At 58.9% G+C, this 115,343-nt stretch carries 103 protein-coding genes, 2 tRNA genes and 1 rRNA gene (2 of these 106 only partly in view); 51 read left to right on the forward strand and 55 right to left on the reverse strand.

What is annotated here, in order from left to right:
- From rrf to der, 17 genes are all read left to right on the forward strand, one after another.
- Nucleotides 1-16, forward strand: a 5S ribosomal RNA gene (gene rrf / locus CENDO_RS05415) (it extends 102 nt beyond the left edge of the window).
- 183 nt (nucleotides 17-199) lie between these two features.
- Complete coding sequence (locus tag CENDO_RS05420) at nucleotides 200-1,306, forward strand: hypothetical protein (RefSeq protein WP_136141125.1); 1,107 nt, start codon at nucleotides 200-202, stop codon at nucleotides 1,304-1,306.
- 17 nt (nucleotides 1,307-1,323) lie between these two features.
- Nucleotides 1,324-2,307 (forward strand): HAD-IIA family hydrolase, encoded by a 984-nt coding sequence (locus CENDO_RS05425; RefSeq protein ID WP_136141126.1) that lies wholly within the window; start codon nucleotides 1,324-1,326, stop codon nucleotides 2,305-2,307.
- Nucleotides 2,307-2,474 (forward strand): hypothetical protein, encoded by a 168-nt coding sequence (locus tag CENDO_RS11160; protein ID WP_168707176.1) that lies wholly within the window; start codon nucleotides 2,307-2,309, stop codon nucleotides 2,472-2,474. Before CENDO_RS05425 ends, CENDO_RS11160 begins: the two co-directional genes overlap by 1 nt.
- The gene (locus CENDO_RS05430; RefSeq protein WP_136141127.1) at nucleotides 2,474-3,289 is read left to right on the forward strand and encodes a TlyA family RNA methyltransferase; all 816 of its coding nucleotides are present in this window, start codon (nucleotides 2,474-2,476) and stop codon (nucleotides 3,287-3,289) included. Before CENDO_RS11160 ends, CENDO_RS05430 begins: the two co-directional genes overlap by 1 nt.
- A 5-nt stretch (nucleotides 3,290-3,294) precedes the next feature.
- Nucleotides 3,295-4,200 carry an NAD kinase gene (locus tag CENDO_RS05435; protein WP_136142159.1) on the forward strand — a complete coding sequence of 302 codons (906 nt, stop codon included), beginning with the start codon at nucleotides 3,295-3,297 and terminating at the stop codon, nucleotides 4,198-4,200.
- A gap of 9 nt (nucleotides 4,201-4,209) precedes the next feature.
- A complete protein-coding gene (gene recN / locus CENDO_RS05440; protein WP_136141128.1) occupies nucleotides 4,210-5,919 on the forward strand; it encodes a DNA repair protein RecN in 1,710 nt (569 codons plus the stop codon).
- Nucleotides 5,920-5,989: 70 nt separating this feature from the next.
- Nucleotides 5,990-7,177 carry a putative cytokinetic ring protein SteA gene (gene steA, locus CENDO_RS05445; protein WP_136141129.1) on the forward strand — a complete coding sequence of 396 codons (1,188 nt, stop codon included), beginning with the start codon at nucleotides 5,990-5,992 and terminating at the stop codon, nucleotides 7,175-7,177.
- Nucleotides 7,178-7,206: 29 nt separating this feature from the next.
- On the forward strand, nucleotides 7,207-8,136 hold the full coding sequence (locus CENDO_RS05450) for a copper transporter (protein WP_136141130.1): 930 nt from the start codon (nucleotides 7,207-7,209) through the stop codon (nucleotides 8,134-8,136).
- Between the two features lie 5 nt (nucleotides 8,137-8,141).
- Nucleotides 8,142-8,780, forward strand: a complete 639-nt coding sequence (locus tag CENDO_RS05455) for an NUDIX domain-containing protein (RefSeq protein ID WP_136141131.1) — start codon at nucleotides 8,142-8,144, stop codon at nucleotides 8,778-8,780.
- Nucleotides 8,781-8,783: 3 nt separating this feature from the next.
- The gene (gene xerD / locus CENDO_RS05460; RefSeq protein ID WP_136141132.1) at nucleotides 8,784-9,701 is read left to right on the forward strand and encodes a site-specific tyrosine recombinase XerD; all 918 of its coding nucleotides are present in this window, start codon (nucleotides 8,784-8,786) and stop codon (nucleotides 9,699-9,701) included.
- A gap of 389 nt (nucleotides 9,702-10,090) precedes the next feature.
- Nucleotides 10,091-10,963: a ParA family protein gene (locus CENDO_RS05465; RefSeq protein WP_136142160.1), complete on the forward strand. Its 873-nt coding sequence runs from the start codon at nucleotides 10,091-10,093 to the stop codon at nucleotides 10,961-10,963.
- Entirely contained in the window at nucleotides 10,963-11,787 is an 825-nt protein-coding gene (locus CENDO_RS05470; protein WP_136141133.1) for a segregation and condensation protein A, read from the forward strand. Before CENDO_RS05465 ends, CENDO_RS05470 begins: the two co-directional genes overlap by 1 nt.
- Nucleotides 11,788-11,867: 80 nt before the next feature.
- Entirely contained in the window at nucleotides 11,868-12,422 is a 555-nt protein-coding gene (scpB, locus tag CENDO_RS05475; protein WP_136141134.1) for an SMC-Scp complex subunit ScpB, read from the forward strand.
- Nucleotides 12,423-12,562: 140 nt separating this feature from the next.
- Nucleotides 12,563-13,492: a pseudouridine synthase gene (locus tag CENDO_RS05480; protein ID WP_136141135.1), complete on the forward strand. Its 930-nt coding sequence runs from the start codon at nucleotides 12,563-12,565 to the stop codon at nucleotides 13,490-13,492.
- Complete coding sequence (cmk, locus tag CENDO_RS05485; RefSeq protein ID WP_136141136.1) at nucleotides 13,492-14,199, forward strand: (d)CMP kinase; 708 nt, start codon at nucleotides 13,492-13,494, stop codon at nucleotides 14,197-14,199. Before CENDO_RS05480 ends, cmk begins: the two co-directional genes overlap by 1 nt.
- Entirely contained in the window at nucleotides 14,192-15,877 is a 1,686-nt protein-coding gene (gene der, locus CENDO_RS05490) for a ribosome biogenesis GTPase Der (protein WP_136141137.1), read from the forward strand. Before cmk ends, der begins: the two co-directional genes overlap by 8 nt.
- A gap of 106 nt (nucleotides 15,878-15,983) precedes the next feature.
- On the opposite strand, the gene CENDO_RS05495 is transcribed toward der, so the two are convergent.
- Nucleotides 15,984-16,793, reverse strand: a complete 810-nt coding sequence (locus CENDO_RS05495; protein WP_136141138.1) for a class I SAM-dependent methyltransferase — start codon at nucleotides 16,791-16,793, stop codon at nucleotides 15,984-15,986.
- Nucleotides 16,794-16,830: 37 nt separating this feature from the next.
- Between CENDO_RS05495 and CENDO_RS05500 the strand changes: the two genes are divergently transcribed.
- The 4 genes from CENDO_RS05500 to CENDO_RS05515 are packed head-to-tail and all read left to right on the forward strand — an operon-like array spanning nucleotide 16,831 to nucleotide 21,311.
- The gene (locus tag CENDO_RS05500) at nucleotides 16,831-18,264 is read left to right on the forward strand and encodes an ABC transporter transmembrane domain-containing protein (protein ID WP_136141139.1); all 1,434 of its coding nucleotides are present in this window, start codon (nucleotides 16,831-16,833) and stop codon (nucleotides 18,262-18,264) included.
- Nucleotides 18,265-20,007, forward strand: a complete 1,743-nt coding sequence (locus CENDO_RS05505) for an ABC transporter ATP-binding protein (RefSeq protein ID WP_136141140.1) — start codon at nucleotides 18,265-18,267, stop codon at nucleotides 20,005-20,007. It abuts the gene before it with no gap.
- Nucleotides 20,008-20,067: 60 nt separating this feature from the next.
- Complete coding sequence (locus tag CENDO_RS05510) at nucleotides 20,068-21,012, forward strand: CE1 family esterase (RefSeq protein ID WP_246014394.1); 945 nt, start codon at nucleotides 20,068-20,070, stop codon at nucleotides 21,010-21,012.
- Between the two features lie 59 nt (nucleotides 21,013-21,071).
- Nucleotides 21,072-21,311 (forward strand): Rv0909 family putative TA system antitoxin, encoded by a 240-nt coding sequence (locus CENDO_RS05515; protein ID WP_136141141.1) that lies wholly within the window; start codon nucleotides 21,072-21,074, stop codon nucleotides 21,309-21,311.
- A gap of 81 nt (nucleotides 21,312-21,392) precedes the next feature.
- Here CENDO_RS05515 and CENDO_RS05520 read toward each other — a convergent pair.
- The 3 genes from CENDO_RS05520 to CENDO_RS05530 form a co-directional block, all read right to left on the reverse strand.
- Nucleotides 21,393-21,469: transfer RNA gene (locus tag CENDO_RS05520), tRNA-Pro, on the reverse strand.
- A gap of 80 nt (nucleotides 21,470-21,549) precedes the next feature.
- Nucleotides 21,550-21,963 carry a YchJ family protein gene (locus CENDO_RS05525; protein WP_136141142.1) on the reverse strand — a complete coding sequence of 138 codons (414 nt, stop codon included), beginning with the start codon at nucleotides 21,961-21,963 and terminating at the stop codon, nucleotides 21,550-21,552.
- The gene (locus CENDO_RS05530) at nucleotides 21,964-23,118 is read right to left on the reverse strand and encodes a bifunctional alpha/beta hydrolase/OsmC family protein (RefSeq protein WP_136141143.1); all 1,155 of its coding nucleotides are present in this window, start codon (nucleotides 23,116-23,118) and stop codon (nucleotides 21,964-21,966) included.
- A gap of 100 nt (nucleotides 23,119-23,218) precedes the next feature.
- Between CENDO_RS05530 and secA2 the strand changes: the two genes are divergently transcribed.
- From secA2 to CENDO_RS05555, 5 genes are all read left to right on the forward strand, one after another.
- Nucleotides 23,219-25,510 (forward strand): accessory Sec system translocase SecA2, encoded by a 2,292-nt coding sequence (secA2, locus tag CENDO_RS05535; RefSeq protein ID WP_136141144.1) that lies wholly within the window; start codon nucleotides 23,219-23,221, stop codon nucleotides 25,508-25,510.
- An 88-nt stretch (nucleotides 25,511-25,598) separates the two neighbouring features.
- Nucleotides 25,599-26,033, forward strand: a complete 435-nt coding sequence (gene odhI / locus CENDO_RS05540; RefSeq protein ID WP_136141145.1) for an oxoglutarate dehydrogenase inhibitor Odhl — start codon at nucleotides 25,599-25,601, stop codon at nucleotides 26,031-26,033.
- 192 nt (nucleotides 26,034-26,225) lie between these two features.
- A complete protein-coding gene (ftsR, locus tag CENDO_RS05545) occupies nucleotides 26,226-26,903 on the forward strand; it encodes a transcriptional regulator FtsR (protein ID WP_168707213.1) in 678 nt (225 codons plus the stop codon).
- A gap of 57 nt (nucleotides 26,904-26,960) precedes the next feature.
- The gene (locus CENDO_RS05550; RefSeq protein WP_136141147.1) at nucleotides 26,961-27,587 is read left to right on the forward strand and encodes a bifunctional nuclease family protein; all 627 of its coding nucleotides are present in this window, start codon (nucleotides 26,961-26,963) and stop codon (nucleotides 27,585-27,587) included.
- Between the two features lie 137 nt (nucleotides 27,588-27,724).
- On the forward strand, nucleotides 27,725-28,282 hold the full coding sequence (locus CENDO_RS05555; RefSeq protein ID WP_425456215.1) for a MerR family transcriptional regulator: 558 nt from the start codon (nucleotides 27,725-27,727) through the stop codon (nucleotides 28,280-28,282).
- 202 nt (nucleotides 28,283-28,484) lie between these two features.
- Here CENDO_RS05555 and CENDO_RS05560 read toward each other — a convergent pair whose 3' ends face one another.
- From CENDO_RS05560 to gndA, 4 genes are all read right to left on the reverse strand, one after another.
- On the reverse strand, nucleotides 28,485-29,363 hold the full coding sequence (locus CENDO_RS05560; RefSeq protein WP_136141149.1) for a hypothetical protein: 879 nt from the start codon (nucleotides 29,361-29,363) through the stop codon (nucleotides 28,485-28,487).
- Nucleotides 29,364-29,426: 63 nt separating this feature from the next.
- Nucleotides 29,427-30,290, reverse strand: a complete 864-nt coding sequence (locus tag CENDO_RS05565; protein WP_136141150.1) for a 3-methyladenine DNA glycosylase — start codon at nucleotides 30,288-30,290, stop codon at nucleotides 29,427-29,429.
- Between the two features lie 48 nt (nucleotides 30,291-30,338).
- Nucleotides 30,339-31,793: a DEAD/DEAH box helicase gene (locus tag CENDO_RS05570; RefSeq protein ID WP_136141151.1), complete on the reverse strand. Its 1,455-nt coding sequence runs from the start codon at nucleotides 31,791-31,793 to the stop codon at nucleotides 30,339-30,341.
- Between the two features lie 152 nt (nucleotides 31,794-31,945).
- On the reverse strand, nucleotides 31,946-33,424 hold the full coding sequence (gene gndA / locus CENDO_RS05575; protein ID WP_136141152.1) for an NADP-dependent phosphogluconate dehydrogenase: 1,479 nt from the start codon (nucleotides 33,422-33,424) through the stop codon (nucleotides 31,946-31,948).
- A gap of 120 nt (nucleotides 33,425-33,544) precedes the next feature.
- Here gndA and CENDO_RS05580 point away from each other — a divergent pair, with 120 nt between their 5' ends.
- Entirely contained in the window at nucleotides 33,545-33,991 is a 447-nt protein-coding gene (locus CENDO_RS05580) for a PaaI family thioesterase (RefSeq protein WP_136141153.1), read from the forward strand.
- Nucleotides 33,992-34,031: 40 nt separating this feature from the next.
- Nucleotides 34,032-34,634, forward strand: a complete 603-nt coding sequence (locus tag CENDO_RS05585) for a class I SAM-dependent methyltransferase (RefSeq protein WP_136141154.1) — start codon at nucleotides 34,032-34,034, stop codon at nucleotides 34,632-34,634.
- Between the two features lie 122 nt (nucleotides 34,635-34,756).
- On the opposite strand, the gene CENDO_RS05590 is transcribed toward CENDO_RS05585, so the two are convergent.
- On the reverse strand, nucleotides 34,757-36,091 hold the full coding sequence (locus CENDO_RS05590) for an NAD(P)/FAD-dependent oxidoreductase (protein ID WP_136141155.1): 1,335 nt from the start codon (nucleotides 36,089-36,091) through the stop codon (nucleotides 34,757-34,759).
- A 411-nt stretch (nucleotides 36,092-36,502) separates the two neighbouring features.
- Here CENDO_RS05590 and CENDO_RS05595 point away from each other — a divergent pair, with 411 nt between their 5' ends.
- Complete coding sequence (locus tag CENDO_RS05595; protein ID WP_136141156.1) at nucleotides 36,503-37,807, forward strand: class I SAM-dependent methyltransferase; 1,305 nt, start codon at nucleotides 36,503-36,505, stop codon at nucleotides 37,805-37,807.
- A 38-nt stretch (nucleotides 37,808-37,845) separates the two neighbouring features.
- Here the strand turns inward: CENDO_RS05595 and CENDO_RS05600 are convergent, their stop codons facing one another.
- From CENDO_RS05600 to CENDO_RS05615, 4 genes are all read right to left on the reverse strand, one after another.
- On the reverse strand, nucleotides 37,846-40,767 hold the full coding sequence (locus CENDO_RS05600) for an FAD-binding and (Fe-S)-binding domain-containing protein (RefSeq protein WP_136141157.1): 2,922 nt from the start codon (nucleotides 40,765-40,767) through the stop codon (nucleotides 37,846-37,848).
- 692 nt (nucleotides 40,768-41,459) lie between these two features.
- Nucleotides 41,460-41,642: a hypothetical protein gene (locus CENDO_RS05605; RefSeq protein ID WP_136141158.1), complete on the reverse strand. Its 183-nt coding sequence runs from the start codon at nucleotides 41,640-41,642 to the stop codon at nucleotides 41,460-41,462.
- A gap of 36 nt (nucleotides 41,643-41,678) precedes the next feature.
- Nucleotides 41,679-42,380, reverse strand: a complete 702-nt coding sequence (locus tag CENDO_RS05610) for a YceI family protein (RefSeq protein WP_136141159.1) — start codon at nucleotides 42,378-42,380, stop codon at nucleotides 41,679-41,681.
- A gap of 4 nt (nucleotides 42,381-42,384) precedes the next feature.
- Nucleotides 42,385-42,699, reverse strand: a complete 315-nt coding sequence (locus tag CENDO_RS05615; protein ID WP_136141160.1) for a hypothetical protein — start codon at nucleotides 42,697-42,699, stop codon at nucleotides 42,385-42,387.
- Nucleotides 42,700-42,862: 163 nt separating this feature from the next.
- Here CENDO_RS05615 and CENDO_RS05620 point away from each other — a divergent pair, with 163 nt between their 5' ends.
- Complete coding sequence (locus CENDO_RS05620; RefSeq protein WP_136141161.1) at nucleotides 42,863-43,240, forward strand: RNA polymerase-binding protein RbpA; 378 nt, start codon at nucleotides 42,863-42,865, stop codon at nucleotides 43,238-43,240.
- Nucleotides 43,241-43,457: 217 nt separating this feature from the next.
- Here CENDO_RS05620 and CENDO_RS05625 read toward each other — a convergent pair whose 3' ends face one another.
- The 3 genes from CENDO_RS05625 to CENDO_RS05635 all read right to left on the reverse strand — a co-directional run bounded on the left by CENDO_RS05625 (nucleotide 43,458) and on the right by CENDO_RS05635 (nucleotide 46,639).
- The gene (locus CENDO_RS05625) at nucleotides 43,458-44,363 is read right to left on the reverse strand and encodes a polyprenol monophosphomannose synthase (protein WP_136141162.1); all 906 of its coding nucleotides are present in this window, start codon (nucleotides 44,361-44,363) and stop codon (nucleotides 43,458-43,460) included.
- Between the two features lie 111 nt (nucleotides 44,364-44,474).
- The gene (lnt, locus tag CENDO_RS05630) at nucleotides 44,475-46,001 is read right to left on the reverse strand and encodes an apolipoprotein N-acyltransferase (RefSeq protein ID WP_136141163.1); all 1,527 of its coding nucleotides are present in this window, start codon (nucleotides 45,999-46,001) and stop codon (nucleotides 44,475-44,477) included.
- Nucleotides 46,002-46,006: 5 nt separating this feature from the next.
- The gene (locus tag CENDO_RS05635; protein ID WP_136141164.1) at nucleotides 46,007-46,639 is read right to left on the reverse strand and encodes an FxsA family protein; all 633 of its coding nucleotides are present in this window, start codon (nucleotides 46,637-46,639) and stop codon (nucleotides 46,007-46,009) included.
- A 102-nt stretch (nucleotides 46,640-46,741) separates the two neighbouring features.
- Here CENDO_RS05635 and CENDO_RS05640 point away from each other — a divergent pair, with 102 nt between their 5' ends.
- A complete protein-coding gene (locus tag CENDO_RS05640; protein ID WP_136141165.1) occupies nucleotides 46,742-47,596 on the forward strand; it encodes a cobalamin biosynthesis protein in 855 nt (284 codons plus the stop codon).
- Nucleotides 47,597-47,598: 2 nt separating this feature from the next.
- Here the strand turns inward: CENDO_RS05640 and CENDO_RS05645 are convergent, their stop codons facing one another.
- Nucleotides 47,599-48,390 (reverse strand): SDR family oxidoreductase, encoded by a 792-nt coding sequence (locus CENDO_RS05645; protein ID WP_136141166.1) that lies wholly within the window; start codon nucleotides 48,388-48,390, stop codon nucleotides 47,599-47,601.
- A 22-nt stretch (nucleotides 48,391-48,412) separates the two neighbouring features.
- Nucleotides 48,413-49,546: a M24 family metallopeptidase gene (locus CENDO_RS05650; protein ID WP_136141167.1), complete on the reverse strand. Its 1,134-nt coding sequence runs from the start codon at nucleotides 49,544-49,546 to the stop codon at nucleotides 48,413-48,415.
- An 87-nt stretch (nucleotides 49,547-49,633) separates the two neighbouring features.
- Here CENDO_RS05650 and CENDO_RS05655 point away from each other — a divergent pair, with 87 nt between their 5' ends.
- On the forward strand, nucleotides 49,634-50,278 hold the full coding sequence (locus CENDO_RS05655) for a trypsin-like serine peptidase (protein WP_136141168.1): 645 nt from the start codon (nucleotides 49,634-49,636) through the stop codon (nucleotides 50,276-50,278).
- A gap of 11 nt (nucleotides 50,279-50,289) precedes the next feature.
- On the opposite strand, the gene CENDO_RS05660 is transcribed toward CENDO_RS05655, so the two are convergent.
- From CENDO_RS05660 to CENDO_RS05710, 11 genes are all read right to left on the reverse strand, one after another.
- Nucleotides 50,290-53,103 (reverse strand): DEAD/DEAH box helicase, encoded by a 2,814-nt coding sequence (locus CENDO_RS05660; protein ID WP_136141169.1) that lies wholly within the window; start codon nucleotides 53,101-53,103, stop codon nucleotides 50,290-50,292.
- 48 nt (nucleotides 53,104-53,151) lie between these two features.
- Entirely contained in the window at nucleotides 53,152-54,207 is a 1,056-nt protein-coding gene (gene tatC, locus CENDO_RS05665) for a twin-arginine translocase subunit TatC (protein ID WP_136142162.1), read from the reverse strand.
- Between the two features lie 262 nt (nucleotides 54,208-54,469).
- Nucleotides 54,470-54,835, reverse strand: coding sequence for a Sec-independent protein translocase subunit TatA (gene tatA, locus CENDO_RS05670; RefSeq protein WP_136141170.1), 366 nt, complete (start codon nucleotides 54,833-54,835; stop codon nucleotides 54,470-54,472).
- Between the two features lie 120 nt (nucleotides 54,836-54,955).
- Nucleotides 54,956-55,915, reverse strand: a complete 960-nt coding sequence (locus CENDO_RS05675; protein ID WP_136141171.1) for a helix-turn-helix transcriptional regulator — start codon at nucleotides 55,913-55,915, stop codon at nucleotides 54,956-54,958.
- Nucleotides 55,916-55,918: 3 nt separating this feature from the next.
- Entirely contained in the window at nucleotides 55,919-56,980 is a 1,062-nt protein-coding gene (locus tag CENDO_RS05680; protein WP_136141172.1) for a helix-turn-helix transcriptional regulator, read from the reverse strand.
- 132 nt (nucleotides 56,981-57,112) lie between these two features.
- Complete coding sequence (pafA, locus tag CENDO_RS05685; protein WP_136142163.1) at nucleotides 57,113-58,492, reverse strand: Pup--protein ligase; 1,380 nt, start codon at nucleotides 58,490-58,492, stop codon at nucleotides 57,113-57,115.
- 41 nt (nucleotides 58,493-58,533) lie between these two features.
- Nucleotides 58,534-58,725, reverse strand: coding sequence for a ubiquitin-like protein Pup (locus CENDO_RS05690; RefSeq protein ID WP_136141173.1), 192 nt, complete (start codon nucleotides 58,723-58,725; stop codon nucleotides 58,534-58,536).
- Nucleotides 58,726-58,779: 54 nt separating this feature from the next.
- Nucleotides 58,780-60,297, reverse strand: a complete 1,518-nt coding sequence (dop, locus tag CENDO_RS05695) for a depupylase/deamidase Dop (RefSeq protein WP_136141174.1) — start codon at nucleotides 60,295-60,297, stop codon at nucleotides 58,780-58,782.
- A 21-nt stretch (nucleotides 60,298-60,318) separates the two neighbouring features.
- Nucleotides 60,319-61,848, reverse strand: a complete 1,530-nt coding sequence (gene arc, locus CENDO_RS05700) for a proteasome ATPase (protein ID WP_136141175.1) — start codon at nucleotides 61,846-61,848, stop codon at nucleotides 60,319-60,321.
- Nucleotides 61,849-61,914: 66 nt separating this feature from the next.
- Entirely contained in the window at nucleotides 61,915-62,751 is an 837-nt protein-coding gene (locus CENDO_RS05705) for a tRNA (adenine-N1)-methyltransferase (RefSeq protein WP_136141176.1), read from the reverse strand.
- An 86-nt stretch (nucleotides 62,752-62,837) separates the two neighbouring features.
- Nucleotides 62,838-64,088: a M18 family aminopeptidase gene (locus tag CENDO_RS05710; protein ID WP_136141177.1), complete on the reverse strand. Its 1,251-nt coding sequence runs from the start codon at nucleotides 64,086-64,088 to the stop codon at nucleotides 62,838-62,840.
- 47 nt (nucleotides 64,089-64,135) lie between these two features.
- On the opposite strand from CENDO_RS05710, the gene CENDO_RS05715 reads away from it, so the two are divergent.
- A complete protein-coding gene (locus CENDO_RS05715; RefSeq protein ID WP_136141178.1) occupies nucleotides 64,136-64,993 on the forward strand; it encodes a RecB family exonuclease in 858 nt (285 codons plus the stop codon).
- 141 nt (nucleotides 64,994-65,134) lie between these two features.
- Here the strand turns inward: CENDO_RS05715 and CENDO_RS05720 are convergent, their stop codons facing one another.
- The 9 genes from CENDO_RS05720 to CENDO_RS05760 all read right to left on the reverse strand — a co-directional run bounded on the left by CENDO_RS05720 (nucleotide 65,135) and on the right by CENDO_RS05760 (nucleotide 75,236).
- Nucleotides 65,135-66,799: a formate--tetrahydrofolate ligase gene (locus tag CENDO_RS05720; RefSeq protein WP_136141179.1), complete on the reverse strand. Its 1,665-nt coding sequence runs from the start codon at nucleotides 66,797-66,799 to the stop codon at nucleotides 65,135-65,137.
- 101 nt (nucleotides 66,800-66,900) lie between these two features.
- Nucleotides 66,901-68,208, reverse strand: coding sequence for an anaerobic C4-dicarboxylate transporter (locus CENDO_RS05725; protein ID WP_136141180.1), 1,308 nt, complete (start codon nucleotides 68,206-68,208; stop codon nucleotides 66,901-66,903).
- A 499-nt stretch (nucleotides 68,209-68,707) separates the two neighbouring features.
- A complete protein-coding gene (gene aspA / locus CENDO_RS05730; RefSeq protein ID WP_136141181.1) occupies nucleotides 68,708-70,267 on the reverse strand; it encodes an aspartate ammonia-lyase in 1,560 nt (519 codons plus the stop codon).
- A 150-nt stretch (nucleotides 70,268-70,417) separates the two neighbouring features.
- Nucleotides 70,418-71,269: an ATP phosphoribosyltransferase gene (hisG, locus tag CENDO_RS05735; RefSeq protein WP_136141182.1), complete on the reverse strand. Its 852-nt coding sequence runs from the start codon at nucleotides 71,267-71,269 to the stop codon at nucleotides 70,418-70,420.
- Between the two features lie 152 nt (nucleotides 71,270-71,421).
- Nucleotides 71,422-71,685 carry a phosphoribosyl-ATP diphosphatase gene (locus tag CENDO_RS05740; protein WP_136141183.1) on the reverse strand — a complete coding sequence of 88 codons (264 nt, stop codon included), beginning with the start codon at nucleotides 71,683-71,685 and terminating at the stop codon, nucleotides 71,422-71,424.
- A gap of 78 nt (nucleotides 71,686-71,763) precedes the next feature.
- Nucleotides 71,764-72,456, reverse strand: a complete 693-nt coding sequence (locus tag CENDO_RS05745) for an HAD family hydrolase (RefSeq protein WP_136141184.1) — start codon at nucleotides 72,454-72,456, stop codon at nucleotides 71,764-71,766.
- Between the two features lie 2 nt (nucleotides 72,457-72,458).
- On the reverse strand, nucleotides 72,459-72,839 hold the full coding sequence (locus CENDO_RS05750) for a hypothetical protein (protein ID WP_136141185.1): 381 nt from the start codon (nucleotides 72,837-72,839) through the stop codon (nucleotides 72,459-72,461).
- Between the two features lie 75 nt (nucleotides 72,840-72,914).
- Nucleotides 72,915-74,150 carry a cysteine--1-D-myo-inosityl 2-amino-2-deoxy-alpha-D-glucopyranoside ligase gene (mshC, locus tag CENDO_RS05755; RefSeq protein ID WP_136141186.1) on the reverse strand — a complete coding sequence of 412 codons (1,236 nt, stop codon included), beginning with the start codon at nucleotides 74,148-74,150 and terminating at the stop codon, nucleotides 72,915-72,917.
- Nucleotides 74,151-74,408: 258 nt separating this feature from the next.
- Nucleotides 74,409-75,236 carry an undecaprenyl-diphosphate phosphatase gene (locus CENDO_RS05760; RefSeq protein ID WP_136142164.1) on the reverse strand — a complete coding sequence of 276 codons (828 nt, stop codon included), beginning with the start codon at nucleotides 75,234-75,236 and terminating at the stop codon, nucleotides 74,409-74,411.
- Nucleotides 75,237-75,483: 247 nt separating this feature from the next.
- On the opposite strand from CENDO_RS05760, the gene CENDO_RS05765 reads away from it, so the two are divergent.
- Nucleotides 75,484-76,539 carry a YncE family protein gene (locus CENDO_RS05765; RefSeq protein WP_210726513.1) on the forward strand — a complete coding sequence of 352 codons (1,056 nt, stop codon included), beginning with the start codon at nucleotides 75,484-75,486 and terminating at the stop codon, nucleotides 76,537-76,539.
- A 25-nt stretch (nucleotides 76,540-76,564) separates the two neighbouring features.
- Complete coding sequence (locus CENDO_RS05770; RefSeq protein ID WP_136141187.1) at nucleotides 76,565-77,683, forward strand: quinone-dependent dihydroorotate dehydrogenase; 1,119 nt, start codon at nucleotides 76,565-76,567, stop codon at nucleotides 77,681-77,683.
- 80 nt (nucleotides 77,684-77,763) lie between these two features.
- Here CENDO_RS05770 and CENDO_RS05775 read toward each other — a convergent pair whose 3' ends face one another.
- Nucleotides 77,764-78,111, reverse strand: coding sequence for a hypothetical protein (locus tag CENDO_RS05775; protein ID WP_246014174.1), 348 nt, complete (start codon nucleotides 78,109-78,111; stop codon nucleotides 77,764-77,766).
- 84 nt (nucleotides 78,112-78,195) lie between these two features.
- Complete coding sequence (locus CENDO_RS05780) at nucleotides 78,196-78,732, reverse strand: YbhB/YbcL family Raf kinase inhibitor-like protein (protein ID WP_136141189.1); 537 nt, start codon at nucleotides 78,730-78,732, stop codon at nucleotides 78,196-78,198.
- Nucleotides 78,733-78,950: 218 nt separating this feature from the next.
- Between CENDO_RS05780 and CENDO_RS05785 the strand changes: the two genes are divergently transcribed.
- Nucleotides 78,951-79,036, forward strand: a tRNA-Leu gene (locus tag CENDO_RS05785).
- Between the two features lie 130 nt (nucleotides 79,037-79,166).
- Here CENDO_RS05785 and CENDO_RS05790 read toward each other — a convergent pair.
- Nucleotides 79,167-79,592 carry a cupin domain-containing protein gene (locus tag CENDO_RS05790; RefSeq protein WP_136141190.1) on the reverse strand — a complete coding sequence of 142 codons (426 nt, stop codon included), beginning with the start codon at nucleotides 79,590-79,592 and terminating at the stop codon, nucleotides 79,167-79,169.
- Between the two features lie 111 nt (nucleotides 79,593-79,703).
- On the opposite strand from CENDO_RS05790, the gene CENDO_RS05795 reads away from it, so the two are divergent.
- Together CENDO_RS05795 and CENDO_RS05800 are read left to right on the forward strand one after the other, a co-directional pair.
- Nucleotides 79,704-80,462, forward strand: a complete 759-nt coding sequence (locus CENDO_RS05795; protein ID WP_136141191.1) for a TVP38/TMEM64 family protein — start codon at nucleotides 79,704-79,706, stop codon at nucleotides 80,460-80,462.
- 70 nt (nucleotides 80,463-80,532) lie between these two features.
- Nucleotides 80,533-81,099: a MarR family transcriptional regulator gene (locus CENDO_RS05800; RefSeq protein ID WP_136141192.1), complete on the forward strand. Its 567-nt coding sequence runs from the start codon at nucleotides 80,533-80,535 to the stop codon at nucleotides 81,097-81,099.
- Nucleotides 81,100-81,122: 23 nt separating this feature from the next.
- Here the strand turns inward: CENDO_RS05800 and CENDO_RS05805 are convergent, their stop codons facing one another.
- Nucleotides 81,123-81,977: a DUF3097 domain-containing protein gene (locus CENDO_RS05805; RefSeq protein ID WP_136141193.1), complete on the reverse strand. Its 855-nt coding sequence runs from the start codon at nucleotides 81,975-81,977 to the stop codon at nucleotides 81,123-81,125.
- A gap of 33 nt (nucleotides 81,978-82,010) precedes the next feature.
- Between CENDO_RS05805 and CENDO_RS05810 the strand changes: the two genes are divergently transcribed.
- Nucleotides 82,011-82,778 (forward strand): hypothetical protein, encoded by a 768-nt coding sequence (locus CENDO_RS05810; RefSeq protein ID WP_136141194.1) that lies wholly within the window; start codon nucleotides 82,011-82,013, stop codon nucleotides 82,776-82,778.
- Here CENDO_RS05810 and CENDO_RS05815 read toward each other — a convergent pair whose 3' ends face one another.
- The 3 genes from CENDO_RS05815 to CENDO_RS05825 form a co-directional block, all read right to left on the reverse strand.
- A complete protein-coding gene (locus CENDO_RS05815) occupies nucleotides 82,779-83,876 on the reverse strand; it encodes a ferrochelatase (RefSeq protein ID WP_136141195.1) in 1,098 nt (365 codons plus the stop codon).
- A gap of 223 nt (nucleotides 83,877-84,099) precedes the next feature.
- Nucleotides 84,100-85,908, reverse strand: a complete 1,809-nt coding sequence (locus CENDO_RS05820) for a DIP1281 family NlpC/P60 protein (RefSeq protein ID WP_246014176.1) — start codon at nucleotides 85,906-85,908, stop codon at nucleotides 84,100-84,102.
- Nucleotides 85,909-87,465: 1,557 nt separating this feature from the next.
- Entirely contained in the window at nucleotides 87,466-87,933 is a 468-nt protein-coding gene (locus CENDO_RS05825) for an Rv1476 family membrane protein (protein ID WP_136141196.1), read from the reverse strand.
- A 357-nt stretch (nucleotides 87,934-88,290) separates the two neighbouring features.
- Between CENDO_RS05825 and can the strand changes: the two genes are divergently transcribed.
- From can to CENDO_RS05845, 4 genes are all read left to right on the forward strand, one after another.
- Nucleotides 88,291-91,110 carry an aconitate hydratase gene (can, locus tag CENDO_RS05830; protein WP_210726514.1) on the forward strand — a complete coding sequence of 940 codons (2,820 nt, stop codon included), beginning with the start codon at nucleotides 88,291-88,293 and terminating at the stop codon, nucleotides 91,108-91,110.
- A 228-nt stretch (nucleotides 91,111-91,338) separates the two neighbouring features.
- Nucleotides 91,339-91,902, forward strand: coding sequence for a TetR/AcrR family transcriptional regulator (locus tag CENDO_RS05835; protein WP_136141198.1), 564 nt, complete (start codon nucleotides 91,339-91,341; stop codon nucleotides 91,900-91,902).
- A gap of 338 nt (nucleotides 91,903-92,240) precedes the next feature.
- Nucleotides 92,241-92,510, forward strand: a complete 270-nt coding sequence (locus CENDO_RS05840; RefSeq protein WP_136141199.1) for an ACT domain-containing protein — start codon at nucleotides 92,241-92,243, stop codon at nucleotides 92,508-92,510.
- A gap of 17 nt (nucleotides 92,511-92,527) precedes the next feature.
- Nucleotides 92,528-93,883, forward strand: coding sequence for a PFL family protein (locus CENDO_RS05845; protein ID WP_136141200.1), 1,356 nt, complete (start codon nucleotides 92,528-92,530; stop codon nucleotides 93,881-93,883).
- A 646-nt stretch (nucleotides 93,884-94,529) separates the two neighbouring features.
- On the opposite strand, the gene CENDO_RS05855 is transcribed toward CENDO_RS05845, so the two are convergent.
- The 9 genes from CENDO_RS05855 to CENDO_RS05895 all read right to left on the reverse strand — a co-directional run bounded on the left by CENDO_RS05855 (nucleotide 94,530) and on the right by CENDO_RS05895 (nucleotide 103,185).
- Entirely contained in the window at nucleotides 94,530-94,796 is a 267-nt protein-coding gene (locus CENDO_RS05855) for a hypothetical protein (protein ID WP_246014178.1), read from the reverse strand.
- A gap of 192 nt (nucleotides 94,797-94,988) precedes the next feature.
- Nucleotides 94,989-96,620: an ABC-F family ATP-binding cassette domain-containing protein gene (locus CENDO_RS05860; protein WP_136141202.1), complete on the reverse strand. Its 1,632-nt coding sequence runs from the start codon at nucleotides 96,618-96,620 to the stop codon at nucleotides 94,989-94,991.
- A 94-nt stretch (nucleotides 96,621-96,714) separates the two neighbouring features.
- Nucleotides 96,715-97,176, reverse strand: a complete 462-nt coding sequence (locus CENDO_RS05865; protein WP_136141203.1) for a metal-sulfur cluster assembly factor — start codon at nucleotides 97,174-97,176, stop codon at nucleotides 96,715-96,717.
- A gap of 3 nt (nucleotides 97,177-97,179) precedes the next feature.
- On the reverse strand, nucleotides 97,180-97,632 hold the full coding sequence (gene sufU, locus CENDO_RS05870) for a Fe-S cluster assembly sulfur transfer protein SufU (protein WP_136141204.1): 453 nt from the start codon (nucleotides 97,630-97,632) through the stop codon (nucleotides 97,180-97,182).
- Complete coding sequence (locus tag CENDO_RS05875) at nucleotides 97,633-98,877, reverse strand: cysteine desulfurase (protein ID WP_136141205.1); 1,245 nt, start codon at nucleotides 98,875-98,877, stop codon at nucleotides 97,633-97,635.
- Between the two features lie 52 nt (nucleotides 98,878-98,929).
- A complete protein-coding gene (gene sufC, locus CENDO_RS05880) occupies nucleotides 98,930-99,685 on the reverse strand; it encodes a Fe-S cluster assembly ATPase SufC (RefSeq protein ID WP_136141206.1) in 756 nt (251 codons plus the stop codon).
- A 35-nt stretch (nucleotides 99,686-99,720) separates the two neighbouring features.
- Complete coding sequence (gene sufD / locus CENDO_RS05885; RefSeq protein WP_136141207.1) at nucleotides 99,721-100,884, reverse strand: Fe-S cluster assembly protein SufD; 1,164 nt, start codon at nucleotides 100,882-100,884, stop codon at nucleotides 99,721-99,723.
- Between the two features lie 5 nt (nucleotides 100,885-100,889).
- Nucleotides 100,890-102,347, reverse strand: coding sequence for a Fe-S cluster assembly protein SufB (gene sufB / locus CENDO_RS05890; RefSeq protein WP_210726515.1), 1,458 nt, complete (start codon nucleotides 102,345-102,347; stop codon nucleotides 100,890-100,892).
- Between the two features lie 73 nt (nucleotides 102,348-102,420).
- Nucleotides 102,421-103,185 (reverse strand): helix-turn-helix transcriptional regulator, encoded by a 765-nt coding sequence (locus tag CENDO_RS05895; protein ID WP_136141208.1) that lies wholly within the window; start codon nucleotides 103,183-103,185, stop codon nucleotides 102,421-102,423.
- A gap of 297 nt (nucleotides 103,186-103,482) precedes the next feature.
- On the opposite strand from CENDO_RS05895, the gene mptB reads away from it, so the two are divergent.
- The 5 genes from mptB to CENDO_RS05920 all read left to right on the forward strand — a co-directional run bounded on the left by mptB (nucleotide 103,483) and on the right by CENDO_RS05920 (nucleotide 109,373).
- Entirely contained in the window at nucleotides 103,483-105,303 is a 1,821-nt protein-coding gene (mptB, locus tag CENDO_RS05900; RefSeq protein ID WP_136141209.1) for a polyprenol phosphomannose-dependent alpha 1,6 mannosyltransferase MptB, read from the forward strand.
- 6 nt (nucleotides 105,304-105,309) lie between these two features.
- Nucleotides 105,310-106,242, forward strand: a complete 933-nt coding sequence (locus CENDO_RS05905) for an ABC transporter ATP-binding protein (protein WP_136141210.1) — start codon at nucleotides 105,310-105,312, stop codon at nucleotides 106,240-106,242.
- Nucleotides 106,243-106,294: 52 nt separating this feature from the next.
- Nucleotides 106,295-107,083, forward strand: a complete 789-nt coding sequence (locus tag CENDO_RS05910) for an ABC transporter permease (RefSeq protein ID WP_246014180.1) — start codon at nucleotides 106,295-106,297, stop codon at nucleotides 107,081-107,083.
- 291 nt (nucleotides 107,084-107,374) lie between these two features.
- The gene (locus CENDO_RS05915) at nucleotides 107,375-108,322 is read left to right on the forward strand and encodes a COX15/CtaA family protein (protein ID WP_425456216.1); all 948 of its coding nucleotides are present in this window, start codon (nucleotides 107,375-107,377) and stop codon (nucleotides 108,320-108,322) included.
- 79 nt (nucleotides 108,323-108,401) lie between these two features.
- Entirely contained in the window at nucleotides 108,402-109,373 is a 972-nt protein-coding gene (locus CENDO_RS05920) for a quinone oxidoreductase family protein (RefSeq protein WP_136141212.1), read from the forward strand.
- A gap of 125 nt (nucleotides 109,374-109,498) precedes the next feature.
- On the opposite strand, the gene CENDO_RS05925 is transcribed toward CENDO_RS05920, so the two are convergent.
- Nucleotides 109,499-110,443 (reverse strand): heme o synthase, encoded by a 945-nt coding sequence (locus CENDO_RS05925; RefSeq protein WP_136141213.1) that lies wholly within the window; start codon nucleotides 110,441-110,443, stop codon nucleotides 109,499-109,501.
- A 635-nt stretch (nucleotides 110,444-111,078) separates the two neighbouring features.
- Between CENDO_RS05925 and tkt the strand changes: the two genes are divergently transcribed.
- From tkt to zwf, 3 genes are all read left to right on the forward strand, one after another.
- Complete coding sequence (tkt, locus tag CENDO_RS05930; RefSeq protein ID WP_210726587.1) at nucleotides 111,079-113,148, forward strand: transketolase; 2,070 nt, start codon at nucleotides 111,079-111,081, stop codon at nucleotides 113,146-113,148.
- Nucleotides 113,149-113,202: 54 nt separating this feature from the next.
- A complete protein-coding gene (tal, locus tag CENDO_RS05935) occupies nucleotides 113,203-114,285 on the forward strand; it encodes a transaldolase (protein WP_136141215.1) in 1,083 nt (360 codons plus the stop codon).
- Nucleotides 114,286-114,422: 137 nt separating this feature from the next.
- On the forward strand, nucleotides 114,423-115,343 hold the 5' portion of the coding sequence (gene zwf / locus CENDO_RS05940; RefSeq protein ID WP_136141216.1) for a glucose-6-phosphate dehydrogenase. The gene runs 612 nt beyond the window's last position; 921 of the gene's 1,533 nt are visible here — the first part of the coding sequence; its start codon is at nucleotides 114,423-114,425; the stop codon falls past the right edge of the window.

Raw genomic sequence — 115,343 nt, forward strand, 5'->3', positions numbered from 1 at the left:
TAAGTTACCGCCGACACCAAACATAAACAACTAGATAGAGGATGATAAGGCTCTAGAGGATAATTGCATCCTCTAGGGCCTTATCGCCGTTTTACCTGCTTGTTAATTCGTTTCCTTTTAACGTTGCGATTGCAGATAGAATGGCGCGAGACCAGTTTCTTACACTTACGACTTAAGCCTAGAAAGAGAAACCTTTTATATGTCTGATCGATACAACAACGGCAATCGCGATTCTGACCGCCGTGGTGGGAAGTCTCACGGAAGCGATAATCGTCGTGGCGGCGGGCGCCGTTTTGATCGGCGCAAGGATACTCGGGACTCCAGAGACGGCGAGCGTCGTGAGGGCAGGGGAGAACGCAACCGCAATTATCGCGACCGCGACGACGCACGCGGGTATGGCAACCGCGACGATCGGAAGGGGGGACGCCGTGGCGGCGGGCGCGACGATCGACGGGAGTACGATCGGAATAACGATGAACGCCGCACTAACCGGCGCTCTGACAATGGCGACAATCGCCGCGATCGCGGCAACCATCAGCGCCGTGACAACCGTGGACACCGCAAGGACGAACGCCAGCGGGATAAGAAAATCTCTCCACAGCGTGCCGGCTTCCGCGAGGAGCGTCTTAACCGCCGCATGACCGATCCGGATATTCCTGCTGACATTAACCCGGAGGATTTGGATCCACTAGTGCTCCAGGATCTAAAGGTTCTGTCCAAGGAGAATGCCGATGCCGTAGCCAAACACATGATTATGGCCGCTACGTGGATGGACGATGATCCGCAGCTAGCGCTGCGTCATGCCCGCGCCGCCAAGGACCGCGCGGGACGCGTGTCCGTTGCGAGGGAATTGTGCGGCATTGCCGCTTATCGCGCGGGAGAATGGAAGGAGGCGCTAGCGGAGCTACGTGCCGCGCGCCGCATGTCTGGAGGCCCAGGCATGATCGCGGTTATGGCCGATTGCGAGCGCGGTCTTGGCCGGCCGGAAAAGGCTATCGAATTAAGCCGTAGCCCGGAAGCCCAAAATCTAGATCGCGAAACCGGCATCGAGCTCGCCATCGTTGTAGCAGGCGCACGCATTGACATGGACCAGCCTGAATCCGCGGTTGTCACTATCCAACGCGCCCGCCCGGACAAGGCTGAGCGCGGGGTTAGCGCTTGCCGCCTGGCTTACGCTTACGGCAATGCGCTTGCCGAAGCTGGCCGCAAGGAGGAGGCGATTGAGTGGTTCAAGCACTCCGTATCCATCGATGAGGCTGACTGGACCGACGCCAAGGATCGTCTCCACGAACTAAACGCTTCCTAGTCGAAGGGAACTGATTAATGAGCTTGCTGGAAAATTATGATGCCCTGCTATTGGATCTTGACGGCACCGTCTGGGAGGGTGGCCGGGCAATCCCTAGCGCGGTTGACGTGATTAATTCCTGTGGCCTCGGGGCTATGTACATCACGAATAATGCATCGCGAGCGCCCGAACTCGTGGCCGAAAAGCTCCAAGGCATCGGCCTGAATGCCAGCCCACAGCAGGTATTGACTTCCGCGCAGGCGGCGGTGACGCTCGCGGCGGATAAGCTAAAGACTGGTGCAAAGGTTCTAGTCGTCGGCGCGGATTCCTTCCGGGAACTTGCCCGCGCCGCCGGCTTCGAGGTGGTCACCAGCGCTGAGGATAATCCTGCAGCGGTGCTCCAAGGCTTCGACCCAAGCGTTGATTGGGCGATGCTCACAGAGGCCGCTCTAGCGATTCGAAACGGTGCCCAATTTATCGCCTCGAACCTGGATACCTCGCTGCCCACGGAACGGGGGTTGGCCGTAGGTAACGGCTCCCTCGTGGCGGCGGTTACCTCCGCAACCGGCGTTCGCCCAATATCGGCTGGCAAGCCGGAATGCGCCATGTTCTTACAAGCGGCAGAGCTGATCGGGTCGAAAAGGCCTCTCGCGGTGGGAGATCGCCTGGATACGGATATAGCGGGAGGCAACGCGGCAGCCATGGATACCTTCCACGTCCTCACTGGCGTCAGCGGCGCCATGGATCTTATCGAGGCACCCCAAGGGCTGCGCCCCGATTACATCGGGGCTAACATGTCTGATCTCAGCCTGAGTTCCGAGCAGTTGCGTCCTGGAGCCCAAGGCGGATTCACCGCCCGCATCGATGGTTATGATCTCCTTCTGGAGCGAGGAGATGAAGGGGCTACCCCGATCCAAGCTCTGCGCACCGTATTAGAAGTGGTGTGGGCGATGCCTGAGCCGCCACGTTATATCCATCCGCGCTCGGATGTAGCGGAGCAAGCAACGAAAGCCTGGCAATAATGTCTAGGCCCATCCCGCGTGATCCTCGAGCGCTGCACACCAACCCGTCTCAGGTCGATGCAGCCATCGCGGAGATCCTCGGGCAGCCCGTGGATGGCTTGGCGGAAGAGGTAGAACAGCTAGAAAAGGCGCACGAGGTACTTCGTGATGCCCTGCAGGAGAATTAATGGCACCACAGCGCAGAAGGCTTGACGCGGAACTCGTACGGCGAAAGATCGCCCGTTCCAGAGAGCAAGCCGTAGAGATGATCAAGGATGGGCGCGTATATGTAGGGGGCTTCAATGCCAAAAAGCCTGCCACCATTGTCGAGCCGGAGGCTTCGATCAGGGTTGAGGAAAGCGAGGACCAACAGTGGGCATCCCGCGGTGCCCACAAGCTCCTTGGCGCCCTTGAAGCCTTTCCGGTCGAAGTTGAAGGTTTAAGCGTCTTGGATGCCGGTGCCTCCACTGGTGGATTTACAGACGTTTTGCTGAGCAAGCAAGCCGCGAGGGTGCTCGCCGTGGATGTTGGCTATGGTCAGCTGCTGTGGCGTCTGCAAAACGATGACCGTGTCGAGGTTTATGACCGCACCAACATACGCCACCTGTCCACCGAACTCATCGGGGGCCAAGTGGATGCGATGGTGGGCGATCTATCCTTTATCTCGCTAAAACTTGTGCTGCCGGCCATCGTCGAATGCGTGAAAGAGGGCGGGTTCCTCCTGCCAATGGTCAAGCCGCAATTCGAGGTGGGCAAGGACCGTCTAGGCTCGGGAGGCGTGGTGCGCTCGCCGGCTTTGCGGGCTGAGGTCACACAGGATATCGCCAATTTCGGCCTAACCCTTGGTCTATCCTGTCGAGGGGTTAGCGCCTCACCGCTGCCCGGGCCGAGCGGGAACGTTGAATACTTCCTATGGTTGGTCAAAGATGGCGGCGCAACGCACCCATCGGATACGGAACTCGAAGCGATGATACGCAAAGCGGTTGAGGAAGGACCACAATGAGCACCATGTTCCAGTCGCGTACTGAGGACGGCCAGCGCACCATCTTGCTGGTTCCTCACACGGGCCGCCCAGACAATATCGCCTCCACCGAGAAAGCTGCCCGCCTGCTTTCCGAAGCCGGAATCGCGGTCCGAGTATGCGCCGATGAGTCGTATCTAAGCGGCTGGGACCATGTTGCGCATGGGCCCGAGGCAGCGCACGGCTGCGACTTGGTCCTGGTGCTTGGAGGCGACGGGACATTCCTGCGCGGCGCAGACATGGCTTACCAAGAAGACGTGCCTGTGTTGGGAATCAACTTGGGCCACGTTGGCTTTCTAGCTGAAGGCGAAGCCTCAAGCTTCGATGAGGTCATCTCACGCGTCATCGCCCGTGATTACCGCGTTGAGGATCGCATGACCATCACGGTCAAAGTGATCGATTCGGAAGGAAACACGCTTGGAACGAATTGGGCGCTTAATGAGGTCAGCATCGAAAACACCAACCGGTCTGGTGTTCTGGACGCCATACTCGAGGTAGACGCTCGCCCGGTGACCGCCTTTGGATGCGATGGCATAATCATCTCCACGCCCACGGGTTCAACCGCGTACGCGTTTTCCGCCGGCGGGCCCGTGTTGTGGCCGGAACTGGACGCAATGCTCGTCGTTCCAAATAACGCTCATGCGCTGTTTACCAAGCCCTTGGTTGTCTCGCCGAAGTCCACCGTGGCGGTGGAATCCGCGTCCACTACAGCGGAAGCCGTGATCGCCATGGACGGATTCCGCACGATCTCGATGCCGCCAGGTTCGCGGCTTGAGGTGATGCGAAGCAAGCAGCCCGTGCGGTGGGTTCGCCTCGATGATCGTCCGTTTACTGACCGCCTTGTCACCAAGCTCCACCTGCCGGTCCACGGTTGGCGCGGGCCGCAAAGGTAGAGTTGATACGTGCTCACTGATATTTCGATCGAAAACCTAGGCGTCATACACTCGTCCTCGGCGGAGCTCTCCTCTGGGCTGACCGTTCTCACCGGTGAGACCGGTGCGGGCAAGACCATGGTTGTCACGGGGTTAAGGCTCCTCGCGGGCGGGCGTGCGGACGCGTCCAGGGTGCGCTCGGGGGCGGAAAAGGCGTTCGTCGAGGGCCGTTTTTCAACGCCTTCCCCACGTGTGGCGGCATTGGTTGAGGAAGCCGGCGGACACGCGGACGAAAACGGTGAATACATCGCAACTCGTGCGGTTTCCGCCAATGGACGCTCTAAGGCTTATTTAGGAGGACGTTCGGTTCCCGCCGCGACGTTGAGCGAGTTCGCCACAGAGATCATCACCGTCCATGGACAAAATGATCAGCTGCGCCTACTTGCTCCCGACCAGCAGCTCGCGGCGCTCGACCGATCCGATGAGAAAATCGCGCCGCTGCTTAAGACCTATTCGGAGGCATTTAGGCAATGGCGAGCGTTAGTAAAAGACTTCAAGACTAGAAGTCAATCCCGCAGGGAACTGGCCCAAGAGGTAGACCGGCTGCAATTTGCCATCAATGAGATCGATTCCATCGCGCCCGAATCCGGCGAGGACGAAGAGCTCCTACGCACAATCAAGCGCCTGCAGGACGTGGATGAGCTGAGCACGGCGGCGACCACGGCTTTAAGCGCCATCGATGGGCCCGAGGCAGCGGGTGGCGGCGGCGCCTTCGATGCGGAGTCCGCCTCCGAGTTACTGGGGCAGGCCGAAGCGGCGCTGAGCTCCAGTGAGGACGCAGAGCTAGCCGCGCTCGGCCAACGCCTCGGGGAAATCACGTCCCAGCTCGGCGATATCGCAAGCGAGTTGGGATCTTTTTTGAACACGTTCCCGGCGGACGCTTCGCAGCTCGAGGCGTCTTTGCTTCGCCAACAGGAATTAAAGTCATTGACGCGAAAGTACGCACCGAGCGTCGATGAGGTTATCGCCTGGCGTAACGACGCTGAGCAGCGGTTGGCTAGCATCGACACGTCGTCGGAAGCGCTTGAGGCGTTAAAGAAGCGGGTCATGGCCGCCGAGGAGACCATGGTGGGGCACGCTGAAAAGCTCACCGCGGCCCGCAAAGCCGCGGCAGCCAAGCTCGGCGAGGCGGTTACCGAGGAGCTGCACGGCTTGGCAATGCCTAAGGCCCGCATTGAGGTGGAGGTGCGCTCTGCGAAGTACTCCAAGACTGGCGCCGACGAGGTGGAATTGCTGCTTGCCCCCAACGCCAGCGCTCCGGGCAAACCCCTGGCGTCGGCGGCATCCGGCGGTGAGCTTTCCCGCGTCATGCTTGGGCTGGAGGTAATCCTGTCGGCGAATTCATCGGATACCACGCTGGTCTTTGACGAGGTGGACGCGGGCGTTGGCGGGCGTGCGGCGGTTGAGATTGGCCGCAGGTTAGCGCGGTTAGCGACGCACAACCAGGTAATTGTGGTCACCCACCTGCCGCAGGTTGCGGCGTACGCAGACACCCACTTGCATGTAGCTAAGGACGTCACCGATGAATCCGTGACCTCCGGCGTGCTGACCCTGAGCAACGAGCAGCGCGTCGAGGAGTTGGCCCGCATGCTCGCGGGCTTGGATGATACCGAAACCGGTAGGGCTCACGCCCAAGAGCTATTCCAGCGTGCGCAAAAAGAGGTGGCGGAGTTCCGCTAAACCCTCAGGTTAAGGTTTAAACCCGCGCGCCTTCACCATTTTGCGCCGCGAAACGGCAAGAATGTCCAGCATGAGTCTGTTTTCCCGCAACGCTGATCTGCCAGGCCTCCACGGTCATCTCCGTGACTGCACCCCAACGGGTAAGGGCCTCAAGAAATTCAATGCCGGCGACATTGCCGTCATCAACGCCTCTGATATATCGCGCCAAGAGGCCCAGTCGCTAGTGGACGTCAAACCGTCCGCGGTGGTCAATGTGGGCAAGTTCACCACAGGCCGCATCCCAAATTACGGCCCGCATATGCTGCTCGACGCCGACGTGATGCTGCTTGATGGTGTGGGTGAGGATTTCATTAACGGTTTCAAGGACGGCAAGAAGGCGCGCATTACGGAAGACGGGACGGTCTACCTGGGGGAGCAGGCTATCGGCGCGGGGTCCATAATCGAACGTGAGCAAGCGGAAAGGAATTTTTCCGAAGCCCAGCGGGGCCTCATCGATCACATGGAAGCCTACTTTGGAAACTCCATTGAGCTCATTCATTCTGAGGGGCCGCTGCTCATTGATGGTCTGGGCATTCCTGACGCGGGCGCCGAAATGAAGGGCCGCAAGGTCCTGGTAGTCTCACCGAGCGAGGACCACGCCGCGAAGGTCAAGTCGTTGCGCAATTTCATTCGGGAATACGAACCGGTCATCGTTGGAGTGGATTCGGCCGCGAACACCCTTATGGACATGGGGTACAAGCCGAACCTGATCATCGGCAACCCCTCCACCATGGGTTCCGAGGCGCTGCGCAGCGGCGCGGCGGTGGTGCTGCCCGCCACTCCCGATGGACATGCGGACGGCCTGGAACGCATTCAGGACCTGGGAATTGGCGCCATGACATTCCCGGCGGCCATCGAATCCTCTACGGATCTTGCCCTGCTGCTCGCGGATTACCACGAGGCGCAGATGATTGTTCAAGTAGGCAATTCCGTGGACCTTGACGATATTTTCGCCAACGGCGAGCATGCGACTCCGGCGGCCCTGCTGGCCCGCATGAAGGCGGGCACCACGCTGGTTGATGCGGACTCCGTCATCAACCTGTACACCGCTCCATCCCGTGGCGGGGGCGCGTGGCTCTGGGCGGCGCTAGGGCTTTTAGTGGCTGTAGCCACGATAGTTCTGATCGTCGGTTTCGGTGGTTCCTCAGATTTTTCCACCAACCTTTCCGAAACGTGGGATAACTTGCTCACGGCGGTGTCCGGGTGGTTCGGCAACTAGGCACTAGACTCAGAAAGTAGGAATCTTTCATGCCAAAGGCATCGAGGAACGGCGGGCTTGTAGTAGCAGGCCTAGGATTTGGTATAGCGGCGGGCACGGCGCTCGGCGCCCTAGTTGTGGGGCCCAACCTGAACGGTGGCGACGCCGGTGAGGGCGGGCTGCGTGAGGAGCACCGCCGGGTGCTGCAAAGCACCCAGATTCTTGAAGCCCAGTCCAAAACCGGAGATTCGGTGATCTCTGATCTCTCCGGCGACCTTGTTCAGGGAACGCTAGACGCGCGCCCGGTAATGATCATCGCCGCGCCGGACGCGGTGGAATCAGACATCAAAGCGGTGAAATCCCTGCTCGAGCAGACCGGTGCGGTCAACGCCGGAACCATCAACCTGGATCAGCGCTTCTTCCACCAAGACGGAGCCGAGGAGTTGAAATCACTGGTAGCCAACACGCTGCCGGCGGGCGCCCAGCTCAGTACTCAGGATCTCGCCTCCGGCACCCACGCGGGTAACGCACTAGGCGCCGCGCTCCTGCTTGATCCCGCAACGGCGGAGCCTCTAGCCAGTGTCGAAGAACGCGCGGACATGCTGCAGGCGCTACGGGATTCAGGATTCATCGATTACGAGTCCGGGACTATCCTCCCGGCCCAGGCCATCATCGTCGTCTCGGGCCGCGGCGGAGACGAATTCTTTACAGACAATCTCCTCCGCTTTGTCGAAGCTATGGACGCCGCCGGTGGAAACACCGTCTACGCGGCGCGCATAGAGCAGGCTTCGGAAGGCGGGATTATCGACTCGCTTAGGGCTAAGACTTCCGAGATTTCCACGGTCGACTCTCTCGGCAACGCGTGGGCCCGTCTAGCTGCCGTGCTAGCCACGGAGGAGCAACTCAATGGCGGTTCGGGGGCCTACGGAGCCGCCTCATCCGCCGAGGCTGCGGCGCCGACGCTGCCGGACAGGGGATAGCAGCGATGGGCCATACGTTTGAGGTCACCGACTCAGATTTGATACTGGATGCGCCGATCATCGCCGTCCGCCGCGATACTGTCCGGATGCCCGGGGGATCCCTGGCCCACAGGGAAGTGGTTGAGCACTTCGGCGCCGTGGCGGTTGCCGCGGTTGATAGTGAGGGCCGGATTGCCATGGTTAAGCAGTGGCGCCAGTCAGTTAAGCGGCGCCTGTGGGAACTGCCGGCCGGCCTGCTGGATATCAAAGATGAGGATCCGCTGGAATGCGCCAAACGCGAGCTCCAAGAAGAAGCCGGCCTGTCCGCCAAGTCCTGGATGGGACTTGCTGATCTAGTTACCTCCCCCGGATTTTGTGAAGAGGCCGTGCGCGTCTACCTTGCCACTGACCTGTCCGCGGTGGAGCGCCCATCGCCGGCCGATGATGAGGAAGCGGATCTCAGCATGGACTGGGTTGACCTGGAGGAGGCCGCGGCCCGCGTGGTGCGCGGGGAGATTAATAACTCCATCGCGGTCTCCGGCATCCTCGCCGCCAGGGCCGTGCTGCGGGATGGACTCGAAGGCTTTAGCCCCAGTAGGGACTTTGATTTGCGCCCGCAATCCCTGGCCGGCCGGCGCTCTGGCCCCGATCTCAAGAAAGGCTAGGCGGTGGCGGACCTGCGAGCTAGCGCCACCGGTTGGCTTGACCACTTAGCGGTGGAGAAGGGCTCTTCGGCCAATACGCTGAGCAACTACCGGCGAGATCTCAACCGCTACCTTGAGTGGCTTGAGGCCGCACGGATATCTGACCTGGAAGCGGTGACCACCGCCGATGTGGAGCAATATCTTAAGGATTTGCAGACTGGATGGGATGGGCACAAGCCACTTGCTGCGTCGTCAAGCGCGCGGGCGCTCATCGTAGCCCGCGGCTTTCACAAGTTTGCCCTGTCTGAAGGTGCCGTTTCCCGCGACGTGGCCGCCGAGGTGGCCCCTCCCCATAAGATCCAGCACCTACCGGAGACTCTGAGCATCGATCAGGTCACGGCGCTGATTGAATCGCCGCCCAGCGGTGAAAACGCCACCCCGGTCAATCTGCGCGACCGGGCGGTGCTAGAGATGCTTTACGGGACCGGCGCCCGGATTTCGGAGCTCATGGGACTTACCGTGGATTCTATTAATAATTCCGACGGCATCTTGCGCCTGGCTGGAAAGGGCAACAAGGAGCGCATCGTGCCGGTGGGCTCGCAAGCGCGTAAAGCTTGCGAGGAGTACCTAGTGCGCGCACGCCCGGCCCTATCGAAGGGCAAGACTCACGCGCTTTTCCTCAACACGCGCGGTGGGGCCCTGACTCGCCAATCGGCGTGGGCAATCGTGCAGCTCGCAGCCCAGCGCGCCGGTCTAGGTGACAAAATATCCCCGCACACTTTGCGGCATTCCTTCGCCACCCATCTCCTGCAGGGGGGCGCCGATGTGCGTACCGTACAGGAATTATTGGGGCATAGTTCTGTTACAACAACCCAGATCTATACGCATGTGACCGCGGACAATCTGCGCGAGGTATGGCGCACAGCCCACCCTCGCGCCTAGGTTCTCACGCGCGGGAGCGAAAAATTAGTTCGGCAGGGAAAATTAAACCCCCTCTCCGGTGCGCTTGGGAGTCAACATCGGCGGTGTTCAGCGTCGCATGGACTAATGGGTATAGGCTGTCGCGCTCGCTGACGCGCGGATTTGGCTTCCCACTTACATCTTGTACAGCGCTTAAGTCAAGCGTTTACCCTTTACCCTCCGGGCTTTACTGCCCTAATCTATGGCAAAGACGAGCAACAGGGTAGTGTATAAATGACAGCCGTGTCATTCGGGCGCGGCGGCGTAGGGGCCCATCTAGGAATCCAGCGCTGTTGCTCAACGCCCGGGAAGGCGCACGAAAGTACACGAAAACCTGCGGGCCCACCGCAGTCAAGGAAGCAGGTGTGACTGTGATCAATGATGCATTGTTTGATGCCTCAGCAGCTGAAGTTGGTCTGACGGGACGCCCTATTCGCGAACTCCCGCAGCCCGAACCTCTTTCACAGCATGGACCCGCAACCATTATCTCCATGTGTAACCAGAAGGGTGGGGTGGGTAAAACCACCTCTACCATCAATTTGGGCGCGTGCCTGGCCGAGCTGGGGCGTAAAGTCCTCATGGTTGACTTGGACCCGCAGGGGGCATTGTCAGCGGGCCTAGGCCTCGCCCACGATGAGATAGAAGACACCATCTATGACGTGATGCTGGACAACCAGACGTCCATTCATTCCGCCATCAAGAACACCGGCATCCCCGGCATGGATCTGGTTCCTGCAAACATTGACCTGTCCGCCGCCGAGATCCAGCTAGTCAATGAGGTGGGCCGCGAGCATACGCTGGCCCGTGCGTTGCGCCCGGTGCGCCGCGATTATGACTTCATCATCGTTGACTGCCAGCCATCCCTGGGCCTGCTGACGGTCAACGCCCTCGCCTGCTCGCACGGCGTGATTATTCCGATGGAGTGCGAGTTTTTCTCCTTGCGCGGTCTCGCTTTGCTTACGGATACCGTTGAGAAAGTTTCCGAGAGGATCAACTTTGATCTGGAAATCGTAGGCATTTTGGTCACTATGTATGACCGAAGGACCAAGCATGCTCGCGAAGTGATGAACCGCGTGGTGGACTATTTTGAGGATAAGGTCTTCGACACGGTCATTACGCGAACGGTTCGTTTCCCCGAGACTTCCGTGGCCGGAGAGCCAATCACCACATGGGCGCCGAACTCGCAGGCGGCGGCGCAATACAGGAACCTGGCGCTCGAAGTAATCGAGCGCACTAAAGGCTAATGGCTCGAGCCGCAACGACCCCTGAGGTTGTCCAACCGGAGATCGCCGGATTTCGCATCGCCCTGCGCAACTTCGAGGGCCCGTTTGACCTCCTTTTGCAGCTCATCTCCGCAAAGAAGATGGACATTACGGACGTTGCGTTATCCGAAGTTACGGACGAGTTTGTGGCCTACACTCGCGCCTTGGGTGATTCAGCGGATCTGGACGAAACTACGGACTTCCTGCTCATCGCCGCGACCCTCCTTGACCTTAAGGCGGCCCGCCTCCTGCCGCGGGGTGACGTGGATGATCTCGAGGACCTGGAGTTGTTGGAAACCAGAGACCTGCTGTTCGCGCGCCTGCTCCAGTACAGGGCTTACAAGCAGGTCGCGGAACAATTCGCCGAGTGGCAGCGGGCCGCGCAGAGGCAATACCCTCGTGCCGTAGGCATCGAGGAACAGTTTTCAGATTTGTTGCCTCCGGTAAAACTTGGCCACACCCCTGCTAGTTTCGCGGAGCTGGCCGCGGGCGTCTTTCGCCCCAAACCGCCGGAGGAGGTTGGGACAGGCCACATCCATCAGGTAGCGGTTTCCGTTCCGGAGCAGGCGGGAAAAATCATGGCAACACTCAAGCTTCTGGGGCAGGAACGCTGGATGAGTTTCGAAGCGCTGACTCGGGACTGCACTATATCGATACAGGTAGTCGGCAGGTTCCTGGCGCTACTGGAGCTATACAAGGCCAGGGCGGTCGACGCGGATCAGCCCGAAGCACTAGGGCCGCTAGCCGTCTCCTGGACCGGTCTCGACGTGGACCCGGCAGTCGTGGCCGCGGCCAACTGGGATTAGGGGAAAAGTTAGCCGGGGATTGACCATCCCTTGGCGGGTACCCGCGGGCAATAGAACTGGAGCGGTAGAATCCTTGCATTATGGATTTACCGCTCATTTCACAGCAGCGCTCGCGCTTGGAGTCCATCCTCCTGGTGCTCGATACACCAGCGGATGCGGAGGCCCTGTCCGCCGCACTCGAACTCGAGGTAGGGGAGGTCCGCGATATCCTCAACGAAATAGCCCGCGAATATGACTCGCGGGGTTCGGGGATTGAGCTCAAGGAGACCTCGGACGGGTGGCGCTTTTACACCCGGAAGGCCAACGCCGGCGCGGTGGAGCAATTCCTGCTTGATGGAAGCCAGACGAAGTTGTCGCGCGCCGCGCTAGAGACCTTGGCGGTGGTCGCGTACCGCCAGCCGGTGACCCGCGCTCAGGTGGCCGCGGTGCGCGGGGTAAACGTCGATGGCGTCATGCGCACGCTTACCTTACGCGGGTTAGTCCGCGAGTTGGATAACGAGGGTTTTGAAGGCTCGGCGCACCGATACGAAACAACGGAACTATTCCTGGAACTGTTGGGGATCGATTCGCTCAAGCGCCTGCCGGATTTGGCGCCGCTGCTCCCGGACATCGAATCTATAGAGGACGAATACTAGCCACCGCGCGAAGCATGGTTTGGGCCTTTTACCAATGAGCGGAAGGCAAAAGTTGGATCAAATCGCGTTGGAGCTGGAACTAGGCTAGGATGGCCGGGTACATATTAACTGCATACTCTCAAGAAAAGGACGCGTTTACCGTGACCAATCCCGCTCGCCGAGACGGCACACCGGAAAAGAAAAAGCGTGACAGTGACATCATTGTCTCCAACGCTAAGCCGGCCCGTCATCAGCACGTAGATAAGAAAAAGCGCCAGGCCACTGCAGAATCTGTTGCCAAGAATCTGGGCGCAGACTGGTTGTACGAAGACAAGAAATCAAAGTCAGCGGATTCCCCGCGCGGGGAGCGGCTGCAGAAGGTACTCGCGAAGGCGGGAGTGGCCTCCCGGCGCCACGCGGAGATCCTCATTGACAACGGGCGCGTTGAGGTCAACGGACGCATCGTTGTAAAGCAGGGCGTGCGCGTTAACCCCAACGTGGACATCATCCGCGTGGACGGGGTTCGCGTCAACGTCAATGAGGAACACCAGTACTTCATGCTGAACAAGCCACGCGGTTTGCAGTCCACCATGAGTGATGACATGGGGCGCCCTTGTGTGGGTGACCTCATCTCTGACCGCGTGGCCGCTGGGCAGCGCCTATTCCACGTGGGACGCCTGGATGCCGACACGGAGGGCCTGCTCCTACTCACCAACGATGGGGAGTTGGCGAACCGCTTGATGCACCCGAAGTATGAGGTGGCCAAGACCTATCTCGCAGAAGTGCTTGGCGAGGCTGACAACAAGCTGGTCAACCAACTCAAGGACGGAATTGAGCTGGAGGACGGCGTGGCCAAGGCGGATTACGTCCAGGTCGTGGACAAGAGCCAGGGTCGCTCCCTTATCCGTATCGAGTTGCACGAGGGGCGCAAGCACATTGTGCGCCGTATGCTCAAGGAGGCCGGGTTCCCGGTCCAGCGCCTGGTACGTACCAAGATTCATACCGTTCAACTGGGTGAATTGACCCCGGGTAAAATCCGCGCGCTGAACTCCAACGAGCTAACCAGCCTGTACAAGGCGGTGGGGATGTAATGCTAAGCAACATGCCTAATGGCGGCCTGGTTTTGGCCGTTGACGGACCGTCGGGTACGGGGAAATCCACTACGTGCCGCGCATTGGCCAAAAAGCTTGACGCTAAGTACGTAGATACAGGAGCGATGTATCGCGTGGCGACCCTGGCGGTGCTCCGCGAGGGCGTTGACCCCTCTGACGCCGCTGCGGTTAACAAGGTTACTGCCGATTTGCCTCTGACCGTCTCCGATGATCCGGATTCTACGGAGGTCCTGCTCGCCGGCGAGGATGTCTCCCGCGAGATTCGCGGCGATGAGGTCACGCGAAATGTCTCTGCGGTCTCTGCTATCCCAGAAGTGCGTGAAAACCTGGTCAATCTCCAGCGCAGGCTGGCTGCGGAAGCACACCGCGCCATCGTCGAGGGGCGCGATATCGGAACCGTGGTGCTGGCTGATGCTCCGGCTAAGGCGTACATGACCGCCTCCGCCGAAGTCCGTGCGCAGCGCCGCTATGACCAAAACGTCGCAGCCGGCATCGATACTGACTTTGAAACCGTGCTGGCCGACGTGGTGCGCCGCGACGAGGCGGATTCCTCCCGCGCCACCTCGCCGCTGCGTCCCGCCGATGACGCCACCGTTGTCGATACCTCTGAGATGAGCCCGGATGAGGTCATCTCCGCCCTAATTGCGGTAGTAGAAGAGTCCGCGAAGGAGCATGCTCATGGCTAATAAAGAACACAACGTCCCTAACCCAGAGGAAAACACCCAATTTTTCTACCCCCAGGGAAAGCTTGAGGAATCGGAGGTAGAGGACCGACACGGTGGCTGGGCCTCCCAAGACTTCGATGAATCCGAATTCAATTTTGACTTCGGCGATGAGAACTACTCCGCCGTCGAGGTAGTGGAAGCAGCCGATGGCTCCGATGATTTCGATGACGATTTTGACGGCGAATTCGATGAGTCGGAGTATGGCGAGGCTGACTATGGGGATGAGCCGCTCGGTGATGATTCCTACACCGAGGAAGACTGGGCCGAACTTGAGCGCGCCTACGGGGTTGGCAATGCCAGCCATGTTGAAGAAGCGCTATGCACTGTGGCGATCGTGGGCCGCCCCAACGTGGGCAAATCCTCGCTAGTAAATCGCTTCCTGGGCCGTCGCGAAGCGGTGGTTGAGGATCACCCAGGGGTTACCCGCGACCGCATTTCCTACGTCGCCGACTGGAACGGTCGCCGTTTCTGGGTCCAGGACACGGGTGGTTGGGACCCTAACGTCAAGGGAATCCACGCGGCCATCGCCCGCCAGGCCGAGGCGGCGATGGAAACCGCCGACGTAATCGTCATGGTGGTCGATACCAAGGTGGGGATCACCGAGACTGACATGGTGATGGCGCGCCGCTTGCAAAAGGCGCCCGTCCCGGTGATCCTGGTGGCCAACAAATTCGATTCCGATAATCAGTACGCGGACATGGCTGAGTTCTACGGCCTTGGCCTGGGCGATCCGTGGCCCGTATCGGCGCAGCACGGCCGCGGTGGGGCAGACGTTTTAGATGAAATCATGCGCCTGTTTCCCGATGAACCGCGCGCGAACTCGATTACCTCGGGGCCACGCCGCGTGGCCTTGGTGGGGAAGCCAAACGTGGGCAAGTCCTCGCTGCTGAACAAGTTTTCCGGCGAGGAGCGCTCCGTGGTGGACAACGTTGCCGGTACCACTGTCGATCCGGTGGACTCCCTCGTCCAGCTCGATGAGCACCTGTGGAAGTTCATAGATACGGCCGGATTGCGCAAGAAGGTTAAAAACGCCCAGGGCCACGAGTATTACGCGTCCCTGCGCACCCGAGGGGTCATCGATGCCGCGGAGGTCTGCATCATGCTGATCGACGCCTCTCAGGAGATCTCCGAGCAGGATCAGCGGGTGCTCAACATGGTCCTCGAGGCAGGCAAGGCCCTGGTCATTGCCTTTAACAAGTGGGATCTCATGGACGAGGACCGTCGTTACTACCTCGATCGTGAGATCGATGAGCAGCTCGCGCACCTGCCCTGGGTATCGCGCATTAATATTTCCGCCGAGACCGGCCGCGCCCTCCAGAAACTCGAGCCTGCGATGCTCGAGGCCCTCGAGTCATGGGATAAGCGCGTGACCACCGGCCAGCTCAATTCCTGGCTGCGCGAGGCGATTGCCGCCAACCCGCCGCCGATGAAGAACAACCGCCTGCCGCGTGTTCTCTTCGCCACCCAGGCCGCCACCCAGCCTCCCACCATCGTGCTGTTTACCACCGGATTCCTCGACGCAGGCTACCGCCGCTACCTGGAGCGCAAATTCCGCGAGCGCTTCGGTTTCCACGGCTCGCCCGTGCGCATCGCAGTCCGCGTGCGCGAGCGCCGAGGTGGCAAAGGCAAGCGTCGCTAGCCCGCTAGGTCTATAGCCCAAGCCCCGCGGCTTCCAGTGATGTGTTTTCCACTGGAAGTCGCGGGGCTTTTAGCATCGCCGGCCGGGGCCAATCCAAGATAGTGGGCTAGCCGCGCGCGTAGGTAAAAGCATCCGTGCGATAGATAATTTCGAGTTCTTGGTTGGGGGCAAACCCCATGTGCTCGAAGAGGTACCAATTGAGGTTGTGGGTCATGCGCTCGCGGATATGAGGTTTGGCACGCAGCCAGTAGGCGCGCGTATGCATAAGCTCATGGAGGCCTTCCGGGGTAGTGGCCTGGGCCCATTGCAGCCGCAGGTCTTTTTCAAGCCTCCACGGCGCGCTGACCTCCGGTACGAATCCAGCCCGGTGGATGTCCCCGGAGTGCATGATGCGCGATAGCCGCAGGAGCCACGGATCGGCCTCCACGGCCAGGGTATTCCACGCCAGCACCAGCCGCCCGTGCGGCGCGATTACGCGGTCAAGCTCGGAACTGGCCGCGCCCACGTCGCACCAGTGCCACGCCTGGGCGCACACAGCTGCATCAACACAGCTGTTGGGTAGCGCGGTGGCCTCGGCCGTGGCGCGCCAGACGGGCACGGCGATGTTGGCCCTGAGCACCTCGCACATTTCCTGAGACGGATCGATGGCGAAGACACGCTCGTTGCCGTTTCGTGGTCCCAAGTCCCTTGTGAGCTTGCCCGAACCGGCGCCAACATCGAGCACGCGAGAAAAACCGCGCACCAGCCCCGCAACTTCTTTGGGGTAGCCTGGACGCGCGTCGTCATAGTTCTTGGCGCCGCGCTGAAAGGCCGCGCCGGCGTCGCTTCGTGCAACCCGCGTGCTAAAGCGGGGGTTAGATGCGCGGCTGGGGGCCCGATAGGACGGGAAGTTTTCAGGGTTGGGCTGTGTTGACATCACCCAAAGAATCTACAGGCTAATAGAGTAGAAGGCTATGACAACACTTCCAGCGCCGAATGATCCCCGCTGGCTGTTGAAAACGGTCTTGTCCCGCAAGAATTGGACTATTCCCGCCGGCATCCTGATGGCCGTAACGTTCGTCGCCAACGGGCTTACGCCCGTCATAGTGGGCCGGGCGATTGATTCCGCCATCGCAACCAGCAATCTGCGCAGCCTGTGGCTGTGGGTCGCAGTGCTGGCCGTTGTGTTTGCGGTAAATGCCGCCGCCGGTTGGTTTGCGCGCAGCCTATTTCAACGAGCCCAGCTACAGATTGCCCATGATGTCCGGATGGCGGTAACTGACCGCATTCAGCAGCCTTGCGGCATGGCAGGGGAAAAACGCAGCGCCGGCGAGCTGCTGTCCATCGCGTCTACTGACACCCAGCGCGTGGCGTTTGCGGTAATGATGACCGTATTCCCGGTAGCCGAGGTTGCCTCCATCATCTATGTTGCCACGATGGCCGCGTTGATCAACGTCCCCCTAGGCCTTGCCATCTTGATCGGCGGGCCCATCGTGGTCTTTATCTCCGTCCTGGCGTCCAAACCGCTGCGCCTGCGCTCCTCACGCAGGCAGCGGGCGCTGGCCAATGCCGCCGCTACCGCCACCGATGTGGTCCAGGGCCTGCGCATCATCAAAGGCCTCGGTGCCGTGGTTACCGTGCGCGCGCGCTACTCCGAGGTCTCCGATGAGGCATATGTCCGCACTATCGAGGCGAATGCCGCGCAGGCTAGGCTCAACGCCACCACCGAAATCGTAGGCGGTATCTACGTTATTGCCGTAGGTATCGCCGCCGGCATGCTGGCGATGCGCGAGCTAATCACGGTGGGCGAACTCATCACCGTGGTTGGCCTCACGCAATTTATCATTACCCCAATGACCATGCTGGGGCGCAATATTGCCTCGGTCTGGGCCAACGGGCAGGCTAGCGCCAAGCGCATCACTTCGATCCTCGCCGCGGATCCAGTGGACTACGGCGAAGCGCCCGCGACGCCCGCGCTGCCCAATGGGGTCACCGTCATTGCGGACAAGGCCCCGGATAACCTGCGCCTACTTCCGCGCGAACGCGTGATTGTGGCACCGCACCGCGCGTCCCTGTTCGAGGGCTCAATCGCCGAGAATGTTCATGATGACTACGACCGTGCGGTGGCGGCCCTTCGCGTTGCCTCTGCCGAGGATATCCCCGGCGGATTCGGCCGCGAGGTGGGCGAAAACGGCGGCAATCTCTCGGGCGGACAGCGTCAGCGCGTCGCCCTAGCCCGCGCCATCGCGTCCGACGCCCCCATCCTCATCCTCAACGACCCCACGACGGCGGTAGACTCCGTGACTGAAGCACGGATCGCTGAGCGCGTCGCGGAGCACCGAAAAGACAAGGTCACCATCGTGTATACGTCCGCGCCCGCATGGCATGCGGTGGGGGTGAATGCCTAAATGAGGTTTCCCACAGCCGAGTGGCCCCAGGTGCGCCATGTCGCCCTCCGCCACGTCCGCCAGGTGCCCAAGGCCGGCCGCCAATTCATCCTCGCCATCATCTTGCTGGCCGCCGGCTCGGTAGCCAACATCTACGTTCCCATTTTCTTAGGCCGCATAGTCGATGCGGTGGTGGGGGAGGCGGAACTGTCCCTATTCCGCCTCACCATCTATCTCGTGGGCGTTGCCATCGCCGGCGGCGTGTTATCAGCGGTCGGTTTCTATTTCCTGTCGCGGATAACCGAGCGGGTCATCGCTAACCTGCGCGAGGACATGGTGGGCACGGCGCTGGGGCTTCCCACCCACCGCGTGGAAGACGCTGGCTCCGGAGATCTAGTGTCGCGATCCACGGACGATGTAGCGGAACTGTCCACGGCGGTCACGGAGACGATTCCCGTGCTTACCACATCAACCTTCGCCATTATCACCACCGCCGCGGCACTAGTGACGCTGAACTGGCAATTCGTTGCCGTGGCGGTGTGCGCCCTGCCCATTTACTGGCTCGCGGCCAAAATGTATCTCAAGGTGGCTCCCGGCCGCTACGCTTCCGAGCGCGCCGCCATGGCAAACAGGGCGCGCCGCGTGCTCGAGGCGATTCACGGGCGCGAAACCGTCACAGCGTTCGCCCTCGAAAAAGATATGCACGAGCGCATCAATGAGGCCTCTGAAGCCGTACGCGACAAGGCTTACCGAGCCCGGCGTACCATGTTTTCGCTCCAGCTGTGGATGGCCGCGGTGGAATTTACCATGCTGGCTGCGGGCCTCATCGTTGGTTTCTATGTTGTGCGCACTGGCGATCTGACCGTCGGCGCGGTTACTTCCGCAATGCTGATGCTTATCCGCCTTCGCGGTCCGCTCATGAGCCTGATGCGAGTGCTTGACACGATTCAATCCGGTTACGCCTCGCTCTCGCGCATCGTGGGCGTGGTAATCGATCCGCCCAAACCCGTACCGCCTTCGGGGGCGCCCGAGCCGGAGGGCCGCGTAGTCATGAGCAACGTATCCTTCAGCTACGGAGACGGCTGGGCGGTAGAAGATGTCTCCTTGTCCATCGGTCCCGGGGAGACCGTGGCGCTGGTGGGCGCCTCGGGCGCGGGCAAGACCACGGTGGCCGCATTGCTCTCCGGACTGCGCGTCCCCACATCCGGGGACGTAAGAATCGATGGTGTAGAGGTATCCCAACTATCCGATGCCGAGCGCGTAGCCCGCCTAGCCATGGTCTCCCAGGACGTGCACGTATTCTCCGGCACCCTTCGCGAGGACCTGTCCCTAGCGAACCCCACGGCAACGGATGAGGAAATGTTAGAGGCCTTAGAGCGCGTCGATGCGCGCTTCATGGATAACCTGATCGACGGTCTCGATACCGTGGTTGGCGCCCGTGGCGTGCAGCTTGAGCCCGTTGAGGCGCAACAGCTGGCCTTGGCGCGCATCCTGCTACTCGATCCCAAGGTGGTTGTCATGGATGAGGCCACGGCGGAGGCCGGTTCCGTTGGTGCCGGCCATCTGGAGGCCTCGGCCGACGAAGTGACTAAGGGGCGCGCGGCCTTGGTCGTGGCACATCGCCTTGACCAAGCCTCCCAGGCGGATCAGATCTTAGTCATGGATAACGGCAGGATCGTGGAACAGGGTACGCATGAGCAGCTGCTAAGATTGGACGGTCGTTATCAAAAGCTCTGGGCCGCATGGCAGAAAGGTCGCGTGTAGTTTTCCGTGAAGGGGATTCGAGGGGTCTGTGCAGCCATCATGGCGTGCTCCCTTTCTTTAATGCTCGTCGCATGTGGTGGGGAAACAACCGGCGATACGGATGGTGATTCCACTCCAGAATCCGCCGGGGTACAGGCTGAAGGGGCTGTACCTCGCGAGGAGATACAGCACAAGAGCCTAGGGATTCCCCGGTCCTCGCCAATCGCGGGCCCGCAGCCAGGTTCCTTTAAACGCATTCACCTGCCCTCTGGGCGCCACTTCATGCTCTTCCTCCCGGAAACCTATGATGCGTCCAAGCAGTGGCCAATGATCCTGGCCTTCCATGGGTGGAAGGAAACCAGTTGGCAGATATACAAATACAGCCAGCTCTCATCGTCGTACGCGATTACCGTGTACCCGCAGGGCGAAAAACGGGCGTGGGCTCCGGCGCCGTACGCGGAGACAACGGGCGCCGAAGATGTGCAGTATGTCGAGGACATCATCGATGCACTGCGCGCAACGTACACGATTGACGATGACCGCATCTTCGCCGCCGGAATGTCGAATGGCGGCGGCTTCGCCGCGTACCTTGCCTGCCAGCTGCCGAACGTTTTTAACTCAGTGGCTACCGTTTCCGCGGCCTACTACGAGGCGATCCATAAGGATTGTCAGGGTGAGCCGGTAGGAAGGCTGGACATTCACGGCACGGAAGATCCAATCGTTGACTATTACGGTGGGCGCCGGCATGGCGCGCGCTACGTCTCCGTCAACGATGTCCTGGCAATGGATGCGCAGCGAAATCGGTGTGCGTCGGGCGCGACCACGGAACGCCTGAGCGATGGTGCGCTGTATCAGACTTGGTCGCAGTGCCAGGCACCGCTTCAGCATGTCCGCATTGGAGGGGGATCACACGTGTGGCCGGGCGGCACCGCTGACGATACCAATTCGGTGCCCGCCGGATTCGCGACGGATAAAGTGCTCGATTTCTTCGCCGTACCCGGTCGTGCCGAGGGGGCAGAGGACTGATCAGCGTTTACGATTTATAGCGGCATTTAACGCCGATAGTTAAAGAACGGAGTCTCTAAATGAGCATTATGGATAAAATCGCCCGGCTTCTGAAGACCAAGCCAGGCCGCAAGATTGCAGATAGCGCGCTTGACAAGGTAGAGCAGGCGGCCAACCAAAAACTAGGCGCTGATAAGGCAGATCAGATTGGCAAGGCACGCCGTGAAGTTGATAAGCGCCTGGGCCTCGATGACGATCAAGACCCTCAGGCGGGCAAGGACGTGCCGCCTGCTAACCCCCAGGAAAAGCCTGAGGCCTAGAGGCTTAGTGCGCTACAGCCCAAGGGGGCGACGACCAAATAAATTAAACGCCTGGCCAGAGTTCATCTGACCAGGCGATTTTGGTCGGGCTAACAGGATTTGAACCTGCGACCCCTACACCCCCAGTGTAGTGCGCTACCAAGCTGCGCCATAGCCCGCCGCTTCCCAACCCGTTGGGATTAGAAGCATCACTATCATAGCGGACACCTAGGCAACTATCCAAAGCCCACGGTAGAGGCTATTCCAGCTCACCGGAACTGTAGAACCAACGGCCATTGGATTTCGAAAAAGTGGAGCGTTCACGCTGCGAGCCCACAGCGGCCCCTTTGTAGAAGGCTTCGAATTCCACCACGCCCGTATCGTGCAGGGGGCTGCCGTCAACGGTGTCTAGGATATCGAGCCTGTAGAAGCGGATGGAATCATCCTCAAGGTTGAGATCCACGGGGCGGGTGAGAGGGTCCCACGTCCTCAAGAGGTAATCCTCATCACCGGTTACGAAGGCGCTAAAACGCGAGCGCATGAGTGTTTCGGCCGTAGGAGCATTCGCCCCCTCATGGAAGCGTTGGCAACATTCCCCGAAGCTTAGACCTGTACCGCACGGGCACCGTTGGCCTGAACCGATAGGGCGGTGAACTAGATGATGCCTGGCCATCTAAACGATCACGTCCACGATGGATAGGGTAGTAAGGGTTGACTCGATCTGACCCGATTTTGCCGCTTCGGTAAGCAGCTTCCTCTGCGCCGCCTCAAGGTCACCGCTAAGTTCAATGCGCCGTTCATAGGTGTTTCCCTCCACATGGGTGATCTGAACAACTACATCGTCGAGCTTCATGCCCCGTGCGGCAGCTTTGATGCATTGGGATGTATCGGCCGCCAATGCGGACATCAGCAATCCCATGGCGGTAAAACCATTGCCCTTGCCACCGTCCTTTTTGAGGCGGTCAACGGTCACGTCCCGGTCATTGTGGCGGACAACCATTCCAAACTTGGTCCCCGCGGCCTGGTGGCTTCGCGCGGAATCCTCACCGACAGGAGTAGGCACATAGTCTGGGACTATGAACTGCTCAACCCAGGCTCCAATGAGGTCAGCGGCACGCGCGGCAGAGCCCTGGCGGGTGACCAGGTGGTCGGCCTTGTCGAGGGTAACGAGGGACTTCGGGTAACGGGTGGCTCGGAAGATATTCTGCGCGTTATCGATGCCGACAGTTTGGTCCAACGGGGAATGGAGGATCATTAACGGCTTGCGTAGCTTTTTCAGGTAGTCCACCGGATTGGTATCGGCTAGGTCTTCCAGGAATTCGCGGGAAATCCTGAGCTTGCGCCCGCCCAGCACTACCTCAACGGAGCCGTGCTGGTCGGCTTCGCCGATTTTATCGGCGTAGTGAAGCACGGAATGCGCCGGATCGAACGGGGCCCCGATTGTGGCTACCGCTTTGAGTGACTTGATTTGGCTGGCGGCGGCCAGGGAGGCAGCGCCACCAAGGGAATGGCCGATCAGCAACTGCGGGGGAGTATAGTTGTCCGCCAACCACTGCGCGGCCGCACCTATGTCGGCGATGTTTTGGCTGAAGCTGGTGTCAGCAAAGTCACCTTCAGACTGCCCCAAACCGGGAAAGTCAAAGCGCAAGCAGGCGATTCCAAAACTAGTCAGGCGCTTGCACACTCGCGCGGCGCCCGGCGTGTGGCGGGAGCCGGCAAAGCAGTGGGCAAAAATCGCGAAAGCTCGGGGAGGGGAATCGGGAAAATCGATAGTTCCGGCCATTCCGGTCCCCTTTGAAGAGGGCAACGTCACATTTACGGATCGCATACGTACTACAATAGCCAGCCCACTGTCGCCGCGTCACGAAAAGATTGGCTACAGTCTATTAGGAATAAGAACTCTTTGCTGAAAGGACTCCGGCGTCGCAATGGCAGGTTTTAACTGGTTCTGGAAAGCCATGGGGGCTCAGACGGAGCGCAACAGTAAAAAATCCAAAGCAATCGTTACCGATTCGCTTAAAGCGACGGCTGCCTTGAGCCAGCTCTCTGATGCTGAGGTAGCCAAGGCAGCTCGGAAATCTGTCAAAGATGGCGATATTGCTGACAAGGCTCAGTTTCTAGCTGCGCTCTCGGTGGCTTCCGAACGCCGGCTCGGATTAGCCCCGTTCCACGTCCAATCCCAGGGCGTGTTACGCCTGCTAGAGGGCGACGTTATCCAAATGGCAACCGGAGAAGGTAAGACCCTGGTTGGGGCCATGGCTGCCACGGGCTTCGCGCTTACCGGCAAACGGGTCCACGTAGTTACGGTCAACGACTATCTCGCTGGGCGTGACGCCGAGTGGATGCGCCCGCTCGTGGAGTTTTTTGGTCTCAGCGTCGCATCCGTAACTGAGAAGATGGACTCTAGCGCTCGGCGGGAGGCATACCTTTCCAACATCATCTACGCCCCAGTAAACGAGCTAGGCTTCGACGTTCTCCGCGACAATCAGATCACGGACCGGCGCGAAGCGGTGCAGGCCCGCGCCGATGTCGCCATCGTGGACGAGGCCGATTCTGTACTGGTTGATGAGGCATTAGTCCCGCTCGTCTTGGCCGGAAACCGCCCAGGCGAGGCGCCTACGGGTCAGATAACCAACGTGGTCTCACGCCTGCGGGAAGACGTGGATTACTCCACCGACCCGGACGGTCGCGCCGTGTCGCTAACGGAGCACGGAGCCCGCCGGGTAGAGCGCGAATTGGGGATTGACTCTCTTTATTCAGAAGGCAATATTGGCACAGTACTTGTGAAGGTTAACCTGGCCCTTCACGCCAAAGCCTTGCTGATTCGAGACATTCATTACATCGTCAGCGAAGGCAAGCTCCAGCTTATCGACGCCTCCCGCGGGCGCGTAGCCGATCTGCAACGCTGGCCGGATGGTCTCCAAGCAGCGGTCGAGGCTAAGGAAGGGCTGGAGGTTTCGGAGGGCGGCCGAATCCTGGACACTATTACTTTGCAAGAGCTCATGCGCCGTTACCCGCTGGTGTGCGGGATGACCGGCACTGCGGTAGAGGCCACCGATCAGCTGCGCCAATTCTACGATCTTCATGTCTCAGTCATCGACCGCAACGATGAGCTCAGAAGGCTCGATGAATCAGACCGCATTTATGCCACCGTCGATGAAAAGAACCGAGCGATAGTCGAGGAGATTGCTCATCTCCACGAAAGCGGCCAACCAGTCCTAGTAGGAACCCACGACGTGGCGGAGTCTGAGGCCCTTGCCGAGGTGCTTCGAGAGCGAGGTATTTCGGTAAACGTGCTCAATGCTAAAAACGATGCCGAGGAGGCCCGCATCGTGGCTGAGGCGGGTGAAGTGGGTCAGGTGACCGTATCCACGCAAATGGCCGGCCGAGGAACCGATATCAAGCTGGGGGGTGCGGATGAGGCCGATAAGGCGGCGGTTGTGGACCTTGGCGGCCTCGCCGTCATTGGTACATCCCGCCACCGTAGTTCACGATTGGATAACCAGCTTCGCGGCCGCGCCGGACGTCAGGGCGATCCTGGGCTATCCGTGTTCTTCGTCTCACTGGAAGATGACGTAGTCTCCCAAGGCGGTGCAGGGGAGACGATAAGTGCGCAACCCGATGAAACCGGAAGGATTGAATCCAAACGCGTCAGCGACTTTGTAGCCCATTGCCAGCGAGTCACCGAGGGGCAGCTGTTGGAGATCCATGCCCAAACATGGAAATACAATCAACTGCTTGCCGATCAGCGCGTCATTGTCGATGAGCGCCGCGCAAAGCTCTTGGACACCGATCAGGCTTGGCTGGAACTTATGCAGCGCGCACCGCAACGCGCAGATGAGCTCGATGCCTTGCCCGAGAGCATTAAAGAATCTGCCGCACGCGAGGTGATGCTCTACCACCTGGACTTGGCATGGGCGGACCACCTGGAGTTAATGGATGACGTCCGCGAATCCATTCACCTACGCGCTATCGCGCGTGAGACACCCATTGATGAATATCATCGCATAGCGGTGCGCGAATTCAAGGAGCTTGCCCAGCGTGCGGTCGATAGTGCGGTGGAGACTTTCGAAACGGTTGAAATTGACCAAGATGGTGCCCATCTCGAGGACCACGGCCTGTCCCGCCCGAGCGCAACCTGGACATATATGGTTTCCGATAACCCGCTAGCGGGATCAGGAAACTCGGCCATTGCCGGCATCGGCAACCTGTTCCGTTAGTTTAATTCTCCGCCGACTAGCACCCTTGGGGCGATAAGTCGCTATGATTGAAATAGTTATTTTGAGTCCGACCAATCGGAGGTAAACAATGAGCGAAAACACCGGCACTCCAGAGCCGCAGGTAGAAACCACTTCTGTATTCCGTGCAGACCTGCTCAAGGAGATGGAAAACGGCGCTGGCGCTGGCAAGGACACCTCCACGGCTGGCGCAGATAACCTGCCAGAGGGCCAGGCGCTTCTCGTTGTAAAGCGCGGGCCTAACGCGGGCGCACGCTTCCTACTAGACCAGCCAACCACCACCGCGGGACGCCACCCAGAGGCGGATATTTTCCTAGACGATGTCACGGTTTCCCGCCGCCACGCTGAGTTTCGGATTGATGGCGATAAGTTCGAGGTAGTAGACGTGGGATCCCTTAACGGAACGTACGTCAACCGCGAGCCACGCAACTCCCAGGTGCTCGAGGTGGGTGACGAGATTCAGATCGGTAAGTTCCGCTTGGTATTCATCGCCAATCAGAAGTAGATTTAAATTCCTACATGACCCCCATCAAGTGCACTCATCTTCGCCTAGATTGAGCGCACTTGACGTGCAAATTCCCTCGACCCTCCCAGTCCGGTTCTATCAGGTTTGCGAGCAGTATCCACAGTGAACGCAGTAGCTAAGTCATCAGCAGCGGTGCGCCCTAAAAAGGGCAAGGGCACCAAGGTTAAGACCATGTCCATTGGCGTGGTACTTGAAACCCTCAACAAGCAGTTCCCAGACGTGACTGTGTCGAAAATCCGTTTCTTGGAGTCCGAGGGGCTAATCACCCCGCAGCGAACCGCATCGGGATACCGCCGCTTTACCCAGGATGACGTGGACCGTCTCCGCTACATCCTGACCACCCAGCGCGATAACTACACGCCTTTAAAGGTCATCCGTGAGCAGCTAGAGGCCATGGATTCTGGTCAGGTGACGGCCATTGTGGGGGCCGGCCAGGCAGAAACGCTCGTATCCGCGGATCAATTCAGGGCGCCAGTAGCAACGCGACTCACTGATGGAGATGTGGCGGACCAATCTGGGGCGACGGTTGACCAGGTCGCTAGTTTGGTCAAAATTGGTCTCATTAAACCGGACGCCTCCGGATTTTTCACCGCCGATGACGTTAGCATCGTATCGGCCGCCAACGCCCTCGAAGCCTTTGGCTTTGATTCCCGCCAGCTCAAGAGCCTGAAGAATAACGCCGCCCGCCAGGCGGATCTGATCACCCAGGTTGCCTCGCCGGTTGCCAATTCCAAGTCTGACAACGCTCGGCAGCAGGCTGAGGAATTATCCTCCCAGATCACCGCCTTGGTGATTTCGCTTCACGCAACCTTGGTCAAGACCGATCTGCGCCGCGAGTTTGACGTTTAATCCGCTCTCGGCCGGGGCCTGCACCTTTAACGTTTTCGCCTGAGGAGACTCCGTATCATGTCAGCGATCCAACTCGAATTCCACGGCGTACGCATCGCGCAGCCCGAGGAATTCTTCTGCGCGGTTCTGCGCGTACCTGCCAGTGGAAAGATCATCCCGGTGTGGATGGCCCCCGTCGAGGGAGGCAAGCTAGCCGCCCGGCAGCAGGGTTACTCCGCGCGCCGTCCTGACACCCATGACCTTCTCATCGGGATGCTCGAGGCCCAGGGAGGTATTGAGGAGATCCTCATAAGCAGCTACTACGAGGGCGTGTTTATAGCCGATGTGCTTACAACCGCCGGCGAAACACTGGATGCTCGGCTATCTGATGCCTTGGTTCTGTCCGAGCACTTCGATGTGCCCATCTCCATCGACGAAGAGCTGGCCGGGCAAGTCGCCGTTTATGCTAGCCAGGATGACCTCCTGGAGTATCTAGATCTCGATCTGCCTACCCCCGAGGGGGCGGATGCTTCAAACGACGAAAGAGGCCTATACGACGCAGAGTCTGCATCCGGAAACGCCGAGGATGATGCGGCTTTTAGCGAAATGATGCGCTCGTTGGGCATGTCAGAAGAAGACTTCTTATCCGAAGATGATGGGGACGATGATGGCGATGCGGGTGTGACTGGAGATGCGAACCGTTAATCCGGAGTCTAAAGTTAAAGTCGAGCTTTAGAGTTACGGCGTGTTGCTCCTGTTGGGGTTGACGACCGGTTATCCTTGACTTTAAATAAAGCCAAACAATGGCTTCAGATAAATGACATCGGAGTAATTACGTGAGCATCGAAAACAACAACCCTTCCCAGACTTACGTTCAGGAATCCCTGTTCGATGTAGGACCAGACGAAGAGGTTGGCTACCGCGTGCCAATCGCCTGCCAGGTAGCCGGCATCACCTACCGCCAGCTTGATTACTGGGCAAGGACCAACCTGGTCAATCCATCCATCCGCACCGCCCACGGTTCCGGCTCCCAGCGCCTGTATTCTTTCCGTGACGTTCTAGTGCTCAAGATCGTCAAGCGCCTGCTCGATACTGGAATCTCCCTTCAGAATATCCGTCTGGCAGTAGATTCCCTTCGCGACCGCGGTGTGAGTGACCTTGCGGAACTAACCCTCGTCTCGGACGGCACTACCGTTTATGAGTGCCGCTCCAATGACGAAGTAATTGACCTGCTCGCCGGCGGCCAGGGCGTATTTGGAATCGCGGTCCCGGGCATCATGAAGGAGCTCTCCGGTACCATCTCCGCTTTCCCAGCCGAGCGTGTAGATTCCCTTGAGGGCGAGGCCACGGTTGTTGGCATGGATGAACTCGCAGCTCGTCGCCAGCGTAAGACTTCTTAAACCGCACTTTAAGGCTCATATTTAATCCAAGCCGCTATCTCTAAGCTCACGAGAGATAGCGGCTTTCTTCTTCCCCGCATTATTGAACCTGCGCGCTAACGTGCAGCTTGCTCATCGGCAAGTGCCTTAGGGGTGAAATAAAAGCCACCGACCCTCCCAGTGAAGGGTCAGTGGCTCCGGTTTTAGAAGCTCGGCACTTCGATTACACGCCGGCGGCCTTCTTCAACGCAGCCGCTACGGAGGCCTGTTCAGACGCATCGGCTACGGTCTCGAAGTGGGATGCGACGCTCTCAAGCGCGGAATCCTTAGCGCCTTCGCCCACATGCACTACTGACAGTTCAACGTCGCCGCCCGCGGCACTGGTAAAGGCCTCGGCGAAAGCCGCATCATCCATATCCTGTGCGGTACCAGTAGTGACTAAGAGGACGCGAGCCGGCTGCCCGCTTTGCGCCGCATAATCGGCCGCGTTAGCTACCGCGGCTACAACTGCACTGCGGGTCTGCGGTACGCCGCCTGTACCAAAACGTATAACCGTACCGGAGGCTGCATCGGCGGGACCGAAGTTAAGGTTGGCTCGGTAGCCCACCTGCACGCCCGGCGAAAGTGGGGAAGAGTAGTTCCACACCGCAACTTGCTTACCCTCGGCGCCCAGATCCTGGGCGGTTTCCGCCAGGGAGTTGGATACCGGCGCGAAGAATCCCGTCATGCCATCGCTGGTATCGAAAAGAAGCAGGGTGTTCTCAGGACTTGGTCCACTGGGGGCAGGGGATGGGGCGGGTGTTGAAGATTCATCCGATGAACGAGCGGTGGACGAATCGGTGCCTGAGGTCTCCGATGCGGCAGACTCGCTAGCCTCGTCCTCAGAAGCGGTGGTGGTAGCTGATGGAGTCTCAGCTAGGTCGGTTTCCCTCGGCGTTTCGGAGGTAGCTTCCTTATCGGAGGAAGCAGCCACCTGGTCATCGGAACCACCGCCCATGAAATAGACAGCTGCGCCAATAATCGCGACGATTGCTAGGACGATGACCGCCCACAGCCAACCGGCAAGTTTTGGGTTACTTTCTCCATTTGAATGACGTGCCACAGGCCCTGACCTTCCGCAGTGACTAGATTCGTGTGCTGGTGGACCCAACGATGGCCACCTAGGTTATGTGCCCATCCTAATGGCGCTGCCGGCGTCTATAGCCGCGACAAGCCGATCCCTTAGCGGTTTGGCTTTCTCCGCCAGCCGACGCTGGCGATCCACATATTCCGCCTTGCCTGCAGGGGTCTCAATCGCTACAACTCCGTAACCCAAACCGCGGCAATCGTAGGGGGAGGCCTCCATGTCCAAGGTGCGCGCTTCGAGCGCTAGGCGGAAGGTTGCCAGAAACAGATCACCCGGAACCAAGGGCCCCAACTTCGAAGCCCACTTGTACAGGTCCATGGTGACGTGAACGCAACCACATTGGTCTTTGTCGATTTGCCCCTCGCGATCCAGGACGGTCAGATTAAGCGGCCGGGCAGGCTCGGTGAAGAAGCGATAAGCATCATAGTGCGTGCACTTGATTTTATGGTTCTCAACCACGGCGTTAGTACCTTCAACGCCCAGGCGGAGAGGAAGGTTGTGCCGGGGCTTATTGGTGCGGTAGACCATCGCCCACTCGTGCAACCCGAAGCAATCGAAGTGCGCGGGGTTATCCGCGGTGCGGCTGAGAAACTCGCGGATAAATTCGATGGACTGACCCCTGCGCTCCCATAGCGCCTCAACGTCCAACCAGGTGCCCAAAGAATCGGAGGTGTAATCGCGCCATCGCGCATGCGGAGGGCTACCTTGCAACACAACGCCGGCGCCCGGGTGCCATTTTTTCAATTGGGACGGGCGTACGGGGTAGTAGTCGAAAAGGAAATCCTCCACAGGGTGGCGTTGCTGTTTACTGCGACGAGCGAGGTGCCCCTCGGTAAGCTGGGTGGCCTGCGCGACGTGATCGTCGAGTCGAGCCTGCCACTCCTGTTGCGTTGCTACCCTCATCCCGCTGCCCTCAGCTTTCCTTTTCCTACAACTGGTGATCTGTTTTGGCTAACTGGTTCCCCGGTGGTTTCCGCGGCGCGAACGGCGAGCGTTGCTTCCGTGGGCCTTGTCTCCAGACTTTTTCCCCGCCCGTGCTTCCTTGGAGCCACCAGCCTTTCGGCCGCCACGACGTGAACCCTTGGGGTTTCCGTGCTCTCCTGGACCACGGCGCCGGCCCGAACGGTGGTTTCGGCGGCCGCCCCTAGATTCGTCCTTGTTCTGGCCGGACTTTCGCCCGTCTTCAGAGTTCGCCTGCGCCTGACCGGGAGGCGGCAGCGGTTGCCCCTTAGGCTTACGTGCGCCGGTGACTTGGGCCAAGCGAGGGTGGGACGCCGGTTTCGAATGCTCGGTGAGATCTATGATTTCTGCTTCAACCCCCGCCTTGCCGATGAGCTTTTCCACTTCGGAGCGCTGCTCGTCCATGACTAGGGTTACAACGCGGCCGGAGGTACCCGCGCGGGCGGTACGCCCGGCGCGGTGGAGGTAAGCCTTGTGTTCGGCCGGAGGATCCACGTGCACAACCAGCGAGACATCGTTGATGTCTATGCCTCGGGCAGCAATATCCGTGGCAACAAGTACGGGCACTTCACCGGAAGCAAAACCCTCCAGTGCGCGCGTTCGCGCGCCCTGCCCCTTGTCACCGTGGAGTGGCTGCGCGTTGATGCCATTGCGGCGCAGCTTACGGACCTGGCGGTCAACGCCATGCTTGGTTCGCATGAACATGATGGTCTTGCCCTCGCGGGCTCCAATACGGATGACTACGTCGTTGCGTTCTTCACGGGAGCCGCAGTAGAGCAGGTAGTGTTCCATGGTCTCCACCGCGGCCTGTGCGGGCGCGGTGGAGTGGGTAACGGGTTCATTCATATACTGCTTAACCAGCTTGTTGACGTCGCCGTCTAGGGTGGCTGAAAACAACAGGCGCTGTCCGTCGGCCGGCGTGCGGTCAAGAAGACGGCGTACCTGGGGCAAGAACCCCATGTCAGCCATCTGATCGGCCTCGTCGAGCGCCGTGATCAGAACGTCTTCGAGGCTTAGTTTCTCTTGGTCGATGAGATCCTGCGCACGCCCAGGGGTCGCTACCAATAGGTCTACAGGGCGTGCCAGTGAGCGTATGTGCTGATTGATATTTACTCCGCCGACCACGGAGAGCACCCGCAGGCCGAGGCTGTTTGCGGGTTCGTCGAGGCGTTCATGAATTTGTGCAGCGAGCTCGCGAGTGGGGGCCAAGACTAAGGCACGTGGGCGCGCTGTTTTGGAGGCGCCCAAATCGGCGAGGCGGGTCAGCATTGGGAGGCCGAAGGTAAAGGTCTTACCTGAGCCCGTGGGCCCGCGGCCTAGGACATCGCGCCCGGCAAGCGCATCGGGAATTGCGGCTTCCTGAATTGGAAATGGCTCGAATATACCTTGCCTTTCCAGGACCTGGACGATGGGGCGGGGGAGGCCTAGCTCAGCAAAGGTTGTCATTGAATCCACTCTAGTGCCGTGTGCCTAGTCTTACCCAATTCCACTTACGGATACGGCTAACCCCTAGCCCGTGGGCGCTACGGGGCTAGGGGTTAACCGGTACCAAGGCGTGACTATTGGGGCCGAGCTAAGCCATGGCCCCACCAACGCCTTTAATCGGCCATCACCGTCTGGGAGCGGTCCCCGCTCCATTCGATATGGAAGGTACCCGGCTTATCCACGCGCTTGTAAGTATGCGCGCCGAAGTAATCACGCTGCCCCTGGATGAGGGCTGCCGGTAGGCGCTTTGAGCGCAGAGAGTCATAGTAGGCCAAAGAGGAGAAGAATACTGGCGCAGGCAGCCCCAGCTGGGTGGCGAGTACCACGACTCGGCGCCAGGAATCGATGAGGTCTTCAAGCTCAGACTTGAAGTACGGATCGAGGATCAGCGCCGGCAGATCTGGGTTGTTGTCATAGGCCTCGCGGATGCGGTCGAGGAATTTGGCGCGGATGATGCAGCCGCCGCGCCAGATGGTGGCCAGGTCACGCGGGTCCACGTTCCACCCGTATTCCTCAGAGCCGGCCCTGATCTCATCAAAGCCCTGTGAGTATGCAATCAGCTTGGAAGCATAGAGTGCCTTGCGTACGTCCTCAAGGAAGGCGTCCTTGTCCACTCCGAGGGCTTCGAAGGAGGCTAGTTCGCCTGAAGGCAGCTGGCCCTCTTGGGCCGCGGCCCGCTGCGCGGTCGAGGATGACAGGGCACGGGCGAATACGGCCTCGGCGATGCCGGTGATTGGGACACCCAGCTCCAAGCCGTTGATGGCAGTCCAGCGGCCGGTGCCCTTCTGGCCTGCTTCGTCGACGATGATATCCACCAGGGGCTTGCCGGTTTCGGGATCCGTGGCGGCCAATACCTCGGCGGTGATTTCAATCAGGTAGGAATCCAAGTCCCCGGAGTTCCATTCCTTGAAAACGGCGGCAATATCGGCTGGCTCCATGCCCGCGCCGTAACGTAGCAGCTGGTAGGCCTCGCCGATGACCTGCATGTCGGCGTACTCAATGCCGTTGTGGACCATTTTGACGAAATGTCCCGCACCATCTGGGCCAATGTGGGTCACGCACGGAGTGCCATCCACTTCGGCCGCAATGGATTCGAGGATTGGCCCCAGCGTCTCCCAAGACTCAGCAGGGCCGCCAGGCATGATGGATGGGCCGTTGAGGGCGCCCTCCTCACCGCCGGAAATACCCGCGCCTACGAAGTGGCGGCCGCGGGCGGCAACCTCCTTTTCGCGGCGGATAGTGTCCGTATACAGCGAATTACCGCCGTCAATGATGATATCCCCCTCATCCATGGCGGATGCGAGTTGATCGATGACGGCGTCAGTGGCCTTGCCCGCTTGCACCATGATGATCGCTTTGCGTGGGCGTTCCAGGGACGCTACGAAGTCCTCGATTGTCTCCGATGGGATGAACGCGCCTTCATCACCATGGTCCTTGATCAGGTCTCGGGTGCGCTCGGGGCTGCGGTTGTACACCGCCACGGTGTTGCCGTTGCGGGCAAAGTTGCGCGCCAAGTTGGAACCCATGACGGCTAACCCCACGACGCCTATCTGCGCCGTGCCGCGTTGTGCATTCTCAGTCTTTTCAGTCATGCGCCTAGTGTACGTCACGCAAGGATGGGTAGATTGAATAGGCAATAGTCTTGCGCGAAGTTATCCCCTAAGCCCGGGACTACCGCACCGCCCATCCCACACAGAAAAGTCAGATTTATCATGAGCGTCCAAGAGATTATTTCCTCCCATCTAGAACTAGCCGCACAGCGCCCATTGACCCAAGAGGAGCTGGCCACTGTTAATGACTCCGTCCCTGGACCTGACGCTGCCCTAGGCATCCGCTACACCCATATCTCCCACGGGGAGGTACGGAGTCAGATCCGCGTGAACTCCTCTCACTTCCAGCCCTGGGGCGTGGTAAACGGTGGCGTGTATTGCGTATTAGCCGAGTCCGCCGCATCGCTGGGGGGCGTCATAGCTGCCGGCGCCCCAGCGGTTGGGGTTAACAACGACACTAACTTCATCAAGTCGGTGAGCGAGGGGGTCATCGAAGCCACCGCCACACCCATTCAGCTTGGGGGCCGCACGCACCTGTGGCGCGTGGACATGCACGTTGAGGGGACTCTAGTGGCCACCTCGCAGGTGCGTTTGATGATCCTCCGCTAGGCGCGGCCCACACGGTCAATAAGGATCTATACTTTGAGCTATGCCTACCTGGAAAGAAGTTACGTCAGCTAATCCGGCCCATTCACATAATTTTGCCCGCAGGTGGAAGACACTCGAGGCAGAAGGCACTGACATCCACGGTGAAGCACGCCTGGCCGACGCGATGAGTGAGCGCGGTTCCCGCATTCTTGATGCCGGATGCGGGACGGGACGCGTGGGCGGTGAGCTCATCCGCCGCGGCCATGACGTCACGGGCATTGATGTAGACCCCATCCTTATTGACTACGCCACCAAGGATCACCCGGACGGAAAGTGGATTGTGGGTGACTTGTCCTCCGATCCGCTACCTGAATCCGCTTTTGATCTGGCGGTGTGCGCCGGCAATGTCATGGGCTTTGTCGCAATCGAGGGCCGTAAACCTGCGCTGGAGAACCTTTTTACTTCGCTCAAGCCGGGCGGACGTCTCGTGGTGGGATTCGGCTCAGGCCGGGGTTGGGATTTCACAGACTTCCTCGCCATGGCAGAGGAGTGCGGATTCCGGGTGGATAGCACCTTCAGCTCGTGGGACTTAAAGCGATTCACGGACAATTCGACCTTTTTGGTGGCAATCCTGTCCCATCCGGGCGCGGGTCTCATCTCGTAGCATTCAACAGCCCGAAACTTTTTCTTCCACAACACAATAAGGCCGGTACCTCGCTTCATCTCGAAGCGGGTACCGGCCTTGTCAGCTGCTATGACAGCCGCGCCAAGCTAGGTGGGGTGGCTTTAGTCCTCTAGGGCCAAGCGTGCGTCACGCTGCTGCTTGGTGATTTCCATGTTGCCGCGGTTACGGCTAAAGGCGTTCACGCCCCAGTTAATCAGGGTCAGGGCACGGTTACGGAAGCCGACCAGATAGGTTACGTGGAGACCCAACCAAGCCAACCATGCCGGGAAGCCGGAGAATTCAGTCTTGCCGATCTTCACCACGGCGTTGCCGCGGGAAATGATGGCCATGGAGCCCTTGTCAAAGTAATCGAAGGCCTCGGCACCGTCCTGCTCGGAGTCCTCGTCAACCTTTGCGGCAATGAGCTTCGCAGCATGGGCACCAGTCTGCAGCGCCACCTGGGCAACGCCTGGAAGGCGGTCGAGGTTGATCATGTCACCCAAGACGTAGACATTGCTGTACTCACCCACGGTCAGGTCTGGGTTGACGGATACGCGACCGGCACGGTCAACCTCAACGCCGGCCTGGTCAGCGACCATCTTGCCCAGTGGGGAAGCGGAGACACCGGCGGACCAAATCTTGGTAGCGCCCTCCAAGGTGACTTCCTCTTCGGTCTTCATGTGCTTGTAGGTAACCGCATCGGCGGTTACGTCGGTAACCATTGCATTGAGGCGGACGTCCACGCCGAGCTTCTCGAGAGTACGCTGCGCCTTGCGGCCCAGGCGCTTGCCGAAAGGAGGTAGAACCTGAGGCGCGCCGTCCAGCAAGTAAATCTTTGCGGACGAGGCTCCGTAGTTGGAGAAACCGTCACGCAGGGTGCGGTTAGCCAGCTCTGCGATCTGGCCGGTCAGCTCAACGCCGGTGGGTCCGGCACCAACGATGATGAAGGACAGCAGTCGCTCGCGCTCGGCTGGGTCGTCGGTGAGCTCAGCCTTCTCAAAGGCACCAATGATGCGGGAGCGCAGCTCGAGCGCATCGTCCAGAGTCTTCATGCCCGGGGCAAACTCGGCGAAGTGATCGTTGCCGAAGTAGGACTGGCCTGCACCGGCGGCAACGATCAGAGAATCGAAGCCGTAGGTACGGGTGAAATCGTCAGAAACCGCGGTCACGGTCTTGGCCTCGAGGTTAATGTCCGTAACCTCGGCGTTGACGAAGTTAGCGTTGTCCTGCCCGCGCAGAATCTGGCGAGTAGATGGCGCAACCTCGCCGGCGGAGACGATGCCGGTGGTCACCTGATAAAGCATCGGCTGGAACAGGTGGTGGTTCTGCCTATCAATCAGGGTGATGTCTACATCAGCGCCCTTGAGCTTTTCAACTGCATTCAAGCCGCCAAAGCCAGCGCCGATAACTACGACGTGGTGACGGCCGCCGTTTGGACGAAACGGGGTATCAGCCATTACGATTCCCTCTCTTTTATCTATGGATCTAAGTTCGCAGTACAGTGTAGACCCCTCTAACTGAGAGCTCACAATTCCGCTGTGTTTTAGGCCACTAATCTGCGATCGGAGACAGGTAGCCAACACGATGAAAACTGGCGGTGGCCGAAATTGTCCCCACCGCGGCCAGTCTCCCTCAACGCTTTTCCCAGCACGCTAGGGTTATATCCAACCGCGCGGACAAGTAGAACGCAGGTGCGAATGTGACATTAGCCGTGAAAAAGGCACGTGGTGCAATTTGATACAAATGAGCATTTCCCTGCATATTTTCTCCTTTAGAAGTCCCAGCGGTCCGATAGTGGACTCGGCCAATCCCTCAACCGCACTGCTGCGGGCAGTCAGTAATTAGCAACAATCTTTCAAAGGAATGAGATGGGCACCTACCTTGACTTAATAGACGCCGAGCTTTGGCCCGGGGTTGTCACCGTTCCCGGTGGCCTGCTGCAACGTTCCAAGGCTCGCAGGGCCGAAACGGAGTTTGCTAAAGCGTGCGCTAGGGCTGGGTTGGCGTTCGATGATGGTGCGCACTCTGACTTCGATATCCACGTGGAACATGACGCGCTATTTCTGCGGCTAGCTGCCTCGGGCTGGTTGGGGCTGGCCGAGTCCTACATGGCTGGCGAGTGGAGCACTCCAAGTTCTGACAGGTTGACCCACGTCCTTAGCAGTCTGATTGGAGCGGGCTACCTGCCAAAGGTTAAACTCACCCCGGTCCAGGATTGGGACGGTGAGGAACTGCCGCAGGAGCTCATTCGATACTTTTCCGGTGACGGCATGTCAGTAAGCAGCGGCCTCTACGCCAGCGGCGTGCCCACGACGGTGCGCGAATCCGTGCCTAATTACGCGAGCAGGGGCCCTGGTACGTCCCACCCCAAAACGCACTTTGTTGATATCACGACGCTGACGGAACCCACGGGGGTTGAACGCAGCGATCTGGAGGCGGCCCAGCAACGCGCCGCGGACTGGCTGTTAGACGCCGCCCACGTTGGGGCTGGCAGCCACGCCGCGGTGTTCTCCGCAACTGGAGCCCAATTACCCCTCCGGGCCAGCCTGCGCCGGGCGACCACCGATTTCCTCACGGCAGACGAAGATCATGCCCAAGCGGTCATCGATGACCTCACGCTGGCCGGCGCGGCGGACGCGGTTCACTGCCATGTTTTAGCCCAGCCACTGCCCAGCGCCAAGGAATGGCGGGGCCGCTATGATGCGGTACTCAGCGTGGAAAAACTAGAAACCATGAGCCTCAGGCAGCGCAAACAGTACGCCGCTACTTTGGACAGGTTCGTCTCCAGCGACGGACGTGTGGCCCTGCAGTCAGTGGTTGAAACCGAGCAGATGAATCAGGCTGGGCGCGCCGCCGTAGACGTTTTGCGCGGTTACGTGTGGCCGGGCTTGGAGTATCCAACCATGACGGATATTCACCGGCTCTTCGATAGGCATACTGGCCTGCGGATTATTGCGGAGACGCGCTTTGGCCAACACTACACCGAAGCGCTAGCCCAGCAGCTTTCCTTCTTCGAGGGTCATGCCCGCGAGGCCGCGGCGGACGGTTACGACGCGGTATTCCGGCGCCTGTGGACATACCAGCTCTGCTTGCGCCAGGCGCTGGCAAAACTCGGCATGATAGAGACCATTCAGGCCACGGCCATACAGCGCAACCGTCGCGGCCGGCGCTAAGAGCAGTGGACGCACCCGCCGGCTACCAAGTCGCCTCTTTACGGGGAGATGACGGGCCGGGATACACGCTCTAGCAGCACCGCAATGGACTCGTAAGCCTTGCCGGATTCCATCTCCAGGCCCATCTCGCAGGTCCGGTTATCGGAGACGAAGCAATCAAAGTCCCCGGAATCAACGCTGGCCATCTCCTCCCTCGTTGCGGAGGCCACCAGCTCGGGGTGGAGCAGGCCGCGGTCACCGGCGGTGCCGCAGCAGGTTGCGCCCTCTGGTATGGAGGCCTCCCCGCATAGATTGGCAAGGGAGAGCAGGTCGCTGCTGATGCCCATGTGCTCGGTGGAGCAAGTCGGATGGACGGCAATGCGCCCGGCCGTATCCACAATGGGTAGGTAATCAACCACCTCGTCGCGCAACCATTCGACCACGTCAACAATCTTAAGCTGTTCCCACAGCTCGAAATCGGCGGGGGAGAGCGCATGCGGGACGTTATCCAGCAGGCCGTGCGTGCAGCTGGCCGCGTCCACGATGATGGGCAACGCGCCGTGCTCGGACCAATGCCACAAGTCCCGGACGATCGTCCGCGCCTGATGCTCGAAGCCCTCCTTGTAGCCCTTGGAGGACCACGGCGTTCCACAGCAGTCACCGGTTACATTCTCAGGAATCCACACCGGGCGCCCCGAACGGCGGCCCAGTTCGACCACCGCCTGGGGTAACTCCACCGAATCCGCGGAGGCGCCGGCCGGCTTTCCAAAGATACGGTTGATGCAGGCGGGGAAGTACAGGGCTGTGGCACCTTCACGGCTGGTTTTGGGAAGGCGTGAAGCCGCCTGCGGCAGCGGGCCGGGCACGGTAGGCAAAAGGTCAGGGGAGACCACGTTCCGGGCAAGGTTTGCTCCTAGTTCGAAAGGCTTGTGGCCAACCTTGTTTGCTGAGATAACTCCCGCACGGGCGAGTTTTTCCACGGCCGCCCACTTTTGCGCGGTGGTCAACGCAACCTTGTTGGAGCGTGGGGTAGTGCCCTGGGCGCGCATTTGCTTCATGACGGCGCCGGTATCGATGCTCAACGGGCAGGGGATGGAGCAAGAACCATCCGCGGCGCACATGTCCACGGCATCGTAGACGTATTCCTCTTGCAGCTTCCTGAGTACCTCGGAGCCCTCGGGCTGGCGCGCCATCTCGCGGCGCAGAACTATGCGCTGGCGAGGAGTCACGGTCGCGTGCCGCGACGGGCACACATTCTCGCAGAAACCGCATTCCACGCAGAGGTTGATTTCCTCCTCAATCTTTGGGTGGGATTTAAAATTCTTCAGGTGGATGTCCGGCTCGCGGGAAAGCTTGATATTGGGCGCCAGGACTCCATTTGGGTCTAGCATGTCCTTGACTTCCCAAAACAGCTCATATACCTCCTCGCCCCACTCGCGCAGCACATACGGGGCCATGTTCGTACCGGTGCCGTGCTCGGCCTTCATAGAGCCGTGGTACTTGTCGATGACCAATTCCGCCAGGTCATCAAGGAAATTTGCGTAATCCTGGCGGTCCTTCTCGCTGTTGAGCTGGGGAAGCAGGAAGAAGTGCAGGTTGCCGAAAGCCGCGTGCCCCATCACGGATTCGGGCGCGCCGTACTTGGCCTGCAAATCCATCAAATCCGACGCCGCCTCGCCAATCTTCGCGGGAGGGAAACAGACGTCCTCAGTGATATAGGTTGCGCCCTGGGGGCGGTCAGCACCTAAAAGCCCGAACAGGCCACTGCGGATTTTCCACGCGCCGCGCATGCCCTCGACGGTGGAGTCAAATGTAAGGGGAGCGGTGAGGGGGGCGTCGGCAAGGACGGCCCGGATGCGGTCCTGTGCTGCTTCAAGCTCCTCGAGATCACCGCCGCCGACCTCGACGAGGAGGGCAGCGGCCTTGTCATCGATGTCCGCCCACTCGCGTGGCGCCTCCGGGAAGTTGGCCACGGAGGTCCGCATGACGGGCGCCACGAGCAGCTCACAGGCAATGGCCCCCGCGTCCATCATTGGCGCAACAAATTTCGCCGCCTCGCGGATATCTGGCAGCATAACCCACACGGTGGCCTTGACCCTGGGCAAGGCGACGGTACGAATCGTAGCCTCCGTGATGGCGCCCAGGATGCCCTCGGATCCAATCATCAGATGCTTGAGGATATCCACCGGCTGGTCGTAATCGAGAAACGCATCCAGGCGCAGGCCGTTGGTGTTGCGGATGGAAAACTTCTCCCGCAGGAAATCAACCACGGCCGTGTTGGTGCGCAGCCTGTCGCGAAACTCCACCATCTGCTCGTGCAGCTTAGGTTCCTGGTCGCGGAAGGCTTCGTCGCCCGCGGCGGTATCCACGAGGGTGCCGGAGGCCAGCGCCACCGTCATGTCCTCGATGCTGTGGTAGCTATCGCGGTCGAGCGAGCAGCGCATGCCGCCGGCGTTGTTAGCCAACACACCGCCGATCGTGCACACGGCGGTGGAACCGGGATCCGGCCCCAACATGAATCCATCGCGGGCCAATATAGCCTGCGCATCACCCAGAATCATGCCGGGCTTGGTCCAAATTCTTGCGCCGCCATCGAGGACCTTCATCCCGCCGAAGTGGGTTTTAAGGTCAATGAGGATGTCATCGCAACCAGTCTGGCCGCTAAGCGCGGTACCCGCGGCGCGGAAAGTCACGTGGCGTCCGTTCTTACGCGCGTAGGTGATGACCTGCGCAACCTCGCGGTCCGTGCGAGGGGAGACCGCCACCTGCGGCATCACTCGGTACGGTCCCGCCTCCGTGGCCCACGCGACCAGGTCGCTGAGCCTGCCGTGAACGTTGTCATAACCAACTATGGCCGCAAGGCCATCTATAAGCTCCTGCGGGGCGCCACCTACGAATTCGGCGCCAACGCGGTCAGGCTGCACGTCCTGACCGCCTAAAAGCTCAAGCGATTGGGGAGAAATGGAACCTAGTTTGCGCATGTTATTTACCTTACGCCGAAAGCCCAAGCCTTTACTGAGAAAAGGCGAACCTTTTGATAAGCCAGCAATCATGCCTTCACAGGACCGTCGCTCCACAAGAAAGCAGAGCGCGCAGCGAGGGGCAACCGGTAAAGCGAGGGGCAACCGGTAATGGGTATCGAGTTAGGACATCACTCGGTTTATCCGCCGAAGCAGAGTTTATTCGCTGGAGGGGGAGTTGGACCTGGATCCTTTCTGACATAATGTACATTATCGGACATTTAACATTAGTTGAGCGCGCCCTTGAGGTAGCATCCAAGGCCCGTTCGCCCCTTGTTCAAGCCAAGGGCCTATCTGCCGTTAAGTCTCGGCATGCGCGCACAGGTCCCTAGGACCGGTAACCGCGCCTTTTCGATTTTGTGCCCCTGCAACCCATCGAACCGCCCCGAACCGCACCCGGCCGGCACCGCACCGGCACGCGACGCCCGGCCTCGCGGTCAACACAGCTATTAGATTCAGCCGCCGCGGGACTCTCGGAAATTTTAGCGCTCGAAAACTTCGGCTCTGGCCAGATCGGGCGAACGGGTCCTGAGTGCCCAGTAACCCAAGGAAACGAAGTTTCGCCCACCCCATCTTGATATAAACATATACCCTGATTAACGTCACTGTGACTTTAATCAGGGTATATATCCGGCGGCCTCACACCACCTGGTTTAACGAGATTCCTGCTCTTTCTTCGCCCTCAAAGCCTGAGCCAATTGAAACCCCGTAATCACGATGAGGACCGCCGCAAACCCCGCGACTAGCCACATCTGTTGGATTGCCACGAAGGCACAAAAGACAACAAGCACCGCGAGCCGGAACCACAGCATCGGAACCATTTGAGCAGCGAGCATCCTTATCCTTCCATCGACCTCTTTGGTTGACTGCGTTTACTTCTCGAGCGTGACGCGTACGTTGACGAAACCCTCTTCATCTATCTTCGCCGCGATAAACTCAGGAGTCTCAACTCCGTAATCGAGACGATTAATAGGAATGTCTCCCGCGACAACTATCTGGTCGCCGGTGCGCAGTACGTCAAAATCCTGCGTGATCGAGTTGGTATTGTCCTTGATAGTAAGGCCTCCGGTCATGGTGACAGTACCTACGCTGCCATCACCAGGCACCGCGGCGAGATCAACGGGTTTGGTGAGCTCGAAGTAAGCCTCCGGGTAAAATTCCACCTCAAGCAGCTTGTCCTTGGTGTTCTGGTCGCGGACCTGCTTATCGGACGTAAGGTTCTCCAAATTAACGGTGATTGAGGCCTGGTCCATCACATTGCCGCTAATGCGAGCGTGACCGGAGACCGCCGTGGTGGAACCGGAGGTAACCTTCTCTTCGGCCGGAAGAATCTCGTGGAACGTGAAACCGGCGGAGGTAAAATTGCGGCCGCTACCCTGCACTACCTGCCAATCTCCGTCGAGCTCCGCGGAAGCCGGCTCAGCACCTTCAGCGTCTATTCCTTCTGTCTTGACACCTGCCCCCATATATAAGGAATAAAACAACGGTCCGAGGGCAACGGCTGTGGCCAGCACGATGAGCACCGCGAATATGGAAATAACCAGTTTGCGGTTATAGAACAGGTCCTTAAACATCCCTCTACCTTATATCCTCTAAACGCCGTGCCATAGCGACCAGTTCGCCGCACAGCTTCCTTACTTCTTCCGGGGATTCGCCCTCGCTAGCCGCGGTGGAAATATCCTCCGCCGCGCAGCGCAATTCAAACAGGCCATCCCTCAGCGCCGCTAGGCGGTTGGCGCTTAAGGTAACGCCTCCCTCATCTACGCGCCCCGGGCCAGTGACATTCCTGTGCTCGTAGGCCCGCTGCTTACAGGCCGTTCCACAGAATTTACGTGGGCGTCCGCGCAGGTTAACGCTGAATTCCTTACCACACCACTCGCAGGAGGCAGTCATCGACTGTTTCCTATTGCAGCTTGAACTAGGCATCACGCACCTAACCTTAGCCCATTTGTTCCCCCGCGGGAACATTTATAGCTTCTGGTCCGTTATACTGTTTAGTCTTGCATGAGTTCACCTAGCTCATGCTACGGGAATAGCAGAAAAGGATGATGTGTCAATGGCAGATCGCGTACTCCGTGGCAGCCGAATGGGCGCAGTTAGCTACGAAACTGACCGCGACCATGACCTTGCTCCACGCCAGATGGTGAAGTACCGCACTGAGGATGGGGAGATTTATGAGGTCCCGTTCGCTGATGATGCGGAAATCCCTGAGGAGTGGATGTGCAAGAACGGCAAGCTAGGCACCCTGGTTGAGGGTGAGGGCGTTGAGTCCAAGCCTGCCAAGCCACCACGTACCCACTGGGACATGCTGTGTGAGCGCCGCAGCCTGAAGGAACTCGATGAGCTTCTCGAGGAGCGTATTGACCAGCTTCGCAAGCGGCGCCGTTCCGCTGCTCGTCTGCTCAAGGAGCGCGAGGAGCAGCAGGGCAAGTAGCCTCCGCAGCGAGGGCGAGAAAAGGCTACCTATGTGGCTTAAGGGCCCAGCAGTACTCTTGGTACTTGCTGGGCCCTTAAGTCTGCAATCCACGGCGAGACTGAGGTGTTGTCAGGCCGACGTTTGCTCGCGGCCTCGGCTTAGTTCGAGAAATAGGACGGGAAAAGGCAGATCTTCTCAAGAAGGTCTGCCTTTAAAAGAAGGGTGTACTGCGGATTTACATTCCGAGCTTACGGCGAATATCACGGATGCTGTGCTTGCCGATGCGCATCGCTTCATCGGCCAGGTTGGCGGTAAAGGTGCGGGCCTCCCCCGCCTTGCGGGCAAGATCCGAAGCGCCGGCTTCCTTCACGAAATGCGATGCGACGGCCTTGGCCTCAGCTGCAAGGTTCCTCAGTTGTTCGGCCCGATGGGCTGCGCCCCACTTTGTGACCTCGAGGAGGGAATCCTTCACGAATGAACCGTCGAGCTTAGACTCTCCATACTCCCGCTCGGTGAAGGTAATCGGCACCTCACGCACATCGTAGCCGGCCTGCACGGCACGGTGGGCCACGTCTACCTGGAAAATGTAGCCGGCCTTGGAAATCTCATCAAAGTTAAGATCCTCTAAAAGTTCGCGGCGGAATGCGCGATATCCTGCGGTCATATCCGATAATCCGGCGCCCAGAGCCAGCGAGATATAGATATTTCCTAGGCGGGAGAGGTATTCGCGCTTGGCCGGCCAGTTAACCACCTCCCCGCCCGGGATGTAGCGGGAGCCGATGACTAGATCTGCACCCTTGTCAATCTCTTCAAGCAACAAGTGCAGCTGCTCAGGAGCGTGGGAACCGTCCGCATCCATTTCGCACAGCACCTGGTAATTGCGGTCTAGGCCCCATTCGAAGCCGGCGATGTAGGCGCCGAGCAGACCACCCTTGCCTTCGCGGTGGAGAACTTGAATGTGCTCATCCTTTGCGGCGAGCTCATCGGCAAGGTCGCCGGTGCCGTCCGGAGAATTATCGTCCACTACGAGGATGTGAACCTCCGGCTGCGCCTTACGAACTCGCCCGGTGATGAGAGGAAGGTTCTCTAACTCGTTATAGGTTGGGATGATCACCAAAGTGGTGTCAGAAATCGCAGTCACTTACCTTCTCCTTTAAGCCAACGTAATGCAAACAATGCTCGAGTATTACAATACCGCCAAGCAGCGAAAATCAGTTACTCCGTGAGCTCTGCGGAGCCACATACAGCGGCTTTAACCGTTCCCGACTGGTTTAGGTTGCTCGGCCTGCAGTTCTCGCCGTGGCAGGCGATTTTTCACCAGCGCTAACAGCGCTAAAATCACGCCAGCTATCACCAGAACCCACTGCACCGTATTCCCGTGGCGCACGGCGAAGGTCACAGAATCTTTAAGGGGTAGCCGCTCTACCAGGTATTTGGGCTCGAATATCCCCGTCTGCTGGCTGATCGTTCCGTCGGGGAGCACTATGGCGGAAACTCCCGAGGTGGCGGCCACGATCACCGCCCTATCAGTCTCCAGCGCACGCAGGCGCGACATGGCCAATTGCTGGAAGGTCATATTCGAATAGCCAAAGGTCGCATTGTTTGTTGGCGTAGCAAGAATCTGGGCACCGTTGGCGATGGAACTACGAAACGCGTTGTCAAAGGCTACCTCGTAGCACGTTGCGACGCCCACGACCGTATCGCCCATTCTTACGGTTCCTGGACCGTCTCCCGCCTTAAAGTCTCCCGCGCGTTCAACATACGGCGAAAAGTGGCTGAAGAATTCGCGCATCGGCATGGTCTCACCGAAGGGTTGAAGGTATTTCTTGAAGTGATGATCCCCCACTTTTCCGCCGGGGTTAAAGACCTGCATCGTATTGCGGGCGCCCACTTCATCATAGGTGAGGGTTCCCACCAATACCGGCGCGCCGATTGCATCCACGGCCCCTTCAATTGACCGCCGGGCGTCCGGGTTTCGGAAGGGATTTACGTCGGAAGAATTCTCTGGCCAAATGGCGAAATCGAGGTCCTCGTGGTCCCTGGCTAGCTGATGACTCACCTTGACGTGATTATTCAGGACCGCCATACGTTGGGCCGCGAAGTCGAGGCCCATACGGGGTACATTTCCTTGGACCGCGGCGGCCTTCACGGAACCGGTCTCATGCACCGGATTATTGACACCTTGCCCTGCGAGAACCGCGAAGCCAAGCGGCACGGCAACCAGAACGGCACCCACTATTTTAGGTCCACTCCCCCGCTTATAAAGCCCTACGAAGCCGCAACCAATGAACGCGGTTGCGGCGGTAATGAGCGCTGGCCCGCCCCACGGCGCCAGCCAGGCGAGTGGGCCTTCAATCTGTCCCCACGCCAGCCGGATCCAGGAGAACCCGCCAAAAGGTACCGAAGACCGCAGCATCTCGATGGCGACATAAAACAAGGGGAAGGCTACAAATCCATAGCGCCAGCGCCCTATCATCACACCACCGATGCCGGTGAGCAAGGCATACAGGCTCATGGAGACGGCAAGGGCTATGTAAGGGAACGCGCCTACAAGCTCGCCAATCCACGGCAACAAAAGGAGGTAGAGGACGAACGAGTGGCAAGCGGCGAGCAAGGCGCCCTGCCACCAGCGAAGGTGCCGCCCACCCCACGGCGTCAGGACCGCATACAAACCCGCGATTCCCACGAAGCCCGCCGGCCACACTCCCGCGGGGGCGTACGAAAAGAAAGTGACGGCACCCGACAGTGCCGCCCACAAGAAACGAACTAAGAGTGTCATGCGCGTTATTCCCCAGAGGCGTCCTTGTTACCTGAACTGCCACCATCACCGAAATCCTTTGGATCTAGGCTCTCCGACCACCGGCGGATTTCCTCCTCATCAATGACCAATGGATCGCCCTCGGGCTGGCTAGGCCAGCGAGATTGCTGAGCACGATAGGCGTCCCCCTGGGGATTATCGGCATCACCCTGGGGCGCATTGAAGCTACCGTAATTGGCATGGTGCTGAGACATTGGGGAATGCTCATACATGCGAACGCCAAGCCTCTCCACGGAACGGAAAATGGAAATGGTAGCCATAGCCCGGAACAGGGCACGTGTGGGCGGGAAAATGAGCAGCGCGCCCACAACCGTCGAAAGGAATCCCGGAAGCGACAATAAAACGCCACCGGCGATGGTCAGCCCCACATTGCCCGCCGTCTTACCCGGGGTGGAATCTTGCATGTACAGGGCGCCATCTTCAGCCTTGACCACCTTTGAAGACATCATCCTTCGCACCTCAAACATCGCCAGAGACATGCCAAAGAACATCGTGGCGAATAGGGCTACTAAAGCCCAGCCCACGCCAATCCACTGAGACACGGCCCAAAACGTCAGGGTTTCTAGGAAGAAATAGGCAAAGAACAACACTAGAGGCATGCGCCCAGCCTACCCATAAACTCAAAATTTGCCATCAGCCCCACCACGGAGCTCACCGGCGAGAAGTAAATTGAAGTAAACGGCGATGTAAGATGATCCGCCATGAAAGCATCGCGCATCCACTTCACAAATATCCAGGCCGAACACGTGGCGGTGGCGGACTCCGAGGACCAACCCGTTGGCAACCCCCAATCCGCGTTCATCCACCCGGCTGGTGGCGTTGTGACGGGCGAAACATGGACGAAGCTTGCGAACTTAGCCCGAGAATGCGCCGATGGCCGCCTCTATATTCATTACCATTCCACCATCGAGCTGCGGGGAATACGCAATCCCGATGCCGTTCTTACTACGCTCAAAGACGCAACCGGCACCGTTGCCCCTATGGCGCTGACCGCCTCCCCCCTATCCGTTCAAGCGCGGGAGCTTGCCGAGCACCTCGCGGAACAAATGGACGAAGCGGCTTTTGCAGCGGAGGAAACCATAGGCATCGATGGTGGCGCGGGTGACGTTCTAGCCGCCAGGCCTCACGTGGCGTTCCAGATAACCGACCCCAAGCACGTGGAAATGGCCGTGAATGGCCGGCTCACCGGGAAAACACTTTCCACTGCGGAGCTCACTGAACGGTTCGCGCAATTGGTTTCAGAGGCCGGCCCCACTTCAAGCCGCGTGGAGCTACCAGATCTGAGTGATGAGCAGCGCCACCTCCACGTGCCTATTGGTTGGCTAGCTGAGCACACCGAGCCCGGGACAGTAGACCTAGGCGCCGGAATTTACCAAGGAATACTGCCCGTTGAAATAGCGGAACTATTCGGCCATGCAGACCTGAAAACCACCGTCACGCCATGGCGCGGCGTGGTCATCCACGATCTCGGGGAGGGGGAAGCCGACGCGGTCCTGCGTGTTCTAGCCCCGCGCGGGCTGCTCTTCGACATCAATTCCCCGCACCTGAGGAAATAAACCTACCGCGGCATGTGCCGCCAGATTGGGCGGGGCACCATCCGCATGACGTAAGCCAAGACTCGCAGCGGGCCGGGAATCCAAAGCGTCACACTACGCGGATTATTTTTAGCATCGACCCTCAACATCGCCTCGACTACCGCATCCGCCACCACGTCTGGGGTGACCGATAGCGGTGCAGGCTTCATTCCGTTGGTCATAGAACCAATCACGAACCCCGGGCGTGCGGTAATCAGAGCTAGGGGTGATCCATGAAGCCGGTCCGCTAAGCCCTGGCAAAAGGCATCTAACCCCGCCTTAGTGGAACCGTAGACATAGTTTGCGCGCCGGGCCCGCCATCCGGCGATAGATGAAAAAGCAACGATGTGGCCGCACTGCATGACATCCGCAAGGACGGTAAGCATGGAAACCTGCGCCGCGTAATCGATATGCGCAATCTTCGCTGCATGGGCTTCGTCCCGTTCGGCTTTGCCCTGATCGCCGAGAATGCCGAAGCACACCACGGCCGTCGTTATTTCACCCGCGAGCCGTTGAGCTTCGTCAACAACCGCACGGTGGCTGTGGCATTCCGCGGCATCAAAATCTACGAAATAGACCTCCGTAGCGCCGGCCTCCTTGAGCCGCCGCGTGACGGTGTCAAGGGACTTGTCTCCTCGGGCCGCCAGGACCACCGGACGCCCGGGGCTAAGGCGCAGGGCAATTTCTCCGCCAATATCGCTGCGCGCACCGAGAATGAGCACGGCACCGGCGTTTCGGCGGTGCTTAGGCGCGCCTCCATCAGAATTTTCACTCATCGTTGCCTCCGTAGGCTAGTTATTATCTAAGTTCCCGGGGGCTCGTATTCAGGGATTCGTAGCCTTCATCGGTGATCACCACGATATCTTCAAGGCGCATACCCCATTCGCCCGGCTTGTAGATGCCTGGTTCAATCGAAAAGGCCATTCCGGGTGCGAGTTCAAGGGTGTTTCCCAGCATGATGAACGGCTCCTCATGGGTCGAAAGCCCAATGCCGTGCCCCGTTCGATGGATGAACCAGTCGCCATAGCCTGCTTTCTCTAAGTGCCTACGCGCCGCAGCATCGACCGATTCGGCGCTAACCCCGGGGCGAGCCTGCTCTCGCGCCGCGGATTGGGCCTGCTCCAGATGCCCGTATGCTTCGATGAAATCCCGGGGCGCTCCACTAAGATCGCCACCCACAACGTAAGTTCGGGTGCAATCAGAGTGGTAACCCGCTCCGTAGGTTCCCCCGATGTCTACTACGACTGGGTCCCCATCGCTTAAGACTCTATCGGAATAACTGTGGTGCGGATTGGCGCCGTTAGGTCCGGATCCCACGATGATGAAATCAATCGCGCTGTGGTGTTCGAGGATAAGTTCCGCAATGTCCTCGGCGACTTCCGCCTCGGTGCGCCCGGCACGCAGCAACCCAGGAACCCTCGCATGGACCGCGTCGATAGCTCGGCCAGCGGAGCTTAGCTGTTCTATCTCCGCCTCATCCTTAACGGTAAATAGTTCCGAAAGAACCTCGGAGGCCAGAACCCATCGCGTCTCCGCCATCGACTCCATGCCCTGAAAGGCGAGGAGGTGGTCCGCGCTAAGCCCACCGGAAACCGCGATCGTGGACGGATTGCTCAGCGGCTCGATGGCCATACCATGAGCGTCCTCCCCGTCGTTCCACCCCACGACCGTCACGGCCAATTCCGGAATCGGCGAGTTGTCTAGCGTGGTCTTATCCGTACCCGGCGCTACTACCCTCACCTCCCCGTCCGCAGGAATGACCAAAACGGTCAAACGCTCATGGGACGAAACCCACGAACCTGTGAGGTAGGCGAAATCCGCTCCTGTTCCGATGAGCAATGCGTCGATTCCCGCCTGGCTGGCTAGCTTCTGTGCGCGGTCTAGGCGTTGCTGGTAAACGGACGGAGGAAAAGGCGTTAGAGATTCAGACATACGGGCAATAGTAGTCCGGCTTGGACTACTTCTGAACTAAACCAAACGCACGCAACGATTAATCAACCCCCACTACCCTGGTAAAGCATGGGAGTATTTAACGCTTACACAGGCTTTGAACCGGTGCGGCTTAGTTCGGGCAAGACGTACTGCTCAGGCACCCTAATCGCGGCGGATCTCAGCGCTCATGAAGCAGTTGAAACGAACCTGGTTTTAACGTGCGCCCACTTTTTCCGCAACATTAAAAAATCCGGATATCTGGTCCATTCTCAGAGATACCCCCACGCCGAGGAGCGCTGGAAAAGGCGCGTCCATCAAGTGCGCACCATCGATGGCACGGATATTGCCGTAGTGCGATTCTCGCGGGCGATCACAGCCGCAACCCCCGCGCTTGGTTCCGGGCGGGTGTTGCCGGGGACCGCGGTGACCACCATCGGGTTCGGCGGCCACCGCAATCATGCGGACACCCGGCCGGGGCACGTCATCCTCCCCTTGCCCCTCGCGGTATCGAACACAGGGGAAACTCGCGTGCGCCATGCGGGAATAGTCTTTAACGCGCCACGGGCGGTCAAAGGCGATTCCGGTGGCCCTACTTTCGCACGGGGAAGGGTTGTGGGCGTCCAGTCCTTAGTCTTTGACCCATTCGGCCGCAACCTCGGATTCGCCACGATCAGCCTATTAGCGCCGCATATTCCGGCTATCCGGGCGGCGTGTTCCGCGTTACTGGCGTAAAGGCCTATCCCCTAGGCTCCTATGGCAACAACGCCGCGCTGGATGGCATCGATAGCCCTGCGGGCATTGGTCTTAATTTCTTCTGTGTAACCGGTCTTTGCTACCTGTTGGAGCAGATCGATGACCTGCCGGCACCAGCGCACAAAATCGCCCGGGGTAAGCTCAGCGCCAGACTCCCCTGCCGCCGCCATGCAGTACGCCAGCGGCGCACCCGCCGCCCACTGGTGGATGGCTAAGGCAAAACCGGCCTCGGGTTCACGGGTTAGCGGAAGCTGATGACGGCGTTCGTCGGCAACGAGTTCCGTGTAGATGCGCCACGTCGCGCTCATCGCATCAGCCATCCTATCCGTGGCCGCCTCCGGCTGACCCCCAGTGTTTTTCCGGTTTTCGAAGCAGCACAAAGAGACCACCCCGGCCAGTTCGGCCGGGTCCAAATCATTCCAGATTCCACGGCGAAGGCACTGGGCCACCAGCAAGTCAGTATCGTTATGGATAAGGGCTAAGCGCTGACCCTCGTCCGTAATCACTGGTCTGCGCTCGGTACCCGCGCCCTCGAACTCGACGTAATTCATTTCGGAGAGCAAATCCACAATGCGCTCAAAGGTCCGGCCCAGCGTATCCCGAGCCGTTTCCACCGTCTTGGCCAGGCGGGCTAGTTCCCTCTCACGCCGAATGAGCTTTTGCGCCAAGCGGGCTAGTTGCTCACGATCAGTCGCTGGCCACGAATGCACAGGATGCGCGCGCAGCTCATCGCGCAAACGTCCAACCTTCTTGCTGGGCCGCACGCGCGGGCTCTGCCGCATCTTCTTCGGCCGGGGATAGTTGTTGCGTTTGAATGAATCACGCACGAATTTAATGTTTCGTCGCGGGTTCTTTTGCACGGGGCGTGGCAGGCGCATCGTGCCCACCACGATCGGTGGGTTTTCTATTCCGGTCGCATCTATGCGGCCGGACCAGCCATCTTCGGTGGTGACCCATGGGCGTGGATCCGCGGACTGCTTCGCCGCGGTGGTCACAACAGCCAGTATCGGCGCCTTTCGCTGGGCAATAGCGATTACATCACCAACCCGCAGCTTTGCGAGAACCGATGTAACCTCCTGTTGGCGCTGCGCAACGGAGTTGTGCTTGGATTTCTTTTCTTCATCACTAAGCTCCCGTCGCAGCTCCATGTACTCCGTGACCGCTGCAACCGGATCGAGGCCATCAGTGGTTGGCGGGGCCAACGCCTCGATAGCCTCATGGAGTTGGCTACGCAGCTCGTTGACGCGATGCCGGGCGCGTTCCACCTCGCGGGCTTCTTCCACGACGGAACCGTCCGCCTGGAACTGAGCGAAAGAACGCTCAAGCAGCCTCAGAGATTCATCGAAGCCCACCATGCCCAACAAGTTGATGGCCATGTTGTAGCCCGGTTCAAAGGTGGAAACCAACGGATAGGTGCGCGTCGACGCCAGTCCCGCCACCGCGCGAGGATCCATCGCAGGGGCCCACAGCACTACGGCATTACCAATCGTATCGATTCCGCGCCTTCCCGCACGGCCCGTCAGCTGCGTGTATTGGCCGGGTGTCAGATCTACGTGAGCCTCGCCGTTGAATTTGACGAGCTTTTCTAGGATCACGGTGCGTGCCGGCATGTTGATCCCCAAGGCCAGGGTTTCGGTGGCGAACACCGCGCGTACCAAGCCCTGCACGAACAAATCTTCAACAATATGGCGGAATGCGGGAAGCATGCCCGCATGGTGCGCAGCGAATCCGCGTGAAAGTGCCTCGCGCCACTGGGTAAAGTTCAGCACCAGAAGGTCATCTTCTGGGATGCCCTCTACACCGGCGTCGATAATTTCTTTAATGCGCGCTGCTTCTTCCTCCGTGGTCAAGACCATCCGTGAACGCAAGCACTGGTAGAGCGCGCCGTCACATCCGGCGCGGGAGAAGATAAAAGTAATGGCAGGCAGCATATTCATGCCCTGCAATACCTTGAGCACCTCGGGCCTTCCGAGCGGACGGTAGCGGTCCTGGGGACGCGAGAAACCCGAGCGCCCACGTGCCGAATTCCGGTCGCTTCCTCCGTCTTTGTGCCTGGAGCGGGACCTGAAACCGGCCCTATTGCTTGAGTAATCGGCTCGCCCATCGTCGCTATCGCCCGCCTCTAAGCGCTGGATGCGCCTAGCCAGCTCAGTGTTGACGCGCCCGCCGGACTGCGGCTCAAACAGCGGGTAGATCTTGCGCCCAAGCATCATCCACTGATCCAACGGCACCGGCCGGTGCTCGGAAACGATCACCTTGGTGTCACCGCGAACCGCGGTGAGCCAATCTCCAAATTCCTCGGAATTGGACACGGTAGCGGACAAACCGATGACGTTGACCGATTCATCCAGGTTGAGAATGACCTCCTCCCACACCGCGCCGCGTGAGGCGTCAGCGAGGAAGTGAATTTCGTCCATTACCACGTGGGTTAGGCGATCAAGGCTGGAGGAGCCCGCGTAGATCATGTTGCGAAGTACCTCGGTGGTCATGACCACAATCTCGGCCTGGGAATTGATGGACACATCCCCAGTCAAAAGCCCCACCGCTTCTTCACCATGCACCGAGCACAGGTCATGGTACTTCTGGTTGCTCAGCGCCTTAATTGGCGTGGTGTAAAAGCACTTTGTGCCCCGTGAGAGCGCCAGCGCTACGGCGAATTCGCCGACGATGGTCTTGCCCGCGCCAGTGGGCGCGCAAACCAGCACACCGTGTCCCGCTTCTACCGCTGCGCAGCCCTCAAGCTGAAAGTCATCAAGGGCGTACGGCAGAGTCGATGAAAACTCTTCCAGAAAAGAATGCGTCATATCGCCTAACGTTACCCGTAAATTAGGCGTTTCAGCGCACCCGCTCACTTAGAGCACGTCATCAAAGATTCCGGGGCCGGGGCCCTGCTGCGGGGTGTGCCGCTGCGCCGGGGAAACATCACCACCACCGAGTCTACTTACCGGCTGAGTGCGTGGCGGGCGCTGAGTGGGGGCGGTGCGCGGGGGTCGTTGCGATCCACCGCGCAGAGAACGCGGCGAAGGCGGCTGGAAGCCTACTGGAGCCACTGGCGTGGAGGAGCCGACCGGGCTCGGTGGGCTAACGGGACCCGAGGGCCGCACGGCTGGCGATGCGCTCTCATCATCAACGTCTAGCCAATCCGGGCGTTCGCGGTTTCGCCGCTTGTCATTGATCCTGCAGAATTGGAAGGAGATTTCCACTAATACACACATGCTGGCCCACAGTGCGAGCATGGAAAACGGATCCTGCCCCGGCGTCATGAATGCGGCAAACGCCATCAGCGCCACTGCGATGAGCCGGCGCTTATCCTTGACGGTCTCGTAGGCCAGGATGCCCACGACGTTGAGCATCGCGATAATGAGAGGGAGCTCGAAGCTCACACCGAAGACAACCAAGAGCCCCAGCAGGAAATTGAAGTATCGCTCGCCGGTCAGCGCAGCCGTTTGGTATTCATCGCCCATGGAGAGCAAGAACTCCAAACCTACGGAGACCACCAGGTAGGCGAGAATCGCGCCAACAACAAAAAGCGCCACTGCCATTGATACGAAAGTTAGCGTGTAGCGCCGCTCGTTCTTATGCAGTCCGGGGGTGATGAAGGCCCACAACTGGTAGAGCCAGACGGGAGAAGACAAAACCACCCCGGCCAAGGCCGCCACCTTCAAGCGCAGCAGGAACATCTCGAAGGGCGCGGTAGCCAGCAGCCTGCATTCACCATCCGGGGAGAACACGGCGCGTTTTTCCGCCGGCAGTGAGCAATATGGGCCACGCAATATCTCGCCCAAAGGAGAAATGCCGAAGGGCGCCGTTTGGTACCAGATGAACCCCACGATCGTGCCAAGCACCAATGCCAGCACGGAGATAACCAATCGGCGGCGCAGCTCCTGAAGGTGCTCCACCAGCGTCATCTCGCCCGTGGGATTCGCCTGTCGTTTAGTCTTCGGCCACTTTTTAGACAATGCGTTGCCAGGAGCGGAATGCTTAAGGCGTGCAAAAGCCCCACCCTTGCGGGCTGGCGCTGGGCTGAACCGAGAATTCGGGTTAGCAGGCTGATTCACTCTTCACACTTTCAACGGTCTTTCGCCGACCATTTACTCGAGGCTAGCGGCTTCGCCTACGCATTAATCCGCGGGAAAATCCGTAGGCGAAAACGGCTTTGTACCACGATATTTACTGCTGCGGGTTCTGAGGGTTGTGCGGGTATCCCTGTTGCGGCTGCTGTGGTTGCTGCTGCGGGTATCCCTGGCCGGACTCCGGCGCAACCTGCTGGTTGTAACCCTGTTGCGGCTGTGGTGCCTGCTGCTGGCCGTAATTAGGCTGAGCGGCCGCATCAAACTGGTTGGGCTGCTGGACTGGCGGCGCAATCTGTCCCTGCTGCTGAGCCTGAGCATCATCATTATTCAGCTCTTTGACTTCAGACTTGAAAATGCGCATGGAGCGGCCCACAGAACGCGCCAACTCCGGCAATTTCTTAGCGCCAAAGAGTAACACTACGAGCAAAATGATCGCAGCGATTTCCCAAGGTCCGGGGTTCATCGGTTCCTCTTTCTTTCATTGAGATGCGGTACAGACGTACGGTTCCAATGCCTTAACGGCCGCGGACCACGTTGGGCGTTTAGACCGCCCATCGGGTGCGAGCAGGACCGTTGTCACGTCCTAAAGAGTATAGCGTTCCAGTGCTAATCGTGCGCGTTTAGCAACGGCCTCGACTAAAGAATCGGGCCCCACCACTCGCACTCGCCCCGCCTGCGCCAGCGCAAAGCGCACGAGCCACTCGCTGTCCAAGTAGGACATAGTCGCCTCTACCCATCCATTGCCCAAGGGGCGGCCCAGCTCAATGTCGTGGTAGTACGTCAACCAAGTAGAAGACTGATCGATTTCGAGCCTCGCGCGATGCGCGGTGCCGTAATTGAACGGATCCTCCGGATCGAAGTCTAACTCCTTAGTGTGAGGGTCTCCTATCCTCTCGAGGACCTCAACATTATCGATTCGATCGAATCGGAACTGCCGGAAACCCTGCCTGTCCTCGTCCCAGGCCCTGACGTAGGTCTCGGTGTCATGGATAAAGATTAAGGCTGGGACCACGGTGCGGCGTGCGGTGGAGTCTTTGCTGGCATTCCAGTAGTCGAATCGCACCACCCGGCTGTCTCGGACAGCCTCGGAGATGTGCGCTAACGCCTCGCTTTCATCCGGATCCGGCTGCGCCAGCGAGTCGTACATGGCTTCTGTCTTTTTATCCATGATCCTGCGCAGCTTGTCCGCGGCGCTGCGCACGGCGTCCGTATCCACTAGGCCAGACATCGACTCCAAAGATTCCAAGGTGATAAGCAAGGCACTCGCCTCGATAGGGGTCAATCGGAGCGCCTTGTTGAGGCCTTGATCATTGATGATGTTAATCGGCCGGCGATAGTCCGCTTCGAGCTCGATGTTTTCCCCTCCGTACTTACCAATTCCGGTGTAGAGGAGGCGTTCAAGCGCTTCCTTAATTTCGCGCGGCCGTTTGCCTAAATCCTGGGCGGCCTCCATCAAGGTGTAATCGGGGTGGGCCCTAAAATAGGGAATCAAATTTATGCTCAAGACCAGGTCGGCAAGTTTTCCCGATGCATCCTGTGGCATGACTTACTCCCCTTCCTTTCCGTCGACGCACCCGGATACCCCGGGGCTCGGTATCGGGCCTTCTATGACCGCCTGAAGATGCTGCGCTATCTCGCGGCGCAACTCTTCTGGCTCGAGTACCTCCACGCCGGGCGCAAAACTAGCCGCGGTCCTTAAGAGCCAATCGCGCGGGACCGACTCCAGTACGTACGTGCCATCCCCCCGAGGTTGACCTGCATCGGCCAATTCGAGGGCGTGGCCGTAGGGAATTTTTACGGTAGCGGTGATCTTTTCGCCGCCTTTGAGGATATCGGTGACGAATTCCTGCAATGGACGGGTGGGCAGGGCCACGGTGCGCTTGGCGCGCGAGGCGCTTACGTCGCTGACCCGTGCGAGGCGGAATACGCGCGGCGCATTGCGGTCCAGGTCGTAGCCAACCAGGTAGTTGCGCATCTCGTGGGCCACCACGCCCCAGGGTTCCATCCGCCTTCTTACGGGATCAGCGTCGGGCCGTTGCTGGTAATTGAAGGATATTCTGAGCCCAAGGCGGTAGGCGGTATTCAAGTCGCGGAGCACAGTGGCGTCCAGGCCCGCGGCATCGAAATTCGCCGTTACCACTGGTATGGAGTCTAAACCGCGTGATGCGCCCGACGCCGCGATCTTCGTCCACCCCGCCGCACTGTAGTCAGTAAGGCCACCCGGCTGGCCCATTCCGGAGGCAAGCCCCAGAACCCGCGCCTCCTCAGGGCTAAAGTCCACCTCGGGCAGCTGGTACTGGTCCTCCTCCATGCGGAAAATGAGCCTATTGGTTCCCTCCGCCTTACGAACGGATACCGGTACCCCGGCGCGTTGCAGCGTGGTCACATCGCGAGTGACGGCCTTGTAAAAGGCATCGTTACCTGCGCGCGTTTCGGGGTAGTGACCGTACCCATCCACCCGAGCTCGAATCCAGTCCATATCCCGCTCGGGGTTTCCGCCCTTAGACACCGCTCCTTGCAGCACAAAGGTCAGGTTGGTCAGGCGGACGATAGTCGCCTCGCGGCGGGCTTGGGTAGCGTCCGCCTGTGAGGGAGAGTTAGCTGCCATAGCGGTGGCAAGTCCTTACTGTGGTCGATGTGACAGACTAAGCCGTCAGGCTTTCAAACGGGCATCGGACTAGGAATAGCAGACAGAAGTAGGAGCTGGGATGGAATCGAATCCGCGCCCCCTTGTGGGCTGCTAGCCCGCGTTATCCAACATGTACTGTACCAAGGCATCCAGGCGGGAATCCTCATTTACAAAAGGATCGGCGAACTCCTCCGTCACGGGTTCCGGGCGGTTAACTTTAAGCCGCGTCCAATCAACGGTGACGTTTGAGCCCACGCCGTAGGCCGTTTCTAAGAAATCACCCCGGAGCTTCGCCCTAGTGGTCTGCGGGGCCTTATCCACGCATTGGGAGATCGCCTCATCGGTGGTCCAACGCGAGATGCGGCCCTTGCGCATGAGTACGTCATATAGGCCTCGCCCGGGCCGGATGTCGTGGTAGGTCAGGTCGATCTGTGCAAGCTTCGGGTGCGACCAATCCGAGCCAAGGCGTTGGCGGTACGCCTCGAGCAGTTCGCGTTTTATAACCCAGTCAATCTCAGTGTTGACCGTTGAGAAATCCTGGCTCTCGATTGCCGAGATGACCCTGCGCCACAGGTCAACTACCCTGTGCATTTCGGAGTTAGGGGTACCGGAATCGGTGCGCTCTTCGAGCCAGCAGGCTGCCCGCTCACACAGAGCACGCTGGACCTCAAGCGCGGTGACCGTGCTTCCGTTCTCGAGGAGCAACTCCGTGGAACCGGTAAGATCCCGCGCCACCTCACGAATGTGGCCGATGGGATCCGCGACCTCAAAACTGGGTAGGTCGAAGCCCGCCTCGAGCATTTCGAGCATGAGCAGAGTCGAACCCACCTTGAGCGCAAACGTGGGTTCAGCCATGTTAGAGTCGCCAACAATGACATGCATGCGGCGGAAACGCGAAGAATCCCCATGGGGCTCATCACGCGTGTTGATGATTGGACGCGAGCGTGTCGTTGCCGAGGATACGCCCTCCCACACCTGATCGGCGCGCTGGGAGAGCACGAATTGCGCCGGCTTATCGCCCCTGGCCGGCATGATCATGCCTGCGCCGCAGATTAATTGGCGGGTAATCATAAATGGCAGTAACGCCGTGCCCAAATCCTTAAGCACCATCTGCCGTGACACCAGATAATTCTCGTGGCAGCCGTAGGAGTTACCCTCGGAATCCACGTTGTTCTTGAACAGGTAGATGGTGCCCGGCGTCCCCATAGCCCGGAGGCTATCCTCAGCCTCATCGACCATGCGTTGAACCAACACGTCTCCCGCACGCTCGTAATTGAGGAGCTGGGTCAGGCTGTCACACTCACCGGTAGCGATCTCCGGGTGTGAGCCCACGTCAAGGTAGAGGCGGGACGCATTAGTGGTGAAAACGTTCGATGATGAATACTGCGCCACCACCGGACGGAAAAGCTCACGAGCTACCTCATCGGGGCTGAGATTCCTCTTACCCGGTTCGGGGCGTGCGGTAATCCCGTATTCCGTTTCCACACCCATGATGCGCCGCGTGTACACGGGACCGCCAGCCTGAGAGCGAATCACTGGCCGCCCTTTTGCACGTAGGAGCGCACGAACTCCTCCGCATTGGTTTCCAGCAGACCGTCAATCTCATCGAGAAGATCGTCCGTGCCGGCGCTGGAAATCTGCACCTGGCCCGCCTCTTGTACACCATCTTCCGCGTTGTTATCCCCGGGACCCGGACCGGTGACATGGGTCTGATTGGTTGGCATTAATTATCCTCCTTGTACTTGGTACCTGGCCTGGCTTCTCCGCTGCACCTGCGTTTAACGATACTCGGGAACCACGCCTAGCTGTTCCAGCCCCACTAGAAGTTCGCGAGCTGTGGTAGCACGATCTATGAGTTCCTCACACTGAGCTGCGCCCAAACCGTCTACCTCATCCATGTGGATGATGGCCAGGCGTTCGCCGATTTTGAAGGTAAGCACCTGCCAAGCGGCGGCGACGAGTTCCTCGGAGAACTTGTCCGTTACCCGTCCGCGGAAGAAGGCACGCGAATCGCGCGGCGGGTTGTCCGCTGCGAACTCAATCTCGGCTTCGCTCACCAAGGTGCGCATCTGTCCCTTGCGAACCAATGCATGATACAAGGACTTCGCAGGATCGATGTCGGCGTATTGGAGGTCAATAAGCTGCAGTTTCGGATCCTCTGGGTCCACGCCTCGGTCCATGTAGCCTTTTATCAAGCGATACTTGGCAACCCAGTCAAGCAGGCCTGCGGCCTTGAGCGGGTCATCGGCCAAAACCGCCGTGGCCTCGTCCCATAGCGTACACACCTTCTCATCGGAAGCGGTGCGGGGGCTAACCCTCCCGCGGTATTCACTAAGAAGTTCCAGGGAGGTAAGCCTTCGACCGTCTTTGAGCTCAAGCCGATGCCGCAGCGTCGTGTCGTAGCTAACCTTCGCTACCTCACTCACAGCATCTTTGAGCGCCAAATCGCTAAAATCCACGCCACCTTCTATGGCGTCCATGACTAAAGAGGTCATTCCAAGTTTCAACAAGTTGGAGACCTGGGACATGTTGGCATCGCCTATGATCACGTGCAGGCGCCCAAAGTCCTCGTGTACGGCATGGGGTTCATCACGGGTGTTAATAATCCCGCGGTTTAGAGTGGTTTCCAGGGAGATTTCCTGCTCTATGTAATCCGCCCTCTGTGAGATTTGGAAACCGGGTTCAGTGCCGTCTTGTCCCCTGCCCATACGCCCGGCTCCGGTGACCACCTGGCGCGCTACGAAGAACGGAATAAGCGCATGGGCCATGACATCGAAATCGGTGGAGCGAGCGTACTGATAATTCTCATGGGATCCGTATGACGCGCCCTTGCCATCAACATTATTCTTATACAACTTGAGCTCCGGGCAAGGCTCGTGGTTAGCCAACACGGACTTGCCATCCTCGGTTAAGGAGTTCACGGCCGCAACCGCGCGCCGGGCAATCACATCACCAGCAGCGTCGTAAACCATGCCGTCCAATGCGCTGGCGCATTCCGGAGATGAATATTCAGGGTGCGCGTGATCGACGTAGAAACGTGCGCCGTTCTTCGTCACCACGTTGGCCACGCCTATGGCATTCGGATCCACCACGGGTACCGTCTGGTAGCGCTTGAGATCAAAGCCGCGCGCGTCGCGAAGAGGATGCTCCTCGGCGAAGTCCCATCGCGAACGAGCCCCCGTGTGCAGGGCGGCGTACGCCACCACGGCATGGGTTGATGTCACAATGGGTGAATACTCCGGGCTTGACGGCGTGGAGATCCCGTACTCGGTTTCAGTGCCTAAGAATCGTGCCATGAGTCTAAATCTAATCCCTCGTTACTGTTGCGCGGTCAGTTCTACCCCGGTAACCGGAAGACCCGCCACCGTCGAAGAGACAATTGACGCCCATTCCTGGGGGTTAGTCGTAGAAGGCAAGTGTTCACTTTCAGCCTGTTCCTGCGCTACGGCCGCTACCAGATGCCCGGCGCTTAGCGCAGCGGAAGCCGGATTACCAGAGGCCAAGGCGTCCTTGATTGCCTGCTTTTTGGCCCTCGCCACCACGTTGGCCAGCATGGCACCGGAGACAAAGTCACGGTAGTGAAGCTCCCGCTTACTGCCATCGCCAAAGTGAAGCTTCGCGAAGGACTTATCGGCGTAGACAGCATCGACGGTGGTGGTAATTAGCTCCTCATAATCGCCATCCGTCGGGATCGATGTGGAAAGGTGACGGGCAAGAATCTGCCGAGCACCAGATTTAGACGGGCGGTTTACGCGAACCTTGATATCGAGGCGACCGGGACGCAGGATAGCGGGATCTATCAATTCCTCGCGGTTTGTTGCACCGATGACGATGACATTGCTTAAATCTTCCACGCCGTCGAGCTCGGTGAGCAGTTGAGGAACCACCGTAGTCTCCATATCGGAGGATACCCCGGTGCCTCGGGTACGGAAGATGGATTCCATCTCATCAAAGAAGATAATGACCGGCCGGTCTTTGCCCTCATTCGCTAATTCCCTAGCCCGTTCGAAAATGAGGCGGATCCTGCGCTCGGTTTCTCCCACGAACTTGTTCAGCAGTTCGGGGCCCTTGACATTGATAAAGTATGACGGTGCTTCAGCCCCCATCCTTGTGCCCAGGGAATTGGCCACCGCCTTTGCTATCAGGGTCTTTCCGCAGCCTGGAGGGCCGTATAAAAGGACGCCTTTCGGGGGATTCAAGTCGAATGCGCGGAAGAGCTCGGGGTGCAAGAACGGCAATTCCACGGAGTCGCGGATAACCGATATCTGTTCGTCCAGTCCGCCAATGTCATCGAAGGAAACGTTCGGGACCTCCTCCAAGGAAAGCTGCGCCACTTCTGCCTTGGAAATCTTCTCCACGGCCACACCGGCCTTGGAATCCACAAGCACGCTATCGCCGGCCTTCACGCAACCGTACAAATGCTCGGCGAGGATGAGCACCTGCTCCTCCCCGGTGGGACCGGCGATAACCACGCGGTTTCCGGCTATGCGTTCCATGACGGTGACGACGGTGCCGCTCGGTTCGTAGCCGCACGCCTCAACGACCACACCTCCCTCACCCAAGCGCACCAGCTGCCCCACCTTGAGGGAACCGCCCTCGAGTTGCGGTGTGGTTTTGACCCGCATACGCCGGCCATTGGTGTAGACCTCCGCGTCGCGACGAGAGTCCCACGGCTTGCCCGAATAGCCTAGAAAAGTGCCGTACGTGGAAGCCGGTTCGGCGAGGGCCTCTATGTCGGCGGCCATGGCGGCCAATTTATCGCGCGAGTCCTTTAAAAGAGCGGCGAGACGCGCGTTACGCTGCGCTAAGGAGTCGATCTGTGCCTTGAGTTCCGCGACTTCTGTCATGACCACCACAGTAATACAGCCCGCAATGGCCGCGTGGCTATTACGGGCTGCTAATGCACTAGGGCATCACTTGCGCGCGCGTCGCTGTGGGCGCGGCGGCGTCACACCGTCGGCCAAGCGGCGGGTCCAGATGAGGAACGCGGTGTGCGCGTTCATGCGGTGCTCCGGGCGAGTGGCAAGCCCCTCCACCTTCCACTCACGCACCAAGGATTCCCAAGCCTTGGGCTCGGTGAAGCATTTGAGTTCACGGATTCCCTCCATGACCTTCATGAGCTGCGGGACGGTAGCCACGTAAGTCATGAAGACCCCGCCCGGGATCAAAAGGTCACGGACGGTCTCGAGGTGTTCCCACGGCTCAAGCATATCCAGGATGACGCGGTCTACCGGGCCGCCCAGATCCTCTTGGGTGACGTCACCTAGGTCGCCGAGTCGCGGGGACCACCATTCGGGGGTCTTGCCAAAGTACTCCTTGACGTTATCCTCGGCGTAAACCAGGTGGTCCTCGCGAATCTCATAGGAAAATACGTGCCCCTCCGGGCCTACCGCGCGCAGCAGCGACATGGACAGCGCACCGGACCCGGCGCCGGCCTCCAACACCCGCGCTCCCATGAATATGTCACCCTCGACCAGAATCTGAGCGGAATCCTTGGGGTAGATCACCGCGGCTCCGCGCGGCATGGATAACACGTGATCCACCATCAGGTGGCGGAAAAGCAGGAAGTCGGAACCCATGGTGGACTTGATGACGCTGCCCTCATCCATGCCCTCGATGTCATCGTGATTGATGATCCCCTTATGGGAATGAAACTGACCGCCCTCTTCCAACACGATGGTGTAATGGCGGCGCTTGGCGTCGGTCAATTGCACGCGGTCACCATAATGGAACGGACCGGAATATGCCATGGATGGCTCCTTGCTAGTTTTTCCAGCGTACTCAAAGCGTACGTATTGCGTATTTCTTCAACGTTTGCGGCGTGCGCCCCAGTTAGCTAACCCACCAAGTATGCCTTAAGAGCTTGGCCAAGCCATACTTGGTCATTGGCCCCCACCATCTCGCGGGCCGAATGCATGGACAGCATCGGCACGCCCACGTCCACGGTATCGATTCCCAGGCGGGTAGCCGTCAGCGGGCCAATGGTGGTGCCGCACGGCACATCATTGTTTCCCACAAAGCGTTGGTAGGGCACTCCAGCGCGCTGGCAGGCGCTTTCCCACAGCGCGATGGACGCGGCATCGGAGGCGTAGCGCTGATTGCCATTGACCTTGGTGACTGGGCCTTGGCCGATGATCGGGTGGTGGCCTGGGTCATGCTTGCCCACATAATTGGGGTGAACAGAGTGCGCGGCGTCCGCCGAAACGCATGAGGAAAGCGCGTACATCCGGCGGAGCCCCTCAGCGTCTAAGCCCAGGGCCGCGGCCGTGCGGGTCAGCACGTCCTCCAAGATTGGGCCGGCGGCACCATACCGCGAGCCGGAGCCTACCTCCTCGTGGTCAAAGGCGGCCATAACGAGTACATCGGACCCTGTGTACTCCTTCGCGGCTGCCTCGAAGGCCACTAGGCTAGCGTGCACGGAAGATAGGTTATCCATTCGCCCAGCCGCGATAAACTGCTCCGAACCGCCAAATACGGCGCCCTTCTGGCTGTCGGCGGTAATTAAGTTAAACGCAGCAATATCGCTCGCATCCACGCCCGCGTCTTCCGCAATGGTGGACCACAGTGAGTTTTCGTCATTGACGGACAACACCGGCTGGAGATGGGCCTGGCGGGCTGGCTCAAATGTGGATTCGCGCGACAGGTGTATGGCTAGGTTTGGAACTCGGGCTACGGGGCCGGTGTTGACCAAATGCTGGGTTCCATCCTTGGTCACTAACTGGCCCGCGATGGTCAATTCACGGTCGAACCACGTGTGCAGCAGTGGGCCGCCGTAAATCTCAACTGCTATCTGATTCCAGCCCGCAGTGCGGAAATCGGGGTTCGGCTTGACGCTTAGGCCAGGGGAATCGGTGTGCGATCCAATGATTTTGAACCCCGAATCCGCCCCTAGATTCTCGGGCACGAACCACGCCAAGACGGCGCCGCCACGAACCATGACGTGGCCACCGGGCGCCGCGCTCCACGCCTTTTTCTCATCCTGACGCTCAAACCCCGCGGCCTCGAGGCGCGCGGCTACCTCCGCCGCAGCGTGATACGAAGACGGTGACGCATGCAGGAAATTCAAAAAATCATCGATAACACTCATGCCCTCTACTGTGCCATGTTCGTGGTTCCAATTAGGCTAAGGGGACCATGGATGACCAAAATTCTTCACGCAAGCCCTCTCCCCTAGCCCTATCCCCATCGCGCGCCAGCGACTACAAGCAGTGCCCGCTGCTCTACCGCTTCCGCGCCATTGACAGACTCCCGGAGCCCAAGACCATAGCCCAGGTCAAGGGCACCCTGGTCCACGCCGTGCTGGAGGAGATGCACGGGTTAGATAGGGCGCAGCGCACCTATCCGGCGGCGGTAAAGATGATTAAACCCGCATGGGAAAAGATGTGCGCCGAGGATGCTGAAATGACGCAGCTAGTACCGGCAGACCAAACCTACGAATTCCTAGTCGAAGCCCGCAGCCTGGTTCGCGGATACTTTGAGATGGAAAACCCGCAGGGCTTTGATGCTAAAGCGGTGGAGATGTACGTCAACACCGTCCTGCCCAACGGAGTGCCCGTGCGCGGCTTCATCGACCGCGTCGATGAAGCTCCCACAGGTGAGGTGCGCGTGGTCGATTATAAGACAGGCAAGAAGCCTATCCCCCGCTATTCCCAGGACGCCCAATTTCAGATGCGCTTCTACGCGTTGGTCTATTGGCGCCTGTACGGAGTCATCCCGGCCCAGCTGCGACTGATGTACCTCAAGGTTTTTGACTCCATGTTCCTTCAACCATCCCAGGTGGAGCTGGAATATTTCGAACGTGACCTCGCGGAGTTGTGGTCTTCTATCGAAAGGGACGGAAAGTCCGGAGTCTTTAGGCCAAAGACCTCGAAACTATGCAATTGGTGCTCTTTCCAGAAACTCTGCCCCGCTTTTGACGGCACACCGCCCGAGTACCCGGGGTGGCCGGGTAGCGCCGCGGATCCCGCTGCTGGCTCCGAAGCCCAGGCATAGCCCGGGGCAGATTCGGCCGGCTAACTCCGGTTAACGCAGCCCCGGCCGAGGGCTGCCAAGTGCTTACTTGAATGCCACGACCCACCCAGGGCGCGTGCCGATGCGCCGCGCTTGGGTGGGTCGACGGTTTCTAAGAAGGCTTTAGAAGAGCCCAGAGATAACGCCGTCACCGTCGACGTCAATCTGGTTGGCCGCCGGCTTCTTCGGCAGGCCAGGCATGGTCATGACATCCCCGGTAAGGGCCACAACGAATCCCGCGCCGGTTCGCGGCTGGAGTTCACGAACGTGGAGGGTATGGCCGGTCGGCGCGCCGAGCTGGGATGGCTCGTCGGAGAAGGAATACTGCGTCTTCGAGATAACTACCGGGAAGTTATCCCAGCCGTTGTCCTTAATGTATTTCAGGTCCTTCAGCGCCTTCGTGGAGTATTCCACCCTGTCCGCGCGGTAGATTTCCTTAGCGATGGTTTCTATCGAGGCCTCCACTCCCTCGTTTGGATCGTAGAGCTGCCCCACCGTGGAATCCAGGTTTCCTAGAACCTTCTCGGCCACTTCGAGGGCGCCCTCGCCGCCCTTGGCCCACACCTCGGCCTCGGCTAGATCCACACCGAAGCGCTCCGCCCAGTCACGCATCCACGCGCGCTCGGCCTCGGTATCGGTGTGGAACAGGTTTAGTGCGACGACTGGGGACAGACCAAACTTGCGCAGGTTTTCAACGTGGCGCTCAAGGTTTACGATGCCCGCCTCGAGTGCCTCAATATTTTCATGGGTCAGGTCTTCGCGCTCTTGGCCACCGTTGTACTTCTGCGAGCGGATGGTTGCTACCACCACCGCGCCATCAACGTTCAGGTCGCCAAAGCGGGCCTTAACATCGATGAATTTCTCGCCTCCGAGGTCTGCGCCGAAGCCGGCCTCGGTCAGCACCACGTCGCCGAATTGGAGAGCGGTCTTGGTAGCCAGCAAGGTGTTGCAGCCGTGCGCGATGTTGGCGAATGGACCACCGTGCACAAAGGCTGGCACGCCGCCCAAGGTCTGGACCATGTTAGGGTTCAGCGCGTCGCGCATGAGCGCCGTTAGGGCGCCGGCCGCATCCAGATCGTCGGCGGTCACAGGCTTCTGATCGTAGGTGTATCCAACGGTGATGGCGCCTAGGCGCCGCTTCAGGTCCTCGAGGGAGGTAGCAAGGCCGAGGATCGCCATGATTTCCGACGCCGCCGTGATGGTAAAGCCCGTCTGTGCTGGTACGCCGTGGGCAGGGCCGCCTAGGCCGGTTACCACGTTACGCAGGGCACGGTCATTGACGTCCACGCAACGCTGCCAGGTAACGCGGCGCGGGTCTATGCCCAGCGCATTGCCTTGATGAATGTGGTTGTCGATAATCGCCGCCAGGGTGTTGGTAGCGGCGGCGATGGCGTGGAAGTCCCCCGTGAAATGAAGATTGATGTCCTCCATCGGCACTACCTGCGAGTAGCCACCGCCGGCCGCGCCGCCCTTGATGCCCATTACCGGGCCTTGGGAGGGCTCACGCAGGGCTACTATTGCTTTCTTACCTAGCTTGTCGAGCGCGTCGGCAAGGCCGATGAGCACGGTGGACTTGCCCTCTCCCGCGGGGGTGGGAGAAACACCGGTGACAAGCACCAGCTTGCCCGGCTTGGCATTCGGGTCCAGCTTGGTGATATCCACCTTGGCCTTATATGAGCCGTATGGAATGAGCGCATCAGAAGGAATGCCTGCCTTCTGTGCAATGTCAGTGATGTGCTGGAGCTTGTGGGCTTGTGCGATTTCAACGTCAGAAGGCTGAGTAGTCATAAACCCAATTTTAACCAAGAAGGAAACCCGCCGCCCGCCTTTCGGACGGGGACGGGTTCTTCATTCGAGACTGTGGAGTAGTGATTCCTACTACTCGGCCGTTAGATGATCACGGCGCCCAGTGCGTAACTGAGTAAGACCGATACGGCGATGGACGTGACACCGGGAATCAGGAATGGGTGGTTAAACACAGCCTTTCCGATCCTCGTGGATCCGGTATCATCCATTTCCACTGCGGCAAGCAGCGTTGGGTAAGTAGGCAAGACGAACAATGCAGACACCGCGGGGAACGCGGCGATGGCCGTTAGCGGGCTAACGCCTAGCGCCAGCGCGGCCGGCATCAGAGCCTTGGTGGTAGACGCCTGAGAGTAAAGCAGCGCGGCCGCGAAGAAGAGGACCACCGCTAACAGCCAAGGCCTAGCGGCGATAATATCGCCCGAAATGCTCTGAATATCGTCGATGTAATGGTTGATCAACGTGGTTCCCAGCCACGCGACGCCGAGAACGCAGATGCACGCGGACATGCCGGACTTGAACACTTGGGTGTTGAGGACGTCATCCGCGGGAATCTTGGTCAACAGCACGATAAAGGTTGCCGCGAGCAGCATCACGGTCATGATCGCCTCGTTGCGCGGCAGCGTTGGCTCGGTAATTAGACCTACCTGCTCGGAGGTGATGGTTGCCCAGATCATGACTACGAGAATCGCGATGAGGAAGACAACGACGGAGGTCTTAGCGCCCGGAGCGGGCTTAAAATTGCTCTGGCCGACGGGCTCGCGGACCAGGCCCGCCTCCTTGCGTTGCCTGTAGACAACATCATCCACGAGTTCCGCGCCGGCCCGGTTTGCAACCCAAGCCGCGGGGAATATCGCCAGGAATGTCGCCGGGATAAGCACCGCGAGGACCTTGAGGTAGCCCACGCCCATGGGTTCGAGCAGGGAAGCCAGCAGCACCACTGCGGCGGAAATGGGCGACGCAACGATGGCCATCTGGGAGGCTACTACCGCTACCGAAAGCGGACGGGAAGGGCGAACCCCGCCCTCTTTCGCAACCTCTACGATGACTGGCAGTGTAGAGAAAGCAGTATGGCCCGTGCCGGCGAAGACGGTCATCAGCCAGGTGACAATAGGCGCCAAGTAGGTCACGTGCTTAGGGTTTTTCCGCAGCATCCGCTCCGCTAGATGGACCAAGTAGTCCATGCCGCCCGCACGCTGCATCGCCGCGATAGCCGCGATAACGCACATGATGATGGCAATAACATCGAAGGGAACGTCTTCACGGGTGACGGGGACGCCGGTCATGGCGAGCGCTAGAACGCCTAGGCCACCGGCAAAACCAATGGCAATAGAACCCAACCTGGCACCAAGGAAGATCGCTATTAAGACAATCGCGATGTGAACAATAACCATGGGGCTATTAGAACTCCTTTTGAACAAACGCCCTGCTGGCATTCGGCTCACTGGAACCGTGCACATTTCAGGGTCAGATGGAGAGTATTTTGGGCGATGCCAATTTGCCGCAATCAAGCTGCGGTATGGAGATGAGTTCCCCTTGTGTTGCCTGCAGCTTTAGACAGCTGCGGCGCGATACCGTGTGCCTACACTCCTCATCTTCAACCCTTGCGCGATAGCGGAGCCCTGGTACAGCATGACCCATTCCATGATATTAATCGGCACTCGTTAAGTGATTGTTAATACACCACCTAACAATGCCCATTATCCCCCGGATATGTCCGAAAAGTCAATCGGAATGCCCGATGACGTGGACTCTCACATGTGCCTATTAGAAAAGCTGGACGTGGCCCAATAGGCCAGCGCCCAGCTCTCTCAAACGCGGTCACCGCGCAGCACCCCCTCGGCGTTAAAAATTTATGCCGCCAAGGGGGTTCGGCTGCGTCAGGCCGCGGATTTAGTCATCGAGGTAAAGCTTGCCCCGGAACTGCGGGTGCATCAGGTTCTCAACGCTTAAGACCTTGTCAAGGGTCTTTTCATCGAGAAGGCCCTTCTCCAAGACCAATTCACGGACTCCCTTACCGGTCTCCAGGGATTCTTTAGCAATCAAATCTCCGTTGTGGTGACCGATGAATGGGTTGAGGTAGGTGACAATACCAATGGAGTTCTCCACGTAGGACCGGCATACGTCCTCATTAGCGGTGATCTCAAGCACGCACTTGGTACGCAGGGCGTCAGCCGCATTGCCGAGGATTCGAATGGACTGGAACAGTGCCTCGCCAATGACGGGCTCCATTACGTTGAGCTGTAGCTGGCCGGCCTCAGCCGCCATGGTGACGGTGTGGTCATTGCCGAATACCTTGAAGCACACTTGGTTGACAACCTCAGGGATAACCGGGTTGACCTTGCCCGGCATGATGGAAGAACCAGCCTGGCGTGGCGGAAGGTTAATCTCGTTGAGGCCCGCGCGGGGGCCGGAAGAAAGCAGGCGCAGATCGTTGCAGATCTTAGACAGCTTCATAGCCGCACGCTTGATGGCGGAATGCAAAAGCACGTAGGCGCCGGTGTCAGAGGTAGCCTCAATCAGGTCGCGGGCGGTCTTGATCTCCAGGCCGGTAACCTCACTCAACGCAGCGGTCACCTGGTGGCGGTATCCGGCCGGCGTGTTAACCCCGGTGCCGATAGCGGTTGCGCCCAGGTTGACCTCGAGCAGACGCTGCTGGGCGTCACGCAACACGGACTGCTCCTCATGGAGGTTATGGGCAAACGCCATGAATTCGTCACCCAAGGTCATGGGGACCGCGTCCTGCAACTGGGTTCGGCCCATCTTCAGGATGTCGTGGAACTCGTTTGCCTTGCCCTGGAAAGCCGCCTGCAGCGCGTCGATGCGCTGGATTAGGTTCTCGATGCCGGAGTAGAGACCAAGACGGAAACCCGTTGGGTATGCGTCATTAGTGGACTGGGACATATTCACATCATCGTTAGGGTTGATGATGTCATAGGAACCCTTCTCCTCACCCAAGTACTCCAGGGCCAGGTTGGCAACCACCTCATTGGTATTCATGTTGAGTGAGGTGCCCGCGCCACCCTGGAACACGTCCAGCGGGAACTGGTCCATGCAGCGACCCTCTTCAAGGATCTGATCGCAGGCCCAGATGATGGCCTCCGCCTTGCGCTTTGGCAGGGTGTGTAGGCGGCGGTTAGCCATGGCGGCCGCCTTCTTCACCTGGACCATGCCGCGGATGAATTCGGGCACGTTGTTGATGGTGACCCAGGAGATCTGGAAGTTCTCATACGCTCGAAGCGTATGGATGCCGTAGTAGCACTCGTTAGGTACCTCCATGGAACCCAGCAAATCGTGCTCAGTACGAGTCGCCTTTGCCTTGGTGGACTTCTTAGCGGGTGCTACCTTCTTTTCCGCCTTGGCTCCTTCGGCAGCCTTCGCTGCAGGGGCTTTAGCTTCTGCTTCAGACTTGATGGCCTTGTCACTCTTGGTGGACTTAGCTGACTTAGACATGTATTGCGTCTACTCCCGATCGGATTGAAAAGAGATATTTTTACTCTCTCCCCTATGGTACCCACGAAAGTGAATTTAAGTCGCAAATCACCTGGTTGATTAAACCCGCTCGTCCCCTTTTACGGGAACCAGCGGGATAGCAAAATGCCTTTAACCTACTACGCGGGCTATTCGCAGCTCTGAGGCTAGAATTCCCTCTGCACCCAATTCCGCAAGCTGATCCATGATGTGGTTGGCTGTCTTTACCGGAATCATCGCGCGCACCGCTACCCAATCCTCACGCGCAAGCGGTGAGACAGTAGGCCCTGTAAGCCCGGGCGTGATTGCTACGGCCTGCTCCAGATGAGCCTCATCGATATTGTAGTCGAGCATGAGGAAGTGACGGGCGTGCAGGATGCCACGAATGCGGGAAAGCAGGACTTTTTCGGCCTTGGTCACTTCCAAGCCCTTGCGTTTGATGACCACTGCTTCAGAATTAATCAGCGGCTCGCCGAATGGTTCGAGCCCCTGTTGGCGCAGGGTGTTGCCGGTCGATACCACGTCGGCGATTGCATCGGCCACGCCCAAACGGATGGAAATCTCGATTGCTCCATCAAGACGGATAACTTCAGCCCGAATCCCGCGGGCGCGGAGATCGTCGCGAACCAAGTTGGGATAAGAAGTAGCGACGCGCTTTCCCTCGAGCCCTTCAATGGTTAAATCGCTACCTTTCGGGGCGGCGTAACGGAAGGTGGAGCCGCCAAACCCCAGCTCTAGTAGTTCGTCAACTTCGGCTCGGGAATCAGCCGCGAGATCGCGGCCTGTGATTCCCAGGTCCAGGACGCCATTCGCGACGTAGATGGCAATGTCTTTTGGCCGCAGGAAGAAGAATTCCACGTCATTGTCTACATCTACGATATTCAAAGACTTTGCATTGCCACGGCCCTTGTAGCCCGCTTCCAGCAATATCTCCTGCGCGGCTTCAGAAAGGGAGCCCTTATTGGGTACGGCAATCTTGAGCATTTTATTCTACCTTTAGCATTTGTGGAGGAAGATCGACTGATGGCCCTACTTTCTAGCAGTGGCCCCGTTCCGAGGCTTTGATGCGGCCCCGGAGGTTTGGCAGATATTTTATAAACCGCCTTGCGCTTATCGGCGCATCTGCCTCTTGTGGTTTACAAGTACCTATAAACGTCCTCTGGCTTGAGGCCGCGCTTTACCATCATGACTTGAGTCCAGTAGATCAGCTGGGACATTTCCTCGGCTAATTCCTCATCGGATTGGTACTCCGCGGCAATCCAAACCTCGCCGGCTTCCTCGATGATCTTCTTACCGATAAAGTGCTCGCCCTTGTCTAGGGCTTCAACGGTCCCGGAACCCTCCGGGCGTTCCTCGGCACGGGCGGTTAAATCAGCGAAAAGAGAGTCAAAGTTCTTCACGGTGGTTATTGTTTCACACCGAGCAATAATATGCACCACCAAGGCGGATGTTTTGCCCAATGCTCAAATTTTTATCCATCAGACTGCATATAATTTTTCAAACCATGCATAAACGTCACGTGCCCCTGCGGGCGCTAAATGCGCGGAATCGTGCAGACGGTTAATGGGGGTAACCCCCTGCGGGACGTCCACCCCGCCATGCTCCGGCAACCCTATTACCACGCAGCCGGCATCGAGCGCCGCCCGCATCCCGGCCGTCGAGTCCTCAAACACCAAGCAATCCCCTGGGCTATGCCCGACTCGGCGGGCCGCCTCTTCGTATATGTCCGGCGCCGGTTTCCCGCGCTCCACCTCATCCCCACAGATAGTATCCGCAAAGAAGCCGCGTCCAACCGCGTCGATTGCAGCATCGGCTACGTCACGCTGGGTATTGGTGGCAACCACCATCTGGATGCCGTCAGCTTTGAGGTCCGCGAGTAAATCACGCACCCCTGGAAAAACTTCCAGTCGTGAGGAAAAGGAATCTTTGACGCGGCGAAATAGCCATTGCCGGTGGATTTCATAATCCCCTGGGGCTAGGGTCACCCCGGCGTGCCGAGCACAGATTTCCAATGTGTTATTGAACGTGGAGCCCACCGTTTGCTGGCGTATTTCGGGAGTGATTCGCTTTCCAAGCCTCTCCGAAAGGGCGTAAGTCGCTTCTCCCCACAACGGTTCTGAGTCCGTGAGGGTCCCATCCATGTCCCAAAATATCGCTTTAGGCTTGATCATCTTTATTCGAATTCAGGGATCTGCGCCAGTGCTTCCTCTTCGGCACCGGTAGACGCCGCCATTTTACGGAACAAATCCTCGAGTTCTTGCTTTTCTTCCGGCTCGATGACGGCGTCAGCGTGTTTGGAATTGAATGCATCGAGATTCGCGTAGACGGAATTGAAGTGGGCAGCTAGAGCTTCGCCGGTTGGCGTGTTCCCTAGCCCATCAAACCCGTCTGCCGCCCCTTCAAGAAGAACTTTAAGCTTCGGCAGGCAGGCCACGTCGAAAGGCTCATCCCAGAATTCCTTTTCCTCCTCCTTGAGGTAGGAGCCGGTGGCGAAGGATTCTAGGTCACTCATGAACTCGTCGATGTCTGACTGGAACTGTGAACGAATAGTCATAGTCCCTATTCAAGCACGAAGCCCCGCCTCTCAGCAGAGTAGGCAGGGCTGTGGGGTACACCTACGGAGGGGGCCCTAAAGGTTAACGCCGAGCAATGCGGAAATGGCCTGGCGGATACAGCCAGCAGCTGCGTCCTCGTTTGCCCCGTGGTCCGTGCCGGCCCACTCGTCGATGGCAGCAAGCGCGGAGGGAGTATCAAGGTCATTGGCGAGATGCTCGCGGACCTGCTGGACAAGAGCTTGTGCCTCGTCCATGGTGCCCGGGTTGGCCAAGGCCGCACGCCACATCTCGAGTCGCTGTGACGCATCCGCCAGTACCTCTTGGGACCAGTCCCTGTCGCTACGGTAGTGACCGGCGAAGACACCCAGGCGGATTGCCGATGGGTCTACGCCTTGTTCGACTAGCTTGTGAACAAAGACTAGATTGCCCAAGGATTTGGACATCTTTGTTCCGTCCAGGCCAATCATGCCCGTGTGTACGTAGAAATTAGCCATGCGCTCTACATCATGGCCCGCCTCAGCATGTGCCGCGGAAAACTCGTGGTGCGGGAAAATCAGATCGGAACCACCGCCCTGAATCTCAAACTGGTGGCCAAGGCGGTTAGTGGCGATGGCCGAGCATTCCACGTGCCAGCCTGGACGGCCGGGGCCGAAAGGCGAATCCCAGGACGGCTCGCCTTCACGATGCGCGCGCCAGATGAGCGCATCGAGGGGATCTTTCTTACCAGCCCTGTCCGGATCGCCGCCCCGCTCAGCAAAAAAGACTTCCATCTGCTCGCGCGTATAGTTTGACTCGTAGCCAAACTGTGCGGTTGCCTCTATCGAGGCGTAGACGTCCGGGTACTCATCATCCACTACATAAGCGGCGCCCTTATCGAGGAGTTTTTGCACCAGATCGATGACCTCATCGATGGTCTCCATGGCTCCCACATAGTCTTGGGGCGGGAATACGCTCATAAGCTCCATGTCAGAGCGGAACAAATCTATCTGGGAGGTTCCCAGCTCCCGCCAGTCAACACCATCGCGTTCAGCACGCTCGAATAGCGGATCATCGACATCGGTGATGTTTTGGACGTAGTGAACCTTCTTGCCCTGATCTAAAAGTTGGCGGTAGATCAGATCGAAAGTCAGGTAGGTAGCCGCGTGCCCCAGATGGGTAGAATCGTAAGGGGTAATCCCGCACACATACATGCCAGCGGTATCCCCCTGAATGGTTACGGGCTTTATTGCTTTATCTGCCGTGTCGTACAAGCGGAGCTGAGAAGCATCGCCCTGAGCACGTTCAAATTCCGGTGTTGGCCAAGATCGCATGTCTGCCATGGTAGCGCTAGAACCCTCTACGGCAAGCAATGGCCACCATATAAGGGCATGCGAAACCTCGCCACTCCTTACGGCATGGTAGGCAATGGGTTCTCCGCTGCACGGCATGAACTCCCTACTAATTAAGCCCCTCCGCAGCTAGCCCAGTACACGGTGCCTCATTGAATGTAGGCATCAGCGCACAAAAGAACCCGGACGGAGGATTTCCCCCATTGTCCGGGACCTTATTTAAACTCAAACCTTGGCGAATTACATCGGCGCGAGGATGCCCAGGGCCAGCAGAATCATTACCACGATGCCTACCGGGATGCGGTATGCAGCGAACCAAGCGAAGGAATTGTTCGCCACGAACTTCAGCAACCAGGCAATCGCGGCGTAACCAATCACAAAGGCGATGGACGTTCCCACGAGCAGCTGGATACCCGAGGCCGCCTGACCATTGGCCGGATTGAACGCGTCTGGCAGTGAGAACAGGCCGGAAGCCAGCACCGCCGGAATCGCCAGCAGGAAGCTAAACCGCGTCGCCACCTCGCGGTCGAGCCCCAGGAAGAGGCCACCGGAAATGGTTCCGCCAGAACGGGAGACTCCTGGAATAAGCGCCAAGCACTGGCACAGGCCCATGACAAGGGCATCCTTCATGGTCAGATCGTCGTAACCCCGGTTCTTCTTGCCAACCTTCTCGGCAAGAATAAACACAAAGGAAAACAGGACCAACATCGCTGCCGTAATCCAGAGATTACGGAGACCATCGCGGATTGGGTCCTTGAAAAGAAGGCCAATCACGCCGATTGGGATTGAGCCAACAATGACCATCCATCCCATCTTCCAGTCCTGGCCCCGGGACCCCTTATCAATCCATCCACGGAACCAACCGGTAAGAATTTGCCAGATAGTCTTCGCAAAGTAGACCAGGACGGCCAATTCCGTGCCTAGCTGAATCACTGCGGTAAAGGAAGCGCCCGCATCCTCGCCCCAAAACAGGGTGGAAACAATGCGAAGGTGCCCGGAGGAGCTCACGGGAAGAAACTCAGTCAAGCCCTGAACGATAGACAGGACAATAACCTGAAGCCACGACATTTCAGACGCCGCCGTCCCCGCCTGGGCTAATACGCTAACACTGCTCATTCGTCACAGCCTACAACCTCTCACGCGGATTGGACGGAACGAAACTGGACCAAAACGAGTGAAATACCCCGCCATCCATTCCGGATGTGACCCGCCTTTACCCGGGCTTTGGGGTGTGCGAACCTTAAGAGCACGCCCCAGGCCTTGCCCGCCGGCGGCTTGCCTACCTCGCTGTGACTGGCTGCTAGGATTACACCCTGTGAAGACAGTTCAGCGCATCAAATTTCTAACCACGGCAGCCGTTGCCTCTGCGGCCTGCACACTCTCGGCTTGCGGCGGCCTGGATGTCCCCGGCGCCCCGGAAGCCCAGGAGGATACGGCGGTACAGGGTAACGCCACTCCAGCCAGCTCTCCGCAGGCAGACGATCCCGCGGGGGACGTGGTGGCAATCGATGGCTTTGAGCAGGTTGATGACCTTGCTGCCATCGGCGAGTCCGTGGCGGTGCGCTCCGGGGACAAGCTAGCGGTGGGAACCGTGGAACAGCTCAAGAGCGGAGAACTTGAAGCAACCACAATCCCAGCCGAGTGCGGAGTAATGTCTACCTCCCATCTTGGATTCGTGATGGGGTGCGGAGACCACGTTCTCACGGTTTCCCCTAGCAGCCCCGGCTCCCCAGAGCGAACGGATGTAAGCGAGGAGTTTTCCGTAACCACTGCAGCGATCGTTGACTCCGGAGAAATCTTCGTCGCCTCTTCTGACGCGGCGGAAGTGTCCATGTATGTCAACGGAGAGCGGACGGAAAACTATGTGGTGGGAGCGCCGACGGACCAGCTTGTGTCCGTTCCGAACGACGATGCCGATGATGCCGTGGTACGCACTTACCGTGGGGATACCACCATCCAGAACCTAGACTGGGACGACGCTCGTGAGGGCGGCCGCCTGCGCGTTGGCGTGGCGTTGGGCCAGATGAGCGTGGGCAACAACGGAGTAATTCTGGTATCCGATACCGGGGGCCGCCGCCTGGCTGTCTACACCTCAACCGACGTAGTGCGCCTGCACCAATACGGTAACGTGGACGGTTCTCCGTGGGCCGTGGCCTGGGATCCACAGCGTAATCTGGCGTGGGTTACGGCCACCGATAATAACTCCGCCCAGGCTTTTGATATCTCTTCCGGCGCTCCTGAACCACGCGGACGCTTCTCAACCGTAGCCAATGCCCAGCACATGGCCATTACCGATTCTGGAGCCGTAGTCATCGGCTCCGCCTCGGGCGACGGGGTTCAGATCGTGACAGAACCACAGCTGGAATCCTAAAGGCGAACCGCAAGGAAGTTTCATCATGGACAAGCCATCCATTATCAAGGCCGTCACTACCAAAGGGTACGAGGTTGCTCTCAAAGCCATGTTCACCATGGATCCGGAGCGTGTGCACACCTTAGTCAACACTGGGCTTAAGGCCTTGAACTCCGCCACTAGAGTCAACAGAGCGCTGGGGAAAGTTTTGCCCGTAAATGACCCAGTCTTGAGCCAGAAGCTTTTCGGGGTCACTTTTCCGCGTCCCCTCGGGCTAGCAGCGGGTTTTGATAAGAACGCTACGGCCGTGGATGCGTGGTCCCCACTGGGGTTTGGATACGCTGAATTGGGCACCGTCACCCCACGACCGCAGGATGGAAATCCGGCCCCTCGCCTGTATCGGCTGCCGGCAGACAAGGCGATCCTTAACCGCATGGGGTTTAACAACCTGGGCGCGGCCGAGGTCGCTAAGAATCTTCGTGGCCGGAAGAGCAGCGATGTTATAGGAATCAACATCGGCAAGAACAAGGTCACCCCAGCGGAGCGAGCTAATGATGACTATCACACCTGCGCCGCTATGCTGGGCGAGTTGGCTGACTATTTGGTGGTCAATGTTTCCTCGCCGAATACCCCGGGCCTGCGCGACCTCCAGGCCGTAGAATCCTTGCGCCCGATCATGGAAACGGTGCTTTCTGCTACCGACGTCCCCGTGTTGGTCAAGATCGCGCCCGATCTTTCGGACGAGGACGTCGATGCAGTAGCGGACATGGCCGTAGAGCTAGGCCTAGCGGGAATAGTCGCCACCAATACGACCATCTCCCGCGATGGGCTCTCCACACCCTCCGAAGAAGTTGATGCGATGGGCGCTGGAGGCATTTCCGGCGCTCCGCTCAATGAACGTTCGCTTGAAGTTCTCAGGCGCCTCAACGCGCGCGTTCAAGGCAAATTAGTCCTCATTTCCGTCGGCGGAATCACCACCCCGGAACAAGCGTGGGAACGCATAACTGCGGGAGCCCACCTCCTACAGGGATATACAGGCATGATTTATGGCGGCCCGGAGTGGATCCGCGATATCCACAATGCTATCGCCTCCCAGATCAGGGCTCATGGGCTCCCCTCCATCGCGGACGCCGTAGGGTCAGGCCTTCCCTGGAAGGCGGAATAAGGCATCCCCCAGACGGCGTGTCGTTGTGATGGCCAAAAGGGCTGAACGCTAAGCGTTCAGCCCTTTTTTTGAGTCACCCATTACGATTTTGGAATCATTGCGCGACGGATGATGAGCGCGCACAACAACGCGGCGGCACCGTACATAAACAACCAATACTGGCCCAGCACTGTCAGGACCGTAGGCGGTAAGAAACGGCTAGCGATTATCAAGGCTACGGCGACCAAGAGCGCACCGACCTGAGCCTTGCTCGACCTTTGATCGGTGCGGATCGTAGCAAAGGCGCCCACGATAAGTGCCGCGATCAAGATAGCTAGGCGGGGCCACGTCATTTCGAATGGAACATTAACGCCATCAGAGATCATTGCTACAACGCCCATGATAAACAGGGTGATGCCCAGGGCCATGAAGGCGCCGCCGACTCGCATGGGAAGCGGGATACTTACACCGTCTTTACGCGGATTTCTCTGAGTTTGTTGTGAATTCATCGAAGCTAAACGTAGCAGAGGATTCTATTTTTCCTCGTACCAACCCCACAGGATGGCGCGGCCAATCGCATGGAAGTGAAGATTGAAACCAAGAACCGTTGGGGAATCGCCCGCGTCTACGTCGAGTTTCTCCACGTCCACAGCATGCACCGCGTACAGGTAACGATGAGGCGCGTGGCCTGCGGGTGGCTGCGGACCGTAATAGGTACGAGAACCAGAGTCATTCTTCAGGCTAACAACGCCTGGAATACCCAAGTCCTCAGCCGAACCCGCGCCCGTAGGAAGCTCCGTCACATCCGCAGGAATGTTGAAAGCAGCCCAGTGCCAGAAGCCGGACGCAGTAGGAGCATCAGGGTCAAAACACGTCACAGCCAGGGATTTGGTCCCCTCAGGAAGATTTGACCACTCTAACTGGGGCGAAACGTTCTGTGGGGCGCGAAACTTCTCCTCAATTTCATCACCGTCAATAAGATCCTGGGAAGCAAGAGTAAACGAGGGCAGGTCCTTGAGCGGCGCGTAGGGATCAGGCCCTGGGAAGCGGGAATCATCATATGTAGTCATACCTACAGTTGTACCGGAGTTCACTTCTTCACGCCTCGCATATTCCCCTTGCCTGAGGAGAATATCTTTAACGAATCGAATTTTAACGCCTACCTCTACCCTTTTCTACGCCCCACATACCAAGGAATAAACGCAGGATATGGATACGATTTGTAACTAGGAGCGCGTTCGGTATACAGTATTCGAGTGCCCAGCCGAGAGGCTGAAATCAAAACCCGGCCCGGGTGGCGGAATGGCAGACGCGCTAGCTTGAGGTGCTAGTGTCCTATTAACGGACGTGGGGGTTCAAGTCCCCCCTCGGGCACAGATAGAGGCCTTACTTTTCGAAGTAAGGCCTCTTTGCTATAACGAATAGCTATTTCGCAGAGGTTGAAGCCGCCGCATACCTGAACAACGGGAAAGCGGCGGCTTCTCTAGCTCTTTGAATCAGCCGCCTAGTGCTGCTCGTTAGGGTCGTTATCGGCGTCTTCCTTCGTCTGGTGGAAGGTGCCCTTGACATGGTCCGGGGCAGCGTAGATGGAGTACAACTTCACCGTTTCCTCACCTTCGTTGATGAAGTTGTGCCACTTTCCGGCAGGAACAAAGATAGCGAAATCATCTTCGACCACGCGGTCAACCTCGAGATTGTTCTCATCAGTGCCGATGAGAATACGGCCACGGCCGGCCTCCAGTCGCAGGAACTGGTCATGGTCATCATGGACCTCCGCACCAATTTCACCGCCGGCCGGAATTGCCATTACCGTCATCTGGAGGAACTTGCCAGTCCACAGAGTGTCACGAAACGCTTCGTTCTCCTTGGTCACGGACTCAATATCGAGGACGTAAGGGTTAGGGCCATGATCCGTACGAAGCTCAGTCATTTTTCTTCTCCTTATTCTGCCTGCAGCCCGGCTTTATAGATACTGCACCCTTCAGCCTACGCAGCATTTCATCGAGGGGCTAGCTTGCGATGGCTGATAGGCTGAGAAACCATGCCCACTTCCCACCCATCTAGGTCCTCCTCTTGGGTCCACAGCCTCTTAGGCTTCATTGGCGAGACTCTTTGCGATGCGATATCGAGCGTCCGCCAATGGTCGATTAGACAGTGGCTGCTGTCCATAGCGATTGTGGCGACCGTGCTCACCTTCATGTTCGCCGTCGAGTTACCGGAGCTTGCCACTTTACGCACCGAGGCCCGGGAACATGGGGCTTGGTCGCTGCCAATTGTGTGGGTTGCTTACGTTATCTTTACTCTCTTCCCCATTCCGCGGACCATTTGGACCGTCGCGTCTGGAATCCTTTTTGGCCCGGCCGTTGGGATGCTGGTGGCCCTTTCCGCATTGACGGTTTCGGCTACCCTAGCCTTCAGCGCGGTCAGGAGCGCGTTAGGCGAGTGGATACGCCCGCGTCTAAGCCACCCGGCCGTATCTGGCCTCAATGAGCACCTGTCAAAGCGTGGCTGGTTAGCAATCGCGAGCCTACGAATGATTGCCGCAGTTCCATTCTCCGCGCTTAACTATGCTGCGGGGCTCACGTCAATCCCCCTTGGCCAATTCGCGTTCGCCACGCTTATCGGTTCCATCCCTACTACCGCCCTTGGCGTGTTCTTCGGGGATGCTCTGGTTTACGGCTCCAACCCCTGGATAGTCGCGGCAATGATCTTTTTCGCCCTCATTGGCTTTGCGGCCCTCTACGCAGACTATCGAAATGCTCACGCGAACAATACTCGTAAAGTCAAGCCCGTGCAGTAGACTTACGCCCGTAACGGAGACGTTATCAACCCGACCCCTTATCCGTTCGAGTGCATTTTAAGGACTAATAGTGCTTGCTGTTTACGCCCGTTATCGCGGCCGTTCCGTGCGACGCGCCCAGCTCGTTGAGCGCTCCGCTCAAGCTTTATCCACTCTAGATGGGGTGGGCCCCTTCGATGTCCTGGGGGTTGAGGACATCTGCGCGCGAGTTGATTCAGCGCCATCTGTCTGCGACTTAGCCATGGCGTTGCTAGCGGATGGCGACTGGGCAATTGGGATTGGCATCGCCCCGGGGCGCGGCACAGAGGCTCAGGCGAAGGAGGCCGCTCAGGCCTCTCTAAAGAAATCCTCCAGGGCCGGACAGGTCTACGCCAAGGTAGCGGGCCGCGGCAGAGCGTCGGAAGCTCAAGACATTGCCGCGACCTTTGCGCTCCTAGGCTACGTGTTGCATAAGCGCACGACCGAGGGCCGAGAGGCGACCAGCCTGGTCCGCTCTGGACTTAACCAGAATGAAGCCGCCGCGGAATTAGGAATATCTAAACAGGCTATGTCCCAGCGCCTTCAGGCTGCGGGATGGTCTGCAGAAACCGCGGGCTGGCAGTTAGCCGTCAACCTTATCGAGCGTGCTAATTCTTAAACGGGCATCCGCTCGAGTGTGCGTTACATCAGATCGTATTTAGATAGTTCAGGCGTGGTGACAAAGTCCACCAGTCTTTCCACGGCCCCGATCAGCGTGGCGTCAAGGTCGCGGAAAGATTCGACCGCCGAATAGACTCTATGCCAGCCTTCTTTAGGATCTGACCACCCTACGCGGCGGCAGATTCCGGTTTTCCAATCCTCCCCGTAAGGCACTTCGGGCCACTGGCGAAGGCCTAATTTCTGAGGCTTAACCGCGGCCCAGATGTCCACAAAGGGATGGCCAGTCACTAACACATCATCGCCCACGGCTTTGGTCAATCGGGTTTCCTTTGACCCCTCGACCAAGTGGTCGGCCAACACGCCGACGCGGCGCCCGGGTGCTGGGTTGAATTCGGCAAGCCGCTCCGGAAGATTGTCAAGGCCTTCGAGGTATTCCACAACCACGCCCTCCACGCGTAGGTCGTGACCCCATACCTTTTCTACTATTGCGGCATCGTGGATGCCCTCTACCCAGATCCGGGAGGGGGCAGCTACCCTTGCCTCTAGGTTTTCGACGCGTCGCGAGCCCGAATTGGATTTTCTCGCCGCTTGCTTTTCAACGTGTCGGGTCAGTGATACCCGCTCCCCTTCAAATAGGAAGCCGCCTTTAATCAGGTTAAACACTCGTTCATTACCGTATCGATCCTCTAGACGCACTACGTCCCCGTAAACGGTTTTATCCACGCCGAGGACGGCCCCGACGAATTCGTCCGGATCGCCAAAGACCTCGACCACTATGCCCGGCTTGGCAGGAATTACTGGAAAAGTTCGCGGGGCGGAACGTTTGTGGCCTGCAAAAATATCCCCTCCGTAGGGGTCACGGGAATCGAAGTTCATGGGCAATCAGGCTACCAACTAGAGTGTGAGGCTATGGATATGCGCGCCGAAGTTTGGTCCCCTTTGCAAAATGCAGCCGTCTGGATCGGAGCGTGGCTATACGGGCATGAACCCACTGATAGCCTTTTGGGCGCCCTGACAGACCTCACCGGGCGTCCGGAGATGATTGATGGTTCGCCATTCATCGACTTGCTCAGCCGTATTCGTGTGGAAACGTCCGAAATCGTTGATTCCGGGCCCGGTGAACCCGTAATCCGTCTCATCCTTTCAGGCCCCGGCGAGGCTCCCCTGCTTCCCGCGGGTTCTCAGTCCGCTGCCGCGGCGTCATCGAATGACGCCGGCGCGATTGTAATCCGCACCAATGATTCGGATACTCACCTCGTCTTGCTCGCGCACCGAGGCCCGGAAACGAGCCATTGGCAAGTAATTGAGGAGCGTCAGCCTCTACCCAGCCCGCAATGGCTCTCCCCCGGTGAGGCGGACGCGCTCCTAACGGAGGCAACGAACGAGTCAGCACGGCTGATCGAAGCCGGTGGGTACCATACGGATGCCCTTCATAACCCACGGCTGACCGTGGGAACCCTGTCAGATTTCTACGACACCCCAGGACTGCCCTCGGCGGTGCCCGCGAGAGCAGCAAAGCTATTTGCCCGAGCTGACAACGTGGGCGCAATCATCGAAACTGTCACCACGCGAATGAATGATCACAGCCTCGATGTGCACCTATTAGCCCTCTGGCGCCACATCCGTGCGGCGCGCTCCGCAGGAGTTGCCTATGTGGTCAGTGAGTTCGCCCGTTAACTACTTGGCTGGCTGGGCATGCTTCTTGCGCAGACCCGAAATATCGCAGCAGCCGGGTGCGCACGGCTCGCCATTGACGGTGCAGCCCTGAACGGTAACGCGGCCTAGGGATTCCGGCTTACGCCCATTGGTGTGCTCTTCAATGAGATCTACGACCAGTGCGGCGAAACTTGGCTCCGGGGAAGCGGTGGCTGCGCGCTCGAGTACGATGCCCAGCTCATCGCAGGCCTGCTGCAGCTCGGTGTCCAAGTCCCAAATGACTTCCATATGGTCAGAGATGAACCCAATAGGACAGACCGCGATAGCCTCGACGCCCGAGTTGTGTATCTCCCGCGTGTGGTCCACGACGTCAGGTTCGAGCCATGGCACGTGAGGGCTTCCGGACCGGGACTGCCAGACCAGGTCGTAGCTTTCTACGCCAGCCGCTTCCGCAACTAGGCGCGATGCCTCCGCGACTTGGCGGGAATAGAGGTGTTTATCGCCCTCCGCGCCTCCCACCTCATCGTGCGCGTTAGGCACAGAGTGGGCGGTGAAGAGCACGCGGGTGGCATCCTTCTTTTCTTCGGGGATCTTGGCCAGGGCGTCCTTGAGCGATTGCGCCATTTGTTCCACAAACTTTGGGTGATCGTAGAATTGGCGAAGCTTCGTGAACCGGATTTCCGGAAGATTATTGTCAGAAAGATGCGCCCGCATAGCCTGGATATCTTCGTCGTACTGGCGACATGCGGAATAACCGCCCCACGCCGAGGTCGCAAACACCAGCGCATTACGGACGCCATCCTTGGCCATCTGCTCGGCGGCTTCGCTGCCAAATGGATGCCAGTTCCTGTTGCCGAAATAAACCGGTAGTTCAATCTCCCGGTGCGCCAACTCTGCTTCGACGTTGGCGATGATTTCCTTGTTTAACCTGTTAATAGGGCTTACACCATCGAAATGGAAGTAGTGCTCCCCCACTACCTTGAGGCGCTCGCGTGGGATGCCACGGCCTCGCGTGACATTCTCCAAAAACGGAACGACCTCCTCGTTGCCTTCCGGGCCACCGAAAGAAAGAACGAGGAGGGCATCGAAGTCATGGGAATGCTGTTGTGCGTCAGTCATATCCTCGACTCTACCAACTAAAGTTGGAGTTTCCGTCATCCACCATTCCTTAGGCTAACTTGGCCATTGTTGTGCAGACAAGGGACCAAATCCTTATGCCTATGGCTATGGCTACGGAGATTTCCGTATCAGTTTTGTGCCTTGATAAGGGCACAGCTCACCCAATCAAGGGTGCGGGCCGCCTGTTACAGGGGCGAACGAAGCCAAAAGGTTTGGCACGCACCTAGAGCAAACGCACAGCGTAAGGGGCCATACCTCCGTAACGGACCGGCACCTCGGAGACCATCTGGCCGGACTGTGGGGCCTCAATCATCATGCCGTTACCCAAGTAAATTGCAACGTGCTGTCCGCCATCCGGCCCCCAGAACAGTAGGTCACCGCGCTGGATATCGGAAATAGGCACCTTGGTTCCATAGTTGTATTGGTAGCCCGTGTAGTGGGGCAGAGAGATTCCGGCAGCAGCGAATGCGTATAGGGTCAAGCCGGAGCAATCGAAACCAACCTTATTGTAATCGCCGTGGGAATCGGCTAGACCGCCGTCTGCAATGCCTTTAGTCGGGCCGTTAGCGTCGCCGCCGCCCCAGGCGTATGGCGTGCCAATCTGGGACTGGGCGCGGGCAATGACCGCCTCAATTTTCTCCGAACGGTCCAGGTCCCCCAGTTCCGCTTGGGCCTTCTCAGTAACGTCTTCAATTGAAGAAATCGGTTCCAAGACTCCGGATATCTCATCGGCTAGAGAGTCCTCCTCTTCGGATGCAGTCCCCGGCCCCTGAAGAGCTGGGTTCTGCCCCTCGGCAGCCGCCGGGGTATCGAGCGCAGTGTGCTGCGGTTGGCTTGCAGCAATGATGGACGCGGCGATGCCGGCAGCACTAGACGCGAACGCTAAGGCATCATTAACCGTAACATCACTAACCGAACTGCCCTCTGGAAGCTTTAGGGTTACGCCGGATGCACCGGCCTGCTGGGCTACGGCGCTCGAAAGCTCGAGTGCTGCCTGAAGCTCAGCCTCGGAAGAAGTTACTCCGGCTTGCCCGGTGACTGCCCGCGTTTCTACAGAATCAGATACCTGTTCGGAAGTCTGGGTAGTAGTCTGCGATGGTTTGTTTGAAGTCTCATCACTATCTGCAGGCTCGGTTGACTGCGTCGCGGACTGCCGCTTGCCGTCAACAGCCGCACCCGAGGTTGGGGCAGCTTCCCCTTCTGCCCCAACCGCAGGTGCCGCCGGAGCTTGAGCCGCTTCGGGTTCTATACCACGAACCTGATCGAGCAACTCCTGGGCTTCGGACTGCTTGGCTACTAGTGCGTCCCTTTCCTCAATGACGCCAGCAATCTTTGTCTCGCTTTCTTCCAGTACGCCGCGCGCCTTCGACTCCGCCTCAGAAGCACGCTGCTCGCGTGCTTCGGCTAGTTTCTGCGCCTGGCGCAGTTGCGATTCCTTGTTAGCTTTCTCGGTCCGCTTCCTTTCAAGGCCGTCCACCACAATTTGCTGCTCGGCCGCCTGCGTGCGCAGGTAGGCCTGCCGCTCGAGCATTTCTGAACGCGCATCACCGCCGGAGACCCGTGTCACTGCCTCCGATGTATTCGCTCTGCGGTATGCCGCGCGCGAAAGTTCATTCAGGCGCTCCTGGGCTGATTGCAACTGGGCCTCAGCGTCGTCAAGCTCCTCCCGAGCAGCAACGGCGCCTTCGCGAGCCTGAGTAGCCTCGGTTCGGGCATCTTGCAGATCAACCAGAGCACGGTTGACATTTTCACGGAACTTGCCGATCTCGGATTCGAGGGAAACTAATTCACCTTGCGACTTGGCGATAGCCGTAGCCAGTTCGGCGATGGACGGATTGCTGCTGGAGAGAACATCACCCAGCTGGTTGATAGCCGCTGGCGCATCCTGAGCTACCGCGGGGGCTAGCGGGCTGACGGTTGAAAGCGTTGTGGTGCAGGCGATTATCGTCCACGCCGAACGGATACGAGTTAAGCCGAAGGTATTCGTCGCGCGCTTGCGCAACGAGTTTTTAACTGGGGTCTTGGTGGCCACGAGAAGATCTCCTCACACACCACCGCTCACGTCATCTCTAACCCGCGGCTTCTCGTTGGAAGCGGCCTTTAAAGTCTCGATAAACCGCATCCGAACATAGGAATGCCCGGGACGGAGGGGCCAGCGCATCGCCATAGCCTTCATGCACAATCGGCGTGGCGAAGGCGCGTCAACCAGGGCATCAATAATCCGCCTCTCGGCTTGATGGCTCTTACAAGCCTTCACGAGATAGGCCAAGCTGGACGCCCCACAAGTTGGGTACGCCAAAACCGCTCCCCACCGTCCGGCAATCTTGATAGTTTCAAGCTGCCTGTTGACACTATCGCCGACTTAAATCGGGGCGTTGCCCACGAGAATGCCGGCACCCGCAACCGTTACGGATGAAAGCGACAGACTGCACAAGGACTGCCTGTTCCACCCTTGAGATACGGGTGTGCCCTGGACTCAGGAGCGCTTCAACTTAAAACCCCACTCGCAGGTAGCCAAAAGGGACCTTCATTCGTTACTCCAATAAAGGTAATCCGTTTGGATTAGCTCTAAAGGCAAGATCGGGCTGCCATGGGCGAACGCGCATACTCCAGAGCCTTCATTCACCAGCGCACGATACATGCCTGCTGCGGGTCCGTGAGCCCCGGGCGTTGTTCACCGGGAGCTGACATTGCGCCGCACGATCATCACGCGTTGAGTACGAAAGCCTGAATGCTCGTCCCCTACGGAGGGTGGGTGTTTCTTTTGATAAAGCGAACACTGGAATCGCAACACGCGCCCATATCCCCCACTCCGGTATGAATTCCGTAGCCCAGCTTCCAGTTCGCAATGCTGTGAGCTCTTGGCGTGCTTCCCCACATGCCCGTGCGTCACGTTCGTTATGCATCGCAACCCTAAAGTCAAGGTTCGGCCCATGACAGAATGGACAGAACACGACTCACGTGTTGACATTCAGAACAATACGATACTGACACACCTTGTTGCACACTTTTCCCACAAACCACAGTGAATCTCGCTTATAACAGCTTTCACAAATGCCTTCTCACCTGCACCGAAGAGGCAAATCATCATTATAAGTGACCTTTGTCACATAAGTGTCATGCAGCGAAAGGGCAAGTCAAGGTAATACACTTGACTATCGGGTTCACCAAACGGCCGCTATACGAAAATGGGACCTCAAGACACTCGACGAGAACCCCTTACCCAATAAGACAACCCGCGCCTGAGCTCTTATCGCTACCCGGAAAAGTCAAGCTTTAGGGGTTGATTTACCCACTTCCCTACCCTAGAGCCCCTAGATTGAGAAGCTGCACACATTGTGGGCCCATAGCTATGCCGCACCCCACCTCAGCGGACAATGAGTCCCGGCAATCCTCCGGGTTAGGCAAGGCCCTTAACTGTCCCCAGGGCCAGGATCCCGCGGCGACCATTTGCTACCAAGTGCCTGATCCCCCTTTACCCCAACCCCGTAAGGCGATGCCAGCGGCTAAACGCGATTGATTACAGATAACCACCTAAAGGTGATCGCGGCGCGTCAATACCAGCCCTCCACAGGCGAACGCTTGGCCACTAGCCGTCTAGGGACAAAGAGGACTTCCGGAACGAGCTCCAAGCGGCCACGGCCATCGTAGCCACCAGGAGAAGGGCCACTAGGCCCCAGGGGAAACTAAAGCCATCAATACCGGCATAGAACTGATTGAGCAGGCTCACCTGGTCCATTCCCTGAGGTATAGCCTGTTGCACCGCCTCAATTTCGGCGCGCGCATATGAGTCACTGACGGTGGATACATTAATGGGCGTCTGGACGATGACCGTATCCAGCCCGGTGATGTCCTGAAGTTCCTGAGCTATATCGCGCGCATCGGCGGCCTTGGCCGGCACCACGTCAACAACGGCAATACCATGCCGAGGGGCAAGGGCGTCCGAAATGGGCGCCTGCACCTCTTGCGCCCCCGCTAATTCGGGGTTAGTGAAAGCCACGCCATCCACATTGAGCTGCTCGGCCAAATTGTTAATATCTACCCCGTGCGGAATCATGCAGAAGCCCTTTCCTTATTGCTGGCTACATGAAATCATTGCTTATAACCAGCACGTTTAACTCACCTTGCCGGTGTTGCGCATTCTCAGTTATATCTGTCCCTGCCCCCGACCGCCGAGTGCAACGCGCCCTACAGGGGCTAAAAATCTTAAATAGGACGGACGTACTGTTATAGTTACAGCAACGGACGGTTCACCTGCCTACAATTAAATAGTGAACCATCGCGTTCTTCTTTTTCTACGCGCACCCGTGGCTATACCAGGTAGGCGACAATGCCGCCGGGGTCTGGTTGAGTGTCACGTATGAAAGAGAATTTCGAACATTAAGTTCTTTTAAAACATGGAATGGAGCTCCCTGTGACTGAAAGCTTGAACTCCTTCGGAGCCAAGAAGACTCTCGAGGTCAACGGCAAGACCTACGAGTACTTTGACATCAACGCAGTTGAAGGCCTGGAGAAGCTGCCTTACTCCCTGAAGGTGCTTGCTGAAAACCAGCTGCGCTTTGAGGATGGCGCTAACGTAACCAAGGACCACATCAACGCCCTCGCCAACTGGGATCCAGAGGCCGAGCCGGACACCGAGATCCAGTTCACCCCTGCCCGCGTGCTCATGCAGGACTTCACCGGCGTTCCTTGCGTGGTTGACCTCGCCACTATGCGTGAGGCCGTTTCCTCCCTGGGTGGTACCCCAGACCAGGTCAACCCGCTGAACCCGGCTGAGATGGTTATTGACCACTCCGTCATCGTTGAGGCCTTCGGTTCCTCCGAGGCTCTCGATAAGAACGTTGAGATCGAGTACCAGCGCAACGAGGAGCGCTACCAGTTCCTCCGTTGGGGTGCTGAGAACTTCTCCAACTTCCGAGTCGTTCCTCCAGGAACCGGTATCGTTCACCAGGTAAACATCGAGTACCTGTCCCGCGTCGTCTTCGACAATGACGGCCTGGCATACCCAGATACCTGTATCGGTACCGACTCTCACACCACCATGGAAAACGGCCTGGGCATCCTGGGCTGGGGTGTTGGCGGCATCGAGGCCGAGGCGGCAATGCTCGGCCAGCCAGTTTCCATGCTCATCCCGAAGGTTGTTGGCTTCAAGCTGACCGGTGAGATTCCTGCAGGCGTTACCGCGACCGACGTTGTTCTTACCATCACCGAGATGCTCCGTGAGCACGGCGTGGTTCAGAAGTTCGTTGAGTTCTACGGCAACGGTGTTAAGTCCATTCCTCTGGCTAACCGTGCAACCATCGGTAACATGTCCCCAGAGTTCGGTTCCACCGCAGCGATCTTCCCAATCGATGAGGAAACCACCAAGTACCTGCACCTGACTGGTCGCCCACAGGAGCAGATCGACCGCGTAGAGGCTTACGCTAAGGCTCAGGGCATGTGGCTGGAGCAAGACGCTCCAGAAGCTACCTACTCCGAGTACCTCGAGCTGGATCTGTCCACCGTCGTACCTTCCATCGCTGGCCCTAAGCGTCCTCAGGACCGCATCCTGCAGTCCGAGGCTAAGGAGCAGTTCCGCAAGGACCTCGCTTCCTACACCACCGACGAGGTGTGCGTCGACGAGACTTCCGTTGAGGCTCGTCGCATGAACGCTGAGGGCGGAGAGGTTGAAGACGGCAACTCCGACGTAACCGGTGGCCTGAATAACTCCCGCAAGGGCGAGGGCGAATCCGCTGCAAAGGGCGCCTCCGGCCGTCCTTCCAAGCCAGTGGTCGTCAGCTCCCCAGAGGGTGGCGAATTCACCATCGACCACGGCATGGTTGCTATTGCCTCCATTACCTCTTGCACCAACACCTCCAACCCATCCGTTATGGTTGGCGCCGGCCTGATTGCCCGCAAGGCAGCAGAAAAGGGCCTCAAGTCCAAGCCATGGGTTAAGACCATCTGTGCCCCTGGTTCCCAGGTGGTTGACGGCTACTTCAAGCGCGCTGACCTGTGGAAGGATCTGGAGGCCATGGGCTTCTACCTTGCAGGCTTCGGTTGTACCTCCTGCATCGGTAACTCCGGCCCACTGCCACAGGAGATTTCCGACGCGATCAACGAGCACGATATCGCTGCTACCGCCGTGCTTTCCGGTAACCGTAACTTCGAGGGTCGTATCTCCCCGGACGTCAAGATGAACTACCTGGCGTCCCCAATCATGGTTATCGCTTACGCTATCGCCGGCACCATGGACTTCGACTTCGAGACCCAGCCACTGGGGCAGGATGCCGATGGCAACGATGTATTCCTGAAGGACATCTGGCCATCCACCGAGGAGATCGAGGAGACCATCGCAGGCGCTATCTCCCGCGAGCTCTACGAGGCTGACTACGCTGACGTATTCAAGGGTGACGATGCATGGCGCTCCCTGGATGTACCAGAGGGCCAGACCTTCGAGTGGGATGACAATTCCACCTACATCCGCAAGGCTCCTTACTTCGACGGTATGCCAGCTGAGCCAACTCCAGTAGAGGACATCAAGGGCGCCCGCGTTCTTGCCAAGCTCGGCGATTCGGTCACCACTGACCACATCTCCCCTGCTTCCGCAATTAAGCCTGGCACCCCAGCGGCTAACTACCTGGATGAGAACGGCGTTGAGCGCAACGACTACAACTCGCTCGGTTCCCGTCGTGGTAACCACGAGGTAATGGTCCGCGGTACCTTCGCTAACATCCGTCTGGCTAACCAGCTGGTTGACGTTACCGGTGGCTACACTCGTGACTTCACCCAGGAGGGTGGCCCACAGGCCTTCATCTACGATGCTGCTCAGAACTACGCTGAGGCTGGCATCCCACTGGTTGTTATTGCTGGTAAGGAGTACGGCACCGGTTCCTCCCGTGACTGGGCCGCAAAGGGTACCAACCTGCTCGGCGTCAAGGCCGTAATCACCGAGTCCTTCGAGCGTATCCACCGCTCCAACCTCATCGGCATGGGCGTCATCCCGCTGCAGTTCCCTGAGGGCGAGTCCCACGAGTCCCTCGGCCTGGACGGCACCGAGACCTTCGATATCTCGGGTATCACCGAGCTGAACAACGGTGTTATTCCAAAGACCGTTAAGGTAACCGCCACCAAGGAGTCCGGCGAGACCGTCGAATTCGACGCTAAGGTTCGCATCGACACCCCGGGTGAGGCTGACTACTACCGCCACGGTGGCATTCTGCAGTACGTTCTGCGCCAGATGGTTAAGTCCTAATAATTAGGCACAACCACACCACTCCCAATGGCTTAGAGCATCCGTTTCAGGTGCTAGCTAGGCCATCGGGTTTGTGCTGAGACTGCGGGACTGTATCAACGTCAACGTTGTTCGGTCCCGCAGTTTCTTTTTAACTTCTTGCTGGTATCCCCTTTTTTACCGAACCCGATCGGATACTCCAGCCCCTTTCCCTGCTTCGCAGCTGATCGCAATTTGAAAAGAGTGCCCGTGCCGCTGATTAGCAAAGTAGAACTCCTCCGCCGACGCGCCGAAATCCTTGCGGGAGCCCGGCGTTGCTTTAGCGAACACGGATATGAGGGTGCCACCGTTCGCCTACTCGAAGAGGCGACTGGGAAATCCCGCGGGGCTATCTTCCACCATTTCGGCGACAAGGAATCGCTCTTCCTGGCTCTCGCGCGCGAAGACACGGCGCGCCAAGCTGAGCTCGTTGCTTCCAATGGTTTGGTCGAGGTCATGCGAGAAATGCTTCACCACCCGGAACGCCACGACTGGCTCGCGACGCGCTTGGAAATCGCGTCTCTAATCCGCACCGACCCGAATTTTAGGGAGCGTTGGCGCAACCAGCATTCCATTCTCGCGGAGGCAATCCGCACCAGGCTGGTAACCAACTCGGATCTGGGAACCCTACCCGCGGGCGAACTCAATGCCTTGGTTGACTACCTCTTGACCTTTTTGGATGGGTTTATCGCCCGCTTGGCTCGCGGGGAAACAGAGAACCTAGAGCAAGTTCTTGATATTGTGGAGCGCTCAATTCGCACCTCACGCAGCTAGCCTTTCAACCCCCACGGAGGCTATCCCAAGTAGGGCGGGCATCGACCGGCGAGCAACCTGATTCATGGCGAATGGGCAAGGTGGTGGGGATAAGCTTGCAACCTTAACCAAGGGGTCGCGGCAAAAGGCCTGTTGGGCGGGAAAATTCAAGCGCGGATATCCACTGTCCGGGTAACCCGGACATCCGGGCGGTATCGCCGCTGGCGTCTCTCCCCACGATATCGTTGCTGAAATTTTTCGATAAATCGGATGCCAGTTTCGAGTGTATTTTTCTTCACGAGTATAAAAGTGTGGCCAATGCCTGTGCCTCACTCGCGGTGGGGATAGTATGAACAGCTATGTATGCCATCATGACCGTGACCGGTGCTGACAGCACCGGCATCATCGCCGCCGTTACCACCAAACTCGCCGAGCTTAACATCAACGTCGTTGACGTGTCTCAAACCCTGATGTCTGGGTATTTCACGATGATCCTGCGCGTGGAATTCGACGAGGAAAATCTTTCCGTAGCCCAGATTCAGCAGCAGCTCAACCCGGTCGCGGAAGAGACTAAGCAGGTTATCCGCATCCAGTCTGAGGCCCTGTTCTCGGCGATGCACGAGATTTAGGAAGCGGGGATTCGTGCATGTTTAAAACTGAGAGCATTCTCGATACGATCGAGATGATTGACAAGTACCGCCTCGATATCCGCACTGTGACTATGGGAATCTCCCTCTTAGGTTGCACCCGGACATCCATGGCCGAGACCTGCCAGGCTATTTATGACCGCGTGACCACCCAGGCGGCGCGCCTAGTCGAGGTGTGCGAAGGCATCGAGGCCGAACTGGGCATCCCAATTGTCAACAAGCGCATCTCCGTAACCCCAATCTCCCTGGTCGTCGCCGGCGTTGAAGGCTCCCCCGTGGATGCCGCCAAAGCCTTGGACAAGGCCGCGAAGGAAGTAGGCGTCAATTTTGTCGGAGGCTACTCCGCACTGGTGGAAAAAGGCGCCACCACCGCTGAAAAGAAGCTCATCGCCTCCATCCCTGAAGCCCTCGCCACCACCGACGTGGTCTGCGGTTCGGTCAACATTGCCACATCCCGGGCTGGCATCAACATGAATGCCGCACGCAAGATGGGTGAGGTTATCAAGGAAGCCGCGGAATTAACTAAGGACAACTCCGCTATCGCCTGTGCGAAGCTCGTCGTGTTCGCCAACTCCGTGGGTGACAACCCATTCATGGCCGGCGCGTTTCATGGCATCGAGGAACCGGACTGCGTTGTCTCCGTAGGCGTATCCGGACCTGGCGTTGTGGACCGGGCGCTGGGCAACCTGAAAGGCGCCACTTTGGATCAGGTTGCGGAAGAAATCAAGAAGGCCGCTTTCAAGATCACTCGTGCCGGACAGCTGGTAGGTAACATGGCCTCGCAGCGCCTCGGTGTCCCATTCGGAATTGTGGACCTTTCCCTCGCCCCAACCGCCGAGATGGGCGATTCGGTAGCCCATATCCTGGAGCATATGGGCCTTGACCAGGTTGGTACCCACGGAACTACTGCTGCACTAGCCCTGCTCAACGACGCGGTGAAGAAGGGCGGCATGATGGCCTGCTCCCGCGTGGGCGGCCTGTCCGGTTCATTCATCCCAGTGTCTGAGGACAAGGGCATGATCGACGCGGTGCGTGCGGGAACAATTTCCATGGACAAGCTCGAGGCGATGACTTCCATCTGTTCCGTGGGCTTTGACATGATCGCCCTTCCCGGCGACACCTCTGCGGAAACCATCGCCGGAATGATCGCCGATGAGGCCGCTATTGGCGTCATGAACCATAAGACCACTGCGGTCCGCGTGATCCCGGTGCCTGGCGCCGAGGTGGGCGATGAGGTGAACTTCGGCGGTCTGCTGGGCTACGCTCCAATCATCCCGGTCAACACCGTGGGTAATTCAGCGTTCATCCATCGCGGAGGCTTTATCCCGGCTCCCGTCCACGGTTTCCGCAACTAATGCCGCGGGCCCTATGGGATGATATTGCCTCCGCGCGGCGCATCGTCATTGGCGGAGTCACCGGGGCGGGCAAGTCGACGGCGGCAACGCGATTGGCCGCCGTTCTCACGCGATTCACGGGCCGGGAGACCCGCGCGATCGATTTCGATGAGATCGGCTGGGAACCGGCGTCTGTAAAACCATGGACCCACCGCCCATCCTGGGAGCAGCGGCAACTCGCGTCCGAGGCCATTCAGGCGGACTCTTGGGTGATGACTCGCCCTTGGTCTTCCGCTGAAGATATCGTCTTCCATCGAGCCCAGCTCGTTATCTATTTGGACTATCCTCCCCGCACCACGCTGGCTAGGCTGTTCAGGAGGACCATTACGCGGATAATAAGGCGAGAGCCGTGTTGTAACGGCAACAGGGAATCATTGGCGAGGCTTTTTAGCCGTGACAGCATCATCTATTGGTGGCTCAAAACCGTCAGAAGCCGTCATGACGAGGCTTTGGAATTAGAGACCGCCCCATCCTCACCGTTGAACCCTCCGGTTCTACGCCTTACCCACCCCTCACAGATGGACGCGGTCTTATCCCTGTACCGTGCCAAGTAAAAGCGAGTCCCGTGCCCTGAAGGTTAGGAAACACGACTCTTTAACGCCGCTATTTAACGTTTGCGGCCAAATAGATAGAAGGCCGCCCACCCGAAGGTGTTGAGGGCCGGGATGACCATGCTCCACAGAAGCTTAGGGCCACGCACCTTGCTGCGTGGCGTCTTGGCCAGCGTGGCTAGGGCGAGGCCCTTCATTGCGGTATCGACGGCGACTAGGGCACCAAGGATCCCCTTGACCTTACCGTCCAGGCCGTTCCACTTCTGAGTGGCCTGTTTGCCGTTTTCCCCGAGGAATTTACTTAGTTTCGCGATTGCTTTCATGCCCTAAGCTTACACGCTCTCAACGGACTTGTGCTAGTTGGACTAGTAAATAGTGTTGCCGCGTAAACCGCGGATTTCGAGCGCGAATAGTAAGCGCGCGGCCCGTACGCCCTGAGTCACTGACCGGCTATAGGTATGCCGGGGCAACCTATGCGCTGACTACCCCTGCCCGGCCGGGCTAAGCAAGTAGCGCTAGGCCAGCTCCACGATCTCCATGTATTCGTCGTTCCACAGGTCCTCATCGCCATCAGGCATAATAATGACCCGCTCCGGCTCAAGGGCCCGAACGGCACCTGGATCGTGAGTTACTAGAACCACCGCGCCGGTGTACGTGCGCAGAGCGTCAAGCACTTGTTCGCGGGAGACGGGATCCAAGTTGTTGGTCGGCTCGTCTAGCAACAAAACATTAGCGCGGGAGGACACCAGCGTCGCCAAGGACAAGCGCGTCTTCTCACCGCCGGACAGCGTGCCCGCTGGTTGTTCAAGTTTGTCGCCCGAAAACATGAAGGCGCCTAACAAACCACGCAAATCCTGCTGGCCCGCCTCTGGGCACGCGTCAATCGTGTTTTCCCACACGGTCTTGTCCGGATCGATGTTGTCATGTTCCTGGGCGAAATAGCCCACGCGTAGGCCATGCCCTTCCACGATGCCACCCTCGCCATCCGTGCGTTCGACGCCGGCAAGCAGCTTGAGCAGGGTGGTCTTGCCGGCACCGTTGTAGCCAAGCACCACCACGCGCGATCCTTTATCGATGGCTAAGTCCACGCCCGCGAAGACCTCCAAAGAGCCGTACATCTTGGTCAGCCCCTTGGCGAACATTGGTGTCTTACCGCACGGCATCGGTTCAGGGAACCGAATGTTCGCTACCTTATCCGCCACTCGCACCTCATCGAGCTCGTTCATCATGCGGTCCGCACGCGCAAGCATTTGTTTCGCCGCCGCAGCCTTGGTGGCTTTGGCGCCCAATTTGGCGGCCTGCTTTTGCAATGCCGACGCCTTCTTTTCGGCATTCGCACGCTCGCGGCGGCGGCGGGCTTCGTCCGTCGCGCGGGCATCCAGATATTTCTTGAATCCCATGTTATAAATATCAGCCTCGGCCCGCACGGCGTCTAGGAACCATATCTTGTTGCAGACGTCTTCCAGCAGCTCTACATCGTGGGAGATAAGGATGAGGCCGCCCTCATGCTTCGCCAGGAAGCTGCGCAGCCATCCAATAGAGTCCGCATCTAGGTGGTTCGTCGGCTCGTCGAGCAGCAACGTGGTGCGGGACTTGCCGGAGCCTTCCGAGGCCGCAAAGAGAATCTGCGCCAGCTCCACCCTTCTGCGCTGACCGCCGGAGAGTGTTTTCAGCTGCTGGTCCAGCACGCGCTGCGGGAGACCGAGGTTATCGCAAATCTGGGCGCATTCCGCGTCGGCTTCGTAGCCGCCAAGCGCCTCGAAACGCTCCTCAAGGCGAGAAAACTTCGCAATGGCCTTGTCGCGCTTGTTATCATCGAGGGTTTCCTCCATGATTTTCTGCTGCTTGACCATCGACTTTTTGATCTCATCAAGGCCACGGGCGGACAACACGCGTTCGCGAGCAGTTTGTTCGATGTTCCCCTCGCGCGAATCCTGGGGAAGGTAACCGATAGGGCCAGTACTTGTTACCGAGCCACCGTATGGCTGGGTCTCCCCCGCCAAGATACGCATGGTAGTGGTCTTGCCTGCGCCGTTGCGACCCACAAGACCAATGCGGTCACCCGGCTGCACCCGCAGGTGCTGGCCTGGGGCGTCAAGCAACGTGCGTGCGCCTACGCGCACTTCAAAGTCATTGGTAACAATCACAAGGAGCCAGTCTAACAACCCTGCACACGGTATGAAAATAGCGTCTAGCTAGGATAAACTCCCGGCTAGACGCTAAGTATTGGATCCCCGCTGGCTATACGGAGAAGCCGAGGGCCTGAAGCTGCTCACGGCCTTCCTCGGTAATCATGTGAGGGCCCCAAGGCGGCATCCATACCCAATTGATGAGGCACTCATCAACGAGCTTGTTGCCCACCACCGCGGTATCCACCTGGGCCTCGATGACATCCGTCAATGGGCAGGCCGGCGAAGTCAGGGTCATATTCACATTAGCGATAGATTTGCCCTCCTTCTCCTCGAGCCAGATGTCATAAACCAACCCTAGGTCAACCACGTTGATTCCCAGCTCGGGGTCAATCACATCGCGCATGTACTCGGCGATGTCAAAGGCCTTGGCCTGCATCTCCGGAGTCTGCTCCGGACGTTCAGCAACCTCTGGTTCCTCGCCCGGCACAAAGGATTGATTCTCCGCCACGTTCTCCGCGGGGGTATTCGCGGCGGTCTCTTCAGGTGTGTTGTTTTCTGGAGTCTCACTCATGATTTATTTCTCCAATTCGTTGAGAGCGTCGGCGGCGGCGGCCTGGAAGGCCTTCCACCCTAGCAGCGCACATTTAACACGGGCTGGGTATTTGGAAACACCGGCGAAGGCTATACCGTCACCAATTACGTCTGCGTCGCCTTCCTCGGTCCCGCGCGAGGTAATCATCTTGTCAAACTCCGCGAGTTTAACGTTCGCCTCCTCCAATGATTTGCCGATGATTTCCTCGGCCATCACGGAGGTGGATGCCTGAGAAATGGAGCATCCCTCAGCATCGTATGAGACGTCTTCCACGGTTAAACCGTCAGGCGACAACTGCACGCGCAGGGTGAGCTCATCGCCGCAGGACGGGTTAACATGGTGCACCTCGGCCTGATACGGCTCGCGAAGACCCGCGTACTGCGGGTTTTTATAGTGGTCCAGGATGACTTCCTGGTACATAGAATCCAGATTCATTTAGCTCACTCCAAAGAAATCGCGCGCGGCCTTAATGGCCGCGATGAAAGCATCTACTTCATCCTTAGTGTTATACAGGTAGAAGCTGGCGCGAGCCGTTGATTGCGCGCCCAAGGCGCGGTGCGCGGGCCATGCGCAATGGTGGCCCACGCGGATACACACTCCATGATCATCGAGTACCTGGCCCAAGTCATGCGGGTGAACTCCGTCTACGGAAAAGGCAATCACGCCACCGCGGGCAGTAGTGTCCCGCGGCCCATACACGGTCACGCCCGGAATCTTCTGGATCTCCGCAAGCCCGTAAGCGACTAGCTCCTGCTCATGGGCGTGGACGTTCTCCATTCCCAGGCCCTCGAGAAACTTAACGGCCGCGCCAAGGCCAACCACCTGGCTGGTCATCTGCGTGCCCGCCTCAAATCGTTGCGGAGGGGCGGCGTAGGTGGTCTTTTCCATGGTGACCACCTCAATCATGGAACCACCGGTCAAAAATGGCGGAAGCTTGGCCATATGTTCGGCCTTGGCATAGAAGACGCCAACGCCGGATGGACCGCACATTTTATGGCCCGAAAAAGCCGCGAAATCAACGTCCAAGGCGTGGAAATCGACGGGCATGTGAGGAACGGACTGGCACGCGTCCAGCACCACCATGGCCCCCACCGCCCTGGCCCTGCGCACCATCTCATCCACGTCAGCAACCGCTCCGGTCACGTTGGACTGGTGCGTGAAGGCCACCACCTTGACCGAGTCATCGAGCTCCAAGGAGTCCATATCAATGCGGCCATCCGCGGTGGACTTATACCACTTGAGCGTTGCGCCGGTGCGCTGCGCTAGCTCCTGCCACGGAACAAGGTTCGCGTGGTGTTCGAGCTCAGTGATGACAATCGTGTCACCTGCGGTGACTTGCAAGTCACCGCTTCGAGGGTCGCCCAAGGCGTAGGCAACCTCATTGAGTGCCTCGGTGGCGTTCTTGGTGAAGGCAATTTCTGCATCATCCGCGCCGACGAATCGAGCGATCGCGGCGCGGGCGTCCTCATAAGCGTCCGTCGCTTCCTCTGCCATCTGATACGCGCCCCTGTGGACCGGGGCAAACGTGTTCATAACGAAGTCACGCTCCGCGTTGAACACTTCCTCCGGCCGCTGTGACGTAGCACCAGAATCTAGGTAGACCAGTGGCTTTCCGCCGCGCACGGTGCGCGACAGGATAGGGAAATGTTCCCTAACAGCCTGGACATCGAAAGTAGACATGAGTCCTTCTTATAGCTTCGCTGTGTGCAGAAATTTAAAGGGCCTATACGGCTTAGAGGTACTTATCGTAGCCCTCGGCCTCGAGCTGATCGGCCAACTCGGCCCCACCGGTTTCAACGATCTGACCGCCGGCGAACACGTGAACGTAGTCAGGAATGACGTAGTTCAGGATGCGCTTGTAGTGGGTAATCATCAGGATTCCGCCACCGGTTTCCTCCTGGTAACGGTTGATCCCCTCGGATACCACGCGCAGGGCGTCGACGTCGAGGCCGGAGTCAGTCTCATCCATGATGGCAAACTTTGGCTTGATAAGGTCAAGCTGCATGACCTCGTGGCGCTTCTTCTCGCCTCCAGAGAAACCCTCATTGACGGAACGGGCGATGAAGGACTTGTCGATCTTCAGCGCGTCGCGGGCGGCGGAGAGTTCCTTGTTCCACTCGCGCAGCTTAGGCGCCTCACCGCGGACAGCGGTAACAGCGGAGCGCATGAACTGGGACACCTTTACGCCGGCGATCTCAGTTGGGTACTGCATCGCCAGGAAGAGGCCGGCGCGTGCGCGCTCGTCAACGGACATCTCGAGGACGTCCTCCCCATCGAGAAGGATCTCTCCCTCAGTGATCTCGTAGCGGGGATGGCCCGCGATCGCGTAGGAAAGCGTGGACTTTCCGGAGCCGTTAGGGCCCATGATGGCGTGGGTCTCACCGGACTTGATGGTCAGGTTGACGCCCTTGAGGATTTCCTTAGGCTCAGCGCCCTCCTCGGTAGGGAGCACCTGCGCGTGGAGGTTCTTAATTTCCAGGGTAGACATAATGTTGTGCAAGTCTTTCTTGTGCTTCGGGAGGGTTAGGCGTTGATCTTGGAGAGCTCGTCGGTCACGCGGGACTCTAGCTCTTCACGGAGGGACTCAACCGGGATGCGGGAGATGACCTCAGAGAAGAAGCCGTGAATGATAAGGCGGCGTGCCTCAGACTCGGGGATGCCGCGGGCCATGAGGTAGAACAGCTGCTCATCATCGAAGCGTCCAACGGTAGCTGCGTGGCCTGCACCGGCGATTTGGCCCGTCTCGATCTCGAGGTTAGGGATGGCGTCGGCGCGGCCGCCCTCAGTCAGGATCAGGTTGGCGTTCGTTTCGTACGTATCGGTGTTGTGCGCGTTGGCGCGGATCAATACGTCGCCTACCCAACAAGTACGGGCCACGCTCTTTGGGGTGCCCTGTACGGCGCCCTTGTACAGGACGCGGGAGCGGCAATTTGCAACCTTGTGATCCACCAACAGGCGGTTTTCAAAGTACTGGCCCTGGTCCGCAAAGTAGACGCCGAGCAGCTCGGCATCCGCACCAGGCTCAGAGAAGACCACGCGGGGAACGATACGCACTACGTCTCCGCCGAAGGTGGCAACGGAATGGCGCAGCACCGCATCGCGGCCCATGGCGATCATCTGGTTCGACAGGTGCACCGCACCGTTATCCCAATCGGCGTCGACAATCACAGTGACGTTTGCGCCCTCACCGATGTTGAATTCCACATTGTCCGCGTGGGTACCGGTGCCAACATACTTGAGCACGATGGTTGCCTGGGCGTGGTGGCCGACCTGGATAGAGGTAGCGCCGAAGGAGGTGACGCCCTCGCCGGATCCCTCGATAGTGATATTGATTGGCTGGTCCAGGACTGTATCAGCGTCAACGGTGACGACCTGCGCGTCGGGCATGGACGTCCACGCCTGCGCACCAACGCGGTCAGAGGGCGCGCCCACCTTGCCTAGGCGCTCGTCATCGGGGGACACGGTCTCGGCCCGCACACCAGCCGGCGCCTCTACGGCCACCTTCTGGCTGACGACCTCGGCGAACGTGCCGTTGTGCAGACCGCGCAGTTCGCGCAGCGAGACAAAGCGCCACACCTCGTCACGGCCACGGGGGATGTCAAAGTCCTCGACGTTAAATGAGGTGAATTGGTCACCCTTAGTAGCCTGGTGGCCAGCCTTTGGGGCGAATTCATTCGCGTTAACCATTGGGTCTAGCCCACCGATCCTTCCATTTGCAGCTCAATGAGACGGTTCAATTCAAGGGCGTACTCCATCGGCAGCTCCTTCGCGATTGGCTCGATGAAGCCGCGGACGATCATCGCCATCGCTTCTTCTTCCTCGATGCCGCGGCTCATGAGGTAGAACAATTGCTCCTCTGAAACCTTGGACACCGTAGCCTCGTGGCCCAGTGTCACATGCTCGGTGCGGATATCGTTGTACGGGTAGGTATCCGTGCGGGAGATGTCATCCACCAATAGCGCATCGCACTCGACCTGGGCGGTGGAGTTGTGCGCCTGCGGATGCACCTCAACCAGTCCTCGGTAAGCCGAACGCCCGCCGTTGCGGGAAACGGACTTAGACACGATGGTCGAGGAGGTGTGCGGCGCCATGTGCACCATCTTTGCGCCGGTGTCCTGCACCTGGCCTTCGCCGGAAAACGCCGCAGAGAGTACGGAACCACGCGCGTGCGGGCCGGTGAGCCAGCAGCCCGGGTACTTCATATTTACCTTGGAACCAATGTTGCCATCGACCCATTCCATGGTTCCGCCCTCTTCAACCTTGGCTCGCTGGGTCACGAGGTTGTAGACGTTGGTAGACCAGTTCTGAATCGTGGTGTAGCGGCAGCGCGCGCCCTTCTTCACGATGATTTCGACGATGGCCGCGTGGAGGGAATCAGACTGGTAAATCGGAGCGGTGCAGCCTTCGACGTAGTGAACGTAAGCGTCCTCATCGACGATGATGAGGGTGCGCTCAAACTGCCCCATGTTCTCCGTGTTCATGCGGAAGTATGCCTGCAGAGGAATCTCGACATGCACGCCCTTAGGAACGTAGATGAAAGAGCCGCCGGACCACACAGCGGAGTTAAGCGCGGAGTACTTGTTGTCACCCGATGGGATGACGGAACCGAAGTACTCCTTGAATAGCTCTTCGTGCTCGCGCAAGCCGGTATCGGTGTCAACGAAGATTACGCCCTGCTGCTCCAGGTCCTCGCGGATCTGGTGGTAAACAACCTCTGACTCGTACTGCGCGGCCACACCCGCGACCAGGCGCTGCTTCTCAGCGTCCGGGATGCCGAGCTTGTCATAGGTCTGCTTAATATCTTCTGGAAGATCATCCCAGGACTGCGCCTGCTTCTCCGTGGAGCGGACGTAGTACTTGATGGAGTCATAATCGATGTGAGAAAGATCCGGGCCCCAGGTAGGAACCGGCTTCTTCTCAAACATGCCCAGAGCCTTCAGGCGGAAGTTCAGCATCCACTCCGGCTCGTTTTTCATGCGGGAAATATCGCGTACAACGTCCTCGTTCAAACCGCGGCGTGCCGCAGCACCGGCCACGTCTGAGTCGTGCCAGCCGTAAGCGTAAGCGCCCATGGATTCGATGATTTCATCATCCGTCATCTTCTCGCCTGGGGCTACTGCATTAGATGGCGCAGTATTTGCCTGGGTCATGACCCGCTCCTTTCCTCTTAAGTCTTAAATTTATTGTGTGCGCGTTGTAAACCACGGGGCTTAACCCGTGGACCTAACTTGCATTTCGCCTAGTGTTTATCGGTGTCAAAGGGATATTGGTGGTACAGATTCCATGGCCGTTGACAATGGTTGCCAGTGGCTGAACGTGGGTACCTAGCACTGAAGAGATGACTTCCTGTTCCGCCTCGCACAGTTCGGGATGCTCAGCCGCCACATGCGCCACCGGGCAGTGGTGCTGGCAGATTTGAACCCCGTTTCCGGCCCTATCCACCGTGGCCGCGAACCCATGGGCATCAAGCGCCTCGGCTAGTCTACGCGCGACCTCCACCACGGATTCATCCTCCCTGATGGAAGGACGAATATCATCGACGAGCCTTTCCATTCGCGCGATGGCAAACGCCTTGACCGCCTCGGAACCGCCCACCTCACGAAGTGCAGAGAGGGCGTCGGACGCGAGGGCGTCATAGGCGTGCCCGAACTGCGCGCGCCCGGCATCGGTCAAGCGGAAGTGCTTTGCGGGGCGGCCACGGGTTGCATGCTCACCATTCCTGGCGACCGGGCGGCGATTGACAACCTCAGTAAGCCCCTCCTCCACCAAAATGTCTAGGTGCCGGCGTACGCCCGCTGCGGACAGCCCCAAGCGCTTGCCTAAATACGACGCGGTAATCGGCCCCTCCTTAAGCAAGAGAAGCATCACCTGACGGCGGGTATCCCCCTCGGTACTACGGGACTCTTTAGGACCCGGCTTCGCGCCGAGTTCCGCCGAGGCCGTACGGGCCGGCGCGGTTCGAGCCTTGGGGCGCCGTGCTGCAGTCATGCTTGCCTCCTTTCCTTAAGATCCTAGGACCGAATGGACCACCATCCGGCTTGCGCTAAACCTTGTCTGTATTGAGTGACGGCACCGTGAACGGCGCCCCTCACCTTTAGACAACACTAGTGTTCCCTAATTGATTCCAAAATGCCACCAACGCAGGTTATCGGCGTGGCGCCAAGGCCATGGAACTTATAAAAATCCCCGGCGACACCCTTCCCCCGCTTCCTTTGCCGCAGCCTCGGGAGAATCACGGATCTCTAATTGTCCATCGCGATCTAGGCCAGACTAGAGTGTTTAAGCATGAAACGAACATTGTCAGGTCTACTCGACGGGCTGGTCACCGAGCTGCCCTCAGTAGGCACTGCCGGTTCGCGTTCTAGCCTGCTTCACGCCGAGCCAGCACACGATGGCCAAGGGGACATACGCTACGACACGGCGTTGCCCAACCAAGGCCGTGCCCGGGTAACGATAAGCCAGCTGCGCACATTCTTCATCCTGCGCTGGATGGGGACCGTAGGATCCCTTCTCATCGCCGTGGGTGCCCTAGGCGCCGGCGCGCTGCCGGTGGTGACCAACCCCTACGACAATGTGCCGCTAGGGTCACTGATGTCCCGGATGCTGCAATCATCCTCGGCGTTGGTCTTTACCGGGGTTGGTTTGTTGGCCCTGGCTTGGGTCCTCCTAGCTCCGTATGTCGGCACGCCGCTACGCGGTGAGCAGTTTAATGCGGTGACAAACCTGGAGATCAGGAGTAAGCACGGATCCGCGAAGGCCCGCCGCACCAAAGGCGGCTCCCCCGAGGAACCAGTACCCGCCGCGCGACCCACGCGCGTCGCGGCGACTCCCCGTCTAGTCTCCGTGGCGCAGCTGTGGCGAACCTACGCCTGCTGGATCATCCCCCTCATTGTCACCGCACCGCTTTTTACCCAAGACATCTACAGTTATCTTGCCCAAGGCTCCAGCGTTGCCCAGGGCATGGACCCCTACAGCGCGGGGCCGGTAGAGCTGCTGGGAAGCGATGATATCCTGGCGCGCTCCGTGCCCTTCATCTGGGCTAACTCCCCCTCCCCTTACGGCCCGGTCGCTCTGGGCCTAGCCGCTGGGATTAGCCGGTTGACCTCAGACTCCATCCTTCTAGGTGTGCTGTCACACCGCATCCTGTCCGTGCTGGGAATGGCGGCGGCCGGCTGGGCGATTACCCGTCTGGCGCGGCGCTGCAACGTTTCCCCGGAATCCGCGTTGTGGTTGGGCGTTCTCAACCCCTTGGCGATACTGCACTTGATCGGTGGCATCCACAATGAATCCATCCTGCTGGGTTTTGCCCTAGCTGGCATGGAGCTGGGGTTGCGGGGCCTGGATTGGATGGACCAACGCCCCGGGTTCCGCGCCTGGATGCTTGTGGTAGCCTCCGGAGCTCTCATCTCCGCAGCCGGCATGGTCAAGGTCACCGGCTTCATTGGCCTTGGATTTATTGGCATGGCCCTAGCCCGTTTTCTGCATGACAAACGCAAGCTCGCCGCGTGGAAGGCTATTTTGTACGCCGCCGCGGGTCAGGCGTTGCTCCTTATTGGAAGCGTCATTGCTATAACGTTGCTGACCGGGATCGGCTTGGGCTGGATCACCAGCCAGGGCGGAGCCGCCACCATACGCTCTTGGCTATCGCTTTCCACCGATTCTGGGGTGTTCGCGGGATTCCTGGGCATGCTGTTGGGCTTGGGCGATCATACCGAGTCGATGTTGACGATCACCCGCGCCGCGGGAGTACTAGTGGCCGCCGCATTCATGGTCCGCATGCTCTTCGCCACCTTCAAAGGAACCATCCACCCGGTGGGCGGACTGGGCGTGTCCACGTTGGTTTTGGTTATCTTTTTCCCCGTGGTTCACCCGTGGTATCTCCTATGGGCGGTACTGCCTCTGTCCGCATGGGCAAACCGCCTTATATTCCGCCTCACGGTAGTTGCCTACTCCACAGTGATGAGCTTCGTTGTCCTCCCCCGCGGTCTAGGCCTTCCACCGGGCACTATTTTTACCATTTACGCGGCCGCGGCCTTGACGTTTGCAATAGTAGCCGCGATTTGGTGGGTTCTACTACGCCGTTCCGGCGCCCGTATCCTAAACTAGGCAACCGTGAATACAACTTTCGATGGATCGCCCGCGCTGGAACTGTCCCATGTGACAAAATCGTATGGCCCCAAGCTGGCCGTCAACGATCTTTCCGTAACGGTCCAGCGGGGCGAACTTGTCTGCCTGCTCGGGCCAAATGGGGCGGGTAAAACCACCACCATTGAGATGTGCGAAGGTTTTATTCCCCCATCCTCGGGGCAGCTAAGGGTATTAGGACTCAACCCCGCCCAAGATCCTGACGCCGTGCGCGCACGAATCGGCATCATGCTGCAAGGCGGCGGAGGTTACTCCGGCATCAAAGTCCGCGAGATGCTCAAATTGGCCGCTAGCTACCACACTAATCCTCACGATCCCGAATGGTTGTTGGATATTTTGGGCCTGCGCGGCGTAGAGAAGAACACGTATCGCCGCTTATCCGGCGGCCAACAGCAGCGGCTGTCCTTAGCACTGGCGCTCATCGGCCGCCCCGAATTGGTCTTCCTCGACGAACCAACGGCCGGCATGGATGCCCAGTCCCGCCTGATGGTCTGGGAGCTCATCCGCAGTCTCAAACGCGACGGTACGTCCGTCGTTTTAACCACGCATTTGATGGACGAGGCCGAAGCGCTAGCCGACAAAGTAATCATCATCGATCATGGGACCCAAGTTGCCGCGGGCACTCCGGCCGAACTCACGGCCGCAAGCCAGGAAGGTTCAATCACGCTAAGGACCACCACCGAGCTCGACACGGAACGTTTCAAAACCGCCACCGGTTGCGACGCAAGGGCCATACGCCCGCTGCACTACCGCGTTCAGGCTCCTGCAACGCCCGAGCTCATAGCCTCGTTCGCCGCCGCCCTCGCCGAGCAAGGCGTGCTTGCCCACCGCATTGATACCGCCCAGCGGACGCTAGAGGATGTCTTTTTGGATATCACCGGCCGCCAATTGCGAAGCTAGGCCAGAAGAACTGCCCGCCTAAGAAAACGTAACCACACCAGTTAGAAGACCAATGACTTCATCACCCACTGCTGCCCCCACCGCTTTCCCACCTGGAACGTTTGCCCCCGCCCCGCAACGCGCAAGCCGGCTCGCCATGGTCAAAGCGCAGGGTCTGATTGAAACCAAGCTTCTGTTGCGCCACGGTGAGCAGCAACTGCTCAGTGTGATAATCCCTATCGGCCTACTCATCGCCGGCGCCGTGATTGATTTCCTGCCTGGTGGCCAAGGCATCGATTTGATTTTCCCCATGGTCCTAGCCGTAGCCGCAACCTCCGCCGGTTTTACCGGCCAGGCCATCGCGGTGGCTTTCGACCGCCGGTACGGCGCCCTCAAGCGCACCGGTGCTTCAGGCGTATCGCGCAGTACCATCGTCTCCGGCAAAATAATTGCGGTTATCGCCTTATCCCTCCTGCAAATAGTCCTGCTGGGCTTTACGGCATACGCACTTGGATTCCGAACTGGGATTACCGGCATCATCGTGGGCCTTGCCGTTCTGCTCATTGGCGTTGGGGCGTTTACGGCGATGGGCCTATCTCTCGGCGGCAGCCAGTCCCCCGAGCTGGTCCTGGCGCTAGCTAACCTGCTTTGGTTCATCATGCTAGGCATCGTGGGGTGGGTGATGTACTCCCAGGGCCTGGGCGATAACGGGTTATTCACGCTTATTCCTACCGTCGCCGTGGCCGCCGGTATAGCCGAGGCCTTCGCGGGAGTAGTGCCGGTATATGAATTCCTCGTCTTAGTTGGCTGGCTCGCCATTGCCTCATTTACTGCCATGAAATGCTTCCGCTTCGAGGGCTAAGCAAGCCAACCGTATGAAACCCGGTGGCGCGCAAAAGCCTACGTTACGGCAACAGCTTAAGTAATTCACTCCTCGATGCGTTATGTGAGCTTCGCCATTAACCCCAGATATCAGCTGGTAAAAGCCATCCACATCCACTATTCGATTGATAAAGAAGGTAAGGTCAGGTCCGTGACTACTACGACCACTCCATCGACCAACTTTAAGGCGCCACTCACGCAGCGTGAGGGCTTTGCCAACCGAGTCAAGGCATTTTTCAAAGAGGCCTCCCCAACAATCGCGCAACAGCGCATGGTTGCGCTGCTGCTGTTGATCTGCCAGGGGGGAATCACCGTTACGGGCTCCATCGTGCGCGTAACCGGATCGGGCCTCGGCTGCGTCACCTGGCCCAACTGCCATCCCGGTTCGCTTGTTCCCGTGGCGGGGGCTGAGCCCGTCCTCCATCAGGCCATCGAGTTTGGAAACCGCTTGCTCACCTTCGTGGTCACCGCCGCGGCCGTTGCGGCCGTGGTAGCCGTGTATCAGGCAAAGCGCCGCAAGGAGCTGAAGGTCTACGCGTGGCTGTCCGTTGCGGGCATCGTGGTCCAGGCCGTTATTGGTGGCATTTCCGTCCACATGGAATTGGTCTGGTGGATGGTGGCCGCGCACTTCCTGCCTTCAATGGTCCTCGTGTGGATCGCAGGCATGCTCTATACCCGCATTCTGCAGCATGATGACGGCACGTTAACTGCGATGTACCCGTCCGTTGTTCGCTCGCTAGCGATTGTCGCGGCGGTGGCGCTCTCCGTAGTTCTGATTACCGGCACCATGGTGACCGGGTCCGGCCCGCACGCGGGTGACGCCGAGGCATCCCTGCAAGGCCGCCTGGACGTGGATACCGAAATGATGGCCATCATCCACGCGATCTGCATGTACGTCTACCTTGCATTCACCGCAATCACCGTCTTCTTGCTGCACCGCTACAACGCGGTGAAGACCGCTAAGAAGATTGGCTGGATACTCATCGTGGTCATCCTCGTTCAGTGGGCAATTGGCGTCACTCAGTTCCACCTTGGAGTGCCGCGGTGGACCATTCCGGCGCACATTGCCATGTCCTCAGTGGTAACCGCCATGACCTCTATCCTGTGGGCTAACGGCATCCACCGCAAGGATGGCACTTCGCCCACCACGGGTTCTCCCCAAGGCGATCTGAAATATGAGGCCCGCCAGGCGGCGCTGGCGCTGCGCAAGGGCCGCTAGAGCCGCCAAACCGCTGGATAGTTGACCACCGGTGCAGTAAAACTCCCCGTGCGGTGATAAAAACCTATAACCTGGGGACATGCATGCGATTGTTATTAACAGCACCGGTGGACCGGAAGTTCTCCAGTACGCTGAAGTAGACGCCCCTACTCCTACCGAAGATCAAGTATTGGTCGAGGTATTAGTAGCGGGCGTTAACTACATTGACACCTACTATCGTGACGGCACCTATCACTCGGCCACTCCATTTATCCCGGGATTTGAGGGCACCGGCCGCGTGATTGAGGATCCGCGGGGAGAAATCGCCCCTGGCACCATGGTCGCCTGGGAGAACGCCTTTGGCTCGTATGCGGAACTGGTGTGCGTGGAGCGCGACCGCATGGTTGCGGTGCCGGATGATATCTCCCCCGAGATTGCCGGTTCCATGCTGCTGCAAGGCATCACGGCGCATTACCTCACCCAAGGCGTGTATGAACTGGATGAGACCAGCACCTGTCTGATTACCGCCGGCGCCGGCGGCGTTGGCCTCATCGCCACCCAGATGGCTAAGTCCCTCGGCGCTACCGTCTACACGGTGGTTTCCTCCGATGAAAAGGAGGAGCTTTCCTACAGCGCCGGCGCAGACAGGGTGTTCCGGTACTCCGATGGCCTCGCCGAGGAAGTCCGCCGATTCAACGGGGGCGGCGGCGTGGACGTGGTCTACGACGGTGTTGGTAGGGATACGTTCCAGGAATCCTTGGAGGCGGTCCGCCCACGTGGCACCGTCTGTCTCTTTGGAGCCGCCTCCGGCCCGGTCGAGCCCATTGACCCGCAGGTCCTTAACAAACATGGCTCCATCTTCCTCACCCGTCCCTCCATAGGAGCATGGACCGCTGAGCCCGGTGAGTACCAGATGCGCGCACAGGCCGTTGTTCAGGCCGTCACGGAGGGCAAATTAACCTTCCGAGTCTCCGGCTCATACCCACTGGAGAAGGCGGCCGAGGCGCACAGGGACCTGCAGTCGCGTAAGACCACCGGTTCCATCGTCCTCAAGGTAAAACAGGAAGCCTAGGCCCCGAACTCGGTGGCCGGCGGAGTCCACCGCCTTGAAAAGAATGCGCCGCTTGACCCTGAGGTCAGGCGGCGCATTAATCTTCGCACGCTGATGGTGCGTCCGTAATTCACCTGCGGAGCTAGCTAGAACAAGGTAGCAGAAAGGCCCAGCATCCTGCCGATTGGCTCCCAGCCCAGTATGGCATCGATGGACAGGCCAATAAACAGCACAGACAGGTAGTTGTTGGAGTAGATGAACAGGCGCATCGGTTTGACCGGAGTCCCATTGATGACGCCTTGGTGCAGGCGGATCGCCATCCAAAGGAACACCGCTCCGGACGCCACTGCGGCAATCAAGTAGATCCACGAGGCGGCGGGGATGATGAGGAAAGACACGATCAGGGTGCCGACGGTGTACCAGATGATCTGGCGGGTGACTTCCCGCTCCGGAGCCACGACCGGAAGCATCGGAACGCCGGCGGCTGCATAGTCCTTCTTGTACTTCATGGCGAGCGCCCACGTATGCGGCGGGGTCCAGAAGAAAATGATCAGGAACAACACGATTGCCTGCCACCAGCGATCGGGCTCCCCCGCGGGTGCATTATCCCGAATCACGGCCCAACCCACCATCGCCGGCATGCAGCCCGCCAGGCCACCCCATACGATGTTTTGGGCATTCCGCATCTTGAGGAACTTCGTGTAGACGAAGACATAGAAGAAGTTGGTCAGCAACACGAAGAAGGCCGCCAACCAGGAGTTAGCCAGCACGCCCAGCCACAGCACCGATAGAGCAAGCATGACCCAGGCGAAGATTGTGGCATTGCGCGGGGATACGGTGTGGCGCACCAAAGGGCGCGCGCGTGTGCGCTGCATTTTTTGGTCAATATCAGCGTCGACCACGTTATTAAACGTGTGCGCCGCCGCGGCCCCCATCCAGCCGCCGAAGATCGTGGAGATGATGAGCCAGATATTGTCTGCCACTGCGTCTACACCACGCTGTGCCTGAAGCATCGCCGGAATAGCGGCGACGAGGAGAAGCTCAATGATCCTAGGCTTCGTCAGCGCAAAGTAGGCCTTGATGGTCTCCAAGGAATAACCCTCCATTGTGCGGACACGGTGTTCTCAGCGGTGTCTAGCAAGTTGAATGTTTAAAAGTGTGCGGTCTCCCAGCTTATTGCCTACCAACCAAAAGTTGTAGGGAACACGCTGACTTTACAGCATTATTGCTCCCCATGCAGCTTTCCTTGGGACGCCCAACGTGGCCGCAAACTGTGTACTTCACGAGCGCCGGCCGCCGCACTGACTTAGTGCGGCCTCTGTGGTGGCGATTGGTGCGAGACTGGGCAACAAGCCGAAGCTTGGCTTAGCGATGCCACGTACTAGTCGCACGAGAAAGTAGAAAAGTTCCCGAGCCGATTGATAGGCGAATCCGGGGCCTTTCACCTGCCGGTTACCATGCACTTGACGCGGCCGGTAGGGCAACCCGCAGGCCTTCCTCGGCCGAATACCCCGTGGTTTCGCAGAGCCACTCCAGCGGTCGAGGTATCAACTGAGCCTACCCGGCGGCCGCCAAAGGTTGAAATTATGCCGGGGCGGGGACGAACCGCCGCAATAAACCACAGCGGATGGAAAAGATCACTAGAATGAAAAAGTCACATAACTCCGAATTTTTAGTGAGGTTATCCACTGTGTCTGAAAATAAGCTGTCCCCCGAACTGAAGGCGATGACTGAGCGCCGCTACCCATCAGATTGGACGGACACTGACACCCGCGCAGTAGACACTGTGCGTGTACTGGCCGCTGATGCCGTAGAGAACTGCGGCTCTGGACATCCGGGTACCGCGATGTCTTTGGCCCCGTTGGCCTACACGCTGTACCAGCGCGTCATCAATCATGACCCGGCTGACGTGAAGTGGGCCGGGCGCGACCGTTTCGTTCTTTCCGTCGGCCACTCCTCCCTGACCCAGTACATCCAGCTCTACCTCGGCGGCTTTGGCCTCGAGATGGAGGACCTCAAGAGCCTGCGCACATGGGGCTCGAAGACCCCAGGCCACCCAGAGGTTCACCACACTGACGGCGTGGAAATCACGACCGGCCCGCTGGGCCAGGGCCTGGCGTCCTCCGTGGGCATGGCTATGGCGGCCCGCCGCGAGCGCGGCCTGTTTGATCCGGAGGCCCCTGCCGGCGAGTCCCCGTTCGATCACTACGTCTACGTCATCGCCTCCGATGGAGACCTGCAGGAAGGCGTAACCGCTGAGGCTTCTTCCCTAGCGGGCACCCAGAAGCTGGGCAACCTCATTGTCTTCTGGGATGACAACCGCATCTCCATCGAGGATGACACCGATATCGCATTCAACGAGGATGTCACCAAGCGTTACGAGGCCTACGGCTGGCACGTCCAAACCGTTGAGTCCGGCGAAGATGTCGAGGCAATCGAGCGGGCCGTTAAGGCCGCCCAGGAGGTTAGCGACAAGCCTTCCTTCATACGCGTAAAGACCGTCATTGCTTTCCCGGCGCCTACAAAGATGAACACGGGCGCATCCCACGGCTCCGCTTTGGGCGCCGATGAAGTTGCGGCTACGAAGGAAATTCTGGGCTTCGATCCTAATTCCCACTTCCACATTGACGATGAGGTCATTGCCCACACCCGCAAGCTCGTTGAGCGCGGTGCGGAAAAGCACGCCGAGTGGCAGAAGAAGTTCGATGCATGGGCCGCGGCAAATCCGGAGCGCAAGCAACTGTTTGACCGCATGAACGCCCGCGAGCTGCCGGAAAACTTCGGCGCGGGGCTTCCTACCTGGGAGGCCGGCGAGTCCGTGGCAACTCGAAAGGCATCGGAAGCCGCTATCCAGGCTTTGGCGGCCGATCTTCCCGAGATGTGGGGCGGATCCGCCGACCTGGCCGGCTCCAACAACACGGTCATCAAGGGCGCGGATTCCTTCGGCCCCGAGTCCATCACTACCAATGCGTGGACTGCGCAGCCTTATGGCCGCAACCTACACTTCGGCATCCGCGAGCACAGCATGTCCGCGATCATGAACGGTATTGCGCTACACGGCAACACCCGCGTGTACGGCGGTACGTTCCTGATCTTCTCTGAGTACATGTACCCAGCGGTGCGCCTGGGCGCGCTGATGAGCACTGACACCTACTACGTCTGGACTCATGACTCCATTGGCCTGGGCGAGGACGGGCCTACCCACCAGCCCGTTGAGACTCTGGCCGCGCTCCGCGCTATCCCTAACCTGTCTGTAATCCGCCCGGCCGATGCCAATGAGACTGCTCAGGCGTGGGCAGCGGCCCTAGAATACAAGGCCGCCCCTAAGGGCCTGGCCCTGACCCGCCAGAACATTCCGGTGCTCGAGGGCACCAAGGAAAAGGCCGCTGAAGGCGTTCGCCGCGGCGCTTACATCCTGGTCGAGGCGTCAAAGCAAACCCCTGACGTCATCCTGATCGCCTCCGGTTCCGAGGTTTCCCTAGCGGTCGAGGCGGCTAAGGAGCTCGAGGCAAACGGCACCGCCACCCGCGTCGTCTCCGCGCCGTGCCTTGAGTGGTTCGATGAGCAGGATTCGGCCTACCGCGAGTCCGTACTTCCATCCGAGGTCCGCGCCCGCGTCTCCGTTGAGGCTGGCGTCGCGATGCCTTGGCACAAGTACACCGGCTCATACGGCCGCAACGTTTCCCTGGAGCACTTCGGTGCCTCCGCACCTGCCGCGGAGCTGTTCGAAAGGTTCGGCTTCACCGCCGCAAAGGTAGTCGAGGCGGCCAAGGCCTCCCTCGCTGACGCCTCCTAGCGAACGGGCACAACGAACGAGTTCGATTCTTAAGTTCTTAAGGAGCTTTTCTTTATGACCCACATCGATACCCTTGCCGAGATCGGCACGTCCACCTGGTTGGATGACCTGTCCCGCGACCGCCTCAAGTCGGGCAACCTGGCTGAGGTTATTAAGAACAAGTCCATCGTTGGTGTTACCACTAATCCCGCAATCTTTGCGGCCGCCATGTCCAAGGGCACTGCCTACGACGCTGACATAGCCCAGCTCAAGGAGGCCGGTACTTCCGTCGATGAGGCGGTCTATGCGCTCGCAATCGACGATGTGCGCGATGCGTGTGATCAGTTTGCGGAAATCTACAAGTCCACCGGCGGCAAGGATGGGCGCGTGTCCATCGAGGTAGATCCCCGTATCTCCGCCGATACGGAGGCCACCGTTGCACAGGCCAAAGAGCTTTGGGCAAAGGTGGACCGCCCTAACCTCATGGTCAAGATCCCGGCCACGGACGGTTCTCTTCCGGCCATCACCGAGGCACTGGCTGAGGGCATCTCGGTCAACGTCACCCTGATCTTCTCCCTTGAGCGCTACCAGCAGGTAATCGACGCGTTCAAGGACGGTATCAAGAAGGCCGCGGAGGCCGGCAAGGACGTCTCCCAGATTCATTCCGTAGCGTCCTTCTTCGTCTCCCGCCTCGATACCGAGGTGGACGCTCGCCTGGAAAAGATCGGTACCGATGAGGCTTTGGCGCTGCGCGGCAAGGCCGGCGTTGCCAATGCCCAGTTGGCTTACGCGCTCTTCCAGGAGCAGCTGGCTAACGCCACCGATCTGCCAGAGGGCGCTAACCCGCAGCGCCCTCTGTGGGCCTCCACCGGGGTGAAGAACCCCCAGTACCCAGCCACACTTTATGTTTCGGAGCTCGCCGGCCCCGAAACCGTCAACACGATGCCTGAGGGCACCATTGACGCAGTTCTCGAGCAGGGTAATCTTCACGGAGATACGCTTACCGGCGCACGGGCTGAGGCTGAGAAGGTCATGGCCGATGTGGCTGCGGCTGGTATAGACTTCGCCGACGTATTTGCGGTGCTGGAGAAAGAGAGCGTGGATAAGTTCGTTGCCGCGTGGGACGAACTGCTTGAGTCCATGGCCGTTCGCCTCTAAGTAGAAAAGCGCACGTCTCACCGGCAAGAAGCAACGCTTTTCTTCCAAAACAGGGCCTCCGATGTCAATCGGAGGCCCTGTTGTAGTTAGACTGTCCCCACGTACTTCATTTTTAGAAGATCCGAAAGGACGCAATCGTGTCTGTACCTAGTGCGTGGGGTAACCCGCTACGCAATGATGAGGACAAGCGCCTGCCGCGAATCGCGGGCCCTTCTGGCCTGGTCATTTTTGGCGTTACCGGCGATCTGGCCAGGAAGAAGCTCCTGCCGGCAATCTATGACCTGGCTAACCGCGGCCTGCTGCCTGCCGGTTTCACCCTAGTGGGCTACGGCCGCCGTGATTGGGACAAACAAGCATTTTGCGAATACGTCCTCCAGGCCGTTAAGGCCGGCGCCCGCACCGATTTCCGGGAGCACGTCTGGACCCACCTCGCCAAGGGCATTGAGTTTGTCTCCGGCGATTTTGATGATGAAGGGTTTGACTCCCTTTCCTCCCGGCTGGCGGAACTAGACGCTGAACGCGGCACCGGCGGCAACTGGGCCTACTACCTGTCCGTTCCACCGGAGTTCTTCTCTAACATTTGCCACCAGCTTGAGCGCGTGGGCATGGCCAACCAATCGGACAATTCATGGCGCCGCGTCATCATTGAAAAGCCGTTCGGGCACGACCGGGAATCAGCCCGTGAGCTCAACGAGATAGTCAATGCGGTCTTCCCGGAAAAATCCGTGTTCCGTATCGACCACTATCTGGGCAAGGAAACGGTTCAAAACATCTTGGCGCTGCGTTTCGCCAACCAAATCTTTGAGCCAATGTGGAACGCCCACTACATCGACCATGTTCAGATCACCATGGCGGAGGACATTGGCCTTGGCGGTCGCGCCGGATACTACGACGGTATCGGCGCGGCCCGCGACGTGATCCAAAACCACCTCATCCAGCTCTTGGCTCTCGTTGCCATGGAGGAACCGGTTTCCTTCCAGCCGGAAGCCCTCCAGGCGGAGAAATTAAAGGTCCTGCGGGCTACCCATGCGGTCCATCCGCTCAACAAGACCACCGCC

Source organism: Corynebacterium endometrii, assembly GCF_004795735.1.
GTDB lineage: Bacteria > Actinomycetota > Actinomycetes > Mycobacteriales > Mycobacteriaceae > Corynebacterium > Corynebacterium endometrii.

Bases quoted from the DNA above. Each gene is read 5' to 3' on its own strand.
- CENDO_RS05420 (WP_136141125.1), top strand. From the start codon at position 200: ATGTCTGATCGATACAACAACGGCAATCGCGATTCTGACCGCCGTGGT.
- CENDO_RS05425 (WP_136141126.1), top strand. From the start codon at position 1,324: ATGAGCTTGCTGGAAAATTATGATGCCCTGCTATTGGATCTTGACGGC.
- CENDO_RS11160 (WP_168707176.1), top strand. From the start codon at position 2,307: ATGTCTAGGCCCATCCCGCGTGATCCTCGAGCGCTGCACACCAACCCG.
- CENDO_RS05430 (WP_136141127.1), top strand. From the start codon at position 2,474: ATGGCACCACAGCGCAGAAGGCTTGACGCGGAACTCGTACGGCGAAAG.
- CENDO_RS05435 (WP_136142159.1), top strand. From the start codon at position 3,295: ATGTTCCAGTCGCGTACTGAGGACGGCCAGCGCACCATCTTGCTGGTT.
- steA (WP_136141129.1), top strand. From the start codon at position 5,990: ATGAGTCTGTTTTCCCGCAACGCTGATCTGCCAGGCCTCCACGGTCAT.
- CENDO_RS05450 (WP_136141130.1), top strand. From the start codon at position 7,207: ATGCCAAAGGCATCGAGGAACGGCGGGCTTGTAGTAGCAGGCCTAGGA.
- CENDO_RS05455 (WP_136141131.1), top strand. From the start codon at position 8,142: ATGGGCCATACGTTTGAGGTCACCGACTCAGATTTGATACTGGATGCG.
- CENDO_RS05470 (WP_136141133.1), top strand. From the start codon at position 10,963: ATGGCTCGAGCCGCAACGACCCCTGAGGTTGTCCAACCGGAGATCGCC.
- scpB (WP_136141134.1), top strand. From the start codon at position 11,868: ATGGATTTACCGCTCATTTCACAGCAGCGCTCGCGCTTGGAGTCCATC.
- cmk (WP_136141136.1), top strand. From the start codon at position 13,492: ATGCTAAGCAACATGCCTAATGGCGGCCTGGTTTTGGCCGTTGACGGA.
- der (WP_136141137.1), top strand. From the start codon at position 14,192: ATGGCTAATAAAGAACACAACGTCCCTAACCCAGAGGAAAACACCCAA.
- CENDO_RS05495 (WP_136141138.1), bottom strand. From the start codon at position 16,793: ATGTCAACACAGCCCAACCCTGAAAACTTCCCGTCCTATCGGGCCCCC.
- CENDO_RS05500 (WP_136141139.1), top strand. From the start codon at position 16,831: ATGACAACACTTCCAGCGCCGAATGATCCCCGCTGGCTGTTGAAAACG.
- CENDO_RS05505 (WP_136141140.1), top strand. From the start codon at position 18,265: ATGAGGTTTCCCACAGCCGAGTGGCCCCAGGTGCGCCATGTCGCCCTC.
- CENDO_RS05510 (WP_246014394.1), top strand. From the start codon at position 20,068: ATGCTCGTCGCATGTGGTGGGGAAACAACCGGCGATACGGATGGTGAT.
- CENDO_RS05515 (WP_136141141.1), top strand. From the start codon at position 21,072: ATGAGCATTATGGATAAAATCGCCCGGCTTCTGAAGACCAAGCCAGGC.
- CENDO_RS05525 (WP_136141142.1), bottom strand. From the start codon at position 21,963: ATGGCCAGGCATCATCTAGTTCACCGCCCTATCGGTTCAGGCCAACGG.
- CENDO_RS05530 (WP_136141143.1), bottom strand. From the start codon at position 23,118: ATGCGATCCGTAAATGTGACGTTGCCCTCTTCAAAGGGGACCGGAATG.
- secA2 (WP_136141144.1), top strand. From the start codon at position 23,219: ATGGCAGGTTTTAACTGGTTCTGGAAAGCCATGGGGGCTCAGACGGAG.
- odhI (WP_136141145.1), top strand. From the start codon at position 25,599: ATGAGCGAAAACACCGGCACTCCAGAGCCGCAGGTAGAAACCACTTCT.
- ftsR (WP_168707213.1), top strand. From the start codon at position 26,226: ATGTCCATTGGCGTGGTACTTGAAACCCTCAACAAGCAGTTCCCAGAC.
- CENDO_RS05550 (WP_136141147.1), top strand. From the start codon at position 26,961: ATGTCAGCGATCCAACTCGAATTCCACGGCGTACGCATCGCGCAGCCC.
- CENDO_RS05565 (WP_136141150.1), bottom strand. From the start codon at position 30,290: ATGAGGGTAGCAACGCAACAGGAGTGGCAGGCTCGACTCGACGATCAC.
- CENDO_RS05570 (WP_136141151.1), bottom strand. From the start codon at position 31,793: ATGACAACCTTTGCTGAGCTAGGCCTCCCCCGCCCCATCGTCCAGGTC.
- gndA (WP_136141152.1), bottom strand. From the start codon at position 33,424: ATGACTGAAAAGACTGAGAATGCACAACGCGGCACGGCGCAGATAGGC.
- CENDO_RS05580 (WP_136141153.1), top strand. From the start codon at position 33,545: ATGAGCGTCCAAGAGATTATTTCCTCCCATCTAGAACTAGCCGCACAG.
- CENDO_RS05585 (WP_136141154.1), top strand. From the start codon at position 34,032: ATGCCTACCTGGAAAGAAGTTACGTCAGCTAATCCGGCCCATTCACAT.
- CENDO_RS05590 (WP_136141155.1), bottom strand. From the start codon at position 36,091: ATGGCTGATACCCCGTTTCGTCCAAACGGCGGCCGTCACCACGTCGTA.
- CENDO_RS05595 (WP_136141156.1), top strand. From the start codon at position 36,503: ATGGGCACCTACCTTGACTTAATAGACGCCGAGCTTTGGCCCGGGGTT.
- CENDO_RS05600 (WP_136141157.1), bottom strand. From the start codon at position 40,767: ATGCGCAAACTAGGTTCCATTTCTCCCCAATCGCTTGAGCTTTTAGGC.
- CENDO_RS05605 (WP_136141158.1), bottom strand. From the start codon at position 41,642: ATGCTCGCTGCTCAAATGGTTCCGATGCTGTGGTTCCGGCTCGCGGTG.
- CENDO_RS05610 (WP_136141159.1), bottom strand. From the start codon at position 42,380: ATGTTTAAGGACCTGTTCTATAACCGCAAACTGGTTATTTCCATATTC.
- CENDO_RS05615 (WP_136141160.1), bottom strand. From the start codon at position 42,699: ATGACTGCCTCCTGCGAGTGGTGTGGTAAGGAATTCAGCGTTAACCTG.
- CENDO_RS05620 (WP_136141161.1), top strand. From the start codon at position 42,863: ATGGCAGATCGCGTACTCCGTGGCAGCCGAATGGGCGCAGTTAGCTAC.
- lnt (WP_136141163.1), bottom strand. From the start codon at position 46,001: ATGACACTCTTAGTTCGTTTCTTGTGGGCGGCACTGTCGGGTGCCGTC.
- CENDO_RS05635 (WP_136141164.1), bottom strand. From the start codon at position 46,639: ATGCCTCTAGTGTTGTTCTTTGCCTATTTCTTCCTAGAAACCCTGACG.
- CENDO_RS05640 (WP_136141165.1), top strand. From the start codon at position 46,742: ATGAAAGCATCGCGCATCCACTTCACAAATATCCAGGCCGAACACGTG.
- CENDO_RS05645 (WP_136141166.1), bottom strand. From the start codon at position 48,390: ATGAGTGAAAATTCTGATGGAGGCGCGCCTAAGCACCGCCGAAACGCC.
- CENDO_RS05650 (WP_136141167.1), bottom strand. From the start codon at position 49,546: ATGTCTGAATCTCTAACGCCTTTTCCTCCGTCCGTTTACCAGCAACGC.
- CENDO_RS05655 (WP_136141168.1), top strand. From the start codon at position 49,634: ATGGGAGTATTTAACGCTTACACAGGCTTTGAACCGGTGCGGCTTAGT.
- CENDO_RS05660 (WP_136141169.1), bottom strand. From the start codon at position 53,103: ATGACGCATTCTTTTCTGGAAGAGTTTTCATCGACTCTGCCGTACGCC.
- tatC (WP_136142162.1), bottom strand. From the start codon at position 54,207: ATGACGCTGGTGGAGCACCTTCAGGAGCTGCGCCGCCGATTGGTTATC.
- tatA (WP_136141170.1), bottom strand. From the start codon at position 54,835: ATGAACCCCGGACCTTGGGAAATCGCTGCGATCATTTTGCTCGTAGTG.
- CENDO_RS05675 (WP_136141171.1), bottom strand. From the start codon at position 55,915: ATGCCACAGGATGCATCGGGAAAACTTGCCGACCTGGTCTTGAGCATA.
- CENDO_RS05680 (WP_136141172.1), bottom strand. From the start codon at position 56,980: ATGGCAGCTAACTCTCCCTCACAGGCGGACGCTACCCAAGCCCGCCGC.
- pafA (WP_136142163.1), bottom strand. From the start codon at position 58,492: ATGGGTGTGGAAACGGAATACGGGATTACCGCACGCCCCGAACCGGGT.
- CENDO_RS05690 (WP_136141173.1), bottom strand. From the start codon at position 58,725: ATGCCAACCAATCAGACCCATGTCACCGGTCCGGGTCCCGGGGATAAC.
- dop (WP_136141174.1), bottom strand. From the start codon at position 60,297: ATGGCACGATTCTTAGGCACTGAAACCGAGTACGGGATCTCCACGCCG.
- arc (WP_136141175.1), bottom strand. From the start codon at position 61,848: ATGACAGAAGTCGCGGAACTCAAGGCACAGATCGACTCCTTAGCGCAG.
- CENDO_RS05705 (WP_136141176.1), bottom strand. From the start codon at position 62,751: ATGGCATATTCCGGTCCGTTCCATTATGGTGACCGCGTGCAATTGACC.
- CENDO_RS05710 (WP_136141177.1), bottom strand. From the start codon at position 64,088: ATGAGTGTTATCGATGATTTTTTGAATTTCCTGCATGCGTCACCGTCT.
- CENDO_RS05715 (WP_136141178.1), top strand. From the start codon at position 64,136: ATGGATGACCAAAATTCTTCACGCAAGCCCTCTCCCCTAGCCCTATCC.
- CENDO_RS05720 (WP_136141179.1), bottom strand. From the start codon at position 66,799: ATGACTACTCAGCCTTCTGACGTTGAAATCGCACAAGCCCACAAGCTC.
- CENDO_RS05725 (WP_136141180.1), bottom strand. From the start codon at position 68,208: ATGGTTATTGTTCACATCGCGATTGTCTTAATAGCGATCTTCCTTGGT.
- aspA (WP_136141181.1), bottom strand. From the start codon at position 70,267: ATGTCTAAGTCAGCTAAGTCCACCAAGAGTGACAAGGCCATCAAGTCT.
- hisG (WP_136141182.1), bottom strand. From the start codon at position 71,269: ATGCTCAAGATTGCCGTACCCAATAAGGGCTCCCTTTCTGAAGCCGCG.
- CENDO_RS05745 (WP_136141184.1), bottom strand. From the start codon at position 72,456: ATGATCAAGCCTAAAGCGATATTTTGGGACATGGATGGGACCCTCACG.
- CENDO_RS05750 (WP_136141185.1), bottom strand. From the start codon at position 72,839: ATGACTATTCGTTCACAGTTCCAGTCAGACATCGACGAGTTCATGAGT.
- mshC (WP_136141186.1), bottom strand. From the start codon at position 74,150: ATGCGATCTTGGCCAACACCGGAATTTGAACGTGCTCAGGGCGATGCT.
- CENDO_RS05760 (WP_136142164.1), bottom strand. From the start codon at position 75,236: ATGTCGTGGCTTCAGGTTATTGTCCTGTCTATCGTTCAGGGCTTGACT.
- CENDO_RS05770 (WP_136141187.1), top strand. From the start codon at position 76,565: ATGGACAAGCCATCCATTATCAAGGCCGTCACTACCAAAGGGTACGAG.
- CENDO_RS05775 (WP_246014174.1), bottom strand. From the start codon at position 78,111: ATGCGAGTCGGCGGCGCCTTCATGGCCCTGGGCATCACCCTGTTTATC.
- CENDO_RS05780 (WP_136141189.1), bottom strand. From the start codon at position 78,732: ATGACTACATATGATGATTCCCGCTTCCCAGGGCCTGATCCCTACGCG.
- CENDO_RS05790 (WP_136141190.1), bottom strand. From the start codon at position 79,592: ATGACTGAGCTTCGTACGGATCATGGCCCTAACCCTTACGTCCTCGAT.
- CENDO_RS05795 (WP_136141191.1), top strand. From the start codon at position 79,704: ATGCCCACTTCCCACCCATCTAGGTCCTCCTCTTGGGTCCACAGCCTC.
- CENDO_RS05805 (WP_136141193.1), bottom strand. From the start codon at position 81,977: ATGAACTTCGATTCCCGTGACCCCTACGGAGGGGATATTTTTGCAGGC.
- CENDO_RS05810 (WP_136141194.1), top strand. From the start codon at position 82,011: ATGGATATGCGCGCCGAAGTTTGGTCCCCTTTGCAAAATGCAGCCGTC.
- CENDO_RS05815 (WP_136141195.1), bottom strand. From the start codon at position 83,876: ATGACTGACGCACAACAGCATTCCCATGACTTCGATGCCCTCCTCGTT.
- CENDO_RS05825 (WP_136141196.1), bottom strand. From the start codon at position 87,933: ATGATTCCGCACGGGGTAGATATTAACAATTTGGCCGAGCAGCTCAAT.
- CENDO_RS05840 (WP_136141199.1), top strand. From the start codon at position 92,241: ATGTATGCCATCATGACCGTGACCGGTGCTGACAGCACCGGCATCATC.
- CENDO_RS05845 (WP_136141200.1), top strand. From the start codon at position 92,528: ATGTTTAAAACTGAGAGCATTCTCGATACGATCGAGATGATTGACAAG.
- CENDO_RS05855 (WP_246014178.1), bottom strand. From the start codon at position 94,796: ATGAAAGCAATCGCGAAACTAAGTAAATTCCTCGGGGAAAACGGCAAA.
- CENDO_RS05865 (WP_136141203.1), bottom strand. From the start codon at position 97,176: ATGAGTGAGACTCCAGAAAACAACACACCTGAAGAGACCGCCGCGAAT.
- sufU (WP_136141204.1), bottom strand. From the start codon at position 97,632: ATGAATCTGGATTCTATGTACCAGGAAGTCATCCTGGACCACTATAAA.
- CENDO_RS05875 (WP_136141205.1), bottom strand. From the start codon at position 98,877: ATGTCTACTTTCGATGTCCAGGCTGTTAGGGAACATTTCCCTATCCTG.
- sufC (WP_136141206.1), bottom strand. From the start codon at position 99,685: ATGTCTACCCTGGAAATTAAGAACCTCCACGCGCAGGTGCTCCCTACC.
- sufD (WP_136141207.1), bottom strand. From the start codon at position 100,884: ATGGTTAACGCGAATGAATTCGCCCCAAAGGCTGGCCACCAGGCTACT.
- sufB (WP_210726515.1), bottom strand. From the start codon at position 102,347: ATGACCCAGGCAAATACTGCGCCATCTAATGCAGTAGCCCCAGGCGAG.
- CENDO_RS05895 (WP_136141208.1), bottom strand. From the start codon at position 103,185: ATGACTGCAGCACGGCGCCCCAAGGCTCGAACCGCGCCGGCCCGTACG.
- mptB (WP_136141209.1), top strand. From the start codon at position 103,483: ATGAAACGAACATTGTCAGGTCTACTCGACGGGCTGGTCACCGAGCTG.
- CENDO_RS05910 (WP_246014180.1), top strand. From the start codon at position 106,295: ATGACTTCATCACCCACTGCTGCCCCCACCGCTTTCCCACCTGGAACG.
- CENDO_RS05915 (WP_425456216.1), top strand. From the start codon at position 107,375: ATGGTTGCGCTGCTGCTGTTGATCTGCCAGGGGGGAATCACCGTTACG.
- CENDO_RS05920 (WP_136141212.1), top strand. From the start codon at position 108,402: ATGCATGCGATTGTTATTAACAGCACCGGTGGACCGGAAGTTCTCCAG.
- tkt (WP_210726587.1), top strand. From the start codon at position 111,079: ATGACTGAGCGCCGCTACCCATCAGATTGGACGGACACTGACACCCGC.
- tal (WP_136141215.1), top strand. From the start codon at position 113,203: ATGACCCACATCGATACCCTTGCCGAGATCGGCACGTCCACCTGGTTG.